Genomic DNA, 115343 nt, shown 5'->3' on the forward strand with positions numbered 1-115343 from the left:
AATGCTCTTTGTCCAGCCATACCAACTGCTTGGTATAACCTGAGTATTCATCTGCCGGTACTTGCCGGATCTTGAAGACGGCTTCACCTTGAACGGTGTCATCACCCAGATAGGTAAAGTCGTATTTTTCCAGTTCAAATGAACTTAAATCTTCGTAGGCGAATTCGCTGCCCATGAAAGGGCCCGATTTATTGCGCGAAGCAATACGCTTTACCCGCTTTAGCGCCGGCAGGTAAAGCCATTGATCGTCAGGCTTGGTGGTGTGGGCGAAATTCAGAAAGGCTGTGCCTTGTACATCACGGGGCTGGTCGAAAACAGTCAGGCCTTTATCGCCATCATCAGCCACTTCCAGTGTCTTGATACGCATTTTCCGGGTGCTGCTTTCTCCTTGTGCGTTGGATAGCAGCATGGTCATTACTGCCACGCTGTCGCCCCAGCCGGTATCACGCAGTTTTCGCTCCTTGGCAATCGCTAACCCTTGTTCGTTACCCGCATGGCACACTGCCGGCATGATAGCCATACCCAGTGCGGTAATCATGCCTATAGACGCCAGCCATTGTGTGATTCGGGCTGTTTTATCTGTCATGAGCTTTCTCCTTAATCTTTGGCTAAATGGTTATTGGGCCAATGGTTTTGGGTTAATCGGTTTTTTGCTATCCGGCATGGCTGTCTTAAGGTCAGCCTGCTCCACCGGCTTACGGTCAAAGAGCATCAACATGCAGGGCAGCAGCAAGAAGTCCACCACCAGGGCAATGAAAATGATCAGGGCGCTGAGCTGGCCCATATCGCTGTTCAGACGGAAACTGGAGCTGGCCAGTACCGAGAAGCCGGCAACCAGAACGACGGTTGTGATCCATAACGCGCGACCAACAGTGCTGAAGGCATAACGAACCGCTTCTTCGGCATTTCGGCCTTCTTTGCGTGCGATTTGATACTTGCTGAGGAAATGCACGGCGTCATCGACCACGATACCGAGCGTAAGAGTGACCACCACTGACAGCCCCAGATTGATTTCACCGGACCAGAGTGACCAGAGTCCGAAGCCAAGAATCGCCGGGGCGATGTTGGGAATAAGACTGATCACACCCAGTCGCAGTGAACGCAGAGCGAAAATCATCAGTGCGGAGATCAGCACCAGCGTCACCGGCAGTGTCGATAACATGCTGGCCATGTTGGTTTCGCCAATATGGGCGAACATCAGGTTCGGGCTGGACGCCATAATGGCGTAACCCGGCGCATTGGCATCAAACCAGTCATTAATACGGGTTTCCATAGCCACCAGTTCTTTACTGCCGACATTCTTGGTGGTTAGCGTCAGTTTGACGGATGATTTATCTACATTGAGCTGGTTATTCAGATCCAGGCCGTAGGGCAAAGACATCTCATACAGCAGCAGATATTGTGCCGCCAGTTCTCTGTCGTTCGGCAGGCGATACCAGCTGTCATCATCACCATGCATGTTTTTGTTCAGGCGTTTGTAAACATCACTCAGGCTGGCGACATGGTCGGTTTCCGGTTGTTCGCGCAACCAGTTTGTAAACTGATTCAGAATGTTCAGGAAGCCAGGATCAGCGATCCCCTGAGGCTGGCCTGAGTCAATCGCGATGCTGATGGTGGTCATACCGCTGATATTTTCAGCCATGAAATCGGCAGCCTGGCGGAACTGGCTGTCTGTGGCGAAGTATTTGACTGGCTCGTCGTTGACCACATTACGGGGCAGAAGCAGGGTAGTGCCGGCCAGAACGATCACCGACAAAGGCAGGATAATTTTGCGGTGATTCACCACAAGATTGCCTAATTGATCGGTCCAGCTGTGCTGGCCGGCCGGTTTGACGGCCGGGGCACGCAAAGGCAGCACAGCCAGTAGCGCGGGCAGCAGAGTAACTGACAGAAAACAGGCGATCATTATTCCCAGAGCGGCCAAATTGCCCAAATCACGCAGAATCGGGGAATCAGAGGCATTCATCATCAAAAAGCCAAGCGCTGTTGTTACCGAGGTAATCAGTACCGGCATAGCATTGAGTTTGATGCTGTAGCCAATGGCTTCGTTTTTGAGCATGCCCCGCTGCATGCCCTGGCGCATAGTGGCAATAACATGTACGCAGTCAGCAACGGCGAGTGTGAGAACCAGGGTGGGTACATTGACTGTGGCTGTGCTGAGGAACATGCCCGCCCAGCCGGACAGGCCCATAGTGGCTGCCACTGAACCGATAATCACAATAAGCGTGGCGAGCACACCGGTCACAGTGCGCAGCATTAGCACCAGGAAAACCAGCACAATCAGCAGCATGGTCGGCACGAGTGTGCTGCTGTCTTTCATCGCCATGTCCATGAAAGTCCGGTTCATCGCGACAATGCCGGCCTGATAGAAATCAACGTCAGGAAAGTCGGCCCGGTACTTCGCCAGCAAGGTCTGGGAATAATCGGTAACCGTGGTAATTTCTGTCGTTTCGTCAACTTTGGGCATTTGTAAAGTGACGTTCACCACAGCAACATCACCGTTGGATGAAATAAGTGAATCACGCAGCAAAGGTTCTTGTAAGGCGACCGACTTCACTTTCGCGATACGCGCCGCATCAAGCGGGTACTCATCTAACAGCAAATCTTCCACCAGCAGATCATCTTCAATGGCCTCTGTGTGCTGATAGTTTGCCAGCGAGTCGACGCGGCTGGAAAAGGGAATCTGCCAGCTGTCATTGGTCAGATCCCGGATAAGCGACAAGGTGTCCGGCGTAAAGACATTGCCGTTTTTGGGCGCAACAACAAAGCTGATGTTGTCTGTTTTACTGAATGTGTTTTGGATCGTGTTGAAGGCTTGCAGCTGGGGGTTATTTTCGTCAAAGAAGATGTTGTAATCGCCGCGGAAATAAAGGTTTTTGGCGCCGATAGTCGCGGCGATCAGCAGTGCTGTCATTGTCGCCAGGACGAGATAAGCACGTTTGATCGGTAAAGCGTAGATACTGTCTTTCATCACAATCTCCATGAGTGACGTTTCGTCAATACTTGGTGCTTTAAAGCCAGCATGTAGGCTGGCCGGGCATGAGTAAGCTACTTATTGATAGCGAATTTTCATTATTCAGCGATTTATGAGCGGTAACACGCTCCACTGTTCGCTGCAGAGAAAATTAAATTGTGACAAATCGTCAAACATGGTGTGAAAATAACCCGCCTGAAAGCGGGTTATTACAGGAACTAACGACCCAGTTGCGCCAGAAGTTCGATCTCTTCGGCAAAAAAGGTCTGTTCAATGTGTTTCCACAGCCTTTTGTAATCCCTTTCGCTGGACAGTGGTTTCCAGTTCATCCCGTCCAATAACATGTTGATGTTGTTGAGAATAGTGAACGGATCCTGCAGGCGATGAATACAGCGGCTATTGGTTGCATTCGTAACCAACGCATTTGATCCCACTGCCAGTGACCAGTTTGCAAAAACCACCGCATCGGTACTGACGGCCGCCGACATAGCCAGACTGCCTTCCTCAAGAGCGCGATTGACGATTGCATCGGCATTATCAATCATTTGCTCTTCAAGTTGATTCAATATTTCCACGCGTGTACTGGATGCTTTGTCGATAACCCAGGGGGTTTTCGCTGTCAGCAGACAGGTCGACAGTATGGGTTCGAGTCGGGCAAAGATATGGTATGCAACGTGGACACCCATCAGAATATCCCGGCTGCTGCCTTCCATATCTAACACCCGGTTGAACAGAGTCATTTCAACCTTTATAGCGTGGCTGCATAACGCCACTATGACGTCTTCTTTACTGCAGAAATGGTTATACACCGTTCCTTTAGAGTAAGGACTGATTGACGCCAGCCTGTCCATGGTCAGGTTCGCAAAGCCTTCTTTGTTAACCAGATCTTTGGCAAGCATGATCAGCTCGTGATCGCGTTCTGCAATCGCTTGCTGTTTTTTGGTTTTGGGCGCACGCTCTCCGGAGAAGAGGGCACCTCTCTCTTTATTACAGTTCAACCCGAACATAACTTCCGACTTTTAAGTTGTCAGTTGCGTGAATACATTGCAACTCCTCCTGTGAGATGCAGATGCTTCTGTAAGTTTTTGCTTTACAAGAAGCACGCATCCCTTAATCAGTTTAACACGAATACGAAAAGGGTAAATCTCTGTAAAAAATGACGATTAGTCAAAGTTGACTTATCGTCATAATAGCTGCTTATGCACAGAGATCAATACCATTACTGAGAATTATTTATTCGGTTCGGTAAATAGCGTTTGTGGCAGGCAATAAAAAACCGCCAGAGCTGGCGGTTTTAGGTGTGTCTGTGTTGGCTCAAAGAAATTAAAGCGCAGTGCGAAGGATGGCTTCACTGTCGGCAATACCAATCTTGCCGTGTTCGCCCAATGCGGTCATACCGTGCTTTTCCAGGCCGCTGAGCAGCACGCGAATATCGCTTTCATCCAGTTCGACATCTTTTAAGCGAGTGGGTACTTGCATGGCTTTGAAGAAAGCTTCGGTTTTGGCAATGGCGGCATAGATACGCTCGTCGGCGTTGCCTTCAGTGATACCGAAAATACGTTCTGCATACTGAAGAAGCTTGCCTTCTTTCTCTTGGCGGCGTTCTTTCATGACGGCCGGAAGCACGATACTCAGCGTGCGGGCATGATCAATGCCGTAGTTGCCGGTCAGCTCGTGACCAATCATGTGCGTGGCCCAGTCTTGCGGGACACCGACACCAATGAGTCCGTTCAGTGCCTGTGTGGCTGACCACATAATATTGGCACGAACCGCCAGATCTTTAGGATTAGTCAGCGCTTTCGGGCCTTCTTCAATCAGGGTTAACAGCAAACCTTCAGCAAACCGATCCTGCACTTTGGCATTCACCGGAAAAGTCAGATATTGCTCCATCACATGGACGTATGCGTCAACCACACCGTTACTGATCTGGCGAGGAGACAGACTCAGAGTGGTTGCCGGATCCAAGACGGCGAAAGCAGGCTGGATTTTAGATGACATGAAGCCAATCTTATCGTTACCGCGAGAGACCACAGAAGCTTTATTACTTTCAGAACCCGTTGCCGGCAGTGTCAGAATGCAGCCAATAGGCAGCGCATTATCCACTTTGAGCCCTTTGGCCCACATATCCCACGGGTCCTGGCCTTCATAGCAGGCTGCTGCCGCGACAAACTTGGTGCCGTCCACCACTGAGCCGCCACCCACTGCCAGCAGGTAGTCAACGCCTTCTGCTTTGATTGTGTCGACCGCTTTCATCAGCGTGTCGTATTGCGGGTTAGGTTCGATGCCAGAGAATTCAGTCCATTGGTGCTCACTCAGCGCCTTAGCAACCTGATCGTAGACACCGTTGGCTTTGATAGAGCCACCGCCGTACAGTACCAGTACCTTGCTGGTTTTAGGAATTTCGCTGGTGATGGCAGCAATCTGGCCTTCACCAAAATGGATGCGGGTAGGGTTGTGATAGCTGAATGGGTTCATCATTGCTCTCCAGGTTTGCCTGTAAGATGTAGTGTGCTGCAAAGTGTAGGTGACAACATGCCTTGCGGTAATACACGATTCTGCTTAATTCTTGCCTGATTCTGCTTTACACTTTTATTTGAACGGTTATTCATCAACACTAAGCCATCTGGAACAACTGAGTTTCGACTATGAATACTACCCTGGAACTGGCCATTTCCTTATGCTGTCAACTGGGTTTGGCGAGCGGTCAAGGTAAGGTAAATACGGCACTAAAAGGTGTCAGCCTGTTTAAAATTACCCAGTATCATCATGTTACCCCGCAGATGTACCAACAAGGCGTGGTCGTTATTTTTCAGGGCAATAAAATTGGCCATCTGAATGACTATCGATTTGAGTACGACACAGAACATTGCCTGATTGTGTCAGCACCATACCCCATTGCCTGTGAAACCTTTGCGTCGGAGCAGGCGCCGCTGATCGGTATTGATATCGGGTTCGACCACAGCGTGATTCGCCAGCTGGTCGATGATATGGAAGCGGATCTGGGGGCCGATTATTTCGCCTCTCAGCAGCAGCACAAAGGCGTGGCCGCCTCGCCTGTCACACCTGAGATTAATGATTGTATGCAGCGATTATTATCGGTTCTGCATACCCCTATTGATGCAAAATTACTGGGGCCGCAGATACTCAGAGAGTTTTTTTACCGCCTGCTGCAAAGTGATCAGCGATCCCTGCTTGCCCAGTATGTGAAGCAAGACAGCGCGTTGGCCCGCGTATCAGGTGTGATAGAGCATGTGCAGCTGCACTATGCGGATAAGCTGGCGGTGGATGATCTGGCTGACATGGCAGGCATGAGCATTTCTGCCTTTCACCGTGCATTTAAGCAAGTTGTCACCGACCCGCCGTTGCAATACATAAAAAAAATCCGGCTCAATAACGCCAAGCAGCTCATGGTGCAGGATGGCGTGTCAGCCAGCGTGGCAGCAAGCAAAGTAGGGTATGAAAGTGCCGCGCAGTTCAGCCGGGAGTTTAAACGCTATTTTGGGTTGCCGCCCAGTAAGGCGGGGTAAGTAGCGTGCGTTTACTGACCTGCCTGTTGGACAGCTTGCCGGGTAAATCCCTGCGAGTTGTTCAGCAGCGCACGCGCATCTTCAGCCGTTGAACTGGTCAGAATCATCACAATGGCTGTTTTGCAGTGGCCGCCACAGGCTGCCAGCGCAGATTCGGCCTGTTCGCGTGTTGCGCCGGTCGCAGCGGTGACAATGTTTTTCTGGCGCTCGACCAGCTTGGCATTGGTTGCTTCAACGTCCACCATCAGGTTCCCGTACACTTTGCCGGTTCGTATCATGGCGCCTGTTGTCAGCATATTGAGGATCATTTTCTGCGCAGTACCGGCTTTCATGCGGGAAGAGCCGGTCACCACTTCGGGTCCGACGATGGGCGTCATGGCAATATCGGCCAATTGAGTCATGGCACTGTCCGGATTGCAGCTGATGCTTCCGACGGTCGCACCGATTGATTTGGCGTATGTCATGGCACCGATAACATAAGGCGTACGACCACTGGCAGCAATGCCGACTAACACATCTTTGTCTGAAAAATTCAGGGCTTTCAGATCTGCTGCACCCAGTTCGCTGTTGTCTTCTGCATTTTCTACGGCGCGGAAAATCGCTTCGCGGCCACCGGCAATCAAACCGATAACCTGAGACGGGTCGCTGCCATAAGTGGGCGGGCATTCACTGGCATCCAGAATGCCTAAGCGGCCTGATGTCCCTGCGCCTGAATAAATTAAGCGGCCACCTTGCTGGAAAGCAGTGGCAATAGCATCGACAGTCTGAGCCACTTGCGGCAATGTCTGCTCAACAGCCAGCGCCACTTGCTTATCTTCGTCATTGATGACCTTCAGCATGTCGACGGTCGACAGGGTGTCTATCACCTGGCTGGCAGGGTTGCGGCTTTCAGTGATCAGCGTGTTTAAATCAATTTTCATCAGGGATGACCTTAGGGTTCGTTATCTGATGAGAATTGTAGGGAATAACATATGGCGTAGCAAACGGCGCCATCTTAGCGGCTTCTTCTTACCTGCCTTGATTCAAAAACGCGATAAACAGGCAAATCATCGAATTCAGACGATGTCGGCGCTTATCAGCGACCTGAGTGTCTGAATCAGCGTGCTACACTCATACCGACACTGACTTCGTGGAATTGGGTTCGTCGCGGAGGCAAGTATGGTCAGTTTATTGTGGAAATGGTGTGCGACTCTTTTTCTCCTTGCTTTGTTCTGGGCAGGTTCTGTCCTGCCTGTTCAGGCCGACATCGTTGATGCCCGCTGCGATATCTACCCCAAAGGTGCAGATAAACCCTCAGGCCGTTACTTGTGCGTGCTGTCTCAGCATCATGGCTATATCACCATAGACAGAGCAGATGGCGTCTATTACGATTTTCATCCGGCACGGGGAGAGCCGGGTCAATACCGCGATGACCGCAATCAGCCTGTTTACAGAAGAAGCGGATTAGGCGCAAAAGGCATGATTTTTGAGATGAGCGACAAGTCGATTTATGTCCATTGGGATACCTCCGTGTTAGCTGAGCCTTAATTTTAAGATCTCATTTTTAGGGATTATGGGTTGATTTTTTACGCCACGCTAACCACTATCAGCCCACCTGAACTAAGAGACGAAATGCATGTCAACGCATACCCACTTAACCATTGATATCGTATCTGATGTCGTCTGTCCCTGGTGCTACATTGGTTACAAACGACTGGAGCAGGCTATGGCGGCCTATAAAGATCAGGTACAGTTTACTGTGCGCTGGCATCCTTTCGAACTGAATCCGGCGATGCAGGAAGACGGCCAGCTGCTGAGTGAGCATCTGGCCGAGAAATATCAGATCACAGCCGAGCAAAGTGAACAGAACCGAGCCAGGATCATCGCTTTAGGTGAAGAGTCCGGTATTCGGTTCCATTTCACCCCACTCTCCCGTATCTACAATACCTTCAAAGCCCATCAGCTGCTGCATTGGGCCGCGAGTTACGGCCGTCAGACAGAGCTGAAGCTGGCGCTTTTTGACGCTTATTTCACCGAGCAGGATGATCCGGGTGCTTTGCCTGTGCTGCTGGATGCCGCTGAGACTGCCGGCCTGGATCGCAAAGAAGCCGAGCTGGTGCTGAAACAGGGCAATTTTGCTGAAGCCGTGAGAGCTGAAGAGCAAACCTGGACCGGGCAGGGGATCACCGCCGTTCCTGCTTTTGTCTTTAATGAAAAGTACCTGCTTTCCGGTGCGCAGGATACAGACACCTTGAAGCAGGTTATCGATACGCTGTTAGCTGAGACGGCTTAATAAACAGTACTCCAGCAATGTTAACGACCCGCATGAGCCATGATCAATTGATCAATGACGCATGCGGGTCTGAACGCTGCTGGGGCCGAGGGTGAGTTTTGATCACTGTGCAATCTGACAAGGAGAACAGATGAAAGGGCTCTGGCTAAAACTGATTCTGACTGTCGTGATATTCGCTGCCTTGTTTGGCTATGTTTTTTACACGGTTCAAAGTGGGGTGCAGTAGGACATTGTTGACAGGGAAAAGATAATTGGAGAAGGTCAACGGTAAGCACAGAATCATCACAAGGAGTGTGAGTTGGAAAAATATGCCGTGTTATCGGACATTCACAGTAATGTCTTTGCGCTGGAGGCTGTAGTTGAGGATGCGCTCAGCAAGGGGGTGACCCGGCTGGTGAATCTGGGTGACATTTTATACGGCCCGATAGCCCCTCGTGCTACCTTTGATTATTTGCAGCAGCAAGAGATGCTGACCATTTCAGGTAATCAGGATCGGCAAATTTACCAGTCGAGTGCAGCAGAAGTGGCTGCCAATCCCACGCTGCAGTTTATCCTCAATGATTTAGGACAGGCCCCGCTGGACTGGATGCAGCAACTGCCTTTTGATGCCCGGATATCCGATGAGATTTACGCCTGCCATGGCACGCCGGACGATGATCTGGTGTATCTGCTGGAAGAGGTCAGCTCGGGCCATCCGCTGGTCAAAGCAGATGCTGAGATAGCCGCGCATCTTAAAAACATCCGTTCACCCATTATTCTCTGTGGTCATACCCATATTCCCCGTTGTGTCCGGCTGTCGACGGGACAGACAGTGATTAACCCAGGCAGTGTGGGCCTTCAGGCTTATGCTGATGAACTGCCGTTGGCTCATGCGATGCAAAATCACACTCCGCAAGCGTCGTATGCGGTGCTGACTTTACAGGACAAGGGGGATTGGGATGTCGCCTTTCACCGCGTTGATTACGATGTGCAGGCGGCTGTGCAGGCAGCCACAGCCAACGGTCGCGCAGACTGGGCGCAGTACCTGATGACAGGCCGATGTTAACTCAGTAATAGTCAGCTCAAAACGCCGCGTCTTCATCTACACTTGGTCGATACAGTATGCCGTTTTTCTTTGTGTTCCTGTCCAGTTTCCCGGAGGTTCTATGGCATCGTTTCAGCAGGCGAAAATCTCCCCTCACTTGTGGTTTGATCAAGAAGCGGTTGAAGCCGCCGACTTTTATACGCAAGTTTTTGACAACTCAAAAATTGTCAATGTCACCAAGATTGAAGACACCCCTTCAGGCAGTGTTGATGTGGTGAACTTTGAATTGTTCGGACAGCCATTCACCGCGATCAGTGCCGGGCCATTTTTCACTTTTAATGAATCGATCTCTTTTGTTATTCATTGTGAGGATCAGGCCGAAATCGATCGTTACTGGACGGCTTTATCTCAGGATGGCGGTGAGGAAGGGCAGTGCGGCTGGCTGAAAGATAAATTTGGTTTGTCATGGCAGATTGTGCCGAAATCTATGGATACGATGATGCGAAGTGATGATCCCGTTAAGCTGGCGCGGTTAACACAATGCTTTCTGACCATGACCAGGCTGGAGATTGCCGCCCTGGAGCGGGCGTTCAGAGGCGAATAAGAAGGCCAAATAAAAAAAAAGCGACAGGGCGGGCAGGCGCTCCCACTCTGTCGCACAACGGATAGTTAATTGTCAGGCTTTGGTTTCGTCTGCAGTATCTGTAGCGACTGCTGCTTCCAGGGGTTTGAGCCCCGCGGCTTTTTTGGCACGCTTTTCTTTTTGTGCCAGCCAGATCAGGGGCGCGATGATCATCATGGTGCCAAGAATCATTGGCAAGTCAGGTACTTCGTCAAACCACAGCATGCCGATGATCACAGCGCCAATCAGCCCGCTGTATTCGGCGCTCGCTATCTTGTTTGATTCCGCCGAGCGGTAAGCCAGTACGCAGGCGCCGGCATAAATCATAATGAAAGTGCTTGAACCGGCCGCTGTCAGCAGCGGCGACCAGTCCCAGGGCTGTCCTTCCCAAAGCGCCAGGCCCAGTGCTGCCGGCATACCTGCCAGGTTGGTCAGCATCAGGGTTTGTGCCACAGTCTGGTGTTTTGGCAGCTTACGTACCAGCAGGTTGTTCCAGGCCAGCGTAAACGCGACAATCAGAGCCGCAATGGCAGCCCAGTTGATTTCAGTCGGGCGGATAATCACCAGCACACCAATGAAACCAATCACCGCCACGCCGACAGAATATTTGGTCAGCTTTTCCTGAAACAGCATCATGGCCATAGGCAGCATGATCAGCGGGGCGGCATAGAAGATGGCATTCGCTGTTGCCAGTGGCAGGCTGGTAATGGAGATGATCATAAAGACCATGCCCAGCAACCAAATGTGTCCGCGCAGCGCATGCCACTTAAACCCGGCAAAAAAATCGGCTTTTTTGGTGCCGATACAGAAGGGGGCAAGAATAGCGACGGCGGTTAACTGGCGGAAAAAAACAAACTGAAAAATAGCCGTTTCATCACCCAATGATTTAATCATGGCATCGGAGCACACAGCAATTAAGTTGCCAACAATCAGCAATATCATGGCTAAACCGACAGACATTTGAGGCATGGGCTGCTCCTTCTTTTTTTGGGGTTAATGAAATGTCAACGAGACAACAAACTGTGATCCAAAGCATAAACCAGCGGTAGTGATGAAGTATAATGATATAAATTTTTTTGGTATGAGTTTTTTAGATAGTGAAGCTGCCACCACTTCGCGCTGTTCATTACTTTGAGGCTGTCGCCCGTCTGAACAGTTTTTCCCGTGCGGCGGAATTTTTGAGTGTGACGCAAAGTGCGGTCAGCCATCAGGTTCGTCTTTTAGAAGATTATTTGGGCGAAGAACTGTTCCAGCGCCAGGGTCGTCAGTTGTCTCTGACGCCCGTCGGTGAAAAGTATTACGAGCAGATCAGCCATGCTCTGGCTGATATCTCCGAAGCCAGCCAGCAGATCCGGGAAGGCGAAGGCGGCAAGATTCGCCTGGCACTTTACAGCTCATTGGCGGTGAAATGGCTGATCCCACGGCTGGAAAACCTGCGTCAGCTGCACCCTGAAATAGAGCTCACGTTAAATATGGTGAGTAACGACCCGAATTTCAGTGACGAACTGGCCGATTGTTTTATTACTGTCTCGCCACCCAAGCGCAATAATTTCATTTCAGAGCTGCTGTATCATGAGCAGCTGTATCCGGTATGCAGCCATAAACTCTGGCAGCAAATGCGGGATAAACCGCTGCCGGACGCCCTGTGGGAACATCCGCTGCTCACTACGCGATCTATTTTTAAAGATGCCAAACACGGCGAAGACTGGCACCGCTGGTGTAAGCTGGGCGGTTTTGAGCTGCCTGAACAGGCAAGATTTCAGTTGTTCAGCCATATGTTGCTGGCGGCAGAAGCCGCCCGCTATGATCAGGGCATCACTTTTCTCAATGACTACCTGATGAATGATATCGACAGGCAACAGCATTTCGTGCGGATCCCTATGCATGAGTTGCCGACCGGTGACAGTTTTTACTTTGTGTATAAAAAATCCCGCGCCAAGCAAACCGCCATTATCACCCTGGGGCGCTGGCTCAAACAACAGTGTGATGAACTGGACCGAAGAGGCAGTCAGAGCTGATCCAGGTTATTGAGACAGAATTCGGCTCGGCTGAGTATTGCCTGCCGTTCCTTGTCCGCTAAGTTATCCCAGCTGCGATAAATCATACCGATTCTTGGGTTTACGGCCAGACGCTGTTGGTGCTTGTCCATGAAACGCCAGTACAAGCTGTTAATGGGACAGGCATCCGCACCGGTTTTCTTTTTAACAGAGTATTGGCAGGACTGACAGTAGTCACTCATCTTATTGATGTAGTTGCCACTTGCCGCATAGGGTTTAGTGGCAATAATGCCATTATCAGCAAACTGAGACATCCCCCGGGTGTTGGGCATTTCAACCCACTCAATGGCATCGACATAGATACCCAGATACCAGGCATCGACCTGATCGGGATCAGTTTCCGTGAGCAGACAAAAGTTGCCTGTGACCATCAGTCTTTGAATATGGTGCGCATAGGCGTAATCCAATGACTGCGAGACGGCTGCCTTCAGGCAGGCCATGCCTGTTTTCCCCGTCCAGAAAAAATCCGGTAACTGCCGGTTAGCGCCAAGGGTGTTGCTGCTGGCGTAGTCAGGCATATTGGCCCAGTAAATTCCCCGCACGTATTCGCGCCAGCCCAGTATCTGGCGTATGAAACCTTCCACTTGAGCCAGAGATATCCTGCCATCGGCCTGTTGATAGTGGGTCAATACTGTCTGAATGACCTGCATCGGGTGCAGCATTTTCGTGTTAAGGGAAAAAGATAACCGCGAATGATAAAGACTCCACTGGTGCTGGCTCTGATCTGTCATGGCATCTTGAAAATAGCCGAAACACTGAAGTTGGTGCTGGCAAAAATAGTTCAGCAATTCAATGGCCTGTCTGCGTGTCACCGGCCATAGCAGTGAATCAGAGGCTTGACCAAAATGCGGAATACGGTGTTTTTTCAGCCGGGACAGGATATCACTGACCGGGTTGTTGAAACGCAGCGGTGCCGGAATGGCCGCAAGATCCACGCTGGTCAGCTTATGCCGGTTCTCTTTGTCGTAGTTCCATTTGCCTCCCTCAGGTTTTTCGCCCTGCATCAGGATAGCAAAGCGACGTCTCATCATTCGGTAAAAATGTTCCATCAGGACATGTTTGCCCTGGGCAAAGTGGCGGGGAATCTCGTTAAATGGCAACAGGAAGTGTTCGGTATCGACTTCTTTGCACGATACGCTGGCAGGCAGGGCTAAGGTTCGCAGCTGTTGCAGCAGGCGGTATTCATCAGGTCGCTGGTATTCGAACACTTCTATCTGATGATCTGACACCAGTTTGTGAAGCAGTTCCGGCAGGCTTTTGTATGCCTCGGTGTCGTCCAGCGTCAGGTGGCAGACATGAAAGCCGGCTTGATTGAGGGCGCCTGCAAAGGCTTTCATGGCGGCAAAAAAGGCGCAGATTTTCTGCACATGATGCTTGGTATAAGTCTCTTCCTGATGCAATTCGGCAATCAGATATAACGTACTGTCGTCCTTTGACTGAAACCAGGAATGTTGCGCATTGAGCTGATCGCCCAGGATCAGCCTTAAGGTTTTATAGTGAGTGGCTGCCATGATTTAACCAGCGATGAATGAAGTCGCCATCAGGATCGTACATTTTCGTCTGTTTCTCCAGATCAAAATAGCGCCAGCCCCGCGGGTCGGCACCCACTCCGGCCAGATACTGCCAATTGCCCCAGTTAGACGCGACATCATAGTCGATCAACTGCTGCTCAAAGTAAGCGGCACCGTAGCGCCAGTCGAGGGCCAGTTCGTGGACAAAACAACTGGCAACCAGCTGGCGGCCACGGTTAGACATATAGCCGGTCTGATTGAGCTGTCGCATGCAGGCATCAACAATCGGATAACCTGTCTTGCCGTTGCACCATTGCTGAAAACGCGCCTCATCATGGCGGTTGATTGGCCCCTGTTTTTTAATGCCATGATAATAGAACAACTTTTGGCGGTAGGCATGGGCATACCACTGAAAGTATTCACGCCATAACAGCTCGAAACGAATCCACTCGGTTGAGTCATTTCTGATGACCTTGTTCTGATAATCGTCCAGATAGCGCAGCACAGTGACCGGGGACAGACACCCCAGCGCCAGCCAGGGTGAAAACTTGGTCGAATTGTCCCAGCCATCCAGCGCATTACGTGTCTCTTTGTAACGGGCAGGTAAATCGCCGGAGAAATAGCGCTGAATATGCTCAAAAGCTGCCGTTTCGCCGCCGGTGAAGCCGCGGGAGAGGGAAGGTTGCTCCGGCATTCTGTTCAGTTGGGTGCGCGCCAGATTGATCGGGTGGAGCGGAGCGGTTTGCGGCAAAGCGGGCGGCGGCGGCAGCTCTAGATCACCCACAGACTCTGAACGGCAATCCAGTTTTTCTGTCATCAGCCTAAACTGGGTGAAACTGACGGGCAGTTCATTGAGTGTAAAAGGCAGCAGTGCCCGCGTGAACAGGGTATGAGTTGGAATGGTCAGAAAAGTGACGTCCGGGTATTGGGCCTCAATATACGCCCAGCTCTGGTTTTCGTAATAGCCAGCCTGTTCACTGCGGCCGATGACGGAAATCGGGTATTGATCCAGCAGTTCGTCAATTGTTGCTTCCAGCGGCGTGTCGCGCACGAGAAGGCATTGGTGCTGATGCTGCTCGGCAAGCTGGTGATTCAGATCCGCCAGCGAAGCCAGCAAAAACGCTTGCCGCGGCTTGCCCCACTGCGTCCTGTGTGCCGGATACGGATCCATCCCTTGCTGCGGCAGACAGTAGAGACACAACAGATTATCCACCTGCTCAGCCGTTTGCTTCAACGCTGGGTTATCGTGCAGGCGCAAATCGTAACTGAAGACAAATAATCCCGTTGTCATGGCTCACCTTCTGTGCAAAAGGAGTTACCACAAGTGTAGGCGGCGAAACCGTGATACGAAGGAGCAGGGCGATGATTTCTGTTTGCGCGCCCCTCCCGTTGCAAAGAGGGGGCGCGACAGGATGGCCGATATCAGGCTTTGCGGGAGGTTTGCTTATAACGGTCGAAGATGACCGCTGCCAGCAGAATGGACCCGCGCACCACGTATTGCGCAAAGGGGGACATATTCAGCAGGTTCATGGCGTTTTCGACCGTGCCAAGAATCAGCACACCGGCAATCACATAAGACACTTTGCCTATCCCGCCTTTCAGGGACACACCGCCTAAAACACACGCTGAAATCACCACCAGTTCGAAGCCGACTGAGGTCATGGGCTGGCCACTGGTCATGCGCGCCGCGAGTATCACCCCGGCCAGTGCGGAGATGAAGCCGGAGACAGTGAAAATGATAATCTTGGTTTTGACGACATTGACCCCTGCCAGGCGGGCCGCTTCTTCATTGCCGCCGATGGCCAGCGTATTGCGGCCATAAACAGTGCGGTTCAGCAGAAAAGCAAACACCGCGAAGGTCATCAGGGTCAGCCAGACAGGCGTCGGGATCCCAAGCAGCGAGGAATTACCTAAGGCGAAGAAGCTTTCCTCCGTGATACCCACGGCTTTACCGTCCGAGATGATATAGCCCAAACCACGCGCAATCTGCATCGTGGCCAGTGTGGTGATCAGGGCATTGACCTGCAGTTTGGCAATGACAAAACCGTTCAGTAAGCCAAACAGCACACCGGACAGCAAACCTGCGCCCACACCCAGCACCACACTGCCGGTGGCATTGATCGCCACGGCGGTGACCACCCCTGAACAGGCGATCACGGAGGCAACGGACAGATCAAGGTCGCCACACGCCAGACAGAACAACATGGCGCAGGCCACCATGCCGCTCATTGAAATGGCCAGTCCCAATCCTTTCATATTCACCAGGGTGGCAAAATAAGGGACAAAAAACGCACAGAGTAAAAACAAGCCGGCGAACACCATCAGCATCCCGTATTTATCCCAGACAGCGGACATGTTCAGGGTGCCGGAGCTGTGCTCAGATTCGATTAATTTCGTCGTACTACTCGTAGCCATGAGAAGGTTCCTTTTCATCAAGCGGCAATCGGGGCGTCGCCAAGCATGGCCAGGCGAAGCGCGGTTTGTTCATCAAAGACATCACGGGTCAGTTCGCCTGTTATCCTGCCTTCCTTCATGACCAGAAGGCGGTCAGAGATCCCCAGCACTTCGGGTAAATCACTGGAGACAACCAGGACAGTGACCCCGTTTTCAGCCAGCTTGAAAATCAGCTCATAAATTTCCGATTTCGCGCCAACGTCAATGCCGCGTGTGGGTTCATCCAGTAAAATCACGCTCATGTCGGTCGACAGCCAGCGGCCAAGGATCACTTTCTGTTGATTGCCCCCGGATAACTGACCAATGGCTTGTTCCAGGTTAGCGGCTTTGACATTGAGCGCCTGACTTTGCGTCTCGGCATTTTTGCGCTCCCACACACGGTTAATCACACCGCCCAGTTTGAGATGCCATGGACGGGCGCTGATGTTGGTATTTTCTTCGACCGAGAGAATAGGCACTATGCCGTGCGCTTTGCGATCTTCAGGACACAGGGTAATGCCCGCTTTGATGGCGTCTTTAGGGCTGCGAATCTGCATTTTCTGGTTGTGCAGGTAAATGTCGCCGGAATCCGGTTTTTCGGCACCAAAGATCAGCCGTGTCAGTTCAGTGCGCCCCGCGCCAACCAGGCCAAACAGACCCAGAATTTCCCCCTGACGAATGTCCATCGAAACGGGGGCACTCAAACCGGTTCCCGTCAGCTTATCCAGCTTCAGGCCACTCTCACCCAGGGGACGTGAGCGATAGTTGTAGATGTCGTTGATCTCACGTCCCACCATCAGCTCGACGAGCTTGTCGTGGGTCAGATGGGTCATGTCATCACAGGTCTGCACATGGGTACCGTCTTTAAATATCGTAATGGCATCACACAGCGAGAAGATTTCCTCCATTCGGTGAGAGACGTACACAATGATTTTGCCGTCATCGCGCAGCTCGCGGATCACTTTGAACAGGTTATCGATCTCACGTTGTGACAGGCTGCTGGTCGGCTCATCAAAGGCAATGATGGTGGCGTTGCGGCTCAGGGCTTTGGCAATTTCCACCATCTGCCACTGACCGATGGAAAAGGTCTTCAAAGGCAGCGACGGGTCAAAATCTTCGCCCAGTCGTGCCAGCTGTGCGCTGGCATTGCGATTTAAGGTCTCGGTGTCTACCTTGCCGTTTCTGGTGGGCAGCTGACCGAGATAAATGTTTTCCGCGACACTGAGCTCCGGAACCAGGTTCAACTCCTGATAGATAATGGCGATACCTTGCTCCAGTGCATCGACAGTGGAAGATAGGCGGACGGGCTGGTCATTGATCACCAGCTCGCCACTGGTAGGCTGGTAAAGGCCGCTCAGGGTTTTCAGTAAGGTTGATTTACCGGCACCGTTCTCGCCCATAAGCGCATGCACACTGCCGCTGCTGACCCGAAAACTGATGCCAGACAGGGCTTTGACACCGGGAAAATGCTTCGAAATCTGGCGAAATTCCAGGCTGGAAGGGGACGTAGCCATAATGCGTACTCCTGTAGAATCATTGGGCGGCAATGTGGCACTGCCGCCCGGTTCGGGCTTACAGACCTTTCTTCTGCAGTTCGGCTTTGTAGTTGTCGCGCGTGATCAGGACCACGTCGGTGACTTCCACAAATTTCTGTGGCTGAACGTCTTCTTTCACCCATTTGTACAGGGATTCAATACTCTTATAGCCATGAACATCCGGGCTTGGCAGGAGTGAGCCATAAAAGCCGGTGGCCTGAGACTTCGCCAGCTCGTTGACGGCATCGACACCATTGATGCCGATGCCAATGACTTCTGAAGCGGTAAAACCTTGTCCTTCAGTGGCACGGATACCGCCCAGCACCGTATTGTCATTCATCCCCACGACCAGCCAGTGTTTCACATCCGGGTACTGCACCAGCAGAGAGTTAGCCGCATCAAGGGCGCCCGGAATGTCATTGGATTTGGTTGGCACGCGGTAGATTTGATCTGCCGGGAAACCGGATTCCGTCAGCGCTTTTACTGCGCCGTCCACCCGGCGGCGTGCAGTATCCAGCTCATCGGCAGTAATGGCCATGACACCTGTTGTTTTGGCATCCCAGCCACGTTTTGTCATTTCCTGGTACAACTCGCTGCCCTGACGATAGCCAATTTCGCTGGCGGCCATCATTACCAGAGGTACATTCGTCATCGGCTGACCCTTGGCATTGAGGAACTGGTCATCGACGGTAATGACTTTCATGTCGTAACTGTTGGCTTTTGCCATGATGGCCGGCCCGAGTTTGGGGTCCGGGGTGCAGATAACAAAGCCTTTCGCGCCGCTGGCCGCCAGCGTATCAATGGCATTGAGGGTTTTTTCTCCGTCAGGAACCGCCATTTTGATCACTTCAAAGCCATAATCTTTGCCGGCTTTCTCGGCAAAATTCCACTCGGTCTGAAACCAGGGCTCTTCCGGTTGTTTCACCAGGTAACCCAGCTTGAGGGTGTCATCGTCACTTCCCCAGAATGCATTCGCGGAAGCACTGAGTAATGTCGCACCTGTCAGTGCGACCGCAGCAAGTGTATGTGTGATTTTTTTCATATTGTAATTCCGTCTACGTGTAGGATTTTTTGTTTCATCGGGAATCATTATTTGAGCAAGAAACGGAGAATTGGCGTGATGAAAATCACAGCAGAAAAAGGCAGCGATTTTGTCCATGCATATAGCGTGAATGGCTATGAGGTGATTCGCATTTTTTCATTGATATAAAACATATTGCGCATAAATTTTCAGTGATTATGACTTTGTAAACGTTTTACATACCTGTTGGATGAATCGGGTGGCCATTTTTGTTCTTTGCACACAAATTGAAGTGACTGACGAATTTATCCATATTTATAGCGGTTAGATTCATGGCTGAAAACGTGCGCCCTGGTTATAAAAGAAAAAGATCAGGACGACGAGTGGAGCAGTCATGGACAAGATCAGTGCAGAACAGCGGTGTGTTATCGGTCTCGATTTTGGATCGGACTCGGTAAGGGCGCTGCTGGTGGATACCCGGAACGGCAAAGAGATTGCCTCCGGGGTGGCTTATTATTCCCGTTGGATGGCCGGAGAATACTGTGAGCCAGGTCAGTCGCAGTTTCGCCATCACCCGCTCGATTATACCGAGTCTATGACTCAGGCCATTGCCGAGACACTCAGCCAGGTGTCGCCAGCGGTCGCTCAATCTGTGGTGGGGATTGGTGTGGACAGCACGGGGTCAACCCCGGCGCCCATTGATGCGCAAGGCAATGTGCTTGCGCTGCGGCCAGAGTTTGCGCACAACCCCAATGCCATGTTCATTTTGTGGAAAGACCACACCTCGGTCAGCAAGGCGGAGCGGATCAATGCACTGGCGCATTCGCATGATTTTCCCGATTACACCCGTTATGTCGGTGGTGTTTACTCCTCGGAATGGTTCTGGGCAAAAGCTGCCTGGGTGGCGGAACAGGCACCGGAGCTTGTTGAACATATCCATAGCTGGGTGGAGCTTTGCGACTGGGTGCCGGCTTTGTTATCGGGTAATGAACATCCTGACCGCTTACGCCGCAGTATCTGTGCTGCCGGCCATAAAGCCATGTGGCATGACAGCTGGGGCGGTCTGCCTGATCAGGCTTTTCTGTCTGCAATTTCCCCGACATTAGACGGCATGAGAGAGCGGCTGTTCACTGAGGTATTCACATCGGACGAACGGGCAGGCCAGCTGTCTGCGGCCTGGGCCGGTAAGCTGGGGTTGCCTGAGGGGATTGCCATTGCCGTCGGCGGTTTTGACTGCCACATGGGGGCGGTCGGTGCCGGCGCGGGTGAGCATGATCTGGTCAAGGTGATTGGCACATCGACCTGCGACATCCTGATGGTTAATCACCAGACGCTGGGTGAAAAAACCGTACACGGGATCTGTGGTCAGGTGAAAGGCAGTGCCATGCCGGAGCTGGTGGCACTGGAAGCCGGTCAGTCTGCTTTTGGTGATATTTATGCCTGGTATAAGCGGTTGCTGATGTGGCCGTTAGTGGCGTATGCCCGGCAGCATCCGCAAAGCCACCTGCCGCTTGATGACATCGAAAAACAACTGATCCCAGCGTTGAGCCAGGCCGCACTGGGCACAGAGCGCGATCTCAGTCTGCCTGTGGCAATGGACTGGCATAACGGGCGCCGCACTCCCAATGCCAATCAACGCCTTAAAGGTGCGCTCACCGGTATCAATCTGGGCTCGGATGCGCCGGAATTGTTTCTGTCGCTGGTGGAATCTACCGCCCACGGCGCCAAAGCCATAGTGGATTGTTTTACCGGGCAGGGCATTGACGTTAAACGCGTGATTGCCATTGGCGGTATTTCGCAAAAATCCCCGCTGGTGATGCAAACCTGTGCCGACGTGCTGGGACGGGAGATTGCTGTCGTTGAGTCAGAGCAGTGCTGCGCGCTTGGCGCCGCTATCTTTGCGGCAGTGGCCGCCGGTGTGTACCCGTCGGCGGGTGTTGCACAGTCACAGATGGCCAGCCCGATCAGCCGGGTTTACTCGCCGCTGACAGGGACAGAAAAAATCAATCAACAACGTTATCAAAGCTATCAGCAACTCGGGCAGCAACTGGAAGCCCTGTCCGAGTTCCAACTGTCACAGGAGCGCAATCATGACCACTGATGTTTCGTTACAGCTTGCTGCGCAGGGCAGTGGTGCGGAAGCACGGCGACAGGCGCTGCGCCATCAGGTCTGGCAGGCGAACATGGACTTGCAGCGCCATAAGCTGGTGACTTTTACCTGGGGCAATGTTTCCGGCATTGATCGTCAGCAGGGCATAGTGGTGATCAAGCCCAGTGGTGTCGCCTATGACGCGCTGAGCGCTGAAAACATGGTGGTACTGGATCTTGAGGGCAATGTGCTGGAAGGCGACCTGAAGCCCTCCTCAGATACGGCAACCCATCTGGCCCTGTATCAGGCCTTTCCGGATATCGGGGGGATAGTGCATACCCACTCACCGCAAGCCACAGCCTGGGCGCAGGCCGGGAAAGCGATTCCGGCATTAGGGACGACGCACGCTGATTATTTCTACGGCAACATCCCCTGCACCAGGGCATTGACCGATGAAGAGATAGCCACAGATTACGAGCGCAATACCGGCCTGGTGATAGTGGAAACCATCGGCAGCCAGGATGCCATGGCGATCCCGGGCATTATCGTCAAAGAACACGCTCCTTTCAGCTGGGGCAGCGATGCCGATCAGGCGGTACATAACGCTGTTGTGCTGGAAACCGTTGCCGCGATGGCCACACAGACGCTGCAAATTAACCCGGCTGTTTGTGCCGTTAACCCGGCATTACTGGATAAACACTACCTGCGTAAGCATGGCAAAAACGCCTATTACGGACAGGGTGAAACGGATAAGAACTAAGGAATAACGATGAAAGCTTTCAGCGATAAACACGTCTGGTTTGTGACCGGGTCACAGCATCTTTACGGGTCAGCAGTCTTAGACAGCGTGGCACAGAACAGTCAGCAGATAGTGCACAGCCTCAACCAGTCGCCGGCTATTTCTGTACCTGTGGTGAACAAAGGAACCGTCAAAACACCGGATGACATTCTGGCGGTCTGCCGCCTGGCTAACAACGACCCGGACTGTGTCGGACTGATGCTCTGGATGCACACTTTCTCACCCGCCAAGATGTGGATTGCCGGTCTGAGCCAGCTGAGTAAACCTTTCCTGCACTTGCACACTCAGTTCAATGCCGCATTGCCGTGGGATGAGATTGACATGCATTTTATGAACCTGAACCAGAGTGCTCACGGGTGCCGCGAGTTCGGTTTCATTGGCACACGTCTGAATATCGACCGCAAAGTGGTGGTCGGCCACTGGGAAAACCCGTCGGTTCACCAGCAGATTGATGACTGGTGCCGGGCGGCGGTGGGGATCCATGCCGGGCAGCAGCTCAAAGTGGCTCGTTTTGGCGATAACATGCGGCAGGTGGCGGTCACCGAAGGCAACAAGGTCTCCGCCCAGATCCAGTTTGGCTACGAGGTGCATGGCTATGGGCTGGGTGAGCTGAGCGACAGTGTGAATGCCGTCAGCGAGGGGGAGGTTTCAGCCTTACTGGATGAGTATGCCTCACGCTATACCCTTGATCCGGCTTTGCTGTCGAATCCGGATACCTTGTCGATCCTGCGTCAGGAAGCGCGTCTGGAGCGGGGAATGGAGCGTTTTCTCGAATCAGTCGGCGCAACGGCATTTACCAATACCTTTGAAAACCTGATCGGCCTGAGCAATCTGCCGGGCTTGGCGACTCAGCGTTTGATGGAAAAAGGCTACGGCTACGGCGGCGAGGGCGACTGGAAAACCGCTGCGATGACCAGAATCATGAAAGTGATGGGTCAGGGGCGCAGTGGCGGGACGTCTTTCATGGAAGACTACACCTATAACTTTGGTGTGAAGGATCAGGTCCTGGGCGCGCACATGCTGGAAGTGTGTCCGTCTATTGCCGATGCAAAGCCAGCGATTGAAATTCACCGCCATACCATTGGCTGTCGTTGTGATATTGCCCGGATGATGTTCAGGGGCAAAGCCGGCCAGGCGGTGAATGTGTCTGTGATTGATCTGGGTAACCGTTTTCGCATGCTGGTCAATACCGTCGAAGCCGTGACCCCGCCGCAGGTAATGCCGCACCTGCCCGTCGCCCATGCCCTTTGGGAGCCGCAGCCTGATCTGGCCACTGCTGCCGCCGCCTGGATTCACGCCGGCGGGGCTCACCACACTGTATACAGCCAGTCGGTCACCGTCGATATGCTGGCTGATTACGCCGAAATGGCCGGTATTGAAATGGTGCTGATTGATCAGGATACCCGGATTCGTCCGTTCAAATCCGAGCTGAAGAATAACAGCGTCTATTACCGGTTAGCATCGGGTATCTAAACTTTATTTTGCGCCCTCTTCGTGATGAAGAGGGCGTTAACGGATCACTTGTGAAAGAAGACAACGCCAAAGCAGCATGGCTGCAAAATGCGACGACTGGCTATCAGGACTGGCGGGTGGAAGTCTCTGCCGCTGAGCCTGGGACCTTTATTCTTTACTTTCGGGATCAGCCGCAGTGCCTGGCCGTGCTAACGCTAAACATCAATGGCCGGGCTTTGCCTCTGCATGAGATTCGCTGGCAATTTCGCCGTAAAGCGCATCAGCTGGAGCAGTGGTGCAATCTGACTTTAGGCGACACCCTGTCTGTCAGCATGACCTATCGGTTTTGTGGCGGCAGGCTGGAAATTGATTATCTGGCCCGTAATCCAATTCCCTCCCGGCTTGAATTAGGGCATCAGATCAGACCATCCGCGTTGCAGGGGTCGCAATCGGATGTCGAACCTGCTGTCAGCTGGCTGTTTAAACGAAATGGTCAGCCAAGCGAATATTTAATCGAGCAGGCCAGTCATGGTTTCTGCGAAGCATTTTCGGCCTCTCTGTGGCTGGTGTTAGGTCAAAACTGTGATGAGAACATTCGTACTTAATGCGCCGCCTGCATACACTAGAGAGCTGCGTACAGCTGGTACAGAATACTGATGATGCAAAACGATCCACTCAAACCCGGATACAATTTTGACGCCCACCTGGTTGCCGGGCTGACGCCGATTATCGAAGGGGATGAGCTCGACTTCATGATTGAACGCCCCAGCGGGATGAAAGGTTTTATCATCAATTTCACCAGCAAAGGGGAAGGGACCATTTTCCACGGCAAGGATGCGTTTGATGTCCAGCCCGGGGATCTCCTGCTATTCCCGCCTTCTGCGGCACATTACTACCAACGCAAAGAAGATTGCTCCTCCTGGTTCCACCGTTGGGTGTATTTTCGGCCTCGTGCATTCTGGCACGATTGGCTGAACTGGCAGGAAGAAAAGAATGGCGTATACATCACCAGGGGGTTAGATGAAGAGACGATTCGTCATATCGAACATTTATTTATCGATATTGAATACACCTCTAAGTCTGATGTGCTGTATCGCAACGACCTGGCTGTAAACCTGCTGGAGCAGTTACTGATTCGCTGTAAGAGCCTGCAACCGGATGTGGTGAGCAAGCCCCTTGACCCGCGTGTGATCGAAGCGATGAATTATATGACGCAGCATTTGAATCAAGATTTCAGCATTGAAGATATATCCGCCCATATCTGCCTGTCACCTTCACGTCTCGGGCATTTGTTTCGTGATGAAATGGAGATGACCATCACTCAATGGCGGGATGATCAGCGAATCAGTCGTGCCAAGCAATTGCTGGTCACCACTAACTATTCCATCAATCATATCGGTCGCATTGTCGGCTATACCGACCCTTTGTACTTCTCACGCGTTTTTAAGCGTAAATCGGGCGTCAGCCCTAAGCTGTACCGTGAGCAGGTCACCTGAGGCGTTACTCGTCCAGAATCCGTTCTGCCGTTTTCTGGGCTGGTTGTTCTGTTACTGAAGACTCGGCTTCATGGCCCGGTAACAGGTCAGCGGCAAGGGTGGCATCGTAAAGCCGCTGGCGGGTCATTTCCGCGATTTCGACGATCAGTTCGACCATGCCCGGTTGCCTGACCTTTTTCTTGCTGCACATGATGTAAAGGGACTCACTCAGCCGCGGTGCGTATTGCGGTAACACAGGCACTAACTGGCTATTGGGCGAATACAGGTAGGTGGGTAACACGGCAATGCCCATACCTCTTTCGGCGGCATGCTGTTTGGTCAGGTTGTTATCAAAATACTGGCTGCGCTCAGGCAGCGAAAATTTACTTTGCTGAGCATAGATGTTCGGCCAGTCTAATTTCCCCTTAGCCTGAATCAGCAAGCGGTGCTCACCGAGATCTGAGAGTGAGGCAGGCGTACCATAACGTTTCAGGTATGCGTGGCTGGCCACAATCACTTTATCGACATCAGCCACCCGCTGGTAATAAAAGGCCGGTTCGGGCTGAGAGAAATTCAGGGCGATATCCAAATCGTCGTCAAAGAACGCTTTTTCAAGACTGGTTTCAATCAGGTTGATAACCAGCTGCGGGTAAGTTTCCATGAGTTGTTCGATCACGGGCAGCACAACCTGATTGCCGAGTGCGACGGAACAGGCCAGGTTAATGGAACCTGCCATAGTCTCTGTCTGGCTGAGTGACATCATGCAGTGACGCAACCCGTTCAGGCTGGTCTGGCACTCTGCCAGCAGCTTCATGCCTTCGCGGCTTAACTTGAAGTGATGTTTGTTCTCACGAATAAACAGCTCACAGCCGAGCTGCGACTCCAGCTTCTTGATTTGTGCGCTGATGGTGGACTGCGAAATGTTCAGCTTAATCGCCGCACGGGAAAAGCTGTTGTATTCCGCTACCGCCTGAAAGTAGTGCAACAAGGCAAATGATTTATCCATGTTCATAGTTGTTTATCTATAAATAAATCCGTTTTTATGAATTATCACTGAAAGTGAAGGCAAATTACACTGGCTTTCCTGACATAACTATAGGTAAGCAAAGTGAATCTTGATACCCGATATGCTTTTCATCTGGCGCTGGACATCAGTGCTGCAGGCGTGTTCATGGCGGTTTCTGGTTTGTACTGTCTTGCAGAGGGTATGACACTTCAGCAATTGGGTTGGTTCTTTGCCGTCTTTTTTATCGTCATGGTTGTGCTGGAAGTGCCGAGTGGTTTCCTGGCTGATCGATTTGGACACCTGGCCGTTTATCGGCTGGCGAAAGGTTTTGATATGCTGAATTTTGTGCTGCTGGTGTTGGCTCCGAGTATTACGACTGTGATTTTAGCATCGGCAATCGGCGGCATCGGGCGCGCTTTGGGCTCAGGGTGTTTAGAGGCATGGTATGTTAATCAGCGCTATAAAGAAGGGCGCCATGCAAATATCAAAGCGGCGCTGTCACGTGCGAACCTGTGGCTGTTATCAGGCCTGGGTATTGGTGCTGCAATAGGCGGACTATTACCCGCTCAGGTGCCATATACGTTCAGCCAGGCGTATCTGAATGGCAACCCTTATAAGGTGGCGTTAATACTGAGCATGGCGATCCACTGCGCAGCCCTGGGGATCAGCTTTCTGACTTTTCATGAAGGCGAAAATGTGCAGTCACGACAAGACCACAATCATGAATCACTGCTGTCGATGAGCAGTAACTTACTCACGCATTTCATGGCAAATCCAGTATTGATCATGCTTCTTGCCTGGCAAATGCTGATGGGCTATGCCCTGGCTAACCACAGTGTGTACTGGCAGCCAGTGTTCGCCATGCTGGAGGGCGGGAACAGCATGCTTGAATGGGTGGGATTTATAGTGGCCTCTAACTATTTGCTCGCTGCTCTCCTTGGTAGGTTGCTGGGCGCTTCTGCTACTTCTTTTTCAGCTGTAGCAATTTTGCTGGCTTATACAGTGTGCGCAGCGACGGCGCTGATTGGCATGTCGCTTGTTAGTAATCCCTGGGGTTTTTTATTGGCGAACTGGGTGTTTATCTCCGCTGTGTTTCTGTCTCGTCCTGTCGTTACGGCAGAGTTACATCGGCATGTCGGCTCATCGTACCGGAGTGCGTCGATATCTTTACTGTCACTGAGTCTGAATCTCGGTGGGGTGATGACAGGCGGTTTGCTGTCATGGCTGACGCAAATATTTTCTGTGCCGGTAGCCTGGCAGGTGAGCGCATTGGTTATGACGCTATCGGCGTGCGGTTTGAGCGTCTGGCAGGCGATGGCAGGCCGAGGCAGACAAGCCCCGGGTAATGAGACGGATTAGCGTAATTGAAGAAAGAATGTGCGCAAGGTGGGTTTATCAGGCGGTCAGCGATATTATTTTTAGATCAATCTCAAATAAACCTTTACAAAGGGGGAGAGTCGCGTATGATTCATCTTGCTCTGTCGCTCAGATTAATTAATGCAACTTCAAGTCAAAGTAAAACCTCAGAATTTCTTCGTAACTGTCGTTATCCTCAGTGTTTCCCTTAGCTTCATTGTGACATTCAATAATTTAGGCTCTCAGCGCATCGCATGAATGCGGTAAATATTTTGAATTCATCTATATAAAAGGGACAAATTATGTCTAACAAATCAACTGGTCTGGTTAAGTGGTTTAACGAAGAGAAAGGTTTCGGTTTTATTACTCAAGACAACGGTGGTGCTGACGTATTCGTTCACTTCCGTGCAATCGCTTCAGAAGGCTTCAAAACTCTGGCTGAAGGTCAGAAAGTGTCTTTTGACGTAGAGCAGGGCGCTAAAGGCCCTCAAGCTGCTAACGTAGTAGCGCTGTAATTTTTTCATTGGCGTAAAAGGTATTTTGCCTTTTACGCCAATGTATCTACAACGAAAATTATGCCTCTCCTGCCTTAAAAGCACGTCAGCTGTAAGCTTCCAAACGCCTTCGTAACACATCATCAAACACCAGCATTTGCTTTGTCATCTAACTGCAAATAAATTCCATTAGCATATTTATCATAAGCAAGTTTCAGATTGCGTTTTATACGTAATAGCTTTGCTTATTTGAAAGAAAAAATAAGGAGATATTATGTCTCGTTCAATCGGTCGTCATCGATTTTGGTTTCATCAAAGTCGCACTAGTAATACACCCGTTAATAAGAGGGTAGACATTAAGTGATAGTTAATTTTACGCTTTATAAAGAAGAAAAATCCTGGAGCTCACGTATTCATCAGTTAAATGATGATGTCCTGCTCAGACATGTACACGTTCAGGGTAATATTGCCCGCAGAGATATAGATTTTTCCTACTGTGAAAGGTCACATTCGGGAAATATTCTGAACAGTGAAAATCAAGTGATTGGTCATTTCAGCGTTTTTTCCTCATAACTCCCCCAATCATTCATTCCATGGCTACCGCCGCCAGGCCATGCAGTGAACGATGATTGAGTCATTTCCCTCTGGTTTTACCTGTGCTCTCATCTGTTTTTGCAGCCTACACCCTATAAATAATGAGAACTCATGTGTGTTGGTCACCAAAATGTTTGTTCACAACAGCATAGTCACACTGCATTCATCGTATTTTCCGTATTAATCAGCGTGACTGCTGTTTGTTGCTCGTTATCAACAGGTCGCTTCGTTTTCATCGTGTGGTGATGAGATAACTCGAAAGTGGCCTTGTGTCGGAAATATTCAATAAATCATACCTCCCGGTGAGTATCTTCATGTTTCACACAGAGGAGATATCACATGACGAAACGCGTAAACTACTTCAGTATTGCCCCGCAAGCGATAGAGATTCTGGTACAGCAGGAAAACTATTTCCATCAGCAGTTCAGTGAATCTCAAACTATGTCGATGATCATTTGGGAACTGGTGAAACTGCGTGTATCCCAGATAAACCAATGTGCTTTCTGTATCGATATGCACAGCAAGGATGCTCTGAAACTGGGCGAGCAACCGGAACGAATCTGGGGGCTGAACGCCTGGCGCGACATGCCGTTTTACACCGAGCAGGAAAAAGTCGCTTTGGAATTTGCAGAACATCTCAGTGCGTGCAAACCTGTGGACGATCTAATGTATCAGCAGGTGCTGGACACCTTTGGCGAACAGGCTATGGTTGATCTTACGTTAGCCATCAATGCAATTAACAGCTGGAATCGAGTGGTAAAAACCTTTAAACCCAAAGTAGGGAGTTTTACAGCAGCATAGGGTAGTGACTGTTAAATGGATTTCAGGATCTTTAAACCACAAGGTGTGTTGAAAGACCATGTTCAGGGAATATGGTCGCTTTCTGTGTCACCTGATCGGGTTGGTGAAGAGAAAAAACTGCTGTTCAGTGATGCCGGAAGCGGCATCATGTTTAATCTGGCTGGCGAGGTCTGCTTCGGCAATCATCGTCACTCGGAAGGTGTGATGATCATGCCTAACAGCAAAGAAGCCCTGTATGTGACTCTGCCTCCCGGCACAGTTCTGGCCGGGATTCGGTTCCATCCGGGTATGGGCTACAGTGTGCTGGGTAAGCGTTTTGATCATCCGGTTTCCATTGCCGATGAACCGGAACATTTACGTTTTCTTGAATCATTGCAAGAGCAGCTTCGTTATTGCTGCCATCATCAGGCACGTATAGTAACAATGTATCGCTGGATGATACGCAATCTGGATGCAGACGATGCTGCCCGCTATGCGATTACCGAGATAGTGAAAGCCGTACAGCCTCACGGCCGGTCTCATTCCATGCCGGTAAGTGCCCGACAGATAGAAAGGCATTTCCAGAAATGGATGGGCATGACACCGAAATACTATCAGCGAATTCTTCGGGTTAAACAGTCGCTGGAGCTGATACAACTCTCGCCTGACATCCCGTTGGCGGATCTGGCCGCTGAGCAAGGGTTTGCCGATCAGGCACATATGACCCGAGAGTTCAGCCACATCGCTAAAATTACTCCTAAGCAATACAGCTTGCTGGTGAAGAAGAAGCAGGTGCAGGGCAGATAGCCCTTCTGTCAACCAGCGTCAGTGTACAGGGTTTAACATAAACAATTAAAACAGACACTTACGTTACAGCTGCAAGCGCCTGTTAACTGAGTACCTTTGTTACCATTGCTTTCAGTCCGGTAAAGGAATGAATTCCGTCTCGTCTCCGGGTACCAGTGGGAAGTCTTGATTCCGCCAGTCGGTTTTGGCTTGTTCAATGCGCGCTTTACGGCTGGACACAAAGTTCCATTCAATATAACGCGTGCCTACATTCTCACCGCCGATAATGGCGATGCGGGATGGTTCCGTTGCTTCAATGGTTATCCCTTCCTGTTGCGACACTATGGCCATAGAGTGTTCCGGTAAATCGCTGTCTTTCGCTGTGAGATGGCCTTTTGCAATGTAAATGGCGCGTTCATCGGCCATCGGCAGGGTGAAGCGCTGCCCCGGCTGGAGATCCGCTTCTACGTACAGCGTTTCTGCGAATGTCTGAACAGGCGATGTCACGCCAAAAGCGGTTCCCATCAATACTTTGACAGGTACGCCGTCAATATTAAGAGATGGAATAGTGTCATCCGGGTAATGATAAAAAGCCGGTTCACATTCTTCATCGGCCAGAGGCAGCGCTAACCAGAGCTGCAGGCCATGCAGAATATGATCAACGGCAGTGACTTCATAACGCTCACGTTCAGAATGTACAATCCCTTTGCCTGCGACCATCAGATTGATGTCGCCGGGTTTGATTGGCTGCAGGCTTCCCAACGAGTCACGATGCAGAATTTCGCCCTCAAATAAATAGGTGACGGTCGCTATGCCGATATGCGGATGGGGGCGCACGTTAATACCTTCGCCTGCCGGAAAATTCGCCGGACCCATATGGTCGAAAAAAATCCACGGACCAACCATTTTCTGTTGTGCTGTCGGCAGCAGCCGGCGAACGGAAAAACCGCCTAAGTCTTTGTCTTTTGCCGTCAGAATGCGTTCGATCGCCCCGCAGCTGTCTTTACAGTCGCAAGGCTGTTCAACCTCTTTAAACGTATTGCTCATTGATCTCTCCTGCTCGTCGTTTTGGTTTAAGTATGGAGTAGTGTCAGCTATTCGTGAACAATCATGTCCGTGAATAAGCATGGTCGTCACCAAACATGGTCGTAAACAAACATAGAAAAAGCCTGTGCAGGAAAAAGAAATTACCGGTTAAGGATGATGCATGAAAGGTGTTTGCGTCTGAGAGAGCTATCAACGGGTAAAGAACAAAAAAACAGCGCAGTGTCGGTACTACGCTGTTTGAGTGACGCTTATGTTGTAAAACGCGTTCTGATTTCGACGATCAGATCCCGCTTGTCAGGTCAGAGAGTAGCTGCGTACACCTCAACATTGGCGGTGTCTCCTTCATGAGTCAGCAGCAAATGCACATAGCCGGCTTTTTCTGCTGTGATTTCTATGAACGCCTGATTGCCGGGATCGGTCGAAGCCGTTTCATACTTTTCGGCTGTCGGCCAGTGAGCGCTGGCGGCATAGAGGCTGACATTACCTTTCTGATCTTGCTTGGTGGGTGTCACCCAGATCCTCAGGTTTTTCCCTGCTTCAGGAACATAAAATGCCAGATAACGTTGTGCTGACACGCTCAGGATCTGAGGTTTATCGGCTTCCAATACGACAGGTGTCAGATCATCCGCGGGCTGTGAACCGGTATGCTCACCAGGCTCACCAGATTCGACGTTGTCCGCTGTGGCTTTCAGTGTGATCTGATTGAAAGCTTCACGCCCGGTAATGCTCAGATAATAACGGCCAGGCTTGATCTTGCCATTGGCGTCGGGGGTAATAGTCAGGGTTTCATTACTGCCGGCCGTAGAGGCTGTGAAATCATAGTCGTAGTAATGGGCGGTGCGATCATAGCTCGCGTATAGATCCGCATCGCCATCACCTGTGATCGCAAAGGCAAGGTTACGGGTGTTGGCGGGCACATCAATATAGAAAAGTTGCTCGCTGTAAGCAGCGCCGGAAAGCGTGACAGCGCTGTTTAATGCCAGTGATCTCGCCTCATCCGGGTTTGGCTGTGGTTCTCCCGGCTGCTCCCCGTCCGTTGTCACTGTCAGTAACCAGTTATTGAACTCGCCCGCATAGCGGGTGCCCAGCGTTTTTGCGGTTTCAGTCCATTGCGTGTAATCACCCTGACGAGCGTAAGAAAGCAAAGTGCCGACCTCATTCGGATGGTTTTCCATCAGGAAACGTACGGCCAGATAACCCCAGCGATAGATGCGGTCCAGATCGTGCTCGTAGGTGGTGCTCAGTATGTCAGACAAGGAATAAGTTTGCTTGCGAGCCAGTTCAACGGCAGCGTCATACCCTTGCTTGTAATGCATGTACTCGGCAAAACCTTCCAGCCACCACACTGTGTGTCCCGGGCTTAACACATCGTTGAAATCACCGTAGAGATTGAAGCGGCCATCGAGATAATGCACATATTCATGTTCGAGATTGAGAATACTGTAACCTTCAGCATATTCGTTGCGGTAGGCCACAAAACGGGCCTGATTGTCAGGGTTGACCGGATTGCCTTCCAGGTATTGCCCGCCATTATTGGTGGTATTGCCAAACAGGAAGTTAGAGTAGCTGACATAATCGGCATTGGTGTTGAAAACGATCACCTCAACACTGTCGTTATAATCACCGGTCACCGGCTGATAGCCGCTGTTTACGACCTGATGGAAATCGGCTTCTTTATCAGCAAGGATATTGCAGGCCTCTGCAGCCTGTTCCTGCGTCATTGCCTGAGCCCGTATAATCGCCGGTCCGTCACAGTGATGGCGCAGCGGCATCACTCTGGCTTCAAGCTGATTCTTGGCATCTTTCAGCCCGAGTGCTTCTGCCTTCTCGGGGGCAAAGTAATTGATCATTTCTGCAATACCTACCCACATTTTGTCACTCTTGCCGCCCAGCGGATAACGCTGAAGCAGTGACTCCAGAATGGCGAGCACCTGAGTTCGGGTCGATTCGTGAGGTGTTACCAGCAGTCGGCCCATTTCACGTGCGGCATTGGTCACAATGAAATCCGCCTCAGTGCCCAACGCCCATTCGCTATTCAGAATAAACCGGTGCAGCTGTTCCAGGTACTCAGGGTGCTGTGCCAGATCATCGTAGAAACTGTCCACGCTGATATGGCCGCTCATGGCACGGAACAGGTTGTTGAGTGCGTCAACAAATTGTAGATCCTGTGCTTTTTCAGCCGTGAAATGATTCAGCAGCTGCAATTGGTTGGCCATGGTCAGAGGCAACTGACGGATGTTGTCTACCATGGTTGTCATGCTTTTCAACGCCGCGACCTGTTCTCTGCCACCTTGGCTGGCGTAGGACGAGGTGAGAAAAGTATTAATGGTATGTGCCAGGGAGATATCTAATGCATCTGAAAAATCGCCGTACTGTCCTTTATGTGGATAACGCACGTAATACGCGGCACGGATAAATTCACCGAGGTTTTCGATGACACTGGCTTGCTGGGCTTCTCCCTGATAATTGCTGACATGCAGCATTAACTGCTGTTGTATCTGACGGATGTTGTTCTCGCTGAACAGCGTGTTCAATGTATCAGAAGGCGCAGAGAACCAGGCCATTCTGCATTCGAGATCAGCCTGTTCAATCGTCCTGATCGGCGAAGACGAAGATGACAAGGCATCGATCTCGCAGGCCGGAGCGGCTGAGGCTGTGTTTGCGTATAACGTTGTTGAGATGAGCAGCGCCAGCGCTGAACGCTGATATCCAGAATGAAGGTATTTCATATGGCCAACCATTTGATTTATATCTATTAAGGTAAGCCGCCTGTTATACCATCAGGAAATAATTGCGCATCAGGTTGAATATTAAACTAAGAGATCGGTCCACAAATAAACGAAAAAGGAAACAGCCTGACATTGTTGTCAGGCAAGTACAAAAAAGCAGGGCAGAGATTAACTCTCACCAGCAGAAAGGGTGAAGTGGCTGGGCGCAGGTGCAGGTATAGCAAAAGGCGCGAATAAACGCGCCAGTGCCAGTGGAAAGTAGTGGTAGTTGCTGAATTATCGGCTTGATGGAATCAGACGTTGAACCGCAAATGTCTCGCCACCTTGTTCAGAAATATTGATGGTGAGCGTGTGGGCCGCTTCTCTGTGGCTGTAAACAAACACACGCCCGTCTTTTTTGGTTTTGTAATGGGATTTCTGGTTTGGCACAGAGACATCAACATTGGCCTGCGGTACGCCCTCTTTTTCTACGAACACCCACGCCCCGCCTTTTAAAGGCGTAACTTGTACAGTGAGTGACTCTTTTAAATCGGCGAATGCTGAACCGGAAAATGCGATGGCGGCTGTGAACAGTGCTGCAAGAAAGGTTTTCATAGTGTGACTCCGACAATTGATTCAGATGAAGAAGGATGTTTTAAAGCATGTAGCTATACTAAGTGTGATTTTGGTCACGTTACAGTGTGTTTTTTCTTCCATCTTGTTCGGTTTTTTCGAATGAGTGGTGTGTATGATCTGGATTGATTTTAAGTGTTTGATACTATGCTACTTATTATCAAAATGAAGATGAAGCAGGATGAAGTAAGCATGGACATTTACCCGATTCGACTAAGAAAAGCGACATGGGCAGATATGGACTTTTTGTTGGAATTGCGTGATCAGACTATGCGACAGCATTTGCAAAAGGCAGGTGCACCGACAGACAAAGATGCCTATAAAAACCGAATTCTTTATCATTTTGATGACGCGCAAATTGTGGAAATAGCCGATAAGCGTGTTGGCTTGTTTAAAGCATTTTATCAGGCAGATTTGAACCAGTGGTATCTGGCTCAGATTCAAATCCTTCCCGAGTATCAGAGTCATAAAATAGGCTGGGCACTTATCACTGAGCTGATAACTAAAGCGACGGACAATAATGAGTCTGTAGCCTTAAGCGTATTAAAAGACAGCCCAGCCCGGCGTTTATATGAACGTCTTGGCTTCCAGTGTGTGAGCGAATCTGAACTTGAATTCAATATGCTTTTTCACTCAGTTGACAGGGAGTAACTATGGTGGTGATACGGATGATAGGTTACCTGAGATCTGCGGATGAGTGAAAATCCAAGTCTTTATATCCAGTGTCGTCTTAATTTATTGATTTTAAATTGTTATTTTATTCTTTGTCCATTCACTTAAATGTAACTGACTTTATTGTTTTTTACATGTCTTTTCCTGGCTATCTCGCAATATAAACTTTTGGTTGAGTGCAAGCCGTGTTCTTTCATTAGCCCTTATTCTGGCAGGGCTATATTCAACTCAAACAACAATTATTCCATTTTTTTGGAAACTATGTGGTGTGATTCTTGACGCGACGTTGAGTGACCAGGGTGCAGTTTCACTTACTGTTAACAAGGACAAGTCAGTAAGCGAGTGCGAAGTATCCGGTCAGTGAGTCACCCATTTTCAGTTGGGCAAGGTTGGGACATTATGGATACATTTCAACGAACAGGCACTGGCTTGCTGCTTTACTGTGCAGGAGTAATGGCCTTGATCATCGTCAGCTTTTTGTTATTCGAACAGGATGCTATGCGATGGGTGTCATCAGCCATCTCTGAGTTGTCCGGTTATCACGGTTCCGGGCTTTTTCTGCTCTTTCTTTTTGTTGTCACCTTACTGACCTTTGACATTATCCTGCCAGTTCCTTCGAGCGTCGTGGCCATGTTTGCTGTGGCCGTTTTAGGCCCGTTATCTGGCGGGCTTTCTGTCTGGCTGGGGCTGACACTGGCTTGCTGCGTCGGGTACTGGCTCGGCGACTGTTCTGAAAAATGGATTGGAACACGCTGGTTATCTGTTAAAGAACGTCAAAAGGCACGGCAATTGGCGGACAAAATGGGGGGCGGTGCGCTCATTATGATGCGGGGTGTGCCTGTACTTGCTGAAACATCAGTGATTGCGGCCGGTATGGTTCAGTACCCCTTCATCAAATTCCTGGTGCTAACGTCGCTGGCTAACAGTTGGTTGGCGGGGGCTTATGCGTATGTCAGCCTCTATGGTGACAAGCGTGATCCTTTTCTGCTGGTGGTAGCCGGCAGTGTGCTGATTCCGGTTATTGGCTGGCTGCTGCAGAGATTCTGGCAACGTGTGACTTTAACGACCGGCACATCGACATCAGACATTCAGCCGTCAGCAACAGAAATCCAGACAATCAAAGCCCGCTTCACGGTTCAGTATCAATACCCCATCTGTTTTACTCACGATGTATTTTCCCTCAGTAACTCTGATTTATTGACGCTCTTGCTCAGAGCCCGCCGGGAAGAGGCGGCTCAAGGCTGTGTTTTGATCGTTGATCAGGGCGTAGTGAATGAAAGTCCTGACTGGCTGGAACGGGCGCAGGCTTATTTTCAGCAACACCACCAATACATACACCTGAAAGGGCAACCATTGGTAGTGAGAGGCGGGGAGGCGATAAAACAGGCATCGCAAACAGACAAGCTTTATCAGTACCTGCTGAAACACCAGATTGACAGACACAATGTGGTTATTGCAGTGGGCGGCGGTGCTGTGCTCGACACTGTGGGTTATGTGTGCGCTACGTTTCACCGCGGCATTAAATTACTGCGGATGCCAAGTACAGTACTGGCCCAGAATGACGCGGGTGTCGGGGTAAAAAATGGTGTGAACGGTTATGGTGCAAAGAACCTTATCGGTACATTTTGTCCGCCATTCGCGGTTCTTAACGACTTTTCGCTGCTCAATACCTTGTCATATCGTGATCGTCGTGCTGGTCTGGCGGAAGCGGTGAAAGTAGCCGCCATTCGCAGTGCTGAATTTTTCGACTGGCTGGAAAACAACGCGCATTCGCTGAATACCTTTGACGATCAGGCCACCCAATTTGCCATCGCGCGGTGTGCCGAGCTGCACATTAACCAGATTACGCTTGCCGGTGATCCCTTTGAAACAGGAAACGCCCGCCCGCTGGATTATGGTCACTGGGCCGCACATAAACTGGAAGCCATGAGCCACTATGAGTGTCGTCACGGCGAAGCCGTTGCGATAGGCATGGCACTGGATGCGTATTATGCGACAGAGATCGGTCTGTTGAGTCCAAGTGATCAGCAAAGGCTGATTCAGCTGCTGACAGCACTCGGTTTTTCCTTGTGGCATCCGGCACTGGATCAGTGTGATAAACAGGGGCAGCCTGTGGTGTTTCAGGGCCTGGAAGATTTCCGGCAGCATCTCGGCGGCCAGTTATGTGTCACGCTTTTGTCGTCTGTCGGGGTAGGTATCGAAGTGCACGACATTGATGCAGACCGGTTGTTCATTGCGTTGCTGGCCCTGAAACGTGATCATCAGGCTGACGTCGCTGCGCAAAGTGAATCCCTCAGCTGGTCGGAGGTGGGTTAATGCGGCTGCATACCTGGCTGACACTCGGTCGCGCATCCAATCTGCCCAGCGTCTGGAGCAATGTGTTTGCTGCAGCGTTGATCGCGCAGGCCAGTCTGGGCAATGAGGCTCTGAGTACCGGAGCAATGGACAACGAAGAATGGATACCGGGCAGTGTGAGCCTGCAGATCATACTCTGGACCGGTTGCCTGTTATCACTCTCACTGATGTATCTGGCCGGTATGTTTCTCAATGATGCCTTTGATGCCAATTGGGACAGGCATAATAACAATGCCAGGCCAATTACTCAGGGCAAGGTATCTGCGACTGCAGTCTGGCTCAATGGTTTGGCTATGCTGGCGCTGGGAATTGGCCTGGCAGGCAGTGTGTATCAGCGGGCTGTTCCCGAACAGGCGACATATGGCTGGGTTGCTGTTGGTTTACTGGCGGCATTAATACTGCTGTATAACCGGGTACACAAGCAATTCAGGCACAGTGCGGTGCTGATGGGCGGATGCCGTTTAGGCGTCTATCTGGTTGCCGCATTAATGCTGGCAGATATCACCCCAGAACTATTTCTCGCGGCACTGGCGCTGTGTCTCTATATCAGTGGAATCACCTATGTCGCCCGTGAAGAGCACACCAACAAAGTGTCTCAGATCGGGTCAGTCGGCTTGCTTTTCCTGCCTGTTATTCTGGTCAGTTTTCTTGGTTATACCTTCCCCTATTTCTGGCTCTATGCCTGCTGTTTGAGTCTGTATTTGCTTTATACCATGCAGCGATGCCTGTTCACTCCGCACAAAAATGTACGGGGCTTTATCGGCGGGCTGCTTGCTGCTGTACCGCTGCTGGATGGCTTAATGCTTGCCAGTATGAATTTGATTCTGCCGAGCCTGTTGTGCGTGGCGGTGTTTTTTATCATGCCTGGTTTACAGAAGTGGATACAGGCAACCTGACGTGTGAGACCAAGTCATGCATTCACGACGTTTCGATACGCCGCTCAGCCCTTTTTCACCCGACGCACTGCAAAGTGAGCTGGCGGTAGCCCTGACTCCTGAAGCCCGAACCTGGCTGCAGGTCGCCAGAGATAAGATTCTCGGCACCAAATCTGTGGAGGACGCGGTATCCGCTTTACTGCTCACCAGTGCCATGGCGCGGCGAAAATTGGGAGAGCAGGCGCTGCCTTATCAGCCGGAAGGAACAGATTGGCAGGTGGATCAGGCCGGGCGTCTGCTTCTGTTACTGACCTTGAGAACCATAGTGCCTGCAGCAAACTGGAGCGACGTGCTGTTCTCTGCCTATCGCCAGTTTGACGAAAACGAGAAGATTGTCGTTGTCAGGGCGCTGGACTGGCTGTCCAGTCATCACGAACTGAACCGGATTGCGCACGAAACAGCCCGTACTAATGATGTGAATCTGTTTGCGGCACTGGCGCTGAACAACGCCTACCCGGTGAAGTATTTCAACGAGCGGGCGTTTCATCAGTTAGTGCTCAAGGCGCTGTTTCTTGATTTGAATATTGAATCAGTCAGAGGGTTGCCACTGCGTCAGTCGGTTGAACTGACACAACTTTGTGCTGATCTGGTGCAGGAGCGATTACTGGCTGAACGTGCAGTCCCCGAGTCTGTCTGGCTGGGGATGCGCTTTCGGTATTTGTCCGACAGTGGCAAAGAGACCTATCTGGCTTATGTTTTTTCCGAATCTGATGCTCATCAGTATTACACCTTACTGGCACTGGCTAATAATGGTGCACTGGATTGCCCGGATTCACTCTGGCAAAGGCTTTCAGCAAGGCATTCACCGTCGCTTACCAGCGAGGTGAAACAACTGATTGATCACCTTCTGACCGCGTCTCGCTTTGACCATTCTCAATCGCTTTCTTCACTCACCGGGTACTTCAATCATGACATATTTTGATCCGCATATTCACATGGTGTCACGCACAACGGACGATTATCAGCGTATGTACGCCGCCGGTATTGTCGGCGTTATTGAGCCGGCTTTCTGGCAGGGGCAGCCACGGACTTCTGTGGGTAGTTTCATTGATTATTTTGACACTTTGTTAGGCTGGGAAAGGTTCAGGGCCAGCCAGTTTGGTATCCATCATTACTGCACTATGGGACTGAATCCCAAAGAAGCTAACGATCTGGGACTGGCGAACGAGGTCATGGCTGTGCTGCCACGCTTTCTGGCAAAAGACGGTGTGGTTGCCGTTGGCGAGATCGGCTACGACGATATTACACCTGAAGAAGAGCTGTTCATGGCGGAACAAATGCAGCTCGCGATGGAGTTTGAACTGCCGGTACTGGTCCACACCCCGCACAGAGACAAAATTGGCGGAACGAAACGTACTATTGCCTTGATCCGCGAAGTGGGCATTCCTGAACACATGGTCATTATCGATCACCTGAATGAACAGACGCTGCCTCTGGTAATGGAAACCGACTGCTGGCGCGGCCACTCTATCTATCCCAATACCAAGATGTCTGAACAACGCATGGTCGCGCTGCTGAAAGAGTACGGACTGGAAAAAATGGTAGTGAACAGTGCCGCAGACTGGGGATGCAGTGATCCGCTCAAAGTGCCGAAAACAGGCGCAGCGATGCGGCAGGCGGGGTACAGCGATGCCGAGATCACCAAAGTGCTGTTTGATAACCCGATAGATTTCTTTGCTCAAAGCGGACGTATCAGCAAAGAAGACGTCAGCGTTCCCATCAGCGTTGATCAGACCAGATTGTGGGAATCCAACTCGGCGCTGCGCGGGCAAACACCCATAGTCGAAAGCTGACGGCAATCCCAGAAATCAAATCACAAGGAGTGGTGTACATATGTGGCGACGGAGTGAATTGTCTTACTGCAGCAATCTTCATCCGGGCGAGCAGCTGGCCGATGTTGAAGAGAATCTGGCGCGGTATTTTTCCCGTGTGATGGCCAGGCGCACTTTGTCAGAGATGGCAAGCGGCCTGTGGCTCAGCGCCGTCGCTGCCAGTTCGTTACAGTCGCCTGAATCGTTAAAAGTGTTCAGAGAAACCCTTCAGCGTCATGGTGTTGTACTGACCAGCCTGAACGGATTTCCCTATGGAAACTTTCATCAGACCAAGGTGAAAGAAGCCGTCTATCTGCCTGACTGGAGTGAACCGGAGCGCCTCAAATATACCTGTCAGCTGGGTGTGGTTCTGGCAAGCTGCCTGCCTGAATCTGTTGCGCAGGGCACGATTTCAACTTTGCCATTAGGCTACCGGCACCAATGGAGTGAGGAAAAACAGCAAAGAAGTATCGAACAGTTGTTACGGCTCAATGCCGAGCTGGCTGTGCTGAAAGAGCTGGAGGGCAAGCACATAGTGGTGTGTCTGGAAATGGAGCCTGACTGCGTGCTGGAAACCACATCGCAGCTGATCGCGTTTTTCTCGGCGCTGACAGCCGCCAATGGCGAATATCCGGCGCATCTGGGTGTGTGTTTTGATGTGTGTCATCAGGGCGTGATGTATGAAGATAGCTATGATGCCTTACGCCGGATTACTGAAGCCGGCATCACCATCGGAAAAATTCAGATTTCCAATGCGTTTGAAGTGGATATGCAAAGTTTGCAGGATCCTGTGTCAGATGTGCACGACCTGCTGGCTGAATTCGCCGAAGCACGTTATCTGCATCAGGTAAAAGCCCGTTGTCCGGACGGAAAACTTATCGCAGTGCCGGATTTGTCTGAGGCTTTGGCGTCAATGTATATGGCGCGAACCGGACTTAACGATACAACAAGCTGGCGGGTGCATTTTCATATACCGCTCAGCTTTTCATCATGCATACACCCGGCTATCAAGCCCTTGCACGGTACACTCAATGGTGTTTTTCAGTTCCTTGCTGACTATCAGGACCTCGTGAAGCCCTGTCTGGAAGTCGAAACCTACACCTGGGATGTGTTGCCTGCTGCGTTGCAGCCTCAGGATGATAATGCCCTGATTGATGGTGTTGCCGGTGAGTTGCACTGGCTGGAGCAGCAACTGGCCGACAGAGGGTTGCTACATCATGACTAAGCCCTTAATCGTGATCAATATTGTCGGGCTCACACCTGCTTTGCTCGGTGAGCACACGCCTCAGCTGAATGCGCTGGTCAATGACGGCATCATGTTACCCATGCAAGGGGTGTTTCCTGCGGTGACGGCAACGGCGCAGGCTACCATGCTGACAGGCTTGTCGCCTGGTGAGCACGGCATAGTGGGTAATGGCTGGTATTTTCGCGAACTGGCAGAAGTAAAATTCTGGCTGCAACCCAATCAACTGGTTCAGGGCGAGAAAATCTGGCACAAGATCAAACGGAACAATCCCGGGCTGAAATGCTCACAACTGTTTTGGTGGTACAACATGTATGCGGATGTCGACCATGCGATCACGCCACGTCCGCATTACCCTGCCGATGGCCGGAAAATCCTGGGCCTGTATTCAGAACCGGCGCAGCTTCATCAGGAGATCGAAGCCAGGGTCGGTACGTTTCCTTTTTTCAATTTCTGGGGGCCGACGGCCGATATCCGATCCAGCCGCTGGATAGTGGATTGCGCCATGCTCGAATTCACACTGAACCGCCCGCATCTCCAATTGGTGTATTTGCCGCATCTCGACTACAACCTGCAGCGTTTAGGGCCGGAGTCACCGGAGATTGCCAAAGATCTGGCGATGATCGATCACGAAGCCGGACGTTTGCTCGACTTTGCCCGGGAGCAGGGCGCCGATGTGATGGTGGTCTCTGAATACGGTATTACCCAGGTCACTCAGTCGGTGTCTGTCAACCGCCTGTTACGCGAAGCCGGTTTGCTGCGTGTCAGGGAATCTCTGGGCTGGGAACTGCTCGATTGTGGCAGCAGTCGTGCTTTTGCCGTTGCGGATCATCAGGTTGCGCATGTGTATATCAACGATCCGGCTGACCTTTCTGCGGTGAAATCTCTGCTGCAGGCACAACCCGGCATAGAGCGGGTGCTTGACGGCCAGGATCAGCAAGCGTTTGGCATTGCGCATTCCCGGTCGGGGGAGCTGGTGCTGATCGCCGAACCGGGCTGCTGGTTTAATTATTACTACTGGCTGGATGACAGCAAAGCCCCTGACTTTGCCCGAACCGTGGATATTCACCGTAAACCCGGCTACGACCCGGCAGAACTGTTTGTCGACCCTACGATTCGTTTCGTCAAACTGAAAATCGCCGCCCGATTGCTACAGAAAAAACTCGGGCAGCGCATGCTTATGGATGTCATTCCTCTGGATCCTTCTCTGGTGAAAGGCAGTCACGGGCGTCTGGCCGAGCGGCCGGAAGATGGACCGATATTCATTACCAATAACAAGCAGATGTTAGACCGGTTGAATAAGCCGGATTGTCTACCCATGCAGCAAGTCTGCGGTCTGTTGCAACAGCACTTTCAATAGCGAGGCAATATGAGCTACTTAAATAACTTGCGGATGGTGTTTTCCGGCCGGTTTCAGTCGGACGTATCGACCGTCAATAACGATGTGCGTCATTTCGATGTCGACAAGTTCATACCTGAGTATCAGGAATACGGCAAGGGCGCGGTCAATGGCTGGTGGAATCCCTGTGGTTCCGGTGCGTTTCGTTTGATCGACTGCAGAGTGACGCAGGTCGGCTATCAGGACGGCACAACCACCAGTGATCCGGCGAAAGATCCTGTTATCGGCATGCTGCTGGGCGGTTCTAATGATCTGGTCAGTGCCAAAATGGTGGACTTGGATCCGCAGATGCAGATGGTCTCTGAAATCTGGGGGCTGACCATGCGGCTGACGGACGGCAAGACGCCTGATTTTGTGGCAGGGCGTTTTTTACCTGCGCCATTCCGTGACATTTTGTTCGGCAGGCAGCAGGGAGGCGGTGCCGGCGATCAGGCCGCCACGGCGATTTATCAATCGGTACTGGAGGATCTGAGCTGGGTTGATAGCAGCCATTCCCCCTTTCTTCAGCAACTGAAGGCAATGGCAGAGCAGGTTGGAAAATTGTCTGTCCGCATGATGCTGTACAGCTACAACATGGATCACAAGAATCCGGACTTTACGATTGGTCGCGTCAGCGGGGTGATTGGCCCGGCATTAGATTATGAGCCGGATACTTTTGTGCTCGGACGTCGTTTTGCGCCAGCCAACGGCGAGAGCACTGCACAGAAAATTAACTTCTTTAATGCCCAGGTAGATGCCACCAACCGCAACCTGTGCGTTGACTTCAGTAATGCGTTGCCGCTGTCAGGTAATGACGGTGCCTTTGTTAATCTAGGAAATATGCAACTGGTGGTGTTGGAGCCGCCCTTTGAGAACATCAAAGAAGGGGACACACAGCTGATTTCTGGCAATCAGTTTACCCCGATTGGTGGTGTTATACCTTATCTGACAAAGGACTGGCTCAATGCTGAAGGTGCTCTGTTTAATGTGACTGATATTGACCCAGCCCTGCTTCAGAAAATACAGTGCCAGCCGCTGGCCTTGCTGAGCACGGATAACAACGGTGTGCTGATCCGGGAAACGGCGCAAGGGCTACTGGTGCGGGCCGATCAGGTTGTCCATCGCTTAAATCCGGCTGTGCCTGTGTCGGTCGATCTCTATGCGTCCCGTTATGGTATTCCTGCTGCCGGAGAAAAGATTGCCGTGACGCTGCAGCCACCGGCAAAAGGCATGGGCGGCGGTGGCCCGCAACCGGCAGATGTGCCTATTCCTGTCATTAACATCCCGGCGTCAGCCATTTCTCTCGGCCAGACAGTGGCCACCGACTCACACGGCAGGGCGCATTACGGTTACAGTGTTTCTGCGCCGGGTAATCCCAGAGAGTATATTGACGGCCAGGTGTATTTACTCAGTTACACACCGGTCAGTGATCCGGGTTATATCCAGCAGATGTTTGATTTTATTGCCAATCTGGTCTTTGACAAATTTACCGTGCCCGATAAACCCACCTGGGATGACATCAAGCCTATTATGAGCCAGTACAACAACCTGTACCCGATCATGGGCCGCATGCTGGTTAATCTCAGCAGTTACGACTCCATGGTGAGATTTCGCAATCTGCTGGAGCTGGCTTTCTCACGCGAGCAGAGCGATCCGAATTACATGCCTGTCACCCGTGATCTTTCCGAGCCTAAGCGACAAATGGTGCTCAAGTGGCTGTGCGAGCAGGATGCCAACGGTAATTACCTGCTGCGACGAGGACAGAACGACGCGCCTTTACCCATAGAACCTTGTGCCTCTTGTGAAATCAGCTCGCCACTGGCAAAAGCCAGCCTGGAAGCGGAATCATCACAAGATATCAAAGGTTCAAAAGAACTGGCTGCAGAGCAGTATCGTCGCAACCTCACTCAACAAGATTAAGGGCGGGTACGAACATGTTGAAACTCAAAAGACAAATCATTGATAAAATTCATGATATTTCCGAAGTGAGCGAATTGCATAAGTATCTGCAAAGTGCAATCGAGCTTGAACATGCAACTGTGCCTGTGTATCTGACCGGGATGTTTTCGCTGAAACAGGCGCAGAATGTTGAAGCCGGCAACATAGTCCGCAGTGTTGTGATTGAAGAGATGTTACACATGAGCATCGCCTGTAATGTACTCAATGCAATTGGTGGTGCGCCGCAAATCAACAAGCCCGATTTTGTCCCGACCTTTCCTGGCCCGTTGCCAATGGGGGTAGGTGAAGACAGAGGGCTGATTGCCACCCTGGCACCTTTGACGAAAGAACAGGTGAAAACCGTGTTCATGGCGATTGAAGAGCCGGAAAACCCCATAGATATACCCGTTACCAGTATGCTTAAGGCGGACGCCAATTACGCGACGATTGGTGAGTTTTATCAGGCGATCATCGACAAAATAGTGCAATTGGGAGACAGCATTTTTACGGGCGACCCCAGCCGCCAGCTGGCCAATACCAAGTGGTTCCCAGCGAATGAATTATGGGCTGTGACGGATGTGGAAACCGCTTGCAGCGCACTTAAACTGATTGTTGAGCAGGGTGAGGGCAGCAGTAAATCCCCGACGGATGAAGAAGGCGAACTGGCACATTATTACCGCTTTGCCGAAATTTATTATGGTAAGCGCCTGGTTAAAGATGCCGGTTCACCGGTCGGCTGGTCATTTAGCGGCGAACCCGTGCCGCTGAATCCGGAGGATGTGTATAACCTGCGGCATAATGCCAAGGCGCAGGATTACCCTGAGGGCAGTACGGCCCGGCGCTACGCGGATCAAACCAATTACACCTACTCTTCTTTGCTTAACTCATTGCATCACACCTTCAACGGCGAGCCGCAGCAGCTGGATCATGCCATGGGGCTGATGTATGAACTGCGATTAAGCGTACAGAAAATGGTCACGATTGACTTAGGTAATGGTGAGTTTGCCGCACCGCCATTTCAGTATGTCGCAACCAATGTATGAGGCTGGTGTATGACGAATCCGTTTGTTTTCCACGAGATTGTCACGCCAGCACCCTTTGACCTCAGCCATTTTTATGGCGAGGTCTTTGGCTGGCAGTTTCAGCGAATTGATGATCAGGGAACGCTGTACGCAATCCGTTCTCCAACACCGGGCTGTGCGCCGGTTGGTCTGCTGACAAAAACCTCGGACGAGCCGGGGTTTTCCCAGAACACACTGTTTTATATTCAGGTTGAGGATATCGATGCATTCTTGCCAAAAGCGGTATCGTTTGGCGCTCAGATCGTGATGCCCGCAACGGCTTCTTCTCTCGGTGAATGGCAGTACCGCCTGGCTGTGCTGTGTGATCCGCAGGGAAACCACTTCGGTGTAATGGAGCCTGTGACTCGAGCCGGGCAAGTGGTTCCGCTACCCGGAACGCCCTTTGATTTCAATGAAATAGTGACAGCGCATCCTACGGAGCTGGTCGCGCGCTTTTATCAGCCCTTGTTTGACTGGACGATTGAGCAGACGGGCTCTTCGGAAGCGCCATTTTATACTATCAGTACCGGCCGGAACGCGACACTGAGCGGCGGCATTGCGAAAGTCAGTGAGCAGCCCGGATTTAATTCCTACGCCGGTTTTTATATCCGGGTGGACGATATAGCCCTCAGTTTAGAGAAAATTGGCCTGATGGGCGGTGAAGTGATCATGCCGGAAGTTACTGTGCCATTAGGGGATGAAAGGGTATCGATTGCCATGTTTACCGACCCGCAGCGAAACCAACTGGGATTAATTCGTCGGATTCAGGGAGCGAAGCCATGAGTTCATTGTGTATCGAAAGAAGAGGTTTGCTGCCAGGTGGCCGGATTGTTCGCGCTTTTACTGTTGGCGTTTTGAGCCCTGGGGCTTTGGCTGCCATCGTCATGAGTAGCGCCGTTTATGCTGCCGACAATGATGATGCTCCGGATGTGTACTTCACTATGGGGGTGCATAATGATTTTGGTTGTCAGCCAGCGTCAAAATGCCTGCCACAGCGTCAGGCGGGCGATCCGAGTGATCCTCAGTACCCGGAATACTGGATCAGCGACTGGACCATGTTTCGGGTGTTTCAGAACTATGCAAACAACCCGCCGCCATATACCAATCCCCCTGCCACACTGAGCCCGCAGGATTATACGGTTTCATACGGTACGACCTATTACGACAGCACATACCGGCCAGCAGACGGCGATGGCGAAGGGGCGATGATGGAGCATTACCACAAATATTGCCTGCCGATTTTCCCGATAGAAAATAACGAGTATTCCTGCTCGTTTGTGTCTCTCGGAAACAAGGCGTATTTCCTGACCTATCCGGAAGACAGACCAGCCGATATGCCGGAATGTTGTCTGTTCTCGCCGCAAAATCATCCGCCGCGCCGGGATTTTATCAAGCACTTACCTTATAGCGCGAACCGAAGCGCACTATTGAATGGCTCAGTCCAGGCTTATGCGCTTACCCTGCAAGGGCCAGAACCTATCTTGTTTGGTTATGCGTTCAACAAAGCTCTGTCGCCTGACGCCGCGACCGGCGAATGGTACAGACATCCGCAGTCTTTTTACTTTTCGGGGGATTCGCAAACCGCAAAAGCACCCATTGTCAGCCAGAACTACACCAGTTTTCGTAAACAGCGGCCTCAGGCAGCAGATACCTGGGATAAAGTCGGCCAGATGTGTACGGCACAGCCTTTACCTAAGTGCCAGTTGTTTACATATCAGGAGCAACAGGACAACAAAGCATTACAGGCCGTGCCGGCAAAACGCGGCGCTGGTGTCTGGAGTGACTTGAAAGCGCCGCGCCTCAGACCCTCGGGTGATTGAAGAGCCAGGGAATGTAACGGAAAGGAATATAACGGAACAGGCACTTTTGCAGTGGCTGGGGCAGTAAGATTATCGGGACAGACAGGTTATATCGTCTGTCCCGATTCAGGTTACAGGTCTTTCTGATTCGCCGATGCCCAGCTTTGCTGAAATCCTGCCACCCAGAATCTGACCTCATGCTGAGTTTGCGGCAGTTGTATGGTGGCCCATTCGTTCATCGAAAAAATGTCAAAGACAGACTGTAGCCCTTCGCGTGAATTGGGCGTGGCAGTTAATGCATTGGATTTTGCATCACACCAAACGGTCATTTTCACATCTACGTCATTAACCGGAATCGTCGCTGTCGTTGTTGCTTCCATCTGACTGCAATCGCCTTCCCAGTCGAAATAGACCGCCAGGTTGCCTGATTTTGATCGGGTCAGGGACGAGAGAAAATTTCTCGCCGTTAATTTTTCAGATACCTGCTGAAATGTTTCATTCAGCTTTGCTTTTACCCTGAAGGCATCATCGGATGTAAGTGTCACGCCCTGAACTAATTCTTCCCGGGTACTCAGAATGCCTAAGCCATAGGTTAAGAAAAACAGGATATCACCATCTATTTCGTCATTGCTGAACTGCAACAAATAATCATTGGATGCTGTCTGAGAGAGATTTTCTGCAATCACGGCAAGGCTTTTTTTTCGCTGAGAGACATTCGAAAAACTTTGGATAGATAGCGGATAAAAAGAGGTAATGGCCTGATTTTCAGTGATACTTTCGGCACGAAAATTAAAGTAACTGACCATCTTGCCGTCCACTTCATCTATTTTCGTGTAACCAGCATGTGCGTTACCAGCCTCAGCATGTACGTTAAATACGATAAAAAACGAAAGTACGAGAAATAAAAATTTAACCATCATGACTCTCCAAAGATTCGACGGTTCAGGCTATCACAGGTGATTTGACTGGCAGTGCTTTGATCAGAATTTAGTGAAGCAGGCCGAATAATTCAACGCCGTTCTGGCATCCAGGTGAGAAATAAACGGTGGAAATAAACGGGACAGGCACTTTTGTGTAATGGCCAAGCGATGTTAGCGGGACAGACACTTTTGTGTCATGACCCGAGCAGAGCAGAGCCGTCAAAATGCTGACACTCTTGGGTCGGTATCTGTGGTGAAGGAGTGAATTCTGATGTTAAAAGAGCAATCCTGAACAGGATTGCTCTTTTCTTAGCGGGGGAATGATTTCAATAAGGGAATACCAATCAGATAGCGGCAGTCGCTGCTTCTGCCTGGCATTCTGCATCAACCAGGTAGTTGGTTTGATCAAATTCCTGCCATGAACCTGTCGCGGCGCCATCAATAACCAGAATAGAGACAAGGCCGTAGTCGATGAAAATACCCAGCAGTGTGGTGGCATCAAAAGATTTAGACACTGGGATCACTGACTCGCAACCGTTTTCTTCCACACGGATTGTGTATTCTTCTTTCTTTTTAAAAGAGGTCAGTACCTGGCCCTGGCCCAAATAGCGCTCATTGACATAAATTTTCGCATTTGGACTTTTACTGCGAATGCTGACTTCCTGGCTGGTGCCGCTAAACATGGCCGCACAGCCATTCAGCATGAACAGAGCAATAAATAAACAAAACAGCTTTTTCATTGTTTACCTTGGATTTGTGAGTGGTTAAAAGGGATACGACAGAAAGGGGCGTATCAAAAAGATAAATCACCAACAATTAATCTAAGTGGCTGGCGAAAATGTCGGACGGGATTGTACATGAAATACAGTAAACTAGAAGCGGTTTTGTGAATAAATCTATTAATATCAGTACTCTATATGGACTTTTTGCTATACGCATAGTGGAGCATTTTATTTCGATTTATTGCTTGGCTATTCAAAATAGCAGCTGTGAAAAGTAAAGCGGGATCTTTTTGAAAAAGGCTGGATTCTTTATATGCGCAGAACAAAAGAGGACAGGCAGAATAATAGTGGGCATGAATTAAAAATATGATGTGACTAATTATTCTTTTTAAAGCATCGCAATGACCAGACTCAGTCAGGACAGACAAATCCAGTCTGCCCTGACTAACTTGCACGTCTTTAATTCATCTTCATCGGTTCTGATACCTGCGCGGATCGCGTATCGGATGCCATATTCTGCGGTGCGGCCGAGCTTCTGGCATAGTGCCATTCGCGAAAATCACTGCCGGTTGGCGCTTGTGAAACGCGCAATCCGAACTCGGGCAGTACGGCATACAGGTGATCAAAAATATCCGATTGGATCTGCTCGTATTCCACCCAGACAGTGGTATTGGTAAAGCAGTAAATCTCCAGCGATATTCCTTCGTGTGAAGGCGGCAACTGGCGCACCATTAATGTCATGTGTTGATGAATATTAGGGTGCTGGCGAAGGTAGCGTTCCAGATACGCACGAAAGCTGCCAAGGTTCGTTAAGCGACGGCCATTGATGCGGCAGCCTAAATCCGACTGCTTTTGTTCGTTGTACTGAGTGATCTCTGCCACTTTATGCTTGATATAAGGCTCAAGCAGCTGGGCTTTTTCCAGATAGCGAATCTCGTTATCGGCCAGAAAGTGCACGCTGGTGGCGTCAATCAGCACACTGCGCTTAATACGGCGCCCGCCTGACTGCTGCATGCCTTTCCAGTTTTTAAACGAGTCAGAAATCAGCGCGTAGGTCGGAATCGTGGTAATGGTTTTATCCCAGTTCTGCACTTTTACTGTGGTCAGACTGATATCAATCACATCACCGTCGGCACCGTATTTCGGCATTTCCAGCCAGTCGCCCACACTGAGCATTTTATTGGCAGATAACTGGATGCCCGCCACCAGCCCCAGGATCGGATCTTTAAACACCAGCATGATTACCGCGGTCATCGCACCCAGACCACTGAGCAGTATGACCGGAGATTTGCCGATCAAAATCGAGGTGCTCAGCAGGGCCGCAACCACAAAAAAGATGATTTTTAGACTCTGCGAAAAGCCTCGCAACGGCATATTGCGGCCAGCCTGCGTCCGGCCTAACAGCACTTCAATAACACCCAGTACCGCGTAGAGTGTCAGCAAGCTGTACAGCACGATCCACAGCGACGTGAAGGTTTGCAAAATCTCATACACGGCACTGTCACCAGACAGCCATAACTGGGTTTGCACCGCAATCACGATGCCCTGAATCAGCAAGGCAAACCGGCTGAAGAGTTTTTTGCCAAACACAGCCTGATGCCAGAGCGTTTCGCTGTGCCCGGTGAACCGGTTCAGCCACAGAATCACACCGCGGTGCAGTATGAAATGAATCACGACAGAGATACCGGCGATCAACCCCAGCACCTCGCCGAGATCTATCAGTTGATCAACATTAATATTGTGAGAAGTAAACCATTCAGTAAGCATGAAAAATAGTGCTGCCATAAATCACAAACAGGCCGTCAATGTAGCATGGATAGCGGCTTTTCAACATGAGGGAAAATGTTAAATCTTGGGTGGGGGAGTGGGCCTTGAGTTGAAGCTGTTTGGGATAATGGGTGCAAGATGATTTATATAATTCGGCCAGTTGGCCGAAGATGGTTTGCTGTACAATCTTTACACTGTATGCATGCACAGTTATCATTGGTTAAGATAGCAAGTCGATGGGGATGACCAAAAAATAAATAATTTTGAACAAAGCAGTATTGTTAAAATTTCTGTAATCTCAAGCATAATCAAGGTCAATGGTGTAGTATTGCCAGCTTCGATTTGTGTTTTTCAATCTACAGTACCTATATTTTATGAGCGTGTATAAATTGTTTAATTCAACTGAGTCAAAAATACAGTACAGTCTATTTACTCAAGATGCAGTTGAATGGCTGAGAACGATCCATGATGGCTCTGTAGACCTTGTTGTTACAGATCCGCCCTACGAATCATTGGAAAAACATAGAGCAGTAGGTACAACAACACGATTGAAAAATAGTAAGTCTTCAAGCAATGATTGGTTTGAAATTTTTAGAAACGAAAGGTTTGAAGAATTATTTTCTGAAATTTACAGGGTTTTGGGGAAAAATTCTCATTTCTATTTGTTTTGTGATCAAGAGACTGCATTCATAGCAAAACCCATCGCTGAGTCAGTTGGCTTTAAATTTTGGAAACCAATAGTATGGGATAAGATGAAAATAGGAATGGGGTATCATTACCGTGCTAGGTATGAATTTATCCTGTTTTTTGAAAAGGGTAAACGTAAGCTAAATGATTTGAGTATTCCTGATGTGCTGCAAGTTCCGAGAGTTTATCGTGGCTACCCTACTGAAAAACCAGTTGAACTGATGGAGATTCTTGTAAAACAAAGCTCAAGTGAGACTGAGCTAGTAATTGACCCTTTTATGGGGTCTGGCCCTGTAGGGCTTGCTTCTCTACAAAATAATCGATGCTTTTGGGGAAATGACTTATCTTCTAATGCAATTGAAGTCACAGAACAAAGGCTTAATGCTTTGAAGTTCAAGTAGCTATGCACTATTATGCATCAATATGAATTGTAATGATGCAAGATGCTTAGCTTATGTCTGATTATCCAAGCTTTTATCCTGAAGATATACCTCCTGAAGATGCCGAACCTGCGGAAGGTTTGGCATTCCGTTTGGTCATGCAAAACCCACCAACAAAAAAGTGCTTTCAATCTTCTTATGAAGAGAATCCTAATCGTGCTGCTCGGACCCCACAAACACGAGAGATGCTTTATGGAACCTCATTGTTTCGGGATAAAGATGTTGCATTGACTAAAAGAAGGCTCTATAAGGCATTGCGGTCTAAGCTGTTATCAACAGGTGTTCTTGATGAAGAGCATGGTGTGATGAAGAAAACTGGTAAAGAAGAAGACAATCACATAACTGTGTGGTTTAAAGATGAGGCACAGCCTCAAGAACGATTTGAATGCATTGAAGAGTAACTTGTTATGTATCCGTTACCAATTAATAGTAATTTAGGGCGGTTAGAGATTTATCGCATCTATGATGAATACGATGGACCCAAGTTGTTCAGTGTAGTCAATGCATTGCAATTACATTATCTAGTTTATTGGATTGATGAGAACGAGAATGGAGACACTTGGCTCTATGTTCCAATGTCCAAAGATCGCCTTAATGAATTAGAATCCGGGAATCGTTCACTCAGGGATGCATACGTATACCCAGAGGAAAATAGACTTTTTGAAGTCTATACTGCATATGATGGGTCAGATTTTTCTATAAATGAATATTCTGCCGAAACATTAGACCCAGAAAATTTCCCTCCTGCAGGTTTTCATATTTCATCAACTGGTGATGTAGAATCGATCGACACTAAAGCTGTATCTAGTGATCACGAAATTCATATATCAAAGCCTAGTAAACGTTCAAAACTAGATCTTGACCTAATTACTCGTGTATTAACAGCATGGTCTGATGTATATGAGAAGATTTCAAGTGTATTAGATATTAATGATAGACTAACTCCAGTTGATGCAAGACCTGGGTCATTTATTTTGCGTTTACAATCAAATCGATTTAGTGAAGTCTTGCCCACGATTAATGATTTTTTTGGTATCTTGAATAATAGTGATGATGTACATGACGCTTTGATTAGATCAGAAATAGATATTGATGTGGTAAAAGAATTTTTATCGACTCTTGTTGATTCTGATTATGACTTTAAGCTAAATTATCTAGTTGACGATTTTTCAGGCGTTTTATTAGAAAAAGAACAAGCTAAAAATGCCTTGAATAGAATATTGGAAGCGGAAAAAACATATGTTTCTAGCTTAAAAGTTCCTCAAGCAGATGACTTAAAAAGAGTTTTCGAAGTTGTAAGAGCTAAAGCAAGCTATGAAGTTGTAAATGCTGAAACTCTTGGGATTACACCTAGACAGGTCGCATATTATTTACATGCATGCCGAACTTTGGGTTATTTAAACAAATCTAATATGCCAACTGCTGCAGGTATGCAATTTAAACTATTGTCTCAAGAGCAGAAATTTGTATCAGCTGCAATGCGTTTTCAAAGTAGTGATTGTGGTTGGGCATGGATTAATTGGAGTAATGGGAAGACACTTCAAGACATCCCAGAAGATTCGGCTTTGCCATTTTTGTATGATTGTGTTCCTACTTTAAATGAGAACACAGCGAAAAGGCGTTCAAGAACTTTAAATGCATGGCTAAGAATTCTCCGAGACCGAACTTGATTAATAGAGGCCTTTTGGCCTCATTATTTTAGGTGATATATGTCTGACTTTATTAAAAACTCAATAATAGGCCCATTAGTTATTGCTTTGATCTTATCTGCTATTGGTTATGTTTTTATTATTAAAGAAAATAACATGAGAATAGCAATTTTAGAGAAAAAGCTGGATGACCAGGTAAAGGTGTATGAGAAGTTAAATGACAATCTAAGGTTAGGTTTTAATAATGTTAATAATAGCTTGGGGGGATACAGTAATGAATTCCATCGGATGAGTTTATTATTTGCGAAGTATCACCCGGATTCAACAGATGTTCTTTTTAAGACATCTATTTCAAAATTAAATGACCTTTCAAATACAGAGGTAAAAATTATCGCTGATACAGTTGCTATTAGAGAGTCTGGTTTAATAGCTCAGCCTGAAAAAGCTAAAAAAGCTATTGAAATAATGAATGAAAATAATATTAATGAAGAAGATATGAATGCTTTTGTTGAAGTGATGGGTTTGCATAAGTAATTTACTGTTATTAGATAAAATTCGTTAAGTCATGAATGTAACTGAGGGTGTTCATAGTTCTGTGTTAGCGTAAGCCACAGATCCACATATTGATCGACCTTGGTTGGGAAGTGGACAGTACCGGATGTGTTCATTTCTCGGAAGCTTTCAACATCCCCGCATAGAGCAGCCTCAGCAAGCTGGTTTCGTTGGCGAAGCAAGCGATATAGACACGAAAAAGGCCGCTCAAAAGCGGCCTCAAATACATCGGGAAAACCGAGTTATTCTTTTCCGTACACGTTATTTTCTTGCTCACGAACACGGATGAAAGTGGTGCGTTTTGTGAGCTCTTTGAGCTTCGCCGCGCCAACGTAGGTGCAGGTTGAGCGCACGCCGCCCATGATATCCTGGATGGTGTATTCTACAGGGCCGCGGTAAGGCAATAGTACGGTTTTTCCTTCAGCGGCACGATAGTTGGCAACACCGCCGGAATGCTTGTCCATCGCGCTCTGAGATGACATGCCATAAAATTTCATGAATTGCTGGCCGTCTTTTTCAACGATTTCGCCGTTGCTTTCTTCATGGCCGGCCAGCATACCGCCCAGCATCACGAAATCGGCACCGCCACCAAAGGCTTTAGAGACATCGCCGGCACAGGTGCAACCGCCGTCACCGATAATCTGTCCGCCCAGCCCGTGCGCGGCGTCTGCACATTCGATAATGGCAGAAAGCTGCGGGTAGCCGACACCGGTTTTCACGCGGGTGGTGCACACTGAACCCGGGCCGATACCCACTTTGACGATGTCTGCACCCGCCAGAATCAGCTCTTCCACCATGTCGCCGGTGACAACATTACCCGCGCTGATGACTTTGTCAGGGAATGCGTTACGGACTTTTTGCACGTACTCGACCAGATGCTCAGAGTAACCGTTCGCAATATCGATGCAGATAAACATCAGATCGTCGGTCAGCGCCATGATGTCTTTGGTTTTCTGAAAATCTGCATCTGATGTACCGGTAGAGACCATGGCGTGTTTGAGTACATCAGCCGGGTTTTCTTTGATGAAACCGGCCCAGTCCTCAACCGTATAGTGTTTGTGAATGGCGGTCATGACATTGTGTTTTGCCAGCGCTTTTGCCATGTCAAAGCTGCCGACTGAATCCATATTGGCGGCAATAATGGGGACGCCTGACCATTGACGGCCGCTATGCTTGAATGTAAAATCGCGGGTTAATTCAACTTGAGATCGGCTTTTCAGGGTTGAACGTTTCGGGCGAAACAGTACATCTTTGAATCCCAGTTTCAGGTCTTGTTCGATACGCATGGAAGTTCCTTCTTTATCTTCACTGTGACTATCGGATATTGCTCGTCAGTTATGCGCTATTGGCAGATAGCAAATTTCCTGAAGAGCAGGCACAAAAAAACCGGAGCGTTGGCAGACGCTCCGGTTTTCAGCATTATAGGCGCAGTTATTTTTTCTACAAGCCTGAAAAATGCATTTTTTTTATGGTATCCTCCCGAAGATTGCATCCTGACATTTCACCCCGGCGTTCCACAATCAGGTGGCGTTTTGGCGAATCCTCAAGCACTCAAATCACTTCATAACCAGACGCGGATGACTTCCTGAATCCAAATGTCAAATTTATCATTTTTCTCTTCCAATCTGTTCCAATCCTTGGATAATCCTACGAGTCTCGCTGGCTAAGTGGATCGATTTACCTTGTTTAACAAAAGAAAAACAAAACAGATATTCCCGCTGGATTTCTACGGTGAAGATGGCAGTTGGCGCTTTATTCTGCGGGCTTACTCGTCTGATGAAGTTCTGGATGCTATGTATTGGCGCGCATATATTTCTTGTCATCGGAGGGAGTTTGATCTGCTTCATCTGGCGATCGACAAGTTCAACTATAAGTACAACTACTCGGCCTCTGACGTCTCGGAGTTGCATTTGGGGGCCGTGGGGTCTGCGATGCGGGTCAACATGATGGGGCCGATTGTGCCGGTTAAGCATTTGCTGGCCAACATTGCAGAAAGACTGGAAAACAAGACGGTCAGCGGAGAGAAAGCCCGGGCCGCAATGCATACCGGGCAGCTTCAGGCTAAGTCATCTTAAGCGCTGAAGAATGGCCCGAATGACGACTGAATATTTAAAAGGAGCGATGGCTCCTTTTTTAATGTCTGATTTTGGTAAAAGCTTGTGGAGACATTATCTTAAGTTCGCTATGTTAGTAAACGAATCTGACAATAATCATGTAGGTGAATGGATGAACTCATGGACGCAGGGCAGATATCTGGCCGTATCTTTGTTGCTGGCGACTCAGTTTGGGCTGGTCAGCGCTGCGCATGCCACCACGGAGCTGGCATCCATGTCAGAGTTGGTGGGGAAGTGGCAGTGTCTTCCGGATGAGAAGGCATCGGACAAGGAAGAGAGCTGGGTGAATTATGATTTTCATCATGATGGCAAAGTTAATTCTAAAGAATGGATTCGCTATCAGGATCAAGGCAAAACTGAGCTGGAATTCAACCTGTTTGTTGACTATCACCTTGAGTCACTGGAAGGTGAATACCGTTTAAAACCGTTATCAATGAAACGGGAAATACTGTCAGATCCCAATCAGGCCAATCCTTTCGGTTATGATGCGCAGCGCGATCTCATGGGGTACCGCATTTTCCTGCAGCCTGTGATGAAAGGCAAAAACAAAGCGCAGTTCGAAATGTGGTATCACATTACCCCGCAGAACCATTTTTCTATGCAATGTCAGCGCCAGGCCGCATGATATGCGATCAGTCTTTGCGCAGATCGCTCACGCTTGAAATCGGCGTAGGAAAGCGGCTTACTACCCAGTAAGTGGACAGGATGAAAGTAGTGAGTGTCGCGGCTTGAATAAAGAGCATGCCCTGATCGGAAACCAGGCCGGCGGTTAAGGCAGAATAAGCCAGTAAGAGTGAAAACTCGCTGGCTTGGCTGAGCCGGGCAGACAGTTCCTGAGGCGCTTTTTCCTTGGCCAGCTTCAGTGCAACAATGAACCCTGCTGCTTTTACTGCCACCAGCAGTACCCCGAACAGGCCGCCCCACAGCAACACAGTCCCACCTTGTGTGATATCCATTTTTGCGCCCACCGCGAAGAAAAACAGAATCAGAAAAAACTCCCTCAAAGGTTTCAAGTGCAGGGAAATGGCTTGCGAAACCCGACTGATTGCAATGGACAGTCCGGCGACGAATGCCCCGATTTCATAGGATAAACCCGTCAGGTGAGCTGTTTCCGCCCACAGCAGGCACCATGCCAGTGCGGTAACAAAGGTGTATTCCTGAATCACATCAAAACGACGAAACAGGGGGAGTACCAGATAGCGGACGCCTAAATACGCCAGCAGGCAGAGCAACCCTAATTTCAGCAGAATGAGCACAAAGGCGCTGATCATGACATCAGGCTCACGCACATTCAGAAACAGAATCACAATGATAGCCAGCATGTCCTGTATCAGTAACACACTGGTCATGACTTCCCCCACACGCTGATGGTGAAGGGTGGTGGTCGGGATCAATTTCAGCCCTATGACGGTACTTGAGAACATCAGTGCGGCGGCTGCCACAAGCGAATCGCCAGGGGACAGACCGATCAGCAAGCTAAATCCCAGTGTCACCAGAAAAAAGAGACAGCAGGTACCCAGTGTGATCAGGGCGCTTTCTTTAAAGAGACTCAGCAGCTTGAAAGGTTGCAGGTTCAGGCCCAGCAGAAACAGCAAGAGGATGACACCGAATTGGCCGAACTGAATGATTCTGTCGCTGTCATTCAGCAAGCCTAACCCACTCGGGCCAAGGGCAATGCCGGCAACTATGTACGCCAGGATAATAGGCTGGCGGGCATACAGGAACATTGTGCCTATTAACGCTGAACTGACCACAATGATCCCGAGTTCGAAAATCATGGTTTGCAGTTCATTTAACATACAGCACCCATACGACGGCAATCAGGCTTGTTGATCCCTTAAAAGCATAGATGCTTTAGTGGGACAGACACTATTGCGACCGGCAAATCGGATATTGCTTTAACGGGACAGACACTATTGTGACGGGCTAATCGGATGCCATATCGGGACAGACACTTATATGTGACGGACAAACCCGGCAAGAATACTCGCCAATCGATCTATTTTGCTATTGGAGAGCTGGCGATAATCAAAGTAGGGACAGATGACCAGCCTGTGCTCGCGGTTTATTGCGAATTCATTATCCAGCCAGATAAGAGACACAGTCAGTTTCTCCTCGTGGATCAGTTTTTTGGCGTAGGTTCTTCCCATAATGATGTGGTAGCGAGGGGCGGTATCTGATGCATCAAGAACGGGCGGATTGAATAACAGCGCTGTCTGGCTGGATTGCTGGAGTAGGAAATCATCTCTGTACGACTGCCAGCTCGGGGCGTTCGTTGAATGGGGGAACAACTTGCTGTCGAGGGCATAAATCAGCTTAGCATAGACGTTGAACACTTTTCGCCAACCGTTGCCGCACGCCTGGCCGATCGCGTGTATTTCGCCTGAAGCAGCAGGCTGTAATTGATCCAGATATGCCATCCCGGGCATGTCTGGTCGGTTTTCGATATAAGCGGCTAAGGAAAAGTCGGGACACCCCAGTCCGATAAGGTGTTGCGTGGTATCTTCGGCGAAATTGTTTGTATTTTCAGGCATCTGTGTCGATCTTCTTTGTATGCAGTATGTTGAGTGAATGTAAGTGCGATTTTACTTAAGGTTTACTTGCGGTTGACACTGCTTTACCAAGCTATATGTACGCTGTACACATATGCAGAAAAACAGGTAGTGTTATATGAAAACTCTATGGATTGGTATCTTGTGCTTGTCTCTGATTGCACCAGCAACCAGCTTTGCTCATGGTGGCAGAGATCACGGTGGCAGAGACCATGGTTATGATCATGGTTATAAAAAATACTATAAGCATAAACATAAGCACAGACATCATCATCGTAAACCGGCCAGACATTATCACCATCATGAGGTTGTCGTTATTAAGGAGCGCCCACGCAGGGAGTATCGTAGGGAGTATCACAGAACCAATTTACCCGAATTGGTCACCTTTGCTGTGGTATCTGGCATTACCTATGCCATTATTGATAACGCATTTTATAAAAAATCTGGTGATAATTACGTTTATACCCCATATCGCCCTTAAGCTGCCACCAGACTGCTCCGTTTACTATCCTCCAGAGTCACATACCTTCTGTCAGAAATGGCAGGAGGTTTTTTATACTCAACGGTTTCATTTCCTCTGTACACAACCAGAATATCAATATTTTTGGTGGGATACATATCACAAACGGTGTTTTATGCTGGTTTTTAGATGAGTTCACAGCGGTGCCGCCACTCAAGTATCAAAGCAGTAAGCTTTAAAATCAGATGGTTACGATTTTTCCTAGCAAAGAACACTGCTTTTCCGTGAAGCCAGATTGAAATACTAGATTGTTAGGCCAGTTATATTCACTTATGTGGTTAAATGCTCTTAATTTTATCTATTGTGTGAAGTTTATATCTGTTAGGTCTTGGCTTTGTCGAATTTTCCTTTACTCTACCTTGTAACTGAATTGTTAATCTCTTGTTTGTGGTTTGCTGCAAGCTGGAGATCGTCCGACACAGTTGCGGACGGCTAGGGATAAGGCGCTGCTAAGAGGAGCTGATGCAATGAATGTTTCACTGGATCGTACTTTTCAACTCACACAACTAAGCGGACAGGCTATCAATGATCTTTCCCCTTCGTTCAATCATTTACCTAAAACCGGGCACGCTGATGGCGAGTACCGTCTTCGTCGTTATTCCATTGTGAAAGCGACCGCCAATGGCGTGCAGCACATGCCGCCCAGAGCCTTTGTGCAATCTGACGACATTAACCACTTTCAGGGTAATGTCAGCCGCACTTTTGAGCCATTGGAAGATAAGATACTCTTTAGTGCAGGGATGCGTGAAATGTGTGAAGTGTTCAAGCGTGCCAATGCCTTGTCAGATGAGCAGGAAATTGAAATTCATCAGATCCGTATTGCCGCGCTGGAGGGTGAGACTCAAGTGGCACCTGAAGGGGTGCATCAGGATGGTTTTAATCACATTGCGGTGATTGGGATTGGGCGTGAAAACATCGAGGGCGGTGAGTTTCTGGTCTACAAGAATAAGAATCAGCTGCCTTTTCTGAGCATGGCGCTCGAGCAGGGTGAGGTCGCTATTCTGGCCGATGATCAGCTCTGGCATAATGCGCGTCCGATTAAGGCTGTGAAGAAAGATCAAAAAGGCTACATGGATCTCTTTGTTCTGACAGCCCGGGAGACCCAGTATGCAGTTTGATGTCTCAAGTGTTCGACAGCAGTTCCCCGCACTGGCTCAACAGATCAATGATGCACCTGTGTATTTTTTTGACGGGCCGGGCGGAGCGCAGGTGCCCACCAGTGTTTTACAGGCAATGACGGATTATCTTGGCCGGTATAATGCCAACCTGGGCGGTTCGTTTTTCTCCAGCGAGGTGACGGTGTCACTCATGGCAAAGGCGCGTCATTCTGTTCAGGCCTTGCTCAATGCACCGTCGCCCGACAATATTGTCTTCGGTCCGAATATGACCTCGCTGACTTTTCAGTTCAGCCGTGCTATTTCACGCGACTGGAAGCAGGGTGACGAAGTGATTGTGACGTCCCTGGATCATTATTCTAACGTGTCCAGCTGGCAGCAAGCGGCGGATGACAAAGGAGTACTGGTTCGTCAGATTCGGGTGAATGAAGCCGACTGCACACTGGACTATGAGCACTTTGAGTCTTTGCTAAATAACAAGACGCGGCTGGTGGCCGTCACTTATGCGTCGAATACCACCGGCTCGCTGGTGGACGTGGCACGTATTGTTAAAGCCGCACACAGCGTCGGCGCGCAAGTCTATGTTGATGCCGTGCACTATGCTCCACACAATCTGGTGGATGTACAGGCACTGGGCTGTGATTTTCTGGCATGTTCGGCCTATAAATTCTTTGGCCCGCATGTGGGAATCGCTTATGTGGCACCTCAGTGGCTGCAGACTCTGAAGCCGTATAAAGTTGAACCTGCTACCGATATCGGTCCGGGACGTTTTGAAACGGGAACCCAGAATTTTGAGGGTTTGGCGGGAGTAGTGGCTGCGATTGACTATCTGGCACAGTGGGGCGATCCGCAAGACAGCTTACGCGAGCGTCTGGCAGCCAGTTACTCTCAGTATCAGTCTCATGAAGAAGCGCTGAGTCAGCACTTTTTGAACCGGGTCAGGAAATTCAGCAATGTGACTTTGCTGGGTATCGAGGATGATAAACGGCTCGCAGAACGCACTCCGACTTTTGCGATACGTATTGATAATGTACCGCCGTCGGATATAGCTTCTCATTTGGGTCAACAGAATATGTGCGTCTGGAACGGTCACTTTTATGCGTTAGGGCTGTGCCGGCAGTTAGGAGTGCTTGAAAGTGGCGGCGTCGTCCGAATTGGTTTCATGCATTACAATACTCAAGCAGAAATTGATCGACTCTTTGAAGCGTTAGCGCCGTTTCTGAATCCTGTTTTTGAGCAATAAATAACAATTATTACTGCTATTTGCAGAACACTGTCACAGGCTTAACTCATTAAGCCGATCGAATGAAAGCCCGCGTTATTTCGCGGGTTTTTTCTTGTTGAGTACGCGGCATGCCATATCAGTATCGGGTTTTCTGTCTGGGGTGGCCTGACGCTGCTGGTTGAGATACACACCGGACAAAATCAATATCATTCCCGCGATGGGCCAGATCATATCTGAAAGTGACTGTCCCCTTAAGAACAGCAAAACCAGGGAAAGTGACACACCCACCAGCATTTGCCCGCTGATCACCAGCAAGCTTGTTCGCATCGCTCCAATTCTTGGGAGCACAAGGCTACTAATCGCCACAAATAACACACCAATGACTCCCCCAGCGTAAGCACTTAATGGGGCATTTTGTGGCAAAGAGGAAGAACTGTCATGAACAAGCAGTACTAATAGTGACAGAAAGATAAACCCTATCAGGTGGTTCCAGTAAGATGAGAACATTGCTGTTCGGTCAAGACTTAATCGACCGTTCAAAACGCGGCTCAGGCTAATACAGATACCGTTGAGCACAGCAAGAAAAATGAACCAGGACATGGCTTATCCTCATTAATCAGTAATATGGTAATAATCAGCTTGGTGTGAAAATGATCAGCATGCTGCCCGAGAGAATGCAGCACACCACGGCTAAATCTTGTGAAGAAAATTTCCTTTTATTCGAGCCCATCAGTCCGAACACATCACTGAGCATCCCGAAAAGTGTCTGTCCCACCAGCATAAAAGCCACAGAGCCCGACAGGCCCAACGGGCTATTCACCGTAGCCGCAGCCAGAATAACGGTCAATGCGCCGGGTATACCGCCCAGATAAGCCCACTTTGGAACAGGTTTGGTTGCCGGGCGTGTCGGTTTACTCCGAAGATGACAGACAAACAAGATAAAGCCAGCAAACGCGGCACCTATGCCATGTGCAACCCAGGAGGCCAAGATTGGAGAGCTGTAGGTGGCCAACTGGCTGTTGAGCATAATCATGAGTGACAACATAGCACCCGCAAAAAGCGCAAGCAGAGCAGGGGATAATTTCAGCATGGGTAATCCAACTCATTGTGTAGTTTCTGAGATGGATTTTATATTGTGTCTTTGAGGGTTATAATTGGGTTAAATAGAAAAACACTGTTGAGATATAGTATACAAATGCGTGATAACGATGCTTTCAGTGCCATCCCGGTTTTCGTCACTGTGGTGGAATGTGGCAGCTTTTCTGCAGCTGCCGAACGACTGGGGATCACTAAATCTGCGGTCAGTAAACGCATCAATCACCTTGAAGCGAAACTGGGGACGCGTTTACTGAACAGGACAACGCGAAGCCTTAGCCTGACCGATGCCGGTGAGCAGTACTTTGAATCTGCCAGAGCCGCTTATAGTCTTGCTCGTGAAGCTGAAGATAAGCTTGGTCAGTTACAGGGCAACCCCAGCGGGCTGCTAAAAGTGACTGTCCCGATGACGTTTGGGCGCCTGCACATCAGCCCGTTGATCCCTGAGTTTCTGCAACGATATCCCGATATCCGACTGGAGATGACACTGGACGACAAAATGGTCGATCTGGTCGAAGGGGGTTATGATCTCTCCATTCGTATTGGTCATATACCTGAATCCAGCCTTATTGCGCGGCGGCTAGCGCCTTGCCGAAGTGTGCTTTGCGCTGCTCCGCACTATTTGGAAAAGCACGGTACTCCACAGTCACCAGCGGATTTGCAGAATCATAACTGCCTGTATTATAGCTATTTTCGCGGTGGTGCTGAATGGCGATTTGACGGGCCTGCTGGTGTTGAGAGCATTCAGCCTAGGGGGAATTATCAGGCCAATAACAGTGAAGTGTTGCGAGATGCCCTGGTTGCTGGCTTGGGCATTTGTCAGATGCCGACTTTTATCGTGGGTCCGGATCTAGCCTCAGGTAAATTAGTTTCTGTTATGGCGGATTATGTTTTGCCGCTGCATGCTGTCTACGCCATGTTTCCAGAACGTAAACATTTACCTGAGAAGGTAAGGGTGCTGATTGACTTTCTGGTGGAGAAGTTGGGAGGCGATAAGCCACGCTGGGATTATTTATAAGAGGACAGGCACTTTTGCGTTTTGGGTAGCAGAAACCTAAATTGGACAGGCAAATTAGTGATCTAACTGGTTGTGTATTAACAGAGGTAGTTATTCTGACTGATAGGGTTCGGACTGATAACAAAAGTGGGGGCTGATGCGCCGGGAAAGTTGAGGCTAGCCAGGAAAATTAGCAATACGGTAGAAGTGAGTAGTGATTTGAGATGCGTTGACCCGGTCTAAAGTCTTATGCTGAAGTTTTGCAACGATTGACCGACCAAGATTCAATTGCTTGGTAATTGAGTGCCAGAAATTCGTTTCCGTCCTATTAATGGCAGGCAGGCTTTCATTGATGACTTTGCTCCTATCATGCTGCCTTTCTCAAAGTGCTTGTATGTGCGAAACCAAGGAGAGCAATCCAATCCTAATCGCTTAAGAATGGGTGGCGCATCGTGAGCGATCTGCCCCGTTTTTCCTTCATGAAATTGTCTGCCTATCCAGTCGAGAAGTTCCAGATAATCCGCCAGCTGATAGGGGATTCCTTCTTGCGTGTTGTTGTTTTGGCCAATAAAAGGATAGAGATAAGTAGCGCTGGTCTTGGGCTTGCGCAAGTTATCAAGACGGGATTTGACTGACGTGAAGTCTGATGTTTCCGGTGTTTCAGCTATGCTGGCACGGACGGGGTTTAAATCGACATACGCCATAGCAGCGGTCAGTGCTTTGTCGTCCAGCAGAGCCTGACTTTTGAATCGCCCCTCCCAGAAGTGTCCGCTACAGCCATCTTCTTTATTCGCTTCGGAAGCAATGAATTGATTGAGCAACCGCATAAACCAACTGATGCTGTAGAGACGCTGCCGCCAGGTCTGAATGATGGAACAGACTGCGCTGTATTCGGCCTTGGTGCAAACATCTCCCCGGAGATAACGTTGGATCAAGACGGGAGGATTGTGAAATGATAGCCAGCGATCAATGACGTCACTGTCAGTCAAAGAGTCAGCTTTGGCTTTGTTAATATGCAGCACAAGATGATAGTGATTACTCATAATGGCGTAAGCACAGAGATCGATGCAAAACACTTTTGCTAATGCAAACAGCCTGTCTTCGACCCAGCTACGGCGGTGCTCATAACTGACACCGGACTTTTCATCCTTTCCGCAGAGGAAAGCGCGGCGGACACATCGGGAAATGCAGTGGTAATAGGCCGTAGCTTCAAGGCAAATTTGCTGGTGTCTGGCTGTTGTCATGGAAGCGTTCACAAATAAACAACTGGATATATGAACAGTATATAAAGCCGGGCTGGATGAGAAGTCGGGTAGTGAAAAAATCGATGCGATGCACAGTGCGGTGTAATTGAGATAGCTGTAACTTTCAGGTAATCCGCAGAAGCAGTGTTGAAGTGCCTGTCCTTTTATGGGCTTTAAAGTAAAGTGGATCCAAGTAAAGTGTCTGTCCTTTTAGATCCCTTGCGAGCTTTAATCAGTGGAAGAAAGAGTGACAGCTTTTATGCCGCCACTCTTTGTTGATAATCAGCTCAGTGCTCTTTTCTCGCAAAAGTGCCTGTCCCGTTAAAAAGCTTCCCTGTCAGAGGCTAGCTTGCTCTTTTCAGCATTCCTGCTGTCTCAATAAACTCGATGATGGTTTCCAGTCCTTGTTTTTCTTTGAGATTGGTAAACACATATGGCTTGGTCGGACGCATGCGCTGGGTGTCGGCTTCCATCACTTCCAGAGACGCACCCACATACGGGGCAAGGTCGATTTTGTTGATGATCAGCAGATCGGAGCGGGTAATTCCCGGGCCACCTTTACGGGGTATTTTTTCCCCTTCTGCTACATCGATGACATAGATGGTTAAATCTGCCAGCTCCGGGCTGAAGGTGGCACTGAGATTGTCACCACCGCTTTCTACGAAGACCACGTCCAGTGTTTTATGGCGTTTCGCCAGTTCCTCCACCGCCGCCAGGTTCATGGAAGCATCTTCACGAATCGCAGTGTGAGGGCAGCCGCCGGTTTCCACGCCTATGATGCGGTCGGCATCCAGTGCTTCGGCACGGGTCAGAATTTTGGCATCTTCCTGGGTATAGATGTCGTTGGTAACCACCGCGATGTTGTATTTATCACGGATGGCTTTGCACAAAACTTCCAGTAAGGCGGTTTTTCCTGAGCCGACCGGGCCACCGACGCCAATGCGAAGCGGTTGTTTGTAATCCATTATCATGTCTCCTTAGGAACGGAATAAGCGTGTGTATTGGGTTTCATGCTGGCTGGAGGCAATGGCCTGCGCCGGGGCGAAGCTGCTCACTTCGTGATCCGGTATGGCTGCAGAACGTGCGACTGCCTCCGCCAGCACGGATGACAGTTCCAGCAGTAGTTGCTGTCCCGCCGTCTGTCCCAGCGGGATGAGTTTCACGCCCGCCATAGTGGTATTTTCCAGCCAGCTCCACAGGTAGCCACGACAAAGCGCGTCCATTTCTATTCCCCAATGCGTGGCAGCCAGAGCAAAGCCGGAAAGCTGGTTATCTCCTACCAGTCCCACCTGTTGTGGCAACGGTATCTCCAGTTGTTGCAGCAGTGTGGCCGTTGCCTGCCCACGCTGTTTTTCTTCCTGCCTGAGTTCTTTGGTTTCCCGGCTGGCGTACAGCCACTGATTCCATTTTGCTATCGCCTGAGTGTCTTCACATTGCCAGGCCTGATACAGCCGTCTGAGGACAGGCAGTTCAAGGGTGATCAGACTTTGACTGAGCATATCTCTGAGCCAGTCCCCCAGGGTGATTTTGTCATGGACCCAGCCTTGTTCGACTGCCCATTCCAGTCCCTGCGAATAGGTAAAAGCACCGATTGGCAGGGAAGGGCTGATCAACTGATAGAGCCGAAACTCAGCCGTGGTATCAGAAAAAGGGGAAGCCATCACTAGGAAGCCAGAGCCAGCATTACGCCGCTAAAAGCCAGTACCGGACTTAGCCAGCGGGCCGGAACTGCCCGGCCGATGAAATTACCGGCAATCAGGATCCCGGTAGCGCTGACCAGCATACCCGGCGCGAAAGTCAACAGTGCTGAGGCCGGTGCTTCAACACCGTGTGCCCAGCCGTGTGCCAGCAACATGGCGACAGACAACATTGAGCCAACGGTTGCAAGGTGGCTGCGGCCAAAGGCTTTAAAGCCCAGCGCAGCGGCGGCAACAAATACTGACCCCAGAATCAGGGTTTCCATACCGCTGAAACCGCCGGTCATCGCACCAAACGCCAGGCCAAGCAGTATGCTGGCCAGTGCGCTGACCATGAGGGACATCTGCTTCTTCAGCCCCGGGGTCTGCGCTGACAGGAAACCCACCCCCAGTAACATGGCCAGGTGATCAAGGCCTGTCAGTGGGTGAGTGACACCAGCCATAAAAGAATTGATGATGGTGCCGGCTTCCTGACCATGACCGACGTGGGCAAAGGCCGGTGCCGACAGTAAAATGCCTGTCCCGATAAAGGCAATGCGTTGCTTGGTTGAACCTTGATGCATGTGAAGTTCCTTTTCTTGTTAAAGTCATTCTATGGTGGAAAAATCAGGTGTGATCCGGGCTTAATGCTCGTGCTCATGATGGTGGTGATGGCTGTGTCCGCCGCCTTGCTGGCCGCCATATGCCCCGGATTCGGGCTCAAACGGCGCCTGTTCTACAGTGACTGTCCCGCCAAGGCCATGCACCATGTCATCGAGCACATGATCATGCTGATAACGCAGCCAGTTCGCATGAATCTGTAAAGGCACATGGCGGTTGCCAAGGTGATAACACAGGCGGGCCAGCAGGTGCGAATCGTCGCAGTAGACGGTGGAGACAGACTCTGGCGCTGCCAGGACAGTCACTGCAATACCCTCGTCGTTTGTGAGCAGATCACCGTCGCGCAGAATGTAGCCGCGCGGCAGAAAAAGCCCGGCGGCACGACCATCATCCAGGGTGACTTTCAACCGGCTTTTTATACGAGAATCGATAGGCAGGCTTAAGGTGGCATTGCTCGTATTGTCTGTGCGTTCCGCGGCGGGAATAAAGCGGGTTAACTCAATCATAATTGCATCCTGCTGTTTTGATTAGAATAAGAAATAACGCTGTGCCATAGGCAGTTCAGTGGCCGGCTCGCAGATTAACAGTTCGCCATCGGCACGAACCTGATAAGTTTGCGAGTCCACTTCAATGTGTGGCAGCCAGTCGTTGAGTTTCATGTCGGACTTACGGATGGTACGGCAACCCTTCGCGACGCCGATTCGGCTTTGCAGCCCCAGAGAATGGGCCACACCTTCTTTGTAGGCCAGCTGAGACAGAAACAGCATCGAAGTCTGCTGGCTGGCTTTGCCAAAGCTGCCGAACATAGGGCGGTAATGCACGGGCTGCGGTGTCGGGATCGAAGCATTCGGATCGCCCATAGGTGCTGCCGCTATCATGCCGCCTTTGATAATGGCACTGGGTTTGACGCCAAAAAAGGCCGGTTTCCACAGCACCAGATCAGCCAGTTTACCGGGTTCGACCGAGCCGACTTCGTGGCTGATCCCATGAGTTATCGCCGGGTTAATGGTGTACTTGGCGATATAACGCTTGAGGCGGAAATTATCATGATGTGACGGGTCTTCTTTCAAACTGCCACGCTGCACTTTCATTTTGTGTGCCGTCTGCCAGGTGCGAGTGATCACTTCGCCAACACGGCCCATGGCCTGTGAATCAGAAGAAATCATCGAGAAAGCCCCCAAATCATGCAGTATGTCTTCGGCGGCAATGGTCTCGCGGCGTATCCGGGACTCGGCGAAAGCCACATCTTCGGCAATCGAGGGATTCAGATGATGACATACCATCAGCATATCAAGGTGTTCATCCACGGTATTGATGGTGTATGGCCGGGTCGGATTGGTCGACGATGGCAGCACATTGGCGATCCCTGCGGCCCGGATAATGTCCGGCGCGTGGCCACCCCCAGCCCCTTCTGTGTGATAAGTATGAATCACGCGATCGCCGATCGCAGCCAGGGTGGATTCCACAAAACCGGATTCGTTCAGGGTGTCGGTGTGGATGGCAACCTGGATATCGGTGTTCTCAGCGACGCTCAGGCAGCAGTCAATGGATGCAGGCGTAGTTCCCCAGTCTTCGTGCAGTTTCAGGCCAATGACACCTGCGGCGACCTGTTCGTACAATGCGTCCGGCAGGCTGGCATTGCCTTTACCTAACAAACCGAAATTCATCGGAAAGCTATCCAGTGCTTCCAGCATGCGGTGAATATTCCACGGCCCCGGCGTGCAGGTCGTCGCATTGGTGCCGGTCGCCGGTCCGGTGCCGCCGCCAATCATAGTGGTGATGCCCGACATCAGTGCTTCTTCAATTTGCTGGGGGCAGATGAAATGGATGTGAGCATCAATACCACCGGCTGTCAGTATCTGACCTTCACCGGCGATGATTTCAGTGCCGGGGCCGATGATGATATCGACATTCGGCTGGATATCCGGGTTGCCTGCTTTACCAATGGCACTGATACGGCCGTTTTTGACAGCCACGTCGGCTTTGACGATGCCCCAATAATCGAGGATAACGGCATTGGTGATCACCAGATCCGGGGTCTGTGATGAAGGGCGCTGACTCTGGCCCATGCCGTCCCGGATCACTTTACCGCCACCAAATTTTACTTCGTCGCCATAAACGGTGTAGTCTTTTTCCACTTCCAACCACAGCTCGGTATCCGCCAGCCGAAGCTTATCGCCCGTTGTCGGACCAAACATTTCCCCATAGGCCTGTCTGGACATGGTTGCCATAATTATTGCTCTCCCTGCTTATCATCCGTGGGCCTGTCGTCGGCCTGGTCCAGCGATCCCATGACTTTTCCCTGAAAGCCATAGACTTTCCTGTCTCCGGCAAAATCGACCAGCTCTACCGTGCGGCTCTGGCCCGGCTCGAAACGGACCGCGGTGCCTGCCGCAATATTGAGCCGGAAGCCTCGGGTCTTTTCGCGATCAAACTGCAGCGATTCGTTGGCCTCGAAGAAATGGTAATGCGAGCCGATTTGCACCGGGCGATCGCCGAGGTTTGCCACACTCACCTGACAGGTTTCACGGCCAGGATTGAGAATAATATCGCCGGCGGCGGTTCGCAGCTCACCGGGGATCAGCGCAGGCTTAGCGTGTCTGTCCTTGTTAATTTCCTTGCTCATTACGGTGTCTGTCCTTTTAAGAAGTCGCTATACGATGGGCTCGTGAACCGTGACCAGCTTGGTGCCATCAGGAAAGGTCGCTTCAACCTGGACATCGTGGATCATGGTGGCGACACCTTCCATAACGTCGTTCTGTGTCAGAATCGTGCGTCCGTAATCCATCAGCTCGGCGACTGTTTTGCCCTCGCGGGCACCTTCAAGAATTTCGGCACTGATCAGCGCAACAGCCTCGGGGTAATTGAGCTTGAGGCCTTTGGCCTTACGGCGTTCAGCCACCAGAGCCGCGGTGAAAATCAGCAACTTATCTTTTTCTCTGGGTGTTAATTCCATGTCTGCGCCTTGTGTCCGTCAGGTTGCCCATATCCGGGGTGGCAGGGGATAAGTGCCAGACCAATGTGCACGTGTGTGCTGCCAGATACGGGTGAAAAGTTGTAAGAGAGGCTCAGTGCCCTGTGCCAGTGCACGAACCGCAAGCAGACCGTCAATATGAGTCACACCTGCTATCAGATTGTTTTTGTTTGCACTCTCATGATGCTGATTTAGCAAATCCTGTACCACAATGAGCAGTTCGTCGGTTTCTCCGGCAATCAGCAGGGTCGCATTCATCGGAAAATCGCGCAGGCTGGCGGCACGAGCAGGCTGGGACAGCGAGGCATTGAGGTTCATGCCTTCGGCCAGCACGAGCTGGTCGCCCAGATATACCCGACAGTGTCCTGCGATATGCCCTGTTTCGAAGCACTCATTCAGTGCAGGGCGTCCAAAACAGTGCATTTCCCAGCCGATAAAGCGCCCGCCTGGTGCAATGTGAATATCTGTGCTGAAGTTGACCTTCGCGCCGGGGAAGTGGATGTTTTCCTGAGGCAGCCACTCTAATTGTGCCCCCGACGCCACGCTGAGGATCTGTCGCTGATGCGCCAGCTTGCCGGCAGAGCGATAAAATTTCGTTGCTCCGGGTGTTGTCACCAATGCGTGAGCCCCTTCGCTGACGTGCGCTTTTATCGTCAGTTGATCACCGCCGACGACACCGCCGGGCGGGTGAAGCAGATAGGTGTGGCAAACCGGGCCTTCGGGATAAAGAGGGCGCTGTACCGCCAGTGGTCCCTTCTGGCTTCGTTGCCTGAGCACGGTTTTGTCTCCGCGATCAGCAAAGCCCAGCTGTATCTCTGCCTGCCAGCCTCTGTTTGTGTCTGTCCCGTTTAGATTGCTGCGCTCACAGGGCTGAAGTGACTGTCCCTTTAGTTTTTCGTGTGGATTGCCCGCTGCTGATTGTGTCTGTCCCGTTAGAGGTAATAGAGGTAATAGAGGTAATAGAGGTAATGTGCCTGTCCCTTTAAGCTGGGCTGCCTTCCGATCGCTCTGCGTCATACGGTGAGGTACTCCTTGATGTGAGCCTCAGAGAGGTTGGCCATTTCTCCGCTGGCGACGGTTCGTCCCCTGTCCAGCAAACAAAAACGGTCGCCGACTTTACGTGCAAAAGGCAGTTTCTGCTCCACCAGCAGCACAGTCAGGCCGAGCTCGTGGTTTAGCTTTCGGATGATGTCACCGATTTCTTGTACGATATTGGGCTGTATGCCCTCGGTGGGTTCATCCAGTAAGAGTAATGTCGGGTCCAGCACCAGTGCCCGGGCGATAGCTAGTTGCTGTTGCTGCCCGCCGGATAAATCGCCGCCCCGTCGGTGCAGCATGTCTTTTAACACCGGGAACAGATCGTAGATGTAGGAGGGAATACGTCTGTCACCGCGCGGGCGAACCGGCAGGCCAATCTGCAAATTTTCTTGTACAGTCAGGAGGGGAAAGATTTGCCGTCCCTGAGGCACATAGCCCAGGCCGCAGCGCGGGCGGGCTTCGGTTGTCAGCGGTAATAAATTCTGCCCGTTAAAGGTAATTTGCCCGCTGCGGGCTTTGATTAAGCCCATGATGCATTGCAGCAGTGTGGTTTTGCCCACGCCATTGCGACCCATCAGCACGGTGCACTGGCCTTCGGGGACAGACAGTTCAAGATCCCACAGGGTATGGCTTTCACCGTAAAACTGGTTCAATCCTTGTATTTCTAACATAGTGATTCCTTTTGACGATCAGTGAGACACTTACTGACCTAAATACACTTCCCGGACTTTGTCGTTGCTCTGAATATCGGCCATGTTGCCTTCTGCCAGCACATGTCCCTGATGGAGAACGGTCACAGTGCTGGCGATGGAGCGCACGAAGTCCATATCGTGCTCGACAACCACCACAGAATGCTGTCCGGCCAGTGAGCGCAACAGCTCGGCGGTTCGGTCCATTTCCTGATGCGTCATGCCTGCTACCGGCTCATCGACCAGCAGCAGTTTGGGTTTCTGCATCAGCAGCATGCCGATTTCCAGCCACTGTTTCTGGCCGTGGGATAAATTTCCCGACAGCATCTGGCACTGCTCTGTTAATCCAATCAGTGTCAAAACCTGTTCAATGTTGTCCTTTTGTTCGCCAGACAGCCGGGCTCTGAAGGTCTGCCAGACCCCTCTGGTTCCTGTCATGGCCAGTTCCAGATTGGTCCAGACCGACAGGCATTCAAAGACGGTGGGTTTTTGGAATTTCCGGCCGACACCGGCAGTGGCAATCTCAGCTTCATCCATCTCCAGCAGGTTGAGGTTCGAACCAAGCCAGACCTGGCCGCTGTCAGGGCGTGTTTTTCCGGTAATGATGTCCATCATGGTGGTTTTACCGGCCCCGTTTGGCCCTATGATGCAACGCAGTTCACCTTCTTTGATGTAGAGGTTGAGATCCTTGATGGCCTGAAAACCATCGAAAGCGACGGAAACCCCTTCAAGGTACAGCAGTATGTTGTGTCGGGTGTCGATCAGCGGGTGGTGCTGAGGTTTCAGGAAATCGAAGACTTCATGACGGCGGGTGAGCGGCTGTAACGGATTGTGCGTCAGCAGCTTGTCCAGCCGTGATGGCGTTGTGCTCGGGTGAAGCGTGGTGACTGTTGTCATGCGGATACCTCGCGACGTTGCAGCAGGCCGGCAAGGCCTTTGGGCAGAAACAGGGTGGCGAGGACAAACAGGCTGCCGAGCGCAAAGAGCCACACTTCCGGGAACTCCACCGTGAACCAGCTTTTGGCATAGTTGATCAGTACTGCACCGATGACGGCGCCATACAAAGTGGCACGGCCACCAAGCGCGACCCATACCACGATTTCAATGGAGTTCAGCGGGGCGAATTCTCCCGGGTTGATGATGCCAATTTGCGGTACGTACAGTGCACCGGCAATGCCTGCCAGCACCGCAGACAAGACAAAAATCGCCAGTTTGACATGTTCTACTTTATAGCCGATGAAGCGCGTGCGGGCTTCGGCATCGCGGATGGCGACCACCACACTGCCTAACCGGCTGGCGATGACTGCGCGGCAAACCAGATAGCCAAGGATCAGGGCCAGCACACTGGCGACAAACAGGGCCATTCGCGTGGTGTCGGCCTGCAGGTCGGCACCAAGCAAGTCTTTAAAATCCGTCAGGCCATTATTGCCGCCAAAACCCATCTCGTTGCGGAAAAAAGCCAGCATCAGCGCAAAGGTCAGTGCCTGTGTCATGATAGACAAATACACCCCAGACACCCGTGAGCGAAAGGCCAGCCAGCCAAAGACAAATGCCAATGCCCCGGGGATCAGCACTATCATCAGGCAGGTAAACCAGAAGTGATCGAACCCGTACCAGAACCAGGGTAATTCTGTCCAGTTCAGGAAGACCATGAAGTCCGGCAGGTCGGGGTTGGCATACACCCCCCGGTCACCAATCTGGCGCATCAGGTACATCCCCATGGCGTATCCGCCCAAGGCAAAGAAGGCACCGTGGCCCAGACTGAGAATGCCCAGATAACCCCAGACGAGATCGACAGCCAGTGCCAGTAAGGCGTAACACAGGTATTTGCCCAGCAACGAGACAGTGTAAGTTTCCAAATGAAGCGGATGCCCCTGCGGGACAGCAAGATTGAGGACAGGCACGATGATCGCGGCTGCAAACAACAGGGTCAGCAACACCTGTCCTCCGCGATCCTGTCTGAGTATTGAGGTCAGCATAATGAAATCCTTTTCTTATCCTTCAACGGCTCTGCCGCGTTGCGGGAACAGGCCGCGCGGGCGTTTTTGAATAAACAGAATAATAAAAACCAGCACCAGGATTTTCGCCAGCACGGCACCGGCCCAGGGTTCGAGGATCTTGTTGAAAATGCCCAGGCTCAGGCCGGCAACCAAAGTGCCCCACAGGTTGCCGACACCGCCAAATACCACCACCATGAAGGAATCAATGATGTAGCTCTGGCCCATGTTTGGCCCGACATTGGTCAGCTGGGAAAGCGCGACCCCGGCAATACCGGCAACGCCGGATCCCAGTCCGAATGTCATGGCATCGACCCATTCAGATCGGACCCCCATTGCCCGGGCCATGCCTCTGTTTTGCGAGACGGCGCGAACCTGCAGGCCGAGCGAGGTTTTTTTCAGCACCAGCAGCAACAGGGTAAAGATCAGAATACAAAAGCCTATGATGATCAGTCGGTTCCAGGTCAGGCTGAGCATAGGGGTGATTTCCAGCATCCCACTCATGAAATCCGGCGTCGTCACTGAGCGGTTCAGCGGAGAGAAAATACTGCGAACGGCTTGTTGCAGGATCAGGCTGATGCCGAATGTGGCCAGCAGGGTTTCCAACGGGCGGCCGTACAGAAAGCGGATCACGCTGCGCTCAATGGCGACGCCGACAAGTCCCGACACCACGAAAGCCGCCGGAATGGCAAGGAGCAGGGCCAGTGCCGTATGCTGGGGCATGAGTTGTTGCAGCACATAGGTAGTATACGCGCCCAGCATAATCAGCTCGCCATGGGCCATATTGATCACCCCCATGACCCCGAAAGTGATGGCCAGACCAATACCGGCCAGCACCAGCACCGACCCCATGCTCAACCCGAAATACAGGGTTTCGACACCGTTGTAAACGCGTTGCCGCTGCTCATAGGCGCTGAGCGCACGTGTCAGTGCGCTGTGAATGTCTGGGTCTTTTGCTACGGGTTCGGCTTGAGCCAGAGCGCGTTGCGCGGCAGGGTGGGCGGCATCTGACAGCGACTGAATCAAAGCCAGCTGGCTTGCTTTGCTGTCTGCAGCGCCGCCGCGCTGGTTATCATCGGCCTCGCTGTCTGCGGCCTGGCTGAGCTGGCCCAGTCTGGCGATGTCGAGCGCCAGGGTTATGGCCGCTTTGATCTCTGGGCTGGTTTCCTGGCTCTGCTGCAGGCGAAGTGCCTCAATGATATCCGGTTCGGTGTTGCCTGTCAGCGCCTTGACTGCGGCTAACCGGACAGACAGATCAGTGCTGCTCACATCGAGTGTGGAAAGCCGTCGTTGAATCACAGTGCGCAGCGCATTATTGATGGCCACTTTTTTGTAATCACGCGGGTTATCGAGCGTCACCGGCTTATTGCTGCTCAGCAGCAACGCATTTTGATTATCCTGTAACAACACCAAAGCGTGAGTGTGTTTCTGGTAAGCAATGGCGCGATTGAGCAGGCCATCAAGAATGGTTTTGGTTTGCGGATGGTGCTGAGCAATCAACCATTCAATGGCTTCGGCTTTGCGCTCGAAATTGCGCTGGGCGAAGCTGCTTTCCACATCAGTGAAGCTGTTGACTGAGCTGGCGTAAGCCGTCGAAACCACTACAGGTAAGCAGAGCAGCAGTATCAGCAGTTGCCGAACACAAGTGATGGAAGTCTGGAGTAAAGTCAGCAGTCCAGACAGTAACTGTTTGGTCATGAGTGTCGTCCGTGAGTGCAGGAACAGATCCAATCGTCCGGCAATCCGGGCCGGACGATGGAGTGACGCGGGAAGGTATGTTATTCGCTGCTACCCGCACATTTGCCAGAGACAACATTGAAGCTGCCACAGGACATGGGTTTTTCCCAGCTGGCGAACAAGTCTTTTGAACCGGGCAGAAAATCGGACCAGGCATCACCGGCCACTTCGTCTTTGGTTTCCCATACGGTCACGAACTGACCGTCATCCTGGATTTCGCCAATCAGCACCGGTTTGGTGATGTGGTGGTTCGGCATCATGGTGGCATAACCGCCGGTCAGATTCGGGACAGTCACCCCAATGATGGCATCCTGTACTGCCTCGGAATCTGTCTTCCCGGCTTTTTCAACCGCTTTCACCCACATGTTGAAGCCCAGATAAGAGGCTTCCATCGGATCGTTGGTGACACGCTGGTCATCTTTGATGAACTTATGCCATTTCTCGACAAAATCGTTGTTCTGCTCTGTGTCCACACTCATGAAGTAGTTCCACGCAGCGAGGTGGCCAACCAGAGACGAGGTATCCATACCGGACAATTCTTCTTCACCGACGGAGAAGGCAACCACCGGAATGTCTGAAGCTTCGACTCCCTGAGCGGCGAGTTCTTTATAGAAGGGAACATTGGCATCGCCATTGATGGTGGAGACAACGGCCGTTTTCTTACCCGTTGCACCAAATTTCTTGATATCAGAGACGATTGACTGCCAATCGGAATAACCGAACGGCGTATAGTTGATCATGATGTCACTGTCGGCGACCCCTTTATCTTTCAGGTAAGCCGCCAGGATTTTATTGGTGGTACGCGGATAGACATAATCGGTACCGGCCAGCACCCAGCGTTGTACGCCCATCTCGTTCATCAGATAATCTACAGCCGGAATGGCTTGCTGATTGGGTGCCGCACCTGTGTAGAAAACGTTCTTGGACGATTCTTCTCCCTCGTACTGCACCGGATAGAACAGCAGGCTGTCGAGTTCTTCAAAAACGGGCAGCACAGATTTACGAGAGACAGATGTCCAGCAGCCGAACACCACATCCACTTTGTCTTTCTCGATCAGTTCGCGGGCTTTCTCAGCAAACAGCGGCCAGTTAGAAGCAGGATCGACAACAACAGGCTCCAGCTTTTTACCCAGCACGCCGCCTTTTTTATTTTGCTCGTCGATCAGCATCAGCATAGTGTCTTTGAGAGTGGTTTCACTGATAGCCATGGTACCGGAGAGAGAGTGAAGGATACCGACTTTAATGGTGCCGTCGGCGGCTAATGTATTGAAAGATAAAGCCATTGAGGCGGCAAGTGCTGCCCATTTCAGTGTCACTGCTTTTTTATCCATATTATGTTTGCTCCTTTTTAGTGTTGTTACAGACAGAAGCAAGGGGCAGGCCAGAAAAACGTCTTCAGATAAAAATCAAAAGAGTAAATAAAAAACAATAAGTTACCCTGACAGAGAGGAACACGTGTAGAGAAAGTAATGCAGAACTGTCCACTTGTGGTGCAAGCTGATGAGCAGGTGCACAATATTGAGTCAGGATTCAGAGATTTGGGTCATTGACCCCGCATCAGAAGCGTGAAATGCACTGACAGTGACCTTAATCGATTGTCAGCTGCAGGTAATAGTTGGGCGCTTATATTGGCTTCGGTCTTGTTTTCTGGGAGCGAAGTGGCAAGCTTAGAGTTTGCTCTGGCGGTATACTGCTTGTGAATAAATACAAATAACAGTGAGATAGCTATGCTGAAATACATTGTGATTGCCCTGGTGGGCCTGGGGATTTATATCGGAGTGACCTATAAAGATCAGATTGACGATGTGATGAATGCACGTCCGATGGAGGAGGCACAGGATATGCTTGAGGATATGGGCGACCAGGCCGCTGATGCCAAAGATGCCTTGGACAAGCAACTGGAGACATTACAGAACTGATGGGTATCGTATGACCCTTTAAGTCATTCATACAACAATGGCGACCTCAGGGTCGCCATTGTTGTTAGTTGCTCATATCAGGTGCTCAGAAAAAGCGTTAAGCGTTATGCTCAGGCTTTAACTGGATTAGCAGCTTCTTGCGCTTCGGCAGCACGGCATGCAGCCGCAGTGAAGATAACGTCAGTAGAGCTGTTCAGAGCCGTTTCCGCTGAATCCTGAATAACACCGATGATGAAACCGATAGCAACAACCTGCATCGCAACTTCGTTGGATACACCGAACAGGCTGCAAGCCAGTGGGATCAGCAGCAGAGAGCCACCGGCAACACCGGATGCACCACATGCAGACACGGCAGCCACGACGCTCAACAGCAGGGCAGTACCGATATCAACCTGAATACCCAGAGTATGAACAGCAGCCAGAGTCAGCACAGTGATGGTAATCGCTGCACCCGCCATGTTGATGGTCGCGCCCAGAGGGATCGATACTGAGTAGGTATCTTCGTGCAGATCCAGATCTTTACACAGTTGCATGTTCACCGGGATGTTTGCCGCTGAACTGCGGGTAAAGAAGGCAGTGATACCACTCTCACGGATACACTTCAGAACCAGAGGGAATGGGTTCTGCTTCGTTTTGTAGTACACGATAGCCGGGTTAACCACAAAGGCAATAATCGCCATCGAACCCAGCAGCACGGCCAGCAGGTGTGCGTAGCTGGTCAACGCAGAGAAGCCTGTTTCAGCGAAAGTTTTTGATACTAAGCCGAAGATACCGATAGGTGCCAGACGGATAACAAAACGAACGATCAGTGTGACGCCGTTAGACATGTCGTGGAACACTTGTTTGGTTGCATCAGATGCAGAATGCAGAGCGAAGCCCAGACCTACAGCCCATGCCAGAATACCGATGTAGTTTCCGGACAGAATAGCGTTAATTGGGTTATCGACGATCTGGAACAGCAGAGTATTCAGTACTTCTGCGATACCTTCAGGAGCCGCCTGATTTGCAGTGCCTGCGTCCAGAGTCAGAGTTGTCGGGAAAAGGAAACTCATGGTAACGGCAGTTAACGCGGCCATCAGTGTACCGAAAAGGTACAGCATAATGACTGGCTTCATGTTGGTATGCGCGCCTTTTTTCTGATTAGCAATCGATGATGCGACCAGAATGAACACCAGCACAGGAGCTACAGCTTTCAGAGCACTGACGAACAGGCTGCCCAGGAAACCGACTTTCAGTGCGGCATCAGTTGAGACAGCGGCTAGGACGATACCTGCCACGATACCAATAAGGATCTGGATAACCAGACTGCCATTGGCAATTTTAGCTAGGAATGGTTGTGGTTGACTCATACTACATCCTGAATGTTTTGAGTTGGTATGGAAGCGTTTTATGTTGTTTGCGGGAGGTTTTTTAACAGGATAATCGAACGATTTCCACTACTCTTTTTAGAAACTTTTAGGTTACACATTTTTAACGTTACTGAACGCTGATATTTGTGAGCGGTTTATCACTAACATTTATCTGCTTCTGGCGACATAGACCTGCTTTTATCTTGCTCTGGGCGGAGTCCATCGCACCTTGCGCTGGGCCATGGATGCTGAACAAATAAAAAATCCTGCCCGAAGGCAGGATTAACTATCACCCAATCTTTCAGTCGCGGCTCACCACAACCGTGCAGGGATGGATGAAACTCGTGCTCTGAGAGCAGGCATCTTAACGGATCAGCTAAGTCATTTTCGCTCTGCCGCCGGTATCTCTGGCACCAGAGGCGCCAGTCCATCGGCCGTTTGCGCCTTTTTGCGGCTTTTCTGCTGGCGTTGCAGCAGAGCCAGCAGATCACTCTTGTCCCACGTTTGCGGGGACTCACTGTAATGGGCCGCCATCATGGCGCTAACCGCCTGCTCCAGTTGCTGCCGGTGTTCCGCCGTCAGGTGCGATTTATCCCAGGCATTGTAGTAGGTTTGCACCTGCATGGGCTGGCATGCTGTCACCGCAGCGATCAGCTTATCTGTGATGCTGCTATTGTCAGAGGCTGAACTGACGGGCTCCGCGGTCAGTGGAGACTGTTTCCGGCTCCGCCACCACATCATCAGAGTCACAAGCCAGAGAAGGGTAACGATCAGCGTCAGCCAGGGCCACCAGGCAGAGACACCCTGAGCCTGCTGATTTACCGCCGCAGGGTTTTCATTGGTATCCGGCAGATGACTGCCCCCGGTCTGTGAGGCACCGTCACTGTGTTCATCCGATGAACGCGTGGCTCCGGGAATACTGGCAGTGGCATCTGGCTGAACCTGCAGCACTTTACCTTCAACCTGGCTGATGACTTTCTCTCCTTTGTCGGTATTCCACCAGTTCACTGTCAGAGCAGGCAGGGTAATCGTTCCGCTCTGACGGGGGATGATGACCTGTTTCAGCGTCATGACGCTGTAATCACTTTCCTGTTTGTAAACGGGTTTTTCGCTGTATACCCGGACTGAGTCAGGGTAGGTCAGGGATAAATCCGGCAGGTTACTTTGTGGTGTACCTTTCATTTTCAGTGTCAGGGTGCGCGAAACCGGTTCACCCACTTTAATGTTTGCCTCGTCCTTGTTCCAGGTTTGTTCCAGTTGCAGATCCGCGGTTGGCAGCCAAAGCCCTTTATAGTCATCGGGCTCAGCAAGGACAGTCAACGGCATCGGCTCTGCCTGAATATTGACGGGGATCCGCATGCCAAAACGCCGGTTGCTGTCGCTCTTGAAGGCAGTGCCAGTGAGTTTGGCCCCCTGAAGGGTGATATCACCCGGTTTGGTTGCTGTGACCCGGTACTTTCGGTTAATAATGGTGTAGCGCCTGCCATTCAGTACGGTATCCGCCTGATGATCATCACCCACCTTAACCACCTCCAGTCCTTCGCCCTGAGGGGCGATTAAACTGGCTTTTTCCATATGTTCTCCGAGCTTGATCTGTACCATGTAGATCTGACTTTCACCGACATACAGGCGGTTTTTATCCATACGCCCGCTGACCTCAATCGCAAGATCGGTGGTGGAAGCGCCAGCATCCGGATGGTCATCGACCTTAATCTGAATAGGATCTGACGCGGACGCGCCAATATGAAAGGCCGGAATAGTGAAATCACCTTTGGCTTTGGCAGCAAGCGACACTTGCCACTGGGTTTGTCTCGACACTGAACCGTTAATAAAGCGGTTCATGGAACGGGTGCTGGTCGTGCCGACAATGAAGTCATTGTTGAGTGGCGATAAGTCAAGGGCACTGGCGCTGACATTGTCATCTATGCTGACCGTCAGCTCAAAGATTTCATTCACCCCAACCTGGTTGGATGACACAGTGGCCACAACCTGTGCGGCATACGCCGGGTAAGAGAGCAGGCTGCCAATCAGCAGCACGGCACTTAACCAGAGCTTTGTCCGGTAAAATGCGGAAAGAAAAGTAACATACTTGGAATGCATTGTGAGTCCTTGTTTTTGTAACTGTCTGCGGCTACCAACGATTTTCAGGTGCGTCCGGGGCTGGCTTTTCTCTCGCCTGGAGAATGATCTGAGCCCTGAGCAGTTCGCGGGTGCTGTCTGGTATCTGCTCCAGTTTTTTTAATGTCGGATGGCTTGCACTCAGGCCACTGGTTCCATCGCCACTGTCATCATTATTGCCGGCTATGCGCTGATCGCTTTTCTCAGCGTTTGGCTGGGCTTGTTCGTCAGTAGGCGCCATAGGTGCCTGTCCTTCACTGTCAGGGGAAATGGCCGGGCTTGGGTCTGAACCGGCCTGGGCTGGATCGCCAGCGCGTGGTGATTGCTGACTCTCAGCCGAAGGACGGGATGGCTCAGCGGCACCTTCATTATTATGGTCCGACGCAGGCTGGCTTTGTTCATCTTGCCGTGACTGACCTTCTTGCTGTGCGCCGCCAGCAGATGCAGAGGCTGTCTGGTCAGACTGGCCTGTTTGACTGTTTTGCTGGCTGGATGGCTGTTGTCCTGAATCCGATCCTTCATGATTGTCACGGGATGAGTTGCCGGCTTGTTGCCCGGACGGCGAGCCTTGGCCTTGCTGACCTTGCTGACCTTGCTGACCTTGCTGACCTTGCTGACCTTGCTGACCTTGCTGACCTTGCTGGTTCGCTTGTTGCTGGCTGAGCTGCTGCTCGACGATATCCAGATTGGTTTTTGCATCTGTGTTATCCGGATCCGCGTTCAGCAAGTCCTGGTAGATATCGCGGGCCTTGTCCAGCTGGCCGGCTTGTGCGTACGCATTGGCCAGGTTGTAGCGAGAGGCCGGGTCAGTTAAACCTGACAGGGATTCGATTGCGCCTTCGTAATCGCCTGCCTGATACTTGGACGCTCCCTGCCAGGCGGGTGACTGGAACAGATCCGCCGCTGTCTGGTAGTCCTGTTGCTGATAGTGTTGATAAGCGTCCTGATCCTGATTCAGCCAGGGTGAAGCGAAGCTTTTCTCAACCGGCAGGAAAACGATCAGTAAGCAGGAAAATGCGATGCCTTTGCGGCAGGCGGGCAGAAAGAGCAGGATCAGCGGGATCAACAGCCAGAATCCACCGTTGAGTTTTTCCTCAATGGTTTTGTCTTCAGTTTGTTCAGACTGCGCTGTGAGATGAGACGTAGCCTCAATAAGCGCCAGAATATCCTGATCATTCCCCCGCCATCTCACCATGATGCCACCATGGCTGGCTGCCAGTGTTTCGAGCCGCCGGGGATGCATTTTGCTCAAAACAGTGTTGCCCTGATTGTCTTGTAACAGCCGGCCGTCTGGCATAGTGACCGGGGCACCTTGCGGGGTAGCGACAGCCAGAATGGACAAGCGGTATTGATTGTCTTGCAGCAACTGGTCAGTTTGCATGGCTTCTTTCTCACTGAGTCCGTCAGTGATCAAGATCAGATCTCCCTGAGGGTGCCCGGCTTGTCTGAGCAGATCGATGGCGGCTTTAATACCTGCGGCAGCGTTACTGCCCTGAATCGGCAAAATAGCAGGCGATAATCCCGGGATCAGGTTGCTCAGTGTTGCACTGTCTGCGGTCAGCGGGCTGATGATGTAACCATCTCCGGCATAGGCTATCAGGCCTGTGCTGCCTTCCTGCCAGTGAGGAAGAAGATCCATAGCTTTGTAGCGGGCCTGGGTCAGACGGTTAGGGGGCAGATCGGTCGCGTACATGGAGTTCGACATATCCATGATAATCACTCTGGCGCCGCTCAGGTTAGAGGCGGGCAACATTTGTTTTTGCCAGCTGGGGCCGGCCATTGCAACCACCGCCAGTATCCATCCTATGCTGAGGAGCAGAAGCGATAGCGCGCGGACTCGCTGAGAGGAGGGTTTATTGTCGGGTTGAAGGTGCGCAGCAATCAGCCCGGACTGTGCACGGCGTTGAGCCAGCCAGGGCAAAAGGACGGCTAGCGCAATCAATGCCAGTAACCAAGACGGATGTAAGAACGTAAAATCAGCCATATCGCCTCCAACGGATTGCCAGCAGAACGCTGAAGAATAATGCCCCTGCCAGCGGGAAACGAAACAGCTCTTCTCTTGGTCGCCAGGTTTGCTGAGCGGTTGATACAGGTTCCAGATCGTTGATTGACTGGTAAATGCTGGCTAATTCTTGCGGATTCCTTGCCCTGAAATACTGACCATCAGTGAGGGCTGCGATTTGGGTAAGCGCATGCTCGTCCAAATCCTGCGAGGGGTTAACCATACGATCACCAAAGAAACTGCGCTGCACCATTTCCTCAGCGCCTATGCCAACTGTGTATATCCTGACCTTATTTTCAGCGGCCAGCTTTGCCGATTCCATCGGATTGATCACACCGGAAGTGTTGGCACCGTCACTGAGCAGGATAATCACGCGTTGCTTGGCGTCACTGTTGATAAAGCTTTTCGCCGCGATGCCCAGTCCTTCACCAATGGCGGTGCTTTGCCCGATCAGTCCGAGCACAGTTCTGGCTAATTGCTGCTTTACCGTGTTGAGATCGAAGGTCAATGGTGTTTGCAGGTAGGCATGATTGGCGAACAGCACCAAGCCCAGCCTGTCGCCCTGGCGCTTGCCGATGAAGTCGGTGACTACCTGTTTTACCGCAGTGAGGCGATCGACAGTGTTACCCTGACTATCAACCATATCTTCAATCGACATTGAACCGGATAAATCGACCGCCAGTAACATGTCTCTGTGCTCAGGTTGTATCTGAACCGGATCACCAAACCAGACCGGCCTGGCGAGTGCCCCTAACAAGCAGACCCAGCACAGCAGAGCCAGCAGGCTTTGCCAGCGTCGAACCGGCTTTCTGACCAGATTTTCCGGCAGTACCGGCAACGTGATGGCTGCCACGGGTTGCACCGGTTTGGTAAAGCGGTAGACAAACCAGGGCAGAGGGAGCAATACGAGGGCCCACCACCATACAAATTCAAACATGCCTGTCCCCTTTTGCTGCATCCCTTTTCATCGCTGGGGTATGTTGAGGGGAGCGGGGCGGAAGGGCATGCCTTAACCAGATCTCAGCCTGATGCCGGCAGGCATTGTGAATGTCATCCCCGACTTCTGAGGCATACAGGGCTTGTGTCCATGCATCATTCAGCGACACAAATCCCTGGTGTTGTTCAGGTAGCTGATGGTCTAAAAATGCCATCCAGTGATGACCACTCAGCCCCGCCACTTGCTCGCGGGGAAAGTAGGTGAGCGCGGCCTGTCTGAGTAGGGTGTTTATTTCTGACACCGATTGAGCGCGTTTCAGTTGTGCTAATGCCTGATTTTTACCTGCTTTTAACCCGCGTTTGGCCTTGAGGTGACTCACGACCAGATACAGCAGGGCAAGCAGGATAATGATAAGTAAAGCACTTGCCCACCATCCCCAGGCCAGAGGCCAGGGATCCGGCAAAGCTGGCAGATGGAGATCGGCCAGCTGCAATGGATGCGTATGTGTTTGTGCCATAAAAGTTACATCTTGTTCTGTGTGGAAGGCTCAGACGCCGGATAAGGCGCTTGAGTGCTTCCGATTTGTTTCAATAACGGAATGCCCGCCGAAACAGCGTGCAGAGGTATTGCCAGTGATGAAGCCAGCTCTGTCAGGTTCTGCAGGTGACGGGAAAATTGCTGTGCCATTTGCTCCCGGGTTTGCTGGGCGCCAAAGTTAATCCAGGCTGACTGCTGGCTGTCAGTGACGAATTCACGGCCGCGATAACCCGTCTCACCCAGCTCAAGGGGATCAAACAGGTGTACAAACTGCAATCGGTTATGGCTTCGTAACTGACTGAGCCGCTTTTTATCACCGGCCTGTAACGCATAGAAATCACTCAGAATGACAATTTCACTGCCTTTAGGGCATAAGTGGTGCATGTGGCGCAGCACATCAGAAAACGTCAGCCCGTTATCCGCAGAGGTTTTGGAGTCTGCTGGATGCATGTTGATCATGGCATTGATAACCGCCAGCGGACCTTGCTGACGAGCCGTCGGTTTGCACTCACTTAACCTGTATCCGTTGTACACCAGTGCACCAATGCGATCCTGCTGCTGCACGGCCAGCCAGCTAAGCAGACTGGCAAAGTGAGCAGCCTGTACCGATTTCAGCAACAGCTGGCTGCCAAAGCGCATACTCTGACTGAAATCAATCAGTAACATCACAGGTTGTTCGCGTTCTTCGCTGAACAACTTGGTATGGGTCTTTCCTGTCCGGGCTGTGACGCGCCAGTCTATCGCACGAATGTCATCACCGGCCTGATAGGGGCGCACTTCGGTAAAATTCATGCCCCGGCCTTTTTGCCGGCTTTGATGTTGTCCATTGAGTTGAGACCACACGCTGCGAGCAGGAGGGAGCCACTTAACGGACTGATTTTTGTACTGTAGCAGCTCGGCAAGGCACAATTCATACCCGTTACTGTGCGGTGGCAGCAGAGGGGGTGTTTTCGCCGTTGCTTTTATCATGCACTGGTTACCTGCTGAATCAGTGAATGAATGATGCTGTCCGGGCTGATGCCTTCAGCTTGTGCTTCATAGCTGAGCAGTAACCTGTGTCTCAGTACAGGATAAGCCATACGCTGTACATCGTCCGGCGTAACAAAATCCCGACCGTTTAACCAGGCGTATGCCCGTGAACAGCGGTCAAGCGCCAGCGTTGCCCTTGGACTGACACCCATCTGCAGCCAGGCTGCCAGTTCATCGCTGTAACGCTTTGGTTCGCGCGTCGCCATGATGAGGCGGATAATATAGTGTTCAATGTCTTCAGCCATATGGATCTGCAGGACTTCTTTGCGGGCACTGAAGATATCAGCCTGGCTGATTTGCACGGCTTCAGAAGACTTGGTGATGTTGTCTTCCAGTGCTTCACCGCGGTTCAACCGTAAAATAGCAAGTTCACTGTCGGCATTCGGATAATTAACGTTCAGTTGCAGTAAAAAACGGTCCAGCTGGGCTTCCGGCAACGGGTAAGTTCCTTCCTGCTCAATGGGGTTTTGTGTTGCCATCACCAGAAATAATGCTGGCAGAGGATAGGTATTCCTGCCTGCAGTGATCTGTTTTTCGGCCATTGCTTCAAGCATTGCGGCCTGTACCTTTGCCGGGGCGCGGTTTATCTCATCGGCCAGTAACAGCGAGTTAAAGATAGGGCCGGGCTGGAACACGAACTCGCCGGTTTCGGGGCGGAAGATATCGGTGCCCGTTAAGTCTGCGGGCAGGAGATCCGGCGTGAACTGGATACGGTGGAAATCACCTTCAATGCATTCGGCAAGAGTTTTAACCGCACGGGTTTTGGCCAGCCCCGGAGGGCCTTCTACGAGGATATGCCCGTCTGCTAACAGTGCGATCAGTAATTGTTGCACCATTTCGGCCTGACCGATGACCTGTTGTTGTAAGTAGTGATCGAGTTGTTGGAAGGTCTTTGCAAGCATGTGTTTTTTTATCCCTTGGAGCGACTGTTTTTCCTGCACGCTTTGAAGCGTGTTGTATACACCAGTAACGTATTAAAAAGAATGATGTTATTGGTATTCGACTTTGTTCCGTCAGTGAAGTTCACAACAAGCATCAAGCAAATGATAAATATTATTTCCCTTTTTTACATTGCAAGGTGATTTTTGTCACTAATCGGATAAAAAATGAAAAACAGGATAATAAGAATGAATCACTTATTTTATTTTTTTCGTGAGGTCAGATGTGTTTTTTTTGTTGCAGTTATGCTGCATTTATTCGTTTGGTCATCAGAAATCACGTTCTCGAAACTTATTTATGTATCAGGTTAAAAGTGGTGCAACTCTGCACCATCAGAGTGCGATGAATCGAATTTTGCGGCAAGAAAATCAATCCTGAAGCGTGAAATGGCTTGATTCACAGCATTTTGTAAACTTGGCATCCCTCATGCATTGAAATATTCCGTTAACAAATCGAACTTATTATGTAATCGATTAATTGTTATTGAGTTGATTCCATGTAGGGATTTTATGGATAGGATAAATTCCCCATGTTGATATCTATATGTGTCTGTGTTCTTATAATAATTATGCAATGTAAACTTCACACAAGTGACTTGTGGGGTAGATACGCTGCGTAATCGTGGTGCAGGGAACAGGTCTGGTTCAGATGTACAGCAGCAGGTTCTCTTCAGAAAAAGTACAAAATCAGCCATCAGCGAGATGCGCTTTTTGTATTGGCAACGGATGGAAAGGAGTCTGGTAAATGACAAAGGTAGCATTAGTAACTGGCGCTAAAGGTGGTATTGGTTCTGCAATTACTCAGGGTTTGGTAGATGCAGGTTATCGTGTTATTGCCACATATTTCCCAACAGGTGAAGATAAAGCCAAAGAGTGGTTTGCTGAAAACAACTACTCTGATTCTCAAGTTCGCTTATTCCCTCTGGATGTTACGGATGCTGCATATTGTGAAGAGGCACTGACTACTCTTTTAAAAGAAGAGGGTAAGATTGATGTGCTGGTTAACAATGCAGGGATTACCCGTGACAGTACGTTTAAACGTATGACCGTCCAGCAATGGAAAGAGGTGATGTCCACTAATCTGGATAGCCTGTTTAACGTTACTCATCCTTTGTTTGCTTCAATGTGTGATAACGGGTTTGGCAGAATCATCAATATTTCCTCTGTTAATGGCCTTAAAGGGCAGTTCGGCCAGGCAAACTACTCAGCGGCCAAGGCTGGCATGATTGGTTTCACCAAAGCACTGGCTGCAGAAGGCGCACGCTACGGTGTTACTGTCAATGCGATTGCACCAGGTTACACGGGTACACCTATGGTTGAAGCGATTAAACCAGAAGTGCTGGACGCGATTAAAGCTGAAATTCCAATGAAGCGTCTGGCGCAACCCAATGAAGTATCAGCATCAGTGAACTTCCTGGCCAGTGATGCTGCAGCCTATATTACCGGAGAGACCCTCTCGGTAAATGGCGGCTTATACATGCACTAATTTAGAAGTAAGGACACTCGACACATGACCAAAGTTTATATTGTTGCGGCCAAACGTACGCCAATCGGCAGTTTTAATGGCGCACTGAAATCAGTCTCGCCAGCGCAACTCGCTGCTGTTGCTATCAAAGGTGCCATCGCTCAGGCAAATGTTGATCCTGCTAAAATCGACGAAGTGATTTTAGGTAACGTAGTGGGTGCAGGCCAGGGTATGGGCCCTGGTCGACAGGCGGCAATTTTTGCCGGTATTCCAGAGCAGGTTCCGGCCTACAGCCTGAACATGGTATGTGGTAGCGGTATGAAAGCGGTAATGGACGCTGCTGCACACATTAAAGCCGGTGATGCTGAGCTGGTGGTGGCTGCCGGTGCAGAAAACATGTCGCAGATTCCGTTTACCGTACCCGCTTCCATCCGTGATGGACAGAAAATGGGTAATCTGCAACTGACTGATTTACTGATTAACGACGGTCTGACCGATGTCTTTAATCAGTACCACATGGGTGTGACGGCTGAAAATGTCGTTGAAAAAGTGGGTCTGACCCGCGAACAACAGGACAACTTTGCGCTGGCAAGCCAGCAAAAAGCGGTAGTTGCTATTGAACAGGGCAAATTTGCTGAAGAAATCGTTTCTGTTGAAGTGAAAGAGCGTCGTGAGACGAAAACGGTTGATACGGATGAGTATCCGAAAGCCGATGCAACATTGGAAGGCTTGCAGAAACTGCGCCCGGCATTCAAACCTGAAGGTTCAGTAACCGCAGGAAATGCGTCAGGTATCAATGATGGTGCGAGCGCAATCATTGTAGCTTCTGCTGCCGCCGTAGAAAAATATGGTTTAACACCGCTGGCAGAAATCGAAAGTTATGCACAAGCGGGCGTTGCCCCTGAGGTCATGGGTCTTGGCCCTGTACCAGCGGTAATGAAAGCGCTGGAGAAAGCCGATTTAAACATTGATTCAGTGGGTCTGTTTGAGTTTAACGAAGCCTTTGCCGGTCAGGCATTGGGCGTGTTGCATGAGCTGGCTGACAACTTGAATACCAAGGTCGAAGATTTGGCCGAACGTAGCAATGTTAATGGTGGTGCGATTGCTTTGGGTCACCCTCTTGGTGCATCAGGTAACCGTATTATTGTCAGTCTGCTGCACGAGATGCGCCGTCGTGGCACAGAGTATGGTCTTGCCACACTGTGCGTCGGTGGTGGTATGGGTACAGCTATCGTACTGAAAAGTGTCTGAACGACTCGTTAACTAACTGGCGTCAGTATTCACTGGCGCTGAAAATAGCACTTAAATTAAGGAAACATATTATGTATACGGAAATGTTTAAATCTTTCTCTGAGCAAACTGAAAAATCACTGGCACCTTATGTGAAATTCAACAAGCTGTTCACTAAGAACGTGGAAGAGCTGACTGAGCTTCAACTGGCAGCGGTACGTGCTTACAGCGATTTGGGTCTGTCTCAGCTCAAAGCAATCAGTGAAATCAAGGATCTGCAATCACTGACATCTTTCCAAAGCCAACAGCTGGAAAATCTGACTAACTTGTCTAAGCAACTGGTTGATGACAGCAACAAGTTTTCAGCACTGGCTCAAGGCTTCAAAAATGAAGTTGAAGAGCTGGTAGCAGAGAATGTAAAGCAAGTTACACCCGCTTAAGTTCTTTTCCTGTCTTAATGCCGTCCCGTCTTGTGGGCGGCATTTTTAGTCCAAAAGCAGAGGTCATTGCGATGAACCCGAATTTTTTCACGGACTACTTTGCTAAACTCCAGGAAATGAACCAAGCGTGGTGGAAGGAGTTTGATTCCGGCAAGGCAGCCATTAATACTCCGCTCAATAAAGCGCTGAGTGAGTTGAATCTGGAAGACACAACGGCTTGGCTGGAAAATGCATCTGCGCAGCCTGCTGTTATTGCAAAAATTCAGATGGATTGGTTTGAAAGCCAAATGAAGATTTTGCAAAACGTCACTATGTCTGGTGATAATCAGGATGTTGTTACTCCGGCAAATGATGATAAACGATTTATCGATCCTGCCTGGCAAAACGAAGCTTTTTATAACTGCATCAAGCAATCTTATTTGCTGTTCAGCAATAAGATGAAAGAGACCATTGATTCTATTGAAGGTTTAGACGATAAAGCGAAAGAACGTTTGAACTTCTTTTCGCGTCAGGCCATTAACGCACTATCGCCTACTAACTTTATTACCACCAACCCTGAGCTGGCAAAACTGACGGTTGAAACCAACGGTCAGAACCTGATTAAAGGGATGGAACTGCTGCATGAAGACATGCAGTCCAGCGCGGATGTATTGAAAATCCGCATGACAAATGGCGATGCATTCCAGGTGGGCGATAACATCGCGAACACGCCAGGACAGGTCATTTTCAAAAATGACTTGTTTGAACTTATTCAGTACAAACCGCTGACAGAAACCGTGAATGCAACCCCTGTGCTGATTGTTCCGCCGTTTATCAACAAATATTACATCATGGATCTGCGAGAGAAGAACTCTATGGCTCGCTGGCTGGTGGAACAGGGACACACTGTCTTTATGATTTCATGGCGTAATCCTGATGCGACAATGCAGGATGTGGATTTCGATACCTATGTATTGGAAGGCGCGCTAAAAGCATTGGATGTTGTCGAAAGTGTGAGTGGTGAAAACCAAATTCACACCGTAGGTTATTGTATTGGTGGTACATTGTTGGCGGCAGCGCTGGCGTACAGCTCTGCGAAACGTATGCGCAACCGCGTGAAATCAGCCACTTTCTTTACCACCATCCTCGATTTCTCTCAGCCGGGTGAAATTGGTGCTTATATTAATGACCCGATCATTTCGGCCATTGAAGCGCAGAATGAGCTCAAAGGCTATATGGACGGTCGTTCACTGAGCGTGACATTCAGTTTGCTGCGTGAAAACAGCCTGTACTGGAACTATTACGTCAACAATTACCTGAAAGGAAACAGCCCAATCGATTTCGATCTGCTGTTCTGGAATGGCGATAGTACCAATGTGGCGAAAGCGTGTCACAGTACATTGTTACGTCAGTTCTATCTGGAAAACAAACTGATGGATCCGAAAGGGTATAAAGTGGGCGGTGTATATATTGATTTGTCGAAAATCAAAGTACCGACTTACTTTATTTCTACCCAGGAAGACCATATTGCTCTGTGGCAGGGTACTTATCGTGGTTCGAAAGTACTTAAGGGAGATTCAGTGTTTGTGTTGGGTGAATCCGGACATATTGCTGGTATCATTAATCATCCTGACAAAAATAAGTATGGTTTTTATACCAACGATAAAGCTGAATCTGATCCCGAAGCTTGGTTGGCGGGGGCGACACACCACAGTGGCTCATGGTGGAATCACTGGAATACCTGGTTGAATGGCTTTAATTCTGAAGAGCAGGTATCTGCCCGTGATATCGGAAATGAAAGCTTCCCACCTATAGGTCCAGCGCCTGGTGATTATGTGAAGCAGACACTGCCGATTGAGTTTTCAAACTCAAATTAATCGCTGATAACAACACCGATCTTGCAAAAACCAGTGGCTTGCCACTGGTTTTTTTATGGTTGAAACACAAGTGTTGTAATCGTCTGGATCATTGGAACCCAAGGACAAGGTCTGAAGTGCCTGTCCCGACAATTCCGGTTTCACTGTTATTCGCGGATGCTAAAGTGCCTGTCCCGATAATCCTCGTTGGCACGATTCATCTCTCTGTATTTGAACGCTTTATCTCTTAAGAAATCCCCCTCATTTAAAGCGTCCCTATCTATACTGGTTTTATGACTACCCAAAGAGGTAAGGACGGCATGCAGCACGAGCAGCAAACTGCAGGGATAACTGGGTGTGAGGAATGCGGCTTGGTGGTTGCTCTGCCAGTGTTAGAGCCTGGGCAGCGTGCATGTTGCCCGCGTTGTGGGCATTTGCTGATGAAAACCATCAAACACCCTCAGCAGCGGACATTGGCCTATGGTATTGCTTGCCTGGTTATGCTGGTACTGAGTGTCAGTTTTCCTTTTATGTCCTTCAGTGTGCAAGGTATTCAGCAAGAAATCACCCTGATGCACTCTGCTCAGATGCTCGTTCAATTTGAGAACAGTTTATTAGGATTACTGTTGTTACTGACAGTTGTCATTTTACCGGCTTGTTATATCAGCTCTGTTTTATATCTGTATTGGGTAAGTGCTGAACATGGAAAGATTGATAGCGACAGTGTCAGCCACAGAGTCAAAAGTTTATGCCGGCTGACTCTTCGAATCGAGCCCTGGCTGATGGTTGATGTCTTCCTGATAGGCATTCTGGTCAGTCTGATCAAAATTGCCGCACTGGCAGATGTCGGGCTAGGGATGTCATTCTGGGCCTTTTGCCTTTATACAATGCTGGTTGTGAAATGTGTCGCCATGGTTGACAGAACCTGGCTCTGGCTGCAGTTCGCCCCTATGGTGCCATTGCCGGAAGTAAAAGCAGGCGACAGCCATCACTCTAATAACCATATTTCCTGTCACACCTGCGCGCAGCTGAACCCAGTTGCTGATGGACATCAGCAAAGGTGTATACGTTGTGGCGGGAAGCTGCATCCCTATCACCCGGCAGTAAACCTGCAGTATGCCTGGGCGTTATTGCTGGCATCGGCTGTCTTCTTATTTCCGGCAAATCTGTATCCGATGATGTACACGGTAAGCTTGGGTAAGTCTGAAGGTTCAACCATTATTGGCGGGGTTGTGCTGCTCTGGCATCACGGATCTTATCCCATCGCCATGGTGATCTTTATCGCCAGCGTGGTGATCCCTCTGGCCAAGATTTTTGCACTTGGATGGCTTTTTTTTGCGGCAGCGCGAAACATTGACGATGAAGACAGAAAAGCCATACGGCGTTTAAAGTTGTACAGGATGGCTGAGTTTATCGGCCGGTGGTCGATGATTGATATTTTTGTCGTGGCACTGCTTGTTGCATTGGTGCAGTTACAGAATTTGATGGCGATTTATCCGGGACCGGCAGCGCTGTCTTTTGCTTCGGTCGTCATACTGACCATGCTAGCGGCGATGGTGTTTGATCCACGTGTCTTCTGGCAAAACACGCTGTCAGGAGAAAAAACAGACCAGTCCGCAGAGTCTGAGCAAGGTGCAAACACGACCATTATTCAGAAGGAACCTCATTCATGAGCGATCAAACGCCGCCAAAAGCTGAAGTCAGCCAGATTCGACAGCTATCGCTGATATGGCTGGTCCCGATTGTTGCCGTATTGATTGGCTTCTGGATGCTGATACAGTTTGTGGCCAGTAAAGGCCCAGAAGTAACACTAAAGCTCAATACCGCAGAAGGTCTCGAAGTAGGTAAAACTGAAATCAAAGCTTTGAATGTCAAAGTGGGTGTCATTACCAATGTAAAACTCAGTGATGATTACAATTCAATTTTAGCGACAGCCCAGATGGACAAAGACGCGGAAAGAATGTTGCGAACCGACACGCGGTTTTGGGTGGTGAAGCCACGTATCGGCAAGGAAGGGATCTCCGGGTTAGAAACCTTATTATCCGGTGCGTATATCGAGTTGCAGCCCGGTGTGAGAAATGATGAGCAACGGACATTCACTGTGCTGGATATCCCCCCGGTAGCACCGCTGGATGCGAAAGGACTACGGTTGATCCTGACCCATAATGAGGCAGGAAAGCTAAGTGTTGGTGATCCGGTACTTTATGAAGGGTTTACTGTCGGTCGGGTAGAGCAGGTCAGCTTTGATACTCAGTCTAAAAAAGCGAATTATCAGCTATTTATCTTTGAGCCTTATGATGGGCTGATTCGCAAGCGAACCCGATTTTGGTTAACCTCTGGTGTCGAGCTGAACATGTCGGCAGAAGGTTTTAATCTCAAAATCGGTTCGGTGGAATCACTCATCACAGGGGGCGTCAGTTTTAATATTCAGCAAGGTGCCGAGCCGGGTGAATTAATCACCAAACAGCTCAGCAGATTCCGGCTTTACAACAATCAGAATGAGGTTCGGGAGCGTTTTTATGATCAGTACCTGGAATATGTGCTGCTGTTTGACGAATCGGTGCGTGGTTTAAGTGAAGGGGCGCCGGTTGAATACCGCGGGATACGCATTGGTACTGTGTCAAGAGTGCCCTTACGTTTACCCAATCAAACCCGGGGGTTTTCCAATCAGCAAATTCCGGTGCTTGTCAGATTAGAACTCGCACGAGTGCAGGAGTATGTAGGGACTGAAAACCTGCAGACCTTACAGGAAGATCTCAGTCAGCAGTTTCGGGAAGGTTTACGTGCTTCATTGAAAACGGCCAATTTCTTAACCGGGCAATTAATGGTGGATGTGGAGTTTTACCCGGAAGAGCCGGATCCAACCTTGCTCACTTATAGAGAGTATGATGTTTTTCCCACCAAAGCCGGTGGGTTTGCAGAGATTCAAAAACAGGTTGCATCGTTACTTGATAAGCTAAACAACCTACCCGTGGAAAGTACCCTGAAGGGGCTGAATCAGACGCTGACCGCGACAGAGCGCACGTTGAAAGCCGCTGAGCAGGCTGCAAAAAGTGTGAATGTGTTGCTTGCACAACAGGATACAAAAGCCATACCCGCGGAACTGCGAAACAGCCTGGCGCAAATTCAGGCAACGTTGAACAGTTATGGCTCTGACGGGGCGACTTACCGAAATCTTGAACAGGTGCTGATACGGTTTGAGCAGGTGATGAAAGAGCTGCAACCGGTACTAAGGCAAGTGAATGACAAACCTAATTCGCTGATTTTTTCAGACAGTAAAGGTAAAGATCCGATACCCGCAGCAGGAGTACAATAATGAATTTTCGTCACTGTTTACTATCTGCCGGCTGGCTGGCAGGGTGGGTGTTGACAGGTTGCAGCAGTCAGCCTGAAGCGTCGGATATTACAACTTACCTGTTACCTCAGGCGCCTGAGCAATCGGCGCCGGCGTTAGTTACACAACAGCCAATATTAGTGGTATCACCGGTTGAAATGGCGCTGCACTTAACGGGCACAGGGTTAGTTTATCAAACCAGCCACACGGCCGTGGTTCAGGCGCAGCAAAATCTGTGGGCTGAAGATATTACCCGTCAACTGACACGGCGTATTAACGGCGATCTGCGCCTGAAGCAGTCACGTTACTGGCCGACAGAGTTATCGGCAGCGATTAAAACGGCCAATGTGCCCAGGCTGCAAGTCAGGGTAAACGCATTCAATGGCCATTTCAGCGGTTCGGCGTATTTCAGTGGTGAGTGGATTTTGACCGGACAAACCGGAGACCTGAAAACTGTGCAGCCATTCAGCTTTCAGGTCCCTTTAAAAGCGCCGGGGTACAGTGCGCAGGTGGATGCCTTATCGGAAGCAGTGAACCGGCTCACCACTCAGATAGCCCAGCGGATGTCAGCGGTGACTTTGTATTCCGGGGAGCGCAGCAGCCTTTAACGTTGTTGTAATCGGTAATACCCGTTCATCCAGCATTCGGGTAGTCCTTCACCAGATGGAAAAGCCAGGTGCTGTTTGTCCATCGAAACAGGATCAGCCAGATCTTCACCGGATTGAAACTGAACAGTGACATGGCGTTTAAAGGGGTTGGTGAGTGAGGCCATGTCTATCACATCAACCAGATCCCCGGTTTTCGCTTCTTTCAAAAACATAGTACCAACCTCCAGCAGTCATCAGGTCATGGAAGGGGTATTCTAATTATGGTCGATTTTAACTCAGGCGTGGAAAAGGACGATTTTTAATGGATCACTATTATTGGGGTATAGATCTGGGAGGCACAAAAGTGGAGTGTGCGGTGATGGCACGCTCCGATGATCGCTGTGTACTTCGCGAGCGTATTCCCAGTCAGGCTGAGAAAGGTTATACACATCTGCTGCAGCGGATAAAGTTGCTGGTGGACAGCTGTGCAGAGCAACTTGGTTGTTATCCGAATGCGATTGGTTTTGGTACGCCGGGTGCGTTGGATCCAGCCACCGGCGTAATGAAAAACTGTAATTCCACGGCGTTAAATGGTCGGCCACTGGATACAGACCTGGCCGAGTTGCTGAATGTGAAGGTCAGACTGGCAAATGATGCAAACTGCCTGGTGCTGGCAGAAACGCAATTAGGCGTGGTTCAGCAAGTGAACCCTGGTGCGGAAGTTGTCTTTGGCATCATCATGGGGACGGGTGTGGGAGCTGGGATTGTCGTTAACGGTAAAGTCATTAATGGCTTGCATGGCATAGCGGGTGAGTGGGGGCACAATGTTATCGAGCCGGAAGGGCGAGCCTGCTATTGCGGAAAATACGGTTGCCTCGAAACCGTGATATCCGGACCGGGTTTGGAACAGGCTTATCATGCCAGGACAGGTGTTCACTTATCTTTGAGCGACATTATGCAACTGGCTCAGCAGGGCAATGTGGATGCAAGGTATGTAGAGGAGCGATTAATTCACTATTTTGGTCTTGCGGTTGCACAGGTGATTAATATTCTCGATCCCGGTGTGATTATCGTCGGCGGTGGTGTTGGCAATATCGATAAGTTATACGATGAGGGCAGGCAGGCGATAATACCGCACTTATTTAATTCAGTGCTAAAAACCCCTGTTGTGAAGCCGATTTTGGGGGACAGTGCAGGCGTTTTTGGTGCAGCAATGTTAGTGAAATAAGCAGATTATTTTCAAACCTACAGCAAGATAATGGCACTAATTGGGATATCACCCTTCATTCTTGTAAGAGATCTCTTACAAAGGCGTGGGAGATTACGTTTATTTCATTGCTGTTAATTCTTATGGTAAGTGAATTAATCTTTATTATTCAGTCTGATAGGTTGATTTTCTGAGTTGTTGCTTTAATTGACATGTAAAGTGTGATCTTCGTTCGTTGCGCAGAATTCTGAATCGAGTAATCTGTACCGCGTCGGAAGGAACTGACGGAACGGAACAGGAACAGGCCACGGATTTTGGCAGTCTCAGGATGAGACAGGTACATCAGGAAGGTGTATCGACAAGGACTGTGAAGGGAACAATCGGATGGATTCGATACAGTAGGTAGGATGCTTACTGGTCAGGATGACATAAGGACCACTTCGGGAAGAAGTAAGGGACACCTCCAGGAAGGAGAAGAGAGTTGTAACAGGACGTTGCAATGGGTCAGGGTAAGACCAAGTGGAACATCTCCGGGACGGAGTTTTAGGGAAACGCTGAAGGATACAGCAATATCAAGGAATGATGCAGGGAGCACATTAGTAGCTGGATTGCTGCAAGTAAGACCTAAGGGCGCAACGAAAGTTGCGCCCGCTCTTTTTTATAGACAGAAATTTTTTGTATCCCGAAAAAGTCCTGTTAACCCGCCACAATCTGCGGCTTCTGCTTCAGGCTGACAATCAGCATATAAACTGCCGTGCTGGCCAAAGCAACAAAGAAGAAGTTGTTCAGTCCATGCTCCTGTTCCAGAAAGGTCCCGGCAACCAATGGACCGGCAACAGAACCTAAGCTGTAGCTGAAGAGCATGATCTGTGTGGCAGATACAATCACCGATGAATCCAGCTCATCACATGCCAGCGAGATTGCAATCGGATACAGCGCAAAAGAAGACATACCCAGTAGCGCCAAACCCACCACCATAATACTGTAACCGGGAATCAGGCTCATCAGTCCGGTTGCAAAAATACCTAACAGACAGGCCGCTGCCATCAGCAGGGTTTTACTCATCTTACAGGATAACGCGCTGACCACAGGCTGAATGGCCATGCCACCCAGAACGGTCGAAGCCATTAAGCCACCAATTTGCTCAGCGGTCAGGTTTTGCATCTGCAGCGAAATAGGCAAAAGACCGTACACCGAACTCATGACAATACCTGAAACGAAACACCCCAGCACCGCAGGTTTGCTCAATGCAAAAATCTGGCGGGCAGACAGGCTGATGTGTTGCTCGCAAGCCGGTTGTGATTGCTTGCATGCCAGTGCGGGTATTGTCGCCAGGGTGATTAACCCCAGAATACTGACAAAAGGCAGCAATCCTTCCACACCAATGAAGCCAATGCCAAATTGCCCCAGAGTGCCGCCACCGTAAAGGGCTGTCATGTATAAACCCAGACGCTTGGCTCGTTCTTTTTTGTTATCGCCAATCAGTAGCCAGGACTCAACGACCACAAAGATGCCTGCCACAGCGATACCGGCCACAAAGCGTGCCATCAGCCAGGTTAATTGCTCAGGTACCAGCGGCATAATGACAATAGTGACTGCCAGCAGCGCCAGAAAACTGACAAAGGCAATTCTGTGCCCGATACGAGCCACCACTTTTTCGACCAGCAATGCGCCAATCAGTAACCCTAAATAAAATGTACTTGCCAGCCAGCTGGCCAGAGAAGCAGGCAGAGCAAAAAAACTTAACGTCAGTGGGATCAGGCTCATTAGATAACCTGATGCAATAGCAAAAATCGCCAGGCCGGCAACCGGTACAAAAATACCGCCGGACTGACGAATAGCAGTGATATGACTCACTACAGTAATCTCCAAATTAAAGGGTGCAGGCCTTGCAGGGAAGCCGTTTGGTTCAACAGCTTTGGGTGGACCTGCTTAAAGACGTTACAGGCGATGCCTGTGTATATTGCGCAGAATATGGACTTAAAAACGGTGAAGGTAAAATGAGAAAAAGTAATATCCAGTGTTGGTTTTTCTCACACTTATTATATGGAAAAACAGCTATTTAGAACTGTTAGTGTTTAGTTGGGTTAAATTAGTGTTAATTTAAATACTGGCTATTATTATTCAATGGCTTATGAATATTAAAAATAGCGATTGGGCAATTATTTAGACATGTAAATATTCGTTATCTATCAAATAATTGTGGTTGATTTTTGACCGCTAATGGACTGGCAGCATAAAATAATTTCTTTTTTGTTTGATTGTCAGCATTAGTCTCGTGAAAAGGTGCCTGGTAGTTCTTTTTGGTGCAAAGATTCACTTATCCAGTGCAAATTTTTATGACTGTTTTTGGTTAACAAGCGGAAGGGATGACATCAACTGATTATAAATCAATGACTTAAAAAGTTGGCACGATGTGTGCTTTGTTATAGTCAGGCTGTGGTGGTGAAAACTTGTAATCTTGCAGGTCACGGTTACAAGCGATCTCTGAGCCACTGCAGACTACTGAGTGTAGGTACATTTTGTCGATTGATTGACTGTGGTGCTGTTCCGCGTAGCGGGGGAACAGCACCTTTTTTTATGCGGCGTTTATCGCTTGTTTCTCAGATAGCGTTTACGCCTTTCTTCTTTGTTCTTGGCTTTATCGGCCGCTTTACGTTCATTGTCCAGGGCAACATCAATCAATTCCTGAGTGATCATTTCTGGCCGTTCCATGGTGATTTGTCCCAGTGTGCCATTGCGCAGTTCATTAATCAGAATCTCGGACGCTTTGTGTAAATCCACTTTGCCGCCTGAACGCAAGCAGCCGCGTTTACGGCCAATGGCTTCCATCAGCTCAATTTCAGATTCCGGTAATTCATCTTCCAGCTCGTAACGCTTCTGCAAAAGGCTCGGGTAGGCGTCTTTCAAATATTCCACCGTAAAGAAAGCCACATCAATATAGTCCATGGCGGTATCTTTTACGGCACCGGTAGCGGCCAGGCGAAAACCACTGTGCGGGTTTTCTACTTTTGGCCACAAAATACCCGGGGTGTCAGACAGCACAATGCCGTTTTGCAGATTAATGCGCTGCTGCTGACGGGTAACGGCGGGCTGGTTTCCTGTAATGGCCACCGATCGGCCCGCGAGGGTATTGATGATGGTCGATTTACCGACATTGGGAATACCCATGATCATGGTGCGAATGTTTTTGCCCATCTCTTCACGGTTAGGCGCCAGCTTACGGCACAGCTCCAGAATTTTGTGAACTTCATTCTGGTTTTCTGTGGTGATCGCCATGGCTTTTACATTGTGCTCTTTCTCCAGATGCGCAATCCACAGTTCCGTCATTTCCGGATCGGCAAGATCGCGTTTGTTCAGTACCTTAATAACCGGTTTATCGCCACGCAAAGACGCAATCAGTGGATTTTCGCTGCTGAAGGGGATGCGGGCATCAAGCACTTCAATGATGACGTCGACTTTTGGAATGGCTTCTTCAATTTCTTTACGGGCTTTGTGCATGTGACCCGGAAACCATTGGATAGTTGTGCTAGACATTTGAAAAATAAACCTTTTACTAGTAATGGTAGTACTTTGAGTTTGGAAGCGCTTTTCAATATCGGGTAACGCACACCTCAAAAACCTGATGTTTCTGATGGTGGTCCACCTGCTCAGAAAACAACCCTCAAAGTCATAATGAATTGCAGTGATCTTAACACTAGAACGACTGGACGTGGTAGGTAGATGGCGCGAGTGGTTTATCTGATGTCAATGATTCAATTGCTCTCATGGCTGCGAATCTTAAGTGAATTGAATCGAAACAGCCTTGGGAAGGCTTATAGTTTTGTTGAGCTATTGTCGAATAGCTGCCATACCATATTCAGGCTGAATGACTGGTAATGCGTGATACTTAATGCTGCAACTCTGGTTACAATTTTACTCAAACCTGTTCGCGTGTGTCTTCATGCAGCAGAAGGGGAGGATGAATGCAACACCATGAATTGCTTATTTTCTTCGCGTTATTACTGTTTGCATTTGGCTTATTTTCAAAGCTGGCAGAACGCAATTGGCTGACCGGTCCCATGGTATTCATGAGTATCGGTATTCTTGCTAGCCCATTGGCACTGAATCTCTTTAGTGTGACACCGGAACTGGAAGCGGTCACATTAGTTGTTGAACTTGCACTGACAATTGTACTGTTCACTGATGCATCACTCATTGATCTAAAAACGCTTTCGCATTCGTCGTCGAGAATTCCTGCACGTTTACTTCTGATTGGATTACCCCTGACGATGCTATTTGGCACGATACTCGGCGCATGGATGTTCGACGGCAACAATATCTGGGCTATTACACTGATGGCGCTGATTCTGTCACCTACTGATGCGGCTTTGGGACAGGCTGTGATCAAAAGCATAGAAGTGCCGAATCGCGTCAGGCAGTCAATCAGCGTGGAGAGTGGACTCAATGATGGCATCGCGTTACCGCCGATACTGTTTTGTCTGGCAATCCTGGGCGCAGAAGCAAAAGGCGAAGGACCGGAGTGGATACACTTTCTGTTTTTGCAAGTGACTCTTGGGCCTGTCGTCGGACTGGCCGTTGGTTATCTTGGCGGAAAGCTGATAGAGCATGTGTCACGGAATGATTGGATGGACGAAGGCTTTCTGCGCTTATTAGCATTACCACTCGCAATTCTGGCATATTCTTTCGCTGAGAGTGTTGGGGGGAACGGCTTCATTGCCGCATTTTGTGGTGGCATTGGGCTGCGTCTTGGCACGGTTTCTATTGAGGTGCGGCATAAGATGCAGGAGTTCGCAGAAACCGAAGGCCTGCAGCTCATTTTAGTGGTATTCCTGATCTTTGGTTTAGCAATGGTGCCTGAGGCTGTTCCTTATTGGGGATGGACAGAGCTCGTGTATGCACTGGCTAGCCTGACTGTTTTGCGCATGCTTCCTGTTGCGATTTCTCTGCTTGGGGCAAAGCTCGACTGGCCATCTATCTGGTTTATTGGCTGGTTTGGCCCAAGGGGAGTTGCGTCAGTGCTGTATGTGCTAATGGCTCTGGCAGCGATTGGGTTCAACGGGTATGAGCAGATCATGTCAGTGATTGTGTTGACGGTGGCAATCAGTGTTTACGTACACGGATTCAGCGCTGTGCCGCTGAGTAAGCGCTTTGGCAGCAGACGAAGCTGAATGTTTGCACATAGCGTAAGGTGATCAGCGCTGTCTGTATCGTGAACGCAGGTGTAATTGGCTGGTTCGAACGGGACGGGGGATAACATGCTGATCAATATCATTCTGGGTATCAGTGTCATGCTTATTTGCCTGATGTTCCAGAGTTTACTGCTGGTTGTGTCGTTGTCTTTTTATGTTAATCATCATGCTTGGGTAGAAAGCCCGCGGTTGGGGTCGCGTTTGCTCTTGCTGATGAGTGTGATGACGCTTTTGCTCATAGGCAACTTCGTACAGATTGGCGTCTGGGCCTGGCTGTTTTGCGGATTAGATGAGTTTACTGACTTTGCGACGGCTTATTATTTTTCTTGTGTGAACTTCGCCACCCTGGGATATGGCGATATTGTGATGTCCGAGCGCTGGCGTTTGTTAGGACCGATTGAGTCGTTAAACGGAATTGCCATGGTGGGTGTTTCCACCTCGACTCTGTTATGGGTGCTGCAGGACACACTGCGAATCATGAATCAGAAAAAACAAATAGGCTGAGTGGAGACCGGAGACTTAGCTGCATGGCCAGAATAGCGAATTAGCTATCTGAGCTAATTCGTTTTCACCAACATTTTACTTGAGCGCCGTCACACTCGGACTTATAGTGCATTGTTGGTTATTGAGTTGGCATCTTATGTCCTGGCATATCATTCGCATGTTTTGGTTATCGTTTTTTGCGCTGTTTTTCTCTGCGCAGGCGATGGCGTGCCTGGATGATCAAGGCGCTGGCGCGACGGTTAAACACCGAGTTGTGGCAGCATCCTGCCTGATTGATGCCGTTCTCAGCGAGCCAGCTTCCCGTCATAAAAACTCCTCTGATTCAGCACCGGTCACCCAATCACAGCATTCGGGCTCTGCGGTCGCCATTCTGCATTCTGTCCGCTGGCACATCTCGCAGCGATACAATGTTCACGATGGTGATCCGGATCGTCTTGATCTGGCTCCGCCTTGGTATCCGGTCAGCGACACCCGTCTGACGCAGCGTTTTGTTCAGCCAACAATATACCTGGCTTATCAGGATTTTCGTCCTTCTTATCGTATTTCCGGCTGGAAAGAAACCAACGCCATGTATGTGGCACTCAACAGCCATTACTTCATCTGATAGTCCCTTTTAAATTGGTGACATTGTCACATTTGTTGTTTTTTAACTCGGCATATCGCTGAGGGGATATTGATGAAGAAGAATCATACTAGAGCATCAGTACGGGTGCTTAATCACTACGCGGCCTGGAAATATGTGGTGCTGGTGGTAACCGTTGCGGTGCTGGCATTGAGTGCCATTCCGACCTGGTACGGCGAGCAGCCGTCTATCCAAATCCAGTCGGCCAGCGCCGGAAGTGAGCTGAATCATGTTGTCAGCGTGAACCGATACCTGAAACAGCAGGGTATTGAGGCACAGGAAATTAAGCAGCAAAACAATCAGATGGTCATCGTTTTTGATAACGAATCTGATCAGTCTCAGGCTCGTGAAGCGCTGGATAAGCGGGTGAAAGAAGGCGATAACATCACCTATTCATATGTCTCTGTGGCACCTGAATGGTTCGGAAAAATGGGCTTCAGCCCGATTCAGCTGGGTCTGGACTTACGCGGTGGCGTGCAGTTTCTGCTTAATGTGGACGTTGATACTGCGTTTCAGGAACAGCGCACCGCGATTATGGATGATGTGACAGAGATGCTGCGCAATGAGCATCTGCGCGGGGTACGCATCAGACAGCATGATACGGATGGTTTCAGCGTTGAAAACAAAGCAGAGACTAAAGACGCCACTGTGCTGAACCTGATCAGCCAGTATGTGAAACAGCATTATCCGGGCTGGGATGTCAAACGAGGTTCAGACAGCCTGACCGTATTGCCGACCAAACAAAACAAGCTTGATTTCCAGTCGGCGACGCTGCAGCAGAACCTGAAGATCATGCGTGATCGTATTGAAGAGCTGGGTATTACCGAAGCGCTGGTTCAGCGTCAGGGCGAGCACAGTATTCGCATTGAGCTGCCGGGTGTGCAAGACCCGTCACAGGCCAAAAATGTAATTGGTGCCACCGCCAGCCTGGCATTTTATGAAGTGAAATCGGGTTCTGAAGCAGCCTCCGCTGATGTGATCAGGCTGAAAGATAACAGTGGCCGCACTGTGATTCTGAATAAACGTCCGGTACTGAGCGGCGAGCACATTGTCAATGCACGGGCAGGTATGGATCAGGTGGGGTTCTCGGAAGTGAACATTTCGCTGGATCATGCCGGTGGCAAGATCATGAGCGACTTTTCGGGCAAACATATCGGCAAACCGATGGCGACCGTCTACCGCGAATACAAAACCAATGCCCGGGGTGACACCGAGCGCAGCGAGCGCGTCATCAGTGTTGCTACCATTCAGTCGCAGTTGGGTAACCAGTTCCGTATTACCGGAGCGGGCTCCCCGGATGAAGCGCAGCAACTTGCCTTGCTGTTACGTGCGGGATCGCTGACGGCGCCGGTGACTATCGTTGAAGAACGCACTATAGGCGCATCGCTGGGTGCGGAAAACATAGAAAACGGCTTTTCCGCATTGGCACTGGGTATGGCACTGACGCTGACCTTCATGGCCTTGTGGTATCGCCGACTTGGCTGGGTGGCCAATGTCGCGCTGATGGCAAACATGGTGTGCCTGCTGGGCCTCATTGCATTGCTGCCGGGTGCTGTGCTGACTCTGCCGGGGATCGCCGGGCTGGTACTGACCGTAGGTATGGCGGTGGATACTAACGTACTGATCTTCGAGAGAATCAAAGACAAACTGGCCGAAGGCCGGAGCTTTGCTCAGGCTATCGACCTGGGTTTCAGCAGTGCATTCAGTACGATACTGGATGCCAACATCACGACTATGATTACCGCACTGATCCTGTACTCCATCGGAAACGGACCTATTCAGGGATTCGCGCTGACCTTAGGGCTGGGACTGCTGACCAGCATGTTTACCGGCGTGTTTGCTTCACGGGCATTGATTAATCTGATTTGGGGACGCGACAACCGTCGTGATGTGAGGGTGTAAAGATGGCTAGTTATTTGAAATCCCGGATTCGGAATATCCGTTACATCACCAGTATTGTGTCTATCGCGCTGATGGTGATTTCGCTGGCAGCTTTTGCCATCAGAGGTTTGAACATGGGGCTGGATTTTACCGGCGGTATGGTGACCGAGACGGCGATCAGCCGCTCGGTCACCAGCCACCAACTGCTGGAGGTGCTGAAACCGGCGCTGGGTGATTCCACCTCAGTGACGAGGTCCGGGGCTGACGGGCGCTGGGTGATTCGCTACGCGTTGCCTGAACAAGGAGCAGAGGCAGGACAGACAGTTCCTGATGTCGAACAGTTGCTGCATCAGGTGTCCGGCCAGGTGGAGATCATCAGCAACAGCATGGTGGGCTCTCAGGTCGGTCAGGATCTGGTCGAGCAGGGAGGATTAGCACTGCTGGTGTGCATCCTGTGTATTTTGGGTTACCTCTGCTTCCGTTTTGAGTGGCGGCTGGCCAGCGGGGCCTTGCTGGCGCTGATTCACGACGTCGTCCTGGTGTTGGGCTTTTTTGCGCTGACCCAGATGGAATTTAACCTCACGGTATTTGCTGCAGTGCTGGCGATTCTGGGTTATTCGCTGAATGATTCGATCATTATTGCAGACCGGATTCGCGAAATGCTGGTGGCGAAACAGCAAACGCCGACGCCGGATATCAATGATCAGGCAGTGATCGCGACGTTTTCACGCACTATGGTGACCTCTGGCACTACGCTGATCACCGTTGCCGCGCTCTGGTTAATGGGCGGGACACCCCTGGAAGGTTTCGCGACCGCAATGTTTATCGGCATCATTTCCGGTACCTGGTCATCGATTTCGATTGGGACTGTTTTGCCTGAATGGTTAAAGCTGGAGCCAAAACATTATCTGCCGGCTGAGGTCGATTCGGCGCCTTAATTTAGCAGATAAAAAGAGGTCAGCTCACGCTGACCTCTTTTTTTGCTTTACCGTTGGAATCTGATTTGCCCTTGTTATAGCCAGACTTCGACACCTGTCTCAATCTTCCTGAGTCGGTTTATCTCTACAACGCAATGATCTTGTGACAGGTTTTCTCCAGCGCTATTTTGTCATGGCTGATAAGCACTAAAGCACAACCCATTTCCTGAGTCAGTTCCACAATCAGCTGGAGCGTACTGGCAGCTGTAATGGGATCGAGACGCGATGTGGGCTCATCGGCGATCAGCAGTTTAGGTTTCATCAGCAATGCCCGCAGAACGGCAAAGCGCTGCAGTTCACCGCCAGAGACCTGAGTCGCTTTACGGCTCAGCAGATCGTCTGAAAGTGCCAGTCGTTGCATCAGCGGCTGAATATTGCGGGTACCCAGCTGATGGTGACGGCACAAATCATTGAGCAGAGTTTGCAGCGTGGCGCTTTTGGCAAGGGCGCTGGGGGGATCCTGATACAGTTTCAGTGCATCACCTGTCCTGAGCCGCTGCTTGTACGTCATGCACCCCGCTGAGGGGCTCTGTAAGCCCAGTATCAGATCTGCGAGTGTTGACTTACCACAGCCGCTGTCACCGCTGATGCCGAGAATCTCACCTGCTGCCAGGGTAAAACTCAGATCGCGGAACAGGGTTTTATCACCAAATTGCATGGTAAGGGATTCGGCCTCTATCAGCGGCTGGCCTGTGTCGGGCAGCTTTGCCTGCGGCCAGAAACGGGGATCGGCGGCGATCAATGCTTTGGCGTAAGCCGATACCGGCTGTTGCAGGAGACGCCCGGCCGGGCCGCGTTCCTGAATCACGCCTTTTCTCATCACAATGATTTCCCCACCTAAGCGCTGGGCGACTTCAATATCGTGGGTAATGGTCAGCACGGCGCCTCGTTGTTTATGGCTGACGAGTTGATCGATGATCTGATCTTTGCGGCTGGCATCCAGCCCTTTGGTCGGTTCATCGGCGATCAGCAGCTCACCGCCTGCCTGCGTTGCACACAGGTACGCCACCCGCTGCGCCATGCCCCCGGAGAGCTGGTGCGGGTACTTTGCCATATCCTGCTCCAGCTCAACGCTGGTGAACGCGCGCTCGGTCTGTGAGTGTGCCTGCGCTGGGTCATTATTGACTATCTCGTGGACTTCACGGACCTGTTCACCCACGGCCATCAGCGGGCTCAATGCATACCAGGGCTCTTGCGGCAGCACCGAGAGTTTTTTTCCCCACAGTTTCTGCCGTTCGGACAGGCTCAAATCCTGCTGAGCCTGTCCGAACAGATTAATGCGCCCTTGCATCGACAGTGTGCCGGGCAGGGTGCCGATAATGGCATTGGCTAACAGGCTTTTTCCTGAGCCGGTTTCACCGAGAATAGTGACGGCTTCACCTTGTCGCAATTCAAAGGACAGCGGATTGACCAGCATTTGCTGCTGCGCCTGTACCGAGAGTTGTTCGACATTTAATAGTAGGTTCATGACTGCTTACCTTGTGCCAGCAGGTGGAAACTCATCACCAATAAAAAGACCACCGCGATCGGTTGCATCAGCACCCAGGGGGCCTGCTGGTAATAGCGGAACAATTCCACCATCATCAGGCCCAGTTCGGCTTCGGGCGGCTTCAGTCCGACATAGAGAAAACCGATCGAAGCCAGTGCCAGAATGGCATTGCCGGCGCCGAAACATCCCAGAGTGAACAGATCCGTTTTCAGCTCTGGCCAGAGATGGCGTTTGAACTGGTACCACACGCCGAAACCATAAAGGCGGGAGGCTTCGATCTCCGCAGAGCGCAGCAGCACCAGCGTACGGCTGCGAACCACCCGGAAATATTCAACCCAGAGCATCAGTGAAATCGCCAGATACAGGATCAGAAAGGAGCCCGGCACCATAGCGCCAAACAGCAGCACCAGAATCAAACCCGGCAACGACAGCAAGATGTTCACCAGCCAGGACAGGGTTTTATCCCACCAGCCGCCTTTCCATGCTGCGATGATGCCAGTCAGCAGGCCGAGCGCCGCCGAGGTTGCCACACTCACCAGTGCCATCAGCAAGGATGTTGTAATGGCGCTGCCAAGGCGGGCATAGTTACTGCGCCCGTAATGGTCGCGGCCCAGCGGTTCCTGCCAGCTTGGTGCGGCAAAAACCTGAGACAGCGATTGCTGCGCCGGATCGCCACGGTAAACCAGTGTTTCGATTACGGTGAACAGTACCAGTGTGGCAAGCACAGAGAGACCCAGCCACTGGCTGCGGGAAAGTGATGTGAATACTGTCATGCCATCACCTGCTGCTTAGCCAGCCGCTGGCGCGGATCAAGCAGGTACTGTGAGATGTCGATCAGTGTATTGATGGCAACAAACAACAGGCCCATCAGCAGGGCGGCACCCTGGATCATCGGGATATCGCGACGAAAAATCGCGTGGGATAAAGCATGGCCGATACCGGGCCAGGAGAACAGCGATTCAATCATCACAATACCTTCCACCAGGCTGACAGCCTGAATGCCGACGAAAGCCATGACGGGCAGCGCAATATTCAGCTGGCCGTGGCGGCTAAAAGCCTGTTCGTGGCTCAGCCCTTTCAGTCTGGCAAACTGAAAGTAGGGCGCATTCAGCACCTGATGGGTTGAGTTGCGGATCATACGGCTCGACATGGCTGCCATACTGAGTGCCAGTGACAGCGCAGGCAATACCAGATATTCCGGACTGTCGAAACCAGCCACAGGGAACAGGTTGAAATGTAAGGCGAATACCAGAACGAGCAGCAGGCCAATCAGAAAGACCGGCTGGGCTTTAATGATAATGGCGCTGAACAGTGCAGCATGGTCGCTCCACTGATTAACGCGGCGCCCGCAGTACAGGCCGACCGGAATCGCAATGAACAGCGACAAACCAGTGGCTGCCGCCGCCAGCAGCAATGAGTGACCTAACTGATGAGGCAGCGCCTGAACCACAGGTTCGCCGCTGACCAGAGAGTTACCCAGGTTAAAGTGCAGCAGATCCCACAACCAGCTGAAATACAACTCAATGCCGGAGCGATCCAGCCCCAGTTCACTCTGAACGGCTTGCGCCGCTTCGGCATCGACGTAGTCGTAGCCATAACGTCCTGCTGCAATACGATAAGCGATGTCACCCGGGATCAGGCGCATCAGCACAAAGGTCAGCGTGCCGACTGACCAGGCGACAAACAGCGCCTGGCAGAGTCGAGAAAACAGAATCTTAATCATTGAACTGCATCTCCGACACCCGGTAATTGATTTCAAACGGGTCGAATGAAAAGCCGCTGATCTTATCGTTTACCGCAACAATCTGACGGTAATAGGTTACCGGAATCAGCGGCATTTCATCGGCCAGTAAGCCGGCTGCCTGTCGGGCCAGTTGGCGGTATTGCGCTGAGTCTGGCTCCGCCGCCAGCTGTACAAGCAGGTGGCTGAAGGTTGGTGAAGACCAGTGCATCGGTCCCCAGTCTGAGCCTTTTTCGGAGGCGAAGTCGTTCATCAGCAAAGGCAATGGGTCTGCCAGAGTACCGAAGTTACGTGCGATCAGTGCCATTTCCAGACTGTTGTCATGATGTTTGGCCGGGATCGCGCTGGAGTTATCAATAGAAATCTGAACATCTATGCCCAGCTCACGCCATTGTGCCTGGAGCGCGGTGGCTATCAGCGGCAGCTCAGGGCGGTCGGCGTAAGTGACAAGCTGAATGCGGAAAACCTTGCCGTCTCTTTCCAGCAAACCCTGATCGTTAGCTCGCCAGCCTTGTTCCGCGAGCAGGTCTCTGGCCCGTTCAAGGTTGCGCTGGGCCGTGGCTTGCTGATCGATATGCCAGGCCCCTAATGCCGGAGAAAAAAGCTGGTAGGCTGCCGAACCCGGTAAGCGCAGCACCGATTGCGCAATCCCTTCCCGATCCAGCGCCAGACTCAATGCCTGACGTACCGACTTGTGGTTTAGAAACGGATGTGCGTTGTTGAGTTTTACCAGCACAGTACGCGGCATGGACTCTACATGCAGCTGCAGATTGTTGGCAGCTTTCAGACTCTCAATACTGATAGGATCCAGCGTGTAAACCAGATCCATCTGACCACTTTGCGCCAGTAACGCCCGGCTTTCAGAACGGTGGCCCGCCAGATATTCAATGGTTTCAATGTGCGCTTTCCGGCCCCAGTAGTCGGCAAAACGGCTGGCTTTGGCTTTGTGCGGCGGCTGCAGCTCTGCAATCTGATACGGACCTGTGCCCTGAAGTGCCACGATCTTACCGTTATCGCTGAAAGAACCGGGGATCACGATAGCGGTCGAGTAGTGTGCCAGAACAGAAGGCAGCGCGCGGAACGGTCGCTCCAGCGTGATTATCACCTGATTATCCCTGGCCTGAATCGACTGTATCGGCACCTGGCGAATGACGCCCGGTTTAGCGAGTGCCTGATTGAGTGACTGCGCTGCTGCTTCGGCTGTCAGCAGGCTGCCGTCGTGGAATTTGACGCCCGGGCGGATATTGAATATCCAGTTCAGGCCGTCTGCACTTTGTTGCCAGCTGTCTGCCAGCAGCGGATAGAGTTCTGCCTGTTCATTGATGCCGACCAGTGATTCCACCACTTGCAGACGGGAAAACAGAAATCCGTCTTTCGACATATCCTGGCTGTTAAATTCAAACGGGCCGGAAATGGCCAGCGTCTGGTGGGCTGGCGAAGACGGTGGCCAAAAGACGAGGGCACCAGCTGCAACCACTAAGGTGAGCAATAAAATTTTTTTCATGTTCCTTCAAATTGATTTGTTATAACATAACAATATTCCAGCATGAGAAAGGTTTCCATGTCCAGTGGATTTTTTAAATGGCACAAGAAAAAATAATGGCTTCAGAAGTCGGGCGGGTGAAATCAGGTCATGCCGGTATGTCTGTCGGAAGCGACTCCTCGCGTGCCTGCGGTAAGCGAAAAAATGCTAATAACTCATAGTCTGTTCAAGCTCCATTCAACTTTGTTGTGCGAGGCTGAGTGTCTGGATACAGGTATTGTCCTGTTTCCTGTACCTGATAATGAGGTGACAGATGAAAAATATCCTTACTGGTGTGATCGCACTGGTTATAGGTTTCTTTGCGTTGACCTTTGCGGCAGTCATGGGACTGACGATGGCGTTGATTGCATTTATTGCTCAGCCATTTCTCAAGCGCAAGCTAGCGAAGGAATTTGCCACTTTCAATGCAGCACAAGCTGATAATACGACGCCAAAAGGGCGCGTTATTGAAGGTGAGTACGAGCCGGTTCAAAGCCGATAAGATTCACACATGCCAGACATCGAACGCCAGCACAAGTGCTGGCGTTTGCTCTTTCAGTGGTTGTGATGTGAACCCCCGAGATAACCCCCTGCTGCTGTTTCGCTTATTTTGTCACCTGGTTTCTCAGGCAATCCAAAAAATCACCCAGATGACCGTCCTCCAGATAGAATCGATAGTGCTTGCTGGCACTGTGTAACTCAAAACGGCCTTCATCTTCTGCGATCAGCCTGACTAAGAGGTCAAAAGCTTGCCTCGGACTCGTACTGCCTAATCTGACCAAATGGGCAATGCTGTAACTGCGGGAGGAGTCTGACAGGTTCAGATTGCCGTAATACTTTTTCCAGTCCGCGGTAAAAATCTCAACAGGTTGACCGGTACGAAAATAACTGAAGTTTTCAAAGCCAACTGGATAAGAGATCTCGGTTTTCAGTGCGACATACCGCCGGTTAAAGCCGTGATCCGCGACGAGCGCAATCTGAAAATCCGCTTCAATGTTGTTGTACTGATTTCTGGTCAGATGGTACAGGTCTAACCGGCAGGAGCGGTCATCCAGTTTTGTGGTACTGGTCGGTAAAGGTTGAGCAAGGGCACTGACAGCAAAGCTCGCTATGAACAGAATGAAAAACACTTGGATACGGCGATACATCACTTGATTTTCCAGTTCATCGAGACAGGCATTACCCAGTTAAACTCGAGACCTTATTGAATTGTTCGTTACTAATAGCATAGCGACTGGGTGACTATCAGTGGGGCAGGGAGCAGAGCTAAGTGATTGATCTGGTAATTAAGTGATGCGGAATCTCATAAGTGAGTAATTCAGGCCTGGTAGATCTTCGCTTTGACCATATGACGGTACTGAGACGGACTCAGTGTAAACTGTTGTTGGAAACGGGTACTGAAATGATGGGCGTCACGGTAACCGACCTGCTCTGCAACATCCTGAACAGACAACCCAAAGTCCCGCAACAGGATTTGTGCCGCTTCCATGCGCAAAGACTGCAAATACTCATGCGGGGTCTGGCCGACCTGGGTTTTGAACCGGCGTTGAAAAGTCCGCAATGGCAAGCCGCACTGCTCTGCAACGTCTTTTGCCGTGATCGGCCGGGATAAGTTGCGTTTGAGCCAGTCCTGCGCCAATGCGATGGACTCATCAAACTGAACTTCTCCGCCTATCTGATAAAAGGGTTGCTGATCTGACTGAGAGATTTCATGCCCGAAATGCGTTTCGACCGTTTTCGCCACACTCTGACCAAAATGCTCACGAATCAGGTACAGGATCAGCTCTGATTGCGAGTTAATACTGACAGTACAATACAAACCATTGGCAACAGTAATGGATGCCTGACGGTTCAGGACAACGTCCGGGTAACGTGCGGCAAATTTATCGTAATAATACCAGTGTGTGGTTGCGACTTGCTGATCAAGCAGCCCGGTTTCGGCCAGCCAGCACACGCCTGTGCCGGTTGCGATAATTTTGGCGCCTTGCTGGTATTGATGAGTAAGCCATGGCACCAGCCCCGGACATTGCTTCAGTGCGGAGATCGGGTTGCCCCAGATGGGCGGAAGAATCACAAAATCGAATTGCCCGGAAGCTTTCAGCGTCAGATCCGGTTGTAACCGCAGGCCGGATTTGACCGCTGGCGGCGAAAGACTCTCTGCAACAACCGAAATTGAAACGGGTTTTGACCTCTGATCCTGTTTTGGCCTCAGGCTGGCAGCACTGCTCAGCATCTCTGCAGCAAGAGAAATACCTGTGATTAACGCACGCGGGTAAAGGACAAAGGCAATCTTCATAGTCAGCACTCTGTTTTAAACGTAATGGAGACAGAAACGGGGCGATGTTTTCTGAACCTGAGCTGAAGCTGGCTGATCAGCACGACACAATTTTGTCTTAATGGACAGGTTTGGCGTTTATGTCAGTAATTATGGCGCAAAAGGCAGGTGAAATGCCAGCGGAACTTGGTAATCTGATAGACAAATAAATCATGAAGCAAGAAGCATACAATGAAATTACCTCTGATTGTCGGAATGGGCGGCATCAATGCCGCAGGTCGTAGTTCAGGTTTTCACAGCTATAAACGTATGCTGGCAGACATACTGCCGGTCAGCGATATGCATTCAACCTGGCAAGATCTGGCGCACCGAATGGGCCTGGCAGACGGTGACGTCACTGACACTGTGATTGAGGCGATCAAGGACGGCACTTTGATTCGCCGCATTGAAACCTTCGATCCTGATCGTGTACTGCAACAATATAAAACAGCGATTTCAGGCGGTAATGAACAGATCTGTTTCACATTGCGCAAATCAAAGCTGCCCGCGCATGTGCCGGAGAACTGGCACCTGGAAGAAGAGGGCAGCAAAGTCCATATCACGGTAACCGGTGAGCTGGATGCGCTGCTGGCCGATTACGTCACTTTTCCTGTCAGCAGTGGCGGCAACATTCCCCGCGGCTTTGAGCCGGGTAAGTTGTATAACTCGCGGTTTCATCCGCGCGGACTGCAACTGACCATTTACGGTGCCTCAGATGCGCTCAATTCCCTGGGTGTTGACTGGTCGGAAATACTGACCCATATCCGTCCAGACGAAGTTGCCGTGTATGCCGGTAGTGCGCTGGCGCAGATTGATGATCAATCCATAGCCGGTATGGTTGCCGCACCGCTTACCGGCGGCCGGGTCAGCTCGAAAATGATGGCTTTATCGCTGGCTGAAATGCCGGCTGATTTCATCAACGGCTATGTGATTAACAGCGTGGGGACAACGGGTACCAACATGGGGGCCTGTGCAACCTTCCTGTACAATTTGCGTCAAGGCATGCAAGACATCCAGAGTGGTGCGGCCAAAGTGGCGATTGTCGGAAATGCCGAAGCGCCTGTGGTGTCTGAAATCATGGAAGGTTTTCGCGTGATGGGGGCGCTAGCCGAAGACGCACAACTCTGCGCGCTGGATGGCAGCGAAACCGTAGATAACCGCCGTGCCTGTCGTCCGTTTTCTGATAACGCCGGATTTACCATGGCAGAGTCAGCCCAGTTTGTGGTGCTGATGGAAGAAGAGCTGGCCTTGAAACTGGGGGCCAATATTTATGGTTCTGCTGCCGATGTGTTTATCAATGCCGATGGCAATAAGAAATCTATCTCTGCGCCTGGGGTAGGCAACTATGTCACTGTTGCCAAGGCCGCGGCGCTGGCACAGGCCATACTCGGCCCGGACGGTGTGAAGAAAACCTTTGTCCAGGCCCATGGTACTGGCACACCGCAAAACCGAGTTACGGAAAGCCACATACTCAACGAGGTGGCAAAGACCTTTGGCATTGAAAACTGGCCGGTGACGGCGATTAAATCTTATGTCGGTCATTCTATGAGTGCGGCAGCCGGCGATCAGCTGATGGCTTCTCTGGGTGTCTGGCAGTACGGCTGGATTCCGGGCATCAAAACCATTGATCATATTGCTGATGATGTTCATCAGTCCAATCTGAATATTCTGATGGATCATTATTTTGCCGGCACAGCGGGTGATGATATGCAGGGCGTGATCATTAACGCCAAAGGTTTTGGTGGCAACAATGCGTCAGCGCTGGTGCTGTCGCCGCAGAAAACCCTGGCGATGCTGCAAAAGAAATACGGCCAGCTTGCTATCGCCGAATATCTTGCACGCAATGTCAAGGTGCGTGGCGTCACCGCTGCGCATGATCAGCAGGCTTGTCAGGGACAGGAAGCAATCCGTTATTATTTTGGTGAGTCTGTGATGGATGAAACCTCGGTGACAATGACACAGGACAGCCTGACACTGTCGGCCTTTGGTGAGGCCATTGTACTGCCAACAGTAAATCCGTACGCCGATTACGAATAACCCCTTCGCTCTCTGCAACAAAAAAACGGGCAGCTTTAAGCTGCCCGGTTATTATTGCATTTGCGAACGATCACTTGTTGTAACGATGACGGTTGCGCCGTTTATTCTTCCCACTGGATCAGCTGATCTTTTGGCCACTGACAGCCGGTATCGTGATACTGTTTTTCCAGCACATGACGCTTGATTTTCAGCGTAGGGGTCAGAATACCGTTCTCAATACTCCAGGGTTCTTTGATCATCAGAACACCTTTGATCTTGGCGTGTGATTCCAATTCTTTATTGATGGTGTCGATTGCCCGGCTCACTTTTTTCGCATATCTGTCCCGGTCAAAATCAGGGTAAGCATGCGCTACCGCCAGCAGTATGGGGGCGGGCATACCTGAACCCACCACACACATCATTTCAATGCCACAAAGTTC

At 50.4% G+C, this 115343-nt stretch carries 105 protein-coding genes and 1 pseudogene (2 of these 106 cut by a window edge); 52 read left to right on the forward strand and 54 right to left on the reverse strand.

What is annotated here, in order from left to right:
* The 4 genes from H511_RS0102470 to H511_RS0102485 all read right to left on the reverse strand — a co-directional run.
* Positions 1-538: the 5' portion of an outer membrane lipoprotein-sorting protein gene (locus H511_RS0102470; protein WP_051287775.1), read on the reverse strand. 227 nt of this gene lie to the left of the window's left edge; the window shows 538 of its 765 coding nt (coding positions 1-538); the start codon lies at positions 536-538; its stop codon lies off the left edge, out of view.
* Between the two features lie 78 nt (positions 539-616).
* Positions 617-2971: an efflux RND transporter permease subunit gene (locus H511_RS22305; RefSeq protein WP_248616561.1), complete on the reverse strand. Its 2355-nt coding sequence runs from the start codon at positions 2969-2971 to the stop codon at positions 617-619.
* Between the two features lie 221 nt (positions 2972-3192).
* Positions 3193-3981 (reverse strand): TetR/AcrR family transcriptional regulator, encoded by a 789-nt coding sequence (locus H511_RS0102480; protein ID WP_027250887.1) that lies wholly within the window; start codon positions 3979-3981, stop codon positions 3193-3195.
* Between the two features lie 316 nt (positions 3982-4297).
* Positions 4298-5449 carry an iron-containing alcohol dehydrogenase gene (locus tag H511_RS0102485; protein WP_211225177.1) on the reverse strand — a complete coding sequence of 384 codons (1152 nt, stop codon included), beginning with the start codon at positions 5447-5449 and terminating at the stop codon, positions 4298-4300.
* Positions 5450-5619: 170 nt separating this feature from the next.
* On the opposite strand from H511_RS0102485, the gene H511_RS0102490 reads away from it, so the two are divergent.
* Positions 5620-6501 carry an AraC family transcriptional regulator gene (locus H511_RS0102490; RefSeq protein ID WP_027250889.1) on the forward strand — a complete coding sequence of 294 codons (882 nt, stop codon included), beginning with the start codon at positions 5620-5622 and terminating at the stop codon, positions 6499-6501.
* 11 nt (positions 6502-6512) lie between these two features.
* On the opposite strand, the gene murQ is transcribed toward H511_RS0102490, so the two are convergent.
* A complete protein-coding gene (gene murQ / locus H511_RS0102495; protein WP_027250890.1) occupies positions 6513-7421 on the reverse strand; it encodes an N-acetylmuramic acid 6-phosphate etherase in 909 nt (302 codons plus the stop codon).
* Between the two features lie 238 nt (positions 7422-7659).
* Between murQ and H511_RS0102500 the strand changes: the two genes are divergently transcribed.
* From H511_RS0102500 to H511_RS0102520, 4 genes are all read left to right on the forward strand, one after another.
* Positions 7660-8028 carry a hypothetical protein gene (locus H511_RS0102500; RefSeq protein ID WP_237582813.1) on the forward strand — a complete coding sequence of 123 codons (369 nt, stop codon included), beginning with the start codon at positions 7660-7662 and terminating at the stop codon, positions 8026-8028.
* Between the two features lie 88 nt (positions 8029-8116).
* Positions 8117-8773 carry a DsbA family oxidoreductase gene (locus tag H511_RS0102505; protein ID WP_027250892.1) on the forward strand — a complete coding sequence of 219 codons (657 nt, stop codon included), beginning with the start codon at positions 8117-8119 and terminating at the stop codon, positions 8771-8773.
* A 298-nt stretch (positions 8774-9071) separates the two neighbouring features.
* Positions 9072-9818: a metallophosphoesterase family protein gene (locus H511_RS0102515; protein ID WP_027250893.1), complete on the forward strand. Its 747-nt coding sequence runs from the start codon at positions 9072-9074 to the stop codon at positions 9816-9818.
* 100 nt (positions 9819-9918) lie between these two features.
* Positions 9919-10401 (forward strand): VOC family protein, encoded by a 483-nt coding sequence (locus H511_RS0102520; protein ID WP_027250894.1) that lies wholly within the window; start codon positions 9919-9921, stop codon positions 10399-10401.
* A gap of 72 nt (positions 10402-10473) precedes the next feature.
* Here H511_RS0102520 and H511_RS22310 read toward each other — a convergent pair whose 3' ends face one another.
* Positions 10474-11388, reverse strand: coding sequence for a DMT family transporter (locus tag H511_RS22310; RefSeq protein ID WP_051287734.1), 915 nt, complete (start codon positions 11386-11388; stop codon positions 10474-10476).
* Between the two features lie 128 nt (positions 11389-11516).
* Between H511_RS22310 and H511_RS0102530 the strand changes: the two genes are divergently transcribed.
* A complete protein-coding gene (locus H511_RS0102530) occupies positions 11517-12437 on the forward strand; it encodes a LysR substrate-binding domain-containing protein (RefSeq protein ID WP_027250895.1) in 921 nt (306 codons plus the stop codon).
* Here the strand turns inward: H511_RS0102530 and H511_RS0102535 are convergent.
* From H511_RS0102535 to H511_RS0102555, 5 genes are all read right to left on the reverse strand, one after another.
* Positions 12428-13987 carry a cryptochrome/photolyase family protein gene (locus H511_RS0102535; protein ID WP_027250896.1) on the reverse strand — a complete coding sequence of 520 codons (1560 nt, stop codon included), beginning with the start codon at positions 13985-13987 and terminating at the stop codon, positions 12428-12430. The genes H511_RS0102530 and H511_RS0102535 overlap by 10 nt on opposite strands.
* Positions 13968-15278, reverse strand: coding sequence for a DASH family cryptochrome (locus H511_RS22315; RefSeq protein ID WP_036758549.1), 1311 nt, complete (start codon positions 15276-15278; stop codon positions 13968-13970). The genes H511_RS0102535 and H511_RS22315 overlap by 20 nt, the downstream gene beginning before the upstream one ends.
* A gap of 131 nt (positions 15279-15409) precedes the next feature.
* Positions 15410-16402, reverse strand: a complete 993-nt coding sequence (araH, locus tag H511_RS0102545) for an L-arabinose ABC transporter permease AraH (RefSeq protein ID WP_027250897.1) — start codon at positions 16400-16402, stop codon at positions 15410-15412.
* Positions 16403-16419: 17 nt separating this feature from the next.
* Entirely contained in the window at positions 16420-17934 is a 1515-nt protein-coding gene (gene araG, locus H511_RS0102550; RefSeq protein ID WP_027250898.1) for an L-arabinose ABC transporter ATP-binding protein AraG, read from the reverse strand.
* Between the two features lie 58 nt (positions 17935-17992).
* Entirely contained in the window at positions 17993-18997 is a 1005-nt protein-coding gene (locus tag H511_RS0102555) for an arabinose ABC transporter substrate-binding protein (RefSeq protein WP_027250899.1), read from the reverse strand.
* A 373-nt stretch (positions 18998-19370) separates the two neighbouring features.
* On the opposite strand from H511_RS0102555, the gene H511_RS0102560 reads away from it, so the two are divergent.
* The 5 genes from H511_RS0102560 to araC are packed head-to-tail and all read left to right on the forward strand — an operon-like array spanning position 19371 to position 24812.
* Positions 19371-21077 carry a ribulokinase gene (locus H511_RS0102560; RefSeq protein ID WP_027250900.1) on the forward strand — a complete coding sequence of 569 codons (1707 nt, stop codon included), beginning with the start codon at positions 19371-19373 and terminating at the stop codon, positions 21075-21077.
* Entirely contained in the window at positions 21067-21825 is a 759-nt protein-coding gene (locus H511_RS0102565; RefSeq protein WP_027250901.1) for an L-ribulose-5-phosphate 4-epimerase, read from the forward strand. The genes H511_RS0102560 and H511_RS0102565 overlap by 11 nt, the downstream gene beginning before the upstream one ends.
* Positions 21826-21834: 9 nt before the next feature.
* Positions 21835-23337 carry an L-arabinose isomerase gene (araA, locus tag H511_RS0102570; RefSeq protein WP_027250902.1) on the forward strand — a complete coding sequence of 501 codons (1503 nt, stop codon included), beginning with the start codon at positions 21835-21837 and terminating at the stop codon, positions 23335-23337.
* Between the two features lie 50 nt (positions 23338-23387).
* Positions 23388-23921 (forward strand): hypothetical protein, encoded by a 534-nt coding sequence (locus H511_RS0102575; RefSeq protein ID WP_051287736.1) that lies wholly within the window; start codon positions 23388-23390, stop codon positions 23919-23921.
* A gap of 51 nt (positions 23922-23972) precedes the next feature.
* Positions 23973-24812: an arabinose operon transcriptional regulator AraC gene (gene araC, locus H511_RS0102580; protein ID WP_027250904.1), complete on the forward strand. Its 840-nt coding sequence runs from the start codon at positions 23973-23975 to the stop codon at positions 24810-24812.
* Between the two features lie 4 nt (positions 24813-24816).
* On the opposite strand, the gene H511_RS0102585 is transcribed toward araC, so the two are convergent.
* Positions 24817-25797 carry a LysR family transcriptional regulator gene (locus H511_RS0102585; RefSeq protein ID WP_162144598.1) on the reverse strand — a complete coding sequence of 327 codons (981 nt, stop codon included), beginning with the start codon at positions 25795-25797 and terminating at the stop codon, positions 24817-24819.
* Between the two features lie 102 nt (positions 25798-25899).
* Here H511_RS0102585 and H511_RS0102590 point away from each other — a divergent pair, with 102 nt between their 5' ends.
* From H511_RS0102590 to H511_RS0102610, 4 genes are all read left to right on the forward strand, one after another.
* Positions 25900-27156, forward strand: coding sequence for an MFS transporter (locus H511_RS0102590; RefSeq protein WP_027250906.1), 1257 nt, complete (start codon positions 25900-25902; stop codon positions 27154-27156).
* A 299-nt stretch (positions 27157-27455) separates the two neighbouring features.
* Positions 27456-27668, forward strand: coding sequence for a transcription antiterminator/RNA stability regulator CspE (gene cspE, locus H511_RS0102595; RefSeq protein ID WP_027250907.1), 213 nt, complete (start codon positions 27456-27458; stop codon positions 27666-27668).
* Between the two features lie 912 nt (positions 27669-28580).
* Positions 28581-29042 carry a carboxymuconolactone decarboxylase family protein gene (locus tag H511_RS0102605; protein WP_027250909.1) on the forward strand — a complete coding sequence of 154 codons (462 nt, stop codon included), beginning with the start codon at positions 28581-28583 and terminating at the stop codon, positions 29040-29042.
* Between the two features lie 15 nt (positions 29043-29057).
* Complete coding sequence (locus H511_RS0102610; protein ID WP_027250910.1) at positions 29058-29828, forward strand: helix-turn-helix domain-containing protein; 771 nt, start codon at positions 29058-29060, stop codon at positions 29826-29828.
* A gap of 111 nt (positions 29829-29939) precedes the next feature.
* Here H511_RS0102610 and H511_RS0102615 read toward each other — a convergent pair whose 3' ends face one another.
* The 3 genes from H511_RS0102615 to H511_RS0102625 all read right to left on the reverse strand — a co-directional run bounded on the left by H511_RS0102615 (position 29940) and on the right by H511_RS0102625 (position 34177).
* Positions 29940-30854: a pirin family protein gene (locus tag H511_RS0102615; RefSeq protein WP_027250911.1), complete on the reverse strand. Its 915-nt coding sequence runs from the start codon at positions 30852-30854 to the stop codon at positions 29940-29942.
* Between the two features lie 299 nt (positions 30855-31153).
* Positions 31154-33583 carry a M9 family metallopeptidase gene (locus H511_RS0102620; protein WP_027250912.1) on the reverse strand — a complete coding sequence of 810 codons (2430 nt, stop codon included), beginning with the start codon at positions 33581-33583 and terminating at the stop codon, positions 31154-31156.
* 276 nt (positions 33584-33859) lie between these two features.
* On the reverse strand, positions 33860-34177 hold the full coding sequence (locus H511_RS0102625; protein ID WP_027250913.1) for a hypothetical protein: 318 nt from the start codon (positions 34175-34177) through the stop codon (positions 33860-33862).
* Between the two features lie 153 nt (positions 34178-34330).
* Between H511_RS0102625 and H511_RS0102630 the strand changes: the two genes are divergently transcribed.
* The 11 genes from H511_RS0102630 (at position 34331) to H511_RS22340 (ending at position 47408) form a co-directional block, all read left to right on the forward strand.
* Positions 34331-34846: a GNAT family N-acetyltransferase gene (locus H511_RS0102630; protein WP_248616562.1), complete on the forward strand. Its 516-nt coding sequence runs from the start codon at positions 34331-34333 to the stop codon at positions 34844-34846.
* Between the two features lie 420 nt (positions 34847-35266).
* Positions 35267-37183 carry a 3-dehydroquinate synthase gene (locus tag H511_RS22320; protein WP_081669157.1) on the forward strand — a complete coding sequence of 639 codons (1917 nt, stop codon included), beginning with the start codon at positions 35267-35269 and terminating at the stop codon, positions 37181-37183.
* The gene (locus H511_RS0102640) at positions 37183-38118 is read left to right on the forward strand and encodes a UbiA family prenyltransferase (protein WP_036758556.1); all 936 of its coding nucleotides are present in this window, start codon (positions 37183-37185) and stop codon (positions 38116-38118) included. Before H511_RS22320 ends, H511_RS0102640 begins: the two co-directional genes overlap by 1 nt.
* A 16-nt stretch (positions 38119-38134) precedes the next feature.
* Positions 38135-39079 carry an EboA domain-containing protein gene (locus H511_RS24000; protein WP_051287741.1) on the forward strand — a complete coding sequence of 315 codons (945 nt, stop codon included), beginning with the start codon at positions 38135-38137 and terminating at the stop codon, positions 39077-39079.
* Positions 39066-39950, forward strand: a complete 885-nt coding sequence (locus H511_RS0102650) for a TatD family hydrolase (RefSeq protein WP_081669158.1) — start codon at positions 39066-39068, stop codon at positions 39948-39950. Before H511_RS24000 ends, H511_RS0102650 begins: the two co-directional genes overlap by 14 nt.
* Positions 39951-39990: 40 nt before the next feature.
* Entirely contained in the window at positions 39991-41193 is a 1203-nt protein-coding gene (eboE, locus tag H511_RS0102655; protein WP_036758558.1) for a metabolite traffic protein EboE, read from the forward strand.
* Positions 41186-42571, forward strand: a complete 1386-nt coding sequence (locus H511_RS22330; RefSeq protein ID WP_051287743.1) for an alkaline phosphatase family protein — start codon at positions 41186-41188, stop codon at positions 42569-42571. The genes eboE and H511_RS22330 overlap by 8 nt, the downstream gene beginning before the upstream one ends.
* Before the next feature lie 9 nt (positions 42572-42580).
* A complete protein-coding gene (locus H511_RS0102665; RefSeq protein ID WP_155804782.1) occupies positions 42581-44509 on the forward strand; it encodes a hypothetical protein in 1929 nt (642 codons plus the stop codon).
* 14 nt (positions 44510-44523) lie between these two features.
* Positions 44524-45570, forward strand: coding sequence for a ferritin-like domain-containing protein (locus H511_RS22335; RefSeq protein ID WP_051287745.1), 1047 nt, complete (start codon positions 44524-44526; stop codon positions 45568-45570).
* A 9-nt stretch (positions 45571-45579) separates the two neighbouring features.
* On the forward strand, positions 45580-46371 hold the full coding sequence (locus H511_RS0102675) for a VOC family protein (protein WP_027250919.1): 792 nt from the start codon (positions 45580-45582) through the stop codon (positions 46369-46371).
* Positions 46368-47408, forward strand: coding sequence for a hypothetical protein (locus tag H511_RS22340; protein WP_051287746.1), 1041 nt, complete (start codon positions 46368-46370; stop codon positions 47406-47408). The genes H511_RS0102675 and H511_RS22340 overlap by 4 nt, the downstream gene beginning before the upstream one ends.
* Positions 47409-47518: 110 nt before the next feature.
* Here the strand turns inward: H511_RS22340 and H511_RS0102685 are convergent, their stop codons facing one another.
* The 3 genes from H511_RS0102685 to H511_RS22345 all read right to left on the reverse strand — a co-directional run bounded on the left by H511_RS0102685 (position 47519) and on the right by H511_RS22345 (position 50796).
* Positions 47519-48307: a hypothetical protein gene (locus tag H511_RS0102685; protein ID WP_211225173.1), complete on the reverse strand. Its 789-nt coding sequence runs from the start codon at positions 48305-48307 to the stop codon at positions 47519-47521.
* A 344-nt stretch (positions 48308-48651) separates the two neighbouring features.
* Positions 48652-49047, reverse strand: a complete 396-nt coding sequence (locus H511_RS0102690; RefSeq protein ID WP_027250921.1) for a PEGA domain-containing protein — start codon at positions 49045-49047, stop codon at positions 48652-48654.
* A gap of 441 nt (positions 49048-49488) precedes the next feature.
* The gene (locus H511_RS22345; protein ID WP_211225174.1) at positions 49489-50796 is read right to left on the reverse strand and encodes a mechanosensitive ion channel family protein; all 1308 of its coding nucleotides are present in this window, start codon (positions 50794-50796) and stop codon (positions 49489-49491) included.
* A 374-nt stretch (positions 50797-51170) separates the two neighbouring features.
* Between H511_RS22345 and H511_RS0102705 the strand changes: the two genes are divergently transcribed.
* From H511_RS0102705 to H511_RS0102720, 4 genes are read left to right on the forward strand one after another with little or no spacing between them, the layout of a single operon-like run.
* Positions 51171-51884: a DNA-methyltransferase gene (locus H511_RS0102705; RefSeq protein ID WP_081669169.1), complete on the forward strand. Its 714-nt coding sequence runs from the start codon at positions 51171-51173 to the stop codon at positions 51882-51884.
* Positions 51885-51937: 53 nt separating this feature from the next.
* Positions 51938-52324, forward strand: a complete 387-nt coding sequence (locus H511_RS0102710; RefSeq protein ID WP_027250924.1) for a hypothetical protein — start codon at positions 51938-51940, stop codon at positions 52322-52324.
* Between the two features lie 6 nt (positions 52325-52330).
* Complete coding sequence (locus H511_RS0102715) at positions 52331-53593, forward strand: DUF6575 domain-containing protein (RefSeq protein WP_027250925.1); 1263 nt, start codon at positions 52331-52333, stop codon at positions 53591-53593.
* Positions 53594-53632: 39 nt separating this feature from the next.
* Positions 53633-54106, forward strand: coding sequence for a hypothetical protein (locus tag H511_RS0102720; protein ID WP_027250926.1), 474 nt, complete (start codon positions 53633-53635; stop codon positions 54104-54106).
* Between the two features lie 260 nt (positions 54107-54366).
* On the opposite strand, the gene H511_RS0102725 is transcribed toward H511_RS0102720, so the two are convergent.
* A complete protein-coding gene (locus H511_RS0102725) occupies positions 54367-55410 on the reverse strand; it encodes a GMP reductase (protein ID WP_027250927.1) in 1044 nt (347 codons plus the stop codon).
* A 396-nt stretch (positions 55411-55806) separates the two neighbouring features.
* On the opposite strand from H511_RS0102725, the gene H511_RS22350 reads away from it, so the two are divergent.
* Complete coding sequence (locus H511_RS22350) at positions 55807-56199, forward strand: hypothetical protein (protein ID WP_237582994.1); 393 nt, start codon at positions 55807-55809, stop codon at positions 56197-56199.
* 151 nt (positions 56200-56350) lie between these two features.
* Positions 56351-56863, forward strand: a complete 513-nt coding sequence (locus H511_RS0102735; protein WP_051287776.1) for a hypothetical protein — start codon at positions 56351-56353, stop codon at positions 56861-56863.
* A 7-nt stretch (positions 56864-56870) separates the two neighbouring features.
* Here H511_RS0102735 and H511_RS0102740 read toward each other — a convergent pair whose 3' ends face one another.
* Positions 56871-58037: a cation:proton antiporter gene (locus tag H511_RS0102740; RefSeq protein WP_027250929.1), complete on the reverse strand. Its 1167-nt coding sequence runs from the start codon at positions 58035-58037 to the stop codon at positions 56871-56873.
* A gap of 156 nt (positions 58038-58193) precedes the next feature.
* The gene (locus tag H511_RS0102745; protein WP_051287748.1) at positions 58194-58772 is read right to left on the reverse strand and encodes a DUF6942 family protein; all 579 of its coding nucleotides are present in this window, start codon (positions 58770-58772) and stop codon (positions 58194-58196) included.
* A gap of 136 nt (positions 58773-58908) precedes the next feature.
* Between H511_RS0102745 and H511_RS0102750 the strand changes: the two genes are divergently transcribed.
* The 3 genes from H511_RS0102750 (at position 58909) to H511_RS0102765 (ending at position 61668) form a co-directional block, all read left to right on the forward strand.
* On the forward strand, positions 58909-59271 hold the full coding sequence (locus H511_RS0102750; protein ID WP_027250931.1) for a hypothetical protein: 363 nt from the start codon (positions 58909-58911) through the stop codon (positions 59269-59271).
* Between the two features lie 506 nt (positions 59272-59777).
* Positions 59778-60428: a 2OG-Fe dioxygenase family protein gene (locus H511_RS0102760; protein WP_027250932.1), complete on the forward strand. Its 651-nt coding sequence runs from the start codon at positions 59778-59780 to the stop codon at positions 60426-60428.
* On the forward strand, positions 60418-61668 hold the full coding sequence (locus tag H511_RS0102765) for a cysteine desulfurase-like protein (RefSeq protein WP_027250933.1): 1251 nt from the start codon (positions 60418-60420) through the stop codon (positions 61666-61668). Before H511_RS0102760 ends, H511_RS0102765 begins: the two co-directional genes overlap by 11 nt.
* Positions 61669-61743: 75 nt before the next feature.
* On the opposite strand, the gene H511_RS24280 is transcribed toward H511_RS0102765, so the two are convergent.
* Entirely contained in the window at positions 61744-62250 is a 507-nt protein-coding gene (locus H511_RS24280; RefSeq protein ID WP_081669160.1) for a DMT family transporter, read from the reverse strand.
* A 34-nt stretch (positions 62251-62284) separates the two neighbouring features.
* Complete coding sequence (locus tag H511_RS0102775; RefSeq protein ID WP_027250935.1) at positions 62285-62740, reverse strand: DMT family transporter; 456 nt, start codon at positions 62738-62740, stop codon at positions 62285-62287.
* A 105-nt stretch (positions 62741-62845) separates the two neighbouring features.
* Between H511_RS0102775 and H511_RS0102780 the strand changes: the two genes are divergently transcribed.
* Positions 62846-63763 carry a LysR family transcriptional regulator gene (locus H511_RS0102780; protein WP_027250936.1) on the forward strand — a complete coding sequence of 306 codons (918 nt, stop codon included), beginning with the start codon at positions 62846-62848 and terminating at the stop codon, positions 63761-63763.
* A 263-nt stretch (positions 63764-64026) separates the two neighbouring features.
* On the opposite strand, the gene H511_RS0102785 is transcribed toward H511_RS0102780, so the two are convergent.
* The 14 genes and pseudogenes from H511_RS0102785 to urtA form a co-directional block, all read right to left on the reverse strand.
* Complete coding sequence (locus H511_RS0102785) at positions 64027-64986, reverse strand: transposase (RefSeq protein WP_027250937.1); 960 nt, start codon at positions 64984-64986, stop codon at positions 64027-64029.
* A gap of 344 nt (positions 64987-65330) precedes the next feature.
* The gene (gene ureG, locus H511_RS0102790; protein ID WP_144409030.1) at positions 65331-65954 is read right to left on the reverse strand and encodes an urease accessory protein UreG; all 624 of its coding nucleotides are present in this window, start codon (positions 65952-65954) and stop codon (positions 65331-65333) included.
* Positions 65955-65963: 9 nt separating this feature from the next.
* On the reverse strand, positions 65964-66647 hold the full coding sequence (locus H511_RS0102795) for an urease accessory protein UreF (RefSeq protein WP_027250939.1): 684 nt from the start codon (positions 66645-66647) through the stop codon (positions 65964-65966).
* Between the two features lie 2 nt (positions 66648-66649).
* Positions 66650-67246: a HupE/UreJ family protein gene (locus H511_RS0102800; RefSeq protein ID WP_027250940.1), complete on the reverse strand. Its 597-nt coding sequence runs from the start codon at positions 67244-67246 to the stop codon at positions 66650-66652.
* Between the two features lie 60 nt (positions 67247-67306).
* Positions 67307-67789 (reverse strand): urease accessory protein UreE, encoded by a 483-nt coding sequence (ureE, locus tag H511_RS0102805; protein ID WP_027250941.1) that lies wholly within the window; start codon positions 67787-67789, stop codon positions 67307-67309.
* A 21-nt stretch (positions 67790-67810) separates the two neighbouring features.
* Positions 67811-69514, reverse strand: coding sequence for an urease subunit alpha (ureC, locus tag H511_RS0102810; protein WP_027250942.1), 1704 nt, complete (start codon positions 69512-69514; stop codon positions 67811-67813).
* A gap of 2 nt (positions 69515-69516) precedes the next feature.
* On the reverse strand, positions 69517-69909 hold the full coding sequence (locus H511_RS0102815) for an urease subunit beta (RefSeq protein ID WP_051287751.1): 393 nt from the start codon (positions 69907-69909) through the stop codon (positions 69517-69519).
* A 27-nt stretch (positions 69910-69936) separates the two neighbouring features.
* The gene (gene ureA / locus H511_RS0102820) at positions 69937-70239 is read right to left on the reverse strand and encodes an urease subunit gamma (RefSeq protein WP_027250944.1); all 303 of its coding nucleotides are present in this window, start codon (positions 70237-70239) and stop codon (positions 69937-69939) included.
* Positions 70240-70257: 18 nt separating this feature from the next.
* Positions 70258-71070 carry an urease accessory protein UreD gene (locus tag H511_RS22360; protein WP_420835028.1) on the reverse strand — a complete coding sequence of 271 codons (813 nt, stop codon included), beginning with the start codon at positions 71068-71070 and terminating at the stop codon, positions 70258-70260.
* Between the two features lie 200 nt (positions 71071-71270).
* Positions 71271-71966 (reverse strand): urea ABC transporter ATP-binding subunit UrtE, encoded by a 696-nt coding sequence (gene urtE, locus H511_RS0102830; RefSeq protein WP_027250945.1) that lies wholly within the window; start codon positions 71964-71966, stop codon positions 71271-71273.
* A 30-nt stretch (positions 71967-71996) separates the two neighbouring features.
* A complete protein-coding gene (gene urtD / locus H511_RS0102835; RefSeq protein WP_051287753.1) occupies positions 71997-72881 on the reverse strand; it encodes an urea ABC transporter ATP-binding protein UrtD in 885 nt (294 codons plus the stop codon).
* Complete coding sequence (gene urtC / locus H511_RS0102840) at positions 72878-73963, reverse strand: urea ABC transporter permease subunit UrtC (protein ID WP_051287755.1); 1086 nt, start codon at positions 73961-73963, stop codon at positions 72878-72880. The genes urtD and urtC overlap by 4 nt, the downstream gene beginning before the upstream one ends.
* A gap of 15 nt (positions 73964-73978) precedes the next feature.
* Positions 73979-74890, reverse strand: a pseudogene (urtB, locus tag H511_RS25200) (urea ABC transporter permease subunit UrtB); the annotation flags it as partial.
* An 869-nt stretch (positions 74891-75759) separates the two neighbouring features.
* Complete coding sequence (urtA, locus tag H511_RS0102850) at positions 75760-77049, reverse strand: urea ABC transporter substrate-binding protein (protein WP_027250949.1); 1290 nt, start codon at positions 77047-77049, stop codon at positions 75760-75762.
* Between the two features lie 396 nt (positions 77050-77445).
* Between urtA and H511_RS0102855 the strand changes: the two genes are divergently transcribed.
* Positions 77446-77637 (forward strand): hypothetical protein, encoded by a 192-nt coding sequence (locus tag H511_RS0102855; protein WP_027250950.1) that lies wholly within the window; start codon positions 77446-77448, stop codon positions 77635-77637.
* Positions 77638-77747: 110 nt separating this feature from the next.
* Here H511_RS0102855 and sstT read toward each other — a convergent pair whose 3' ends face one another.
* From sstT to H511_RS0102890, 7 genes are all read right to left on the reverse strand, one after another.
* On the reverse strand, positions 77748-78986 hold the full coding sequence (sstT, locus tag H511_RS0102860; RefSeq protein WP_027250951.1) for a serine/threonine transporter SstT: 1239 nt from the start codon (positions 78984-78986) through the stop codon (positions 77748-77750).
* Between the two features lie 381 nt (positions 78987-79367).
* Positions 79368-81086 carry a BatD family protein gene (locus H511_RS22365; RefSeq protein ID WP_051287757.1) on the reverse strand — a complete coding sequence of 573 codons (1719 nt, stop codon included), beginning with the start codon at positions 81084-81086 and terminating at the stop codon, positions 79368-79370.
* A 31-nt stretch (positions 81087-81117) separates the two neighbouring features.
* On the reverse strand, positions 81118-83088 hold the full coding sequence (locus H511_RS0102870; RefSeq protein WP_027250952.1) for a VWA domain-containing protein: 1971 nt from the start codon (positions 83086-83088) through the stop codon (positions 81118-81120).
* Complete coding sequence (locus H511_RS0102875; protein WP_027250953.1) at positions 83081-84043, reverse strand: vWA domain-containing protein; 963 nt, start codon at positions 84041-84043, stop codon at positions 83081-83083. The genes H511_RS0102870 and H511_RS0102875 overlap by 8 nt, the downstream gene beginning before the upstream one ends.
* Positions 84036-84560 carry a DUF4381 domain-containing protein gene (locus H511_RS22370; RefSeq protein ID WP_051287759.1) on the reverse strand — a complete coding sequence of 175 codons (525 nt, stop codon included), beginning with the start codon at positions 84558-84560 and terminating at the stop codon, positions 84036-84038. The genes H511_RS0102875 and H511_RS22370 overlap by 8 nt, the downstream gene beginning before the upstream one ends.
* Before the next feature lie 5 nt (positions 84561-84565).
* A complete protein-coding gene (locus H511_RS0102885; RefSeq protein WP_027250954.1) occupies positions 84566-85549 on the reverse strand; it encodes a DUF58 domain-containing protein in 984 nt (327 codons plus the stop codon).
* Positions 85546-86511, reverse strand: coding sequence for an AAA family ATPase (locus H511_RS0102890; protein WP_027250955.1), 966 nt, complete (start codon positions 86509-86511; stop codon positions 85546-85548). Before H511_RS0102890 ends, H511_RS0102885 begins: the two co-directional genes overlap by 4 nt.
* A gap of 781 nt (positions 86512-87292) precedes the next feature.
* Between H511_RS0102890 and H511_RS0102895 the strand changes: the two genes are divergently transcribed.
* From H511_RS0102895 to H511_RS0102925, 7 genes are all read left to right on the forward strand, one after another.
* A complete protein-coding gene (locus H511_RS0102895; RefSeq protein WP_027250956.1) occupies positions 87293-88033 on the forward strand; it encodes an SDR family oxidoreductase in 741 nt (246 codons plus the stop codon).
* A gap of 24 nt (positions 88034-88057) precedes the next feature.
* Complete coding sequence (locus tag H511_RS0102900) at positions 88058-89263, forward strand: acetyl-CoA C-acetyltransferase (RefSeq protein WP_027250957.1); 1206 nt, start codon at positions 88058-88060, stop codon at positions 89261-89263.
* A gap of 71 nt (positions 89264-89334) precedes the next feature.
* Positions 89335-89682 carry a phasin family protein gene (locus H511_RS0102905; RefSeq protein WP_027250958.1) on the forward strand — a complete coding sequence of 116 codons (348 nt, stop codon included), beginning with the start codon at positions 89335-89337 and terminating at the stop codon, positions 89680-89682.
* Between the two features lie 71 nt (positions 89683-89753).
* The gene (phaC, locus tag H511_RS0102910) at positions 89754-91538 is read left to right on the forward strand and encodes a class I poly(R)-hydroxyalkanoic acid synthase (RefSeq protein WP_027250959.1); all 1785 of its coding nucleotides are present in this window, start codon (positions 89754-89756) and stop codon (positions 91536-91538) included.
* Positions 91539-91837: 299 nt separating this feature from the next.
* Positions 91838-93190, forward strand: coding sequence for a paraquat-inducible protein A (locus H511_RS22375; RefSeq protein ID WP_081669162.1), 1353 nt, complete (start codon positions 91838-91840; stop codon positions 93188-93190).
* Complete coding sequence (gene pqiB, locus H511_RS0102920) at positions 93187-94833, forward strand: intermembrane transport protein PqiB (RefSeq protein WP_027250960.1); 1647 nt, start codon at positions 93187-93189, stop codon at positions 94831-94833. Before H511_RS22375 ends, pqiB begins: the two co-directional genes overlap by 4 nt.
* Complete coding sequence (locus H511_RS0102925) at positions 94833-95459, forward strand: PqiC family protein (RefSeq protein ID WP_051287761.1); 627 nt, start codon at positions 94833-94835, stop codon at positions 95457-95459. The genes pqiB and H511_RS0102925 overlap by 1 nt, the downstream gene beginning before the upstream one ends.
* Here H511_RS0102925 and H511_RS0102930 read toward each other — a convergent pair.
* Entirely contained in the window at positions 95456-95671 is a 216-nt protein-coding gene (locus H511_RS0102930; protein ID WP_027250962.1) for an acetyltransferase, read from the reverse strand. The two genes, H511_RS0102925 and H511_RS0102930, sit on opposite strands and share 4 nt — an antisense overlap.
* A gap of 89 nt (positions 95672-95760) precedes the next feature.
* Between H511_RS0102930 and H511_RS0102935 the strand changes: the two genes are divergently transcribed.
* The gene (locus tag H511_RS0102935; RefSeq protein WP_027250963.1) at positions 95761-96666 is read left to right on the forward strand and encodes an ROK family protein; all 906 of its coding nucleotides are present in this window, start codon (positions 95761-95763) and stop codon (positions 96664-96666) included.
* Between the two features lie 675 nt (positions 96667-97341).
* Here H511_RS0102935 and H511_RS0102940 read toward each other — a convergent pair.
* Complete coding sequence (locus H511_RS0102940; RefSeq protein WP_155804783.1) at positions 97342-98502, reverse strand: MFS transporter; 1161 nt, start codon at positions 98500-98502, stop codon at positions 97342-97344.
* A gap of 732 nt (positions 98503-99234) precedes the next feature.
* Entirely contained in the window at positions 99235-100182 is a 948-nt protein-coding gene (ylqF, locus tag H511_RS0102945; RefSeq protein WP_036758562.1) for a ribosome biogenesis GTPase YlqF, read from the reverse strand.
* Positions 100183-100610: 428 nt separating this feature from the next.
* On the opposite strand from ylqF, the gene H511_RS0102950 reads away from it, so the two are divergent.
* From H511_RS0102950 to secF, 5 genes are all read left to right on the forward strand, one after another.
* On the forward strand, positions 100611-101816 hold the full coding sequence (locus H511_RS0102950) for a cation:proton antiporter (RefSeq protein ID WP_027250966.1): 1206 nt from the start codon (positions 100611-100613) through the stop codon (positions 101814-101816).
* Positions 101817-101903: 87 nt separating this feature from the next.
* The gene (locus H511_RS0102955) at positions 101904-102341 is read left to right on the forward strand and encodes an ion channel (RefSeq protein ID WP_027250967.1); all 438 of its coding nucleotides are present in this window, start codon (positions 101904-101906) and stop codon (positions 102339-102341) included.
* A 136-nt stretch (positions 102342-102477) separates the two neighbouring features.
* Positions 102478-102945 carry a hypothetical protein gene (locus H511_RS0102960; RefSeq protein ID WP_027250968.1) on the forward strand — a complete coding sequence of 156 codons (468 nt, stop codon included), beginning with the start codon at positions 102478-102480 and terminating at the stop codon, positions 102943-102945.
* A 72-nt stretch (positions 102946-103017) separates the two neighbouring features.
* Positions 103018-104865, forward strand: coding sequence for a protein translocase subunit SecD (secD, locus tag H511_RS0102965; protein ID WP_036758563.1), 1848 nt, complete (start codon positions 103018-103020; stop codon positions 104863-104865).
* Positions 104866-104867: 2 nt separating this feature from the next.
* Positions 104868-105782 (forward strand): protein translocase subunit SecF, encoded by a 915-nt coding sequence (gene secF / locus H511_RS0102970; protein WP_027250970.1) that lies wholly within the window; start codon positions 104868-104870, stop codon positions 105780-105782.
* 124 nt (positions 105783-105906) lie between these two features.
* Here secF and H511_RS0102975 read toward each other — a convergent pair whose 3' ends face one another.
* The 4 genes from H511_RS0102975 to H511_RS0102990 are packed head-to-tail and all read right to left on the reverse strand — an operon-like array spanning position 105907 to position 110555.
* The gene (locus tag H511_RS0102975) at positions 105907-107289 is read right to left on the reverse strand and encodes an ABC transporter ATP-binding protein (protein WP_027250971.1); all 1383 of its coding nucleotides are present in this window, start codon (positions 107287-107289) and stop codon (positions 105907-105909) included.
* Positions 107286-108083 carry an ABC transporter permease gene (locus H511_RS0102980; protein ID WP_027250972.1) on the reverse strand — a complete coding sequence of 266 codons (798 nt, stop codon included), beginning with the start codon at positions 108081-108083 and terminating at the stop codon, positions 107286-107288. The genes H511_RS0102975 and H511_RS0102980 overlap by 4 nt, the downstream gene beginning before the upstream one ends.
* Positions 108080-109033, reverse strand: coding sequence for an ABC transporter permease (locus H511_RS0102985; RefSeq protein WP_027250973.1), 954 nt, complete (start codon positions 109031-109033; stop codon positions 108080-108082). Before H511_RS0102985 ends, H511_RS0102980 begins: the two co-directional genes overlap by 4 nt.
* Entirely contained in the window at positions 109026-110555 is a 1530-nt protein-coding gene (locus H511_RS0102990; protein ID WP_027250974.1) for an ABC transporter substrate-binding protein, read from the reverse strand. Before H511_RS0102990 ends, H511_RS0102985 begins: the two co-directional genes overlap by 8 nt.
* A gap of 292 nt (positions 110556-110847) precedes the next feature.
* Here H511_RS0102990 and H511_RS0102995 point away from each other — a divergent pair, with 292 nt between their 5' ends.
* Entirely contained in the window at positions 110848-111075 is a 228-nt protein-coding gene (locus tag H511_RS0102995; protein WP_027250975.1) for a hypothetical protein, read from the forward strand.
* Positions 111076-111178: 103 nt separating this feature from the next.
* On the opposite strand, the gene H511_RS22380 is transcribed toward H511_RS0102995, so the two are convergent.
* On the reverse strand, positions 111179-111721 hold the full coding sequence (locus tag H511_RS22380) for a hypothetical protein (RefSeq protein ID WP_051287762.1): 543 nt from the start codon (positions 111719-111721) through the stop codon (positions 111179-111181).
* Positions 111722-111891: 170 nt separating this feature from the next.
* Complete coding sequence (locus H511_RS0103005) at positions 111892-112869, reverse strand: GlxA family transcriptional regulator (RefSeq protein ID WP_027250976.1); 978 nt, start codon at positions 112867-112869, stop codon at positions 111892-111894.
* Between the two features lie 210 nt (positions 112870-113079).
* Between H511_RS0103005 and H511_RS0103010 the strand changes: the two genes are divergently transcribed.
* Positions 113080-114924 (forward strand): beta-ketoacyl synthase, encoded by a 1845-nt coding sequence (locus tag H511_RS0103010; protein WP_027250977.1) that lies wholly within the window; start codon positions 113080-113082, stop codon positions 114922-114924.
* Positions 114925-115025: 101 nt separating this feature from the next.
* Here H511_RS0103010 and H511_RS0103015 read toward each other — a convergent pair whose 3' ends face one another.
* Positions 115026-115343, reverse strand: the end of a protein-coding gene (locus tag H511_RS0103015) for an AMP-binding protein (protein WP_027250978.1). It continues 1335 nt past the right edge of the window; the window shows 318 of its 1653 coding nt (coding positions 1336-1653); its start codon lies beyond the right edge, outside the window — the gene reads right to left on this strand; it ends in the stop codon at positions 115026-115028.

Origin of the sequence: Photobacterium halotolerans DSM 18316, from assembly GCF_000425165.1 — a bacterium.
GTDB classification, from domain to species: domain Bacteria; phylum Pseudomonadota; class Gammaproteobacteria; order Enterobacterales; family Vibrionaceae; genus Photobacterium; species Photobacterium halotolerans.

Coding starts and splice junctions, on each gene's coding strand:
- H511_RS0103010 (WP_027250977.1), top strand. CDS start 113,080: ATGAAATTACCTCTGATTGTCGGAATGGGCGGCATCAATGCCGCAGGT.
- H511_RS22375 (WP_081669162.1), top strand. CDS start 91,838: ATGCAGCACGAGCAGCAAACTGCAGGGATAACTGGGTGTGAGGAATGC.
- H511_RS0102990 (WP_027250974.1), bottom strand. CDS start 110,555: ATGAAAAAAATTTTATTGCTCACCTTAGTGGTTGCAGCTGGTGCCCTC.
- H511_RS0102725 (WP_027250927.1), bottom strand. CDS start 55,410: ATGCGTATCGAACAAGACCTGAAACTGGGATTCAAAGATGTACTGTTT.
- H511_RS0102535 (WP_027250896.1), bottom strand. CDS start 13,987: ATGGCAGCCACTCACTATAAAACCTTAAGGCTGATCCTGGGCGATCAG.
- H511_RS0102560 (WP_027250900.1), top strand. CDS start 19,371: ATGGACAAGATCAGTGCAGAACAGCGGTGTGTTATCGGTCTCGATTTT.
- H511_RS0102490 (WP_027250889.1), top strand. CDS start 5,620: ATGAATACTACCCTGGAACTGGCCATTTCCTTATGCTGTCAACTGGGT.
- H511_RS0102895 (WP_027250956.1), top strand. CDS start 87,293: ATGACAAAGGTAGCATTAGTAACTGGCGCTAAAGGTGGTATTGGTTCT.
- H511_RS22345 (WP_211225174.1), bottom strand. CDS start 50,796: ATGCTTACTGAATGGTTTACTTCTCACAATATTAATGTTGATCAACTG.
- H511_RS22320 (WP_081669157.1), top strand. CDS start 35,267: ATGGATACATTTCAACGAACAGGCACTGGCTTGCTGCTTTACTGTGCA.
- secD (WP_036758563.1), top strand. CDS start 103,018: ATGAAGAAGAATCATACTAGAGCATCAGTACGGGTGCTTAATCACTAC.
- H511_RS22365 (WP_051287757.1), bottom strand. CDS start 81,086: ATGCATTCCAAGTATGTTACTTTTCTTTCCGCATTTTACCGGACAAAG.
- H511_RS22335 (WP_051287745.1), top strand. CDS start 44,524: ATGTTGAAACTCAAAAGACAAATCATTGATAAAATTCATGATATTTCC.
- H511_RS22310 (WP_051287734.1), bottom strand. CDS start 11,388: ATGCCTCAAATGTCTGTCGGTTTAGCCATGATATTGCTGATTGTTGGC.
- H511_RS0102935 (WP_027250963.1), top strand. CDS start 95,761: ATGGATCACTATTATTGGGGTATAGATCTGGGAGGCACAAAAGTGGAG.
- H511_RS0102955 (WP_027250967.1), top strand. CDS start 101,904: ATGCTGATCAATATCATTCTGGGTATCAGTGTCATGCTTATTTGCCTG.
- H511_RS0102995 (WP_027250975.1), top strand. CDS start 110,848: ATGAAAAATATCCTTACTGGTGTGATCGCACTGGTTATAGGTTTCTTT.
- H511_RS22330 (WP_051287743.1), top strand. CDS start 41,186: ATGACTAAGCCCTTAATCGTGATCAATATTGTCGGGCTCACACCTGCT.
- H511_RS0102870 (WP_027250952.1), bottom strand. CDS start 83,088: ATGGCTGATTTTACGTTCTTACATCCGTCTTGGTTACTGGCATTGATT.
- H511_RS0102610 (WP_027250910.1), top strand. CDS start 29,058: ATGGATTTCAGGATCTTTAAACCACAAGGTGTGTTGAAAGACCATGTT.
- H511_RS0102500 (WP_237582813.1), top strand. CDS start 7,660: ATGGTCAGTTTATTGTGGAAATGGTGTGCGACTCTTTTTCTCCTTGCT.
- H511_RS0102565 (WP_027250901.1), top strand. CDS start 21,067: ATGACCACTGATGTTTCGTTACAGCTTGCTGCGCAGGGCAGTGGTGCG.
- H511_RS0102780 (WP_027250936.1), top strand. CDS start 62,846: ATGCGTGATAACGATGCTTTCAGTGCCATCCCGGTTTTCGTCACTGTG.
- H511_RS22340 (WP_051287746.1), top strand. CDS start 46,368: ATGAGTTCATTGTGTATCGAAAGAAGAGGTTTGCTGCCAGGTGGCCGG.
- H511_RS0102620 (WP_027250912.1), bottom strand. CDS start 33,583: ATGAAATACCTTCATTCTGGATATCAGCGTTCAGCGCTGGCGCTGCTC.
- H511_RS0102665 (WP_155804782.1), top strand. CDS start 42,581: ATGAGCTACTTAAATAACTTGCGGATGGTGTTTTCCGGCCGGTTTCAG.
- H511_RS0102875 (WP_027250953.1), bottom strand. CDS start 84,043: ATGTTTGAATTTGTATGGTGGTGGGCCCTCGTATTGCTCCCTCTGCCC.
- H511_RS0102675 (WP_027250919.1), top strand. CDS start 45,580: ATGACGAATCCGTTTGTTTTCCACGAGATTGTCACGCCAGCACCCTTT.
- H511_RS0102905 (WP_027250958.1), top strand. CDS start 89,335: ATGTATACGGAAATGTTTAAATCTTTCTCTGAGCAAACTGAAAAATCA.
- H511_RS0102605 (WP_027250909.1), top strand. CDS start 28,581: ATGACGAAACGCGTAAACTACTTCAGTATTGCCCCGCAAGCGATAGAG.
- H511_RS0102615 (WP_027250911.1), bottom strand. CDS start 30,854: ATGAGCAATACGTTTAAAGAGGTTGAACAGCCTTGCGACTGTAAAGAC.
- H511_RS22315 (WP_036758549.1), bottom strand. CDS start 15,278: ATGACAACGGGATTATTTGTCTTCAGTTACGATTTGCGCCTGCACGAT.
- urtE (WP_027250945.1), bottom strand. CDS start 71,966: ATGTTAGAAATACAAGGATTGAACCAGTTTTACGGTGAAAGCCATACC.
- H511_RS22305 (WP_248616561.1), bottom strand. CDS start 2,971: ATGAAAGACAGTATCTACGCTTTACCGATCAAACGTGCTTATCTCGTC.
- H511_RS0102710 (WP_027250924.1), top strand. CDS start 51,938: ATGTCTGATTATCCAAGCTTTTATCCTGAAGATATACCTCCTGAAGAT.
- murQ (WP_027250890.1), bottom strand. CDS start 7,421: ATGAAAATTGATTTAAACACGCTGATCACTGAAAGCCGCAACCCTGCC.
- H511_RS0102735 (WP_051287776.1), top strand. CDS start 56,351: ATGAACTCATGGACGCAGGGCAGATATCTGGCCGTATCTTTGTTGCTG.
- H511_RS0102640 (WP_036758556.1), top strand. CDS start 37,183: ATGCGGCTGCATACCTGGCTGACACTCGGTCGCGCATCCAATCTGCCC.
- secF (WP_027250970.1), top strand. CDS start 104,868: ATGGCTAGTTATTTGAAATCCCGGATTCGGAATATCCGTTACATCACC.
- H511_RS22370 (WP_051287759.1), bottom strand. CDS start 84,560: ATGGCACAAACACATACGCATCCATTGCAGCTGGCCGATCTCCATCTG.
- H511_RS0102485 (WP_211225177.1), bottom strand. CDS start 5,449: ATGAACCCATTCAGCTATCACAACCCTACCCGCATCCATTTTGGTGAA.
- ureE (WP_027250941.1), bottom strand. CDS start 67,789: ATGATTGAGTTAACCCGCTTTATTCCCGCCGCGGAACGCACAGACAAT.
- H511_RS0102750 (WP_027250931.1), top strand. CDS start 58,909: ATGAAAACTCTATGGATTGGTATCTTGTGCTTGTCTCTGATTGCACCA.
- H511_RS0102685 (WP_211225173.1), bottom strand. CDS start 48,307: ATGATGGTTAAATTTTTATTTCTCGTACTTTCGTTTTTTATCGTATTT.
- cspE (WP_027250907.1), top strand. CDS start 27,456: ATGTCTAACAAATCAACTGGTCTGGTTAAGTGGTTTAACGAAGAGAAA.
- urtC (WP_051287755.1), bottom strand. CDS start 73,963: ATGCTGACCTCAATACTCAGACAGGATCGCGGAGGACAGGTGTTGCTG.
- urtD (WP_051287753.1), bottom strand. CDS start 72,881: ATGACAACAGTCACCACGCTTCACCCGAGCACAACGCCATCACGGCTG.
- H511_RS0102925 (WP_051287761.1), top strand. CDS start 94,833: ATGAATTTTCGTCACTGTTTACTATCTGCCGGCTGGCTGGCAGGGTGG.
- H511_RS0102745 (WP_051287748.1), bottom strand. CDS start 58,772: ATGCCTGAAAATACAAACAATTTCGCCGAAGATACCACGCAACACCTT.
- H511_RS0102625 (WP_027250913.1), bottom strand. CDS start 34,177: ATGAAAACCTTTCTTGCAGCACTGTTCACAGCCGCCATCGCATTTTCC.
- H511_RS0102960 (WP_027250968.1), top strand. CDS start 102,478: ATGTCCTGGCATATCATTCGCATGTTTTGGTTATCGTTTTTTGCGCTG.
- H511_RS0102740 (WP_027250929.1), bottom strand. CDS start 58,037: ATGTTAAATGAACTGCAAACCATGATTTTCGAACTCGGGATCATTGTG.
- H511_RS0102985 (WP_027250973.1), bottom strand. CDS start 109,033: ATGATTAAGATTCTGTTTTCTCGACTCTGCCAGGCGCTGTTTGTCGCC.
- H511_RS0102855 (WP_027250950.1), top strand. CDS start 77,446: ATGCTGAAATACATTGTGATTGCCCTGGTGGGCCTGGGGATTTATATC.
- pqiB (WP_027250960.1), top strand. CDS start 93,187: ATGAGCGATCAAACGCCGCCAAAAGCTGAAGTCAGCCAGATTCGACAG.
- H511_RS0102795 (WP_027250939.1), bottom strand. CDS start 66,647: ATGGCTTCCCCTTTTTCTGATACCACGGCTGAGTTTCGGCTCTATCAG.
- araC (WP_027250904.1), top strand. CDS start 23,973: ATGATGCAAAACGATCCACTCAAACCCGGATACAATTTTGACGCCCAC.
- urtA (WP_027250949.1), bottom strand. CDS start 77,049: ATGGATAAAAAAGCAGTGACACTGAAATGGGCAGCACTTGCCGCCTCA.
- H511_RS0102800 (WP_027250940.1), bottom strand. CDS start 67,246: ATGCATCAAGGTTCAACCAAGCAACGCATTGCCTTTATCGGGACAGGC.
- H511_RS0102480 (WP_027250887.1), bottom strand. CDS start 3,981: ATGTTCGGGTTGAACTGTAATAAAGAGAGAGGTGCCCTCTTCTCCGGA.
- ureA (WP_027250944.1), bottom strand. CDS start 70,239: ATGGAATTAACACCCAGAGAAAAAGATAAGTTGCTGATTTTCACCGCG.
- H511_RS0102555 (WP_027250899.1), bottom strand. CDS start 18,997: ATGAAAAAAATCACACATACACTTGCTGCGGTCGCACTGACAGGTGCG.
- H511_RS0102890 (WP_027250955.1), bottom strand. CDS start 86,511: ATGCTTGCAAAGACCTTCCAACAACTCGATCACTACTTACAACAACAG.
- H511_RS0102775 (WP_027250935.1), bottom strand. CDS start 62,740: ATGCTGAAATTATCCCCTGCTCTGCTTGCGCTTTTTGCGGGTGCTATG.
- H511_RS0102930 (WP_027250962.1), bottom strand. CDS start 95,671: ATGTTTTTGAAAGAAGCGAAAACCGGGGATCTGGTTGATGTGATAGAC.
- H511_RS0102760 (WP_027250932.1), top strand. CDS start 59,778: ATGAATGTTTCACTGGATCGTACTTTTCAACTCACACAACTAAGCGGA.
- ylqF (WP_036758562.1), bottom strand. CDS start 100,182: ATGTCTAGCACAACTATCCAATGGTTTCCGGGTCACATGCACAAAGCC.
- H511_RS0102950 (WP_027250966.1), top strand. CDS start 100,611: ATGCAACACCATGAATTGCTTATTTTCTTCGCGTTATTACTGTTTGCA.
- araH (WP_027250897.1), bottom strand. CDS start 16,402: ATGGCTACGAGTAGTACGACGAAATTAATCGAATCTGAGCACAGCTCC.
- H511_RS0102690 (WP_027250921.1), bottom strand. CDS start 49,047: ATGAAAAAGCTGTTTTGTTTATTTATTGCTCTGTTCATGCTGAATGGC.
- H511_RS0102715 (WP_027250925.1), top strand. CDS start 52,331: ATGTATCCGTTACCAATTAATAGTAATTTAGGGCGGTTAGAGATTTAT.
- ureC (WP_027250942.1), bottom strand. CDS start 69,514: ATGGCAACCATGTCCAGACAGGCCTATGGGGAAATGTTTGGTCCGACA.
- H511_RS0102505 (WP_027250892.1), top strand. CDS start 8,117: ATGTCAACGCATACCCACTTAACCATTGATATCGTATCTGATGTCGTC.
- H511_RS24280 (WP_081669160.1), bottom strand. CDS start 62,250: ATGTCCTGGTTCATTTTTCTTGCTGTGCTCAACGGTATCTGTATTAGC.
- H511_RS0102765 (WP_027250933.1), top strand. CDS start 60,418: ATGCAGTTTGATGTCTCAAGTGTTCGACAGCAGTTCCCCGCACTGGCT.
- araA (WP_027250902.1), top strand. CDS start 21,835: ATGAAAGCTTTCAGCGATAAACACGTCTGGTTTGTGACCGGGTCACAG.
- H511_RS0102815 (WP_051287751.1), bottom strand. CDS start 69,909: ATGAGCAAGGAAATTAACAAGGACAGACACGCTAAGCCTGCGCTGATC.
- H511_RS0102975 (WP_027250971.1), bottom strand. CDS start 107,289: ATGAACCTACTATTAAATGTCGAACAACTCTCGGTACAGGCGCAGCAG.
- H511_RS0102885 (WP_027250954.1), bottom strand. CDS start 85,549: ATGATAAAAGCAACGGCGAAAACACCCCCTCTGCTGCCACCGCACAGT.
- H511_RS0102720 (WP_027250926.1), top strand. CDS start 53,633: ATGTCTGACTTTATTAAAAACTCAATAATAGGCCCATTAGTTATTGCT.
- H511_RS24000 (WP_051287741.1), top strand. CDS start 38,135: ATGCATTCACGACGTTTCGATACGCCGCTCAGCCCTTTTTCACCCGAC.
- eboE (WP_036758558.1), top strand. CDS start 39,991: ATGTGGCGACGGAGTGAATTGTCTTACTGCAGCAATCTTCATCCGGGC.
- phaC (WP_027250959.1), top strand. CDS start 89,754: ATGAACCCGAATTTTTTCACGGACTACTTTGCTAAACTCCAGGAAATG.
- H511_RS0102900 (WP_027250957.1), top strand. CDS start 88,058: ATGACCAAAGTTTATATTGTTGCGGCCAAACGTACGCCAATCGGCAGT.
- sstT (WP_027250951.1), bottom strand. CDS start 78,986: ATGAGTCAACCACAACCATTCCTAGCTAAAATTGCCAATGGCAGTCTG.
- araG (WP_027250898.1), bottom strand. CDS start 17,934: ATGGCTACGTCCCCTTCCAGCCTGGAATTTCGCCAGATTTCGAAGCAT.
- H511_RS22380 (WP_051287762.1), bottom strand. CDS start 111,721: ATGTATCGCCGTATCCAAGTGTTTTTCATTCTGTTCATAGCGAGCTTT.
- H511_RS0102520 (WP_027250894.1), top strand. CDS start 9,919: ATGGCATCGTTTCAGCAGGCGAAAATCTCCCCTCACTTGTGGTTTGAT.
- H511_RS0102585 (WP_162144598.1), bottom strand. CDS start 25,797: ATGGATAAATCATTTGCCTTGTTGCACTACTTTCAGGCGGTAGCGGAA.
- H511_RS0102785 (WP_027250937.1), bottom strand. CDS start 64,986: ATGACAACAGCCAGACACCAGCAAATTTGCCTTGAAGCTACGGCCTAT.
- H511_RS0102705 (WP_081669169.1), top strand. CDS start 51,171: ATGAGCGTGTATAAATTGTTTAATTCAACTGAGTCAAAAATACAGTAC.
- H511_RS0102980 (WP_027250972.1), bottom strand. CDS start 108,083: ATGACAGTATTCACATCACTTTCCCGCAGCCAGTGGCTGGGTCTCTCT.
- H511_RS0103005 (WP_027250976.1), bottom strand. CDS start 112,869: ATGAAGATTGCCTTTGTCCTTTACCCGCGTGCGTTAATCACAGGTATT.
- H511_RS0102650 (WP_081669158.1), top strand. CDS start 39,066: ATGACATATTTTGATCCGCATATTCACATGGTGTCACGCACAACGGAC.